The sequence below is a fragment of the Parasedimentitalea maritima genome, assembly GCF_005771405.1.
In the GTDB taxonomy this organism is placed as follows: domain Bacteria; phylum Pseudomonadota; class Alphaproteobacteria; order Rhodobacterales; family Rhodobacteraceae; genus Parasedimentitalea; species Parasedimentitalea maritima.
On record NZ_VAUA01000007.1, the window covers coordinates 1 to 111598 of the forward strand.

Below are 111598 nucleotides of genomic sequence, written 5' to 3' on the forward strand. Positions count from 1 at the left end.
AAACGTCCTCAAGTAGCCCTCCGGGCGGTAGGACAACCAAAACTGTCGCGGGATGGAGCAGCCCGGTAGCTCGTCAGGCTCATAACCTGAAGGTCGTAGGTTCAAATCCTACTCCCGCAACCACTGAAAATTGACTCCCGACACGTGTAACAGCCTCCGGGAGCTTTTCTTTGTCTACTCCAGCGTATGCCCCCAGGATACCAGCCGGATCACCCCGTAGGGTGATGGCGTAGCCGTGTCGTGAGCAGGCGTCTGGACGCAGCTCAATGGCTTCAATCATCCCGGCCAGGGCCTCATGGGCCCGCTGAACGACAGCTGGGTCTCTCAATCTGTCTTCAAGAGAAGAAACCAGACCACGATAAGCGGTTGATAAGTTTGGCATCACAAACTTTGAGGCATCGGTGGCTATGATCTCTTCACGCTCTGCGGCCAAAGCCGCACGTTCATCCTGACGGCTGCCAAGGCGCTCCAGTAGCAATGAGGAATGCCCAACACCATCTTCGATCTGATCGAGGATGCGCGAGATTTTGGTGTCCAGTGCGTTAATCGTCTTCTCCAGAGACTTGAGGTCGCCAGTTTTGGAGGGTTGCTTAGCCGTGACCTCTTTAGTCACCAGTGCAGAAAACGCTTCCATGTGAGAGGGCTTCAGGAGTTCGCGCTTAAGACTGGCTAAAACACGGCCCTCAACGTGGTCTCGGGTGATAGTGGTTGCGTTCTGGCAGGTGCCTTGACGTTTGCGGATTGAGCAGCCGTAGCGATCTTTACCCATGATTGCCATGTTGCCACCACAGCAACCGCATTTGAGCAATCCTGACAAAAGGAACTTCTTGCGATGCGCGCGATTGAGGGCCAGGCCCGTTTCCGGGTCTGTTGCCATCTCACGGGTGATGGATTGAAGGCGTTGCGCGACTTGGTCCCATAGGTCCTGTGGAACAATCCGCATCTTTGGCGCGTCGATCATGATTGGTTTCTCCCCTGCTACAGAGGTGCGCTTGCCTGTTACTGGATCTTTGCGAAACCGCATCTGGCCGTAAATAATCTGACCAATGTAGGCGCGATTGCGAAAATTCCGACGCCCCGCTTGGAATTGCCGCGTACGGTCGAGGATTGCCACGCTTCGCCTCTTGACCCAGGAATTCTATCCGCGTTCAAGCCTGCTGCAATTTTTGCCGGTGCAACACCATTGGCGAACTCAGCAAAAATGCGAATTACAATCTCGGCTCGCTCGGAACAAACGGCCCGGTTGATGCCGTCACCTGAAGCGACATTATAGCCATATGCAACACCGCCAGCCTCACGACCTCGGTGTGTTGCACCGACCTGGCCGCGCCTTGTTATGGCGGCGGTGTCCTTGGAGGATTGCTCAGCGATCATCCCAAGAACGGCTGCGAGTATCGGCGTGATCGCTCCATAGTTCACTGTGAAAAGTGCCTGGCCTCGATAAGCCAGATGATCACCCAGATTGGTCGTGTCAGCGGTTCGGCGGGCTAAACGGTCGATCGCTTCAGCCAGAACAACGTCAAAGGTATGAGACTCTGAATCGCGAAGCATCCGCTGATATCCAGGGCGAGCCGCAGATTGGCCAGAGATCTCTTTGTCAGTATAGATCTCTACCACGGTCCAGCCTTGTGACGATGCATAGGCTTTGCAGATCCGGATCTGATCTTCAATGGAGGTCACATCTTGTAAGATCGAGGAATAGCGGGCGTAGATCGCGACACGTTTGGTCATGCTTAGGCGTCCTTGTTTGAGTTTGGAGCGCAGTTGTCGTTGGCGGCGACCAGCGAAGCAGCGAATGTCTCAGCCAGGAGGCCGACGAAGACATAGGCCTGGCCCCGCAGTGGGGTGACTTGTGCGTTTGGTGATTTGGATTGTGAATTGAGGTCGAAATTGCTCACGGCATTTGTCCTGTCTCTTGGGGAAGAGAATGGTCTCTTCCCCAGTGACTGTTCATCGTGAGCAGGACGTTGTATCGTTCGTGGAAACCGAAAAACGAGTTTGATGAAAAAGTTGCGCTTAGGCGCTAATTATTTTGCAAGCCTTTGCTTTTGTTTAAAACTTAATCATCAGCCAATCAGTCCTTAGCGCCTAATACCGCGATGCCAGCCCACATCTTGTTCGGCTGAGAGGAGATCGCAGACGCGGTGGGAGAGATTATGGGCGTCATTCAGATCTCGTATGATTTGATCGAGCCCTGCCGTATCGTTGTCGCTGAGCTCTATGTGTTCGAGACGTAGCAATAAAGAGGCTGCGGTGTTGCGAAACTGATCGCTCAGCAACCGGCGACGCTCGAGTACTGTTCGGAGTTTAACGAGATCAGCGAAGAGACCGCGATCGTTCTGAATACTGAGGTCTTGCAGCCCTTCCAGTGCACTGCGTGCAGCCCGCAGTCCATTGGCTGTAAGCTCTTCGAGTCTGTCAAAATCGTCGCGCGATTGTTCCGGAAAGAACAGCGCGACACGGTGGTTGTTTTGGGTCGGGACGTTCGTAGGCATTGGAAGCATGATGTGTCTTTATGTGATGCAGTTCGGGACGTTCCGGCCCATCTTTTGAGGGGCCGGAGGTCATCCGAGAAATGTTTAGAGATCAGGCGAGGCGCTTGCTGCGTTTGTATTCGACGGTGAATGTCGGGGGCTTCGCTTTCCTGCGCCCGTAGAGACGGCGGCGCTCTCTGTGATCCGCGGCAATGTCGGCTTCAGCCTGAAGGCGCGCGCACTTGGTTCATGCGCTGGAACTCAGGGCCGCTCAGTGAGCCAAACACAGGCGACTCTGTTGTTCTGTTGCAAACGAAGCCGTTGTGCTTCAGCGACACGCTTATCTTGCGATAGCAGATGAAGCGGGTCGGGTGATGGAGGCCCGCTGCAATCACATGCGCAGGCTTGGTGATGTCAACTCCGTAGCCTCGCGTTGTTTTGTGATCAGCCGATGTGCCAAAGGCCAGAGTGACGAAGGGCAGGGCCCCAATCTGGTGCCTGTCGATGACAAGGCAGGGACGTTTTTTTGGCTCCACGCCTGCTTCGGCATCGTCTTGAAGTGGAAATCGAAACGAAACGATGTCGCCCCAGGTCAGGTGATCTTGCCACTCTGCGGTGTGCTTCGGGTCGGGGAAATAGGTATCGAGCATGACAGCTCCTTTTTGATTACGGTGATGACGCGCAACCGGACTTCCCTCTTCTCATTTGGTTCCGGAGGGTTCGGCCCGTCTTGCGCGTCACAAAACGCGCGCAAGCAGGACCGAACTCTACGGGCACACAGGCTTCGACTGATCTTGGGTGAGTGTTGAGAGGGCATCCCTTTTGGCCCCGCGTGGGACCGCGAGCAGTAGGGGGTTGGGGAAGAGTGCGGAACGACTTCCCCGGGCGCTATGGGGTCTTGGGGCTGTGCAGAACGGCGCCCCAAGTCCGTCGGAAGACGCCAGGCGGTGAAGGGGGGGGCGAACAACCTCTTCTCGGCAGACAGCCTCCGCAGACAGCGCGGGGTTCGGGGCAGCGCCCCGGCGAACGCAGCGCGAACACAGGGGAAGTATGCCCCGGAGTGCGCGCTGCTTAGTGAGTAAGTAAGCAACACCACAACTATGAAATTAGGGTGTGGTGAGGGTGTGGTTCGCGGCAGGTGAATGTCAGTCAACTGTCGAATGCAACAGCTACGGCCTCTGAAACAAGCCAGCAGAAGGGCGGGAGGAGCTCCATTGCAGTAGTTCACCAAACAGCCTGAACTGCTCAAACGCGCAGCTCGCGCAAAACACGCATAAAGTCAGATCCAAGCCCTTCTACGACATTAGTGCTCGGTGAAGCATGACGCGGCATCCAGAGCACTAATAGCGGGAGCGGACCTCCGCTGCACCTCGCACTTAGGTCCGTTCTGCGGGACAAACCGGACCCATGCAGACGCGGCTATTGCTGAAGCAGCATTTCCTCGCATGTAAAGCGGCACGCATTTTGCAGTGCAGCGGATTTCACCAGAGCGGCCATTGAGAGGGTCAAAATCGGGTACTCCCAAACCACCCTTTCGCCGCGCGCGGTTCCAACAATCAGGTTGCGGGGCAAAGCTGCCATCTAACCGATTTGGCTGAACACCCGTCAACCCTAATCCAATTGAAATTTCTTCATTTTATTATACAGCGTGCGAGGAGCCATACCCAGATATTGGGCTGTTGTGCCCTTGCGATAATTGTGTTGTTTTAATGCCGCTGCGATCCACTCTCTCTCGCTGACCGGACCGGTAGGGTCTTCGGATTGGGCTGACTTTTCCTGTTCTGTATCTTGAGTTGAGGGTAGGAAGCTAACGTCCCGTGCGGTAACACGCCCGGAAGAGTTCAGCGTCAAAACCCGCTGGATCACATTCTTTAATTCTCGGACATTTCCTGGCCAATTATGCTCAAGAAGAACCCTGAGCGCGGCGTTGGTAAATTGTACGTCGTCGCGGCGTGTGAGGCTTTGTGCGAAAAAAGCAGCAAGCTCTGCAATGTCATCTCGTCTTTCGCGCAGGGGCGGCACCGCAATTTGAAACGCGTTTATGCGGTGGTATAGATCGCGTCGAAACACATTAGTCTCTACGAGATCATCTATGTCTCGAATGCTGGTGCTGATCAAACGGGCATTCACCGCCCGACCTTCAAGCGCACCGATGCGCTGAACGAAGCCCGTTTCGGCGAACCTTAAGATTAAGCCCTGTAGTTCAGGGTTTAACGCTGAAACCTCTTCAAGGATGATGCTATTACCGTGCGCTGTTTCCAACGCACCGCGTGTCAAAGGGACATCTCGGCGACTAAGACCTGCTACTTGCCCCATCAACTGAACTGACCCGATTTCGTGTGAAAGGCTGGTGCAATCCACAACAACTGGATCGCGCTTTGATGTGTGATGTTGGCTGTGAATATCTGCAGCCAGCAAGCTCTTGCCTGTGCCGGTTTCGCCCGTGATCAGCACTGGCAAGTCGCTTGGCGCTATGTCTTCCACCAGTTTTCGTAATGTTTGCATCGCATGTGAACTGCCGATGAAAGCTGATGGTTGGAAGATGCCGCCTTTGTTCCCACGACCCATTTTTGAAATGACCTTGTACGATCGTGCCACTTCTTCGATTGCCTGCTCCAAAGGCAACCGATCAATCGTTGATCCCGCGATGTAGCCATTTACTCTGCTCAGCCGTGTGACGGTCAGCGCATCTTCGGGTGACGTTATGGGGCCACCTTCGATCAAAGTTTCGACACTGGCAGGGATGCCTTCAAGCACCTGATTGGCCAAATCGGCCGCCGCCTCCAAAGTCAGGCTGGTCGAAACACCGGTGCCGCCACCTGTAAAGCCTACAACAACGCAGATACGTTCGGCACCAGCCTCAACCATCATGCGCGCTTCACGGTTTGTGCAAACATACGCCAAAGTCTTCATGCCGCGCTCAGATGCGGCACGTATCAGTTCACATTCTTTGCCAAACCCAATCCCTTCTGCCTCCATCAATTGGCGCAGTTGTCCTTCCAGCATCGCCGCAGAAGGGAAATTACACACGCCCGCGAAACCAAGGTCATTTGCTTTTTCGACAATTTCTATTGGGTCAATGGCAGGGTCACGCACGTTTAGCCCCGCCAAAACTGGTGAAACACAGCGATGCAGAATTTCCTCTTCTGCTATTTCAAAGACTCATTCATTTGCCGGACGTAGTGGTAGGTATGACGCTAAGGATGAGGCCCCCCGCATCCGAAGTCTGCCCGCATTCAGGACCAGCAAGAAATCCGCCCCTGCGCGATCTACAGCAAGCGCGGTCAGGCCCGATCCAACAGCGGCACCAAAGATGAAAGGATTATTCTGATCAGTCATGGGGTGGCAATGAAGGTCACGGCGCCGTCAGCACCCACATCGGTTGCCTGAACAGCTTCGTTCAACCCGACGTGTTCATAAAGAAGAATATCGACGTCGCCGACTTGATGTCGCAATTTCTCGATCAGGTCGCGCAGCGAGGCAATCAACAAATCTGGGGGCCCACCCGTGGTTTGCGGGATCAGCCCGGGGTGCAACACCAATTGCTGCAATCCCGCGCTCAACGCCGCACGCCCCTGTTCCAAGGAGCGGAAGAAGGCAAGAGATTGAAAGCCATGACGTTGTGCTCCAGCAAGCCAGGCGTATTCAAGCTCTGGTGTTGCAGGCATTGAGGCCATCATCCTCTTTGTATGACCCTGAAATAATATCGCTGAAGGCCAATTGCTTACCCCTACATATCCATGATCAGCAAGGCGGCGGAGGAAGTTGTCAGCAGTTCCAAAGGGGTCACAGGTCAGAACGCCTGCATAGCTGCCCCCCTCAGTCGTACGGGTATCAAAAAGAGCCCTATTGTTGTCCAGTCGTGGCATCACCATAGCCAGATCCGCCTGACGACCATTTAGCCCGTGCAAAGTCGGGCAATAGATATGCGTTGCATGTTCGGAAATTTGATTCGGGGAGCCAGACAGTTCGAAGTGCTTCATTTGCAAAGCATATCAGCAAAAATCGGCAATAGTTGCCGATTTTTTGCTTTTCAAGCGATGCGTGAATTTTAACCTGTTGTTTTTAATGGAAATTTACTTTTCGTTTGATCCACCATTAACCTGTGATGCCGTTACGCATTGCTGAAAATGCTCCAAACACTGGGGAGGTTTCATGACGTTCTTTCTGATCGTCACGCTAAATGGTCTGACACTCGCGGCGCTGTATTTCTTGGCCGCCAGTGGGTTCACTCTGATTTTTGGCCTGATGCGCACCGTAAATATGGCTCATGGGGCCCTGCTTTTGCTGGGTGGGTATGTCGGCTTTGAAGTGGCAAAAGCCACGGGCGTCTGGCCGCTTGGCATTCTTGGTGGTGGATTAGCAGCGGCATTTGCGGGCGCGCTCATTCAGTTTGGAATCCTTGGCAGATTTCAGGGGGATGAATTGCGGCAGACATTGGCATCCATTGCGCTGTCGATCATCATGGCGGACCTGATGCTATGGTATTGGGGTGGTATCACCTATCAGGTGGCTTTGCCTGATGCGCTGACCGGCGGCTTTAAACTGCCGCTGTTGGGAGTTGGATATGCCGCTATCCGCTTGGTTCTCATTGTTTTTGCCGTCGTCATAGGAATTTCGCTGTGGCTTATCATCGCCAAGACTCGACTGGGTGCGATCATTCGCGCTGGTGTTGACGACCGCGAAATGCTGCGCGCGCTTGGTTTTGATGTAGCAAAAATCTTTATCATCGTCTTTGCGCTTGGCGGATTACTTGCTGGAATGGCGGGCGTTGTTGCCGCAAGTGCACTTTCGATTGCGCCGGGGACCGACCTTCAATTCCTTCTCCCTTTCGCTCTGGTCCCACTTTTTGCCAATGATTTTTGGTTGATACAGATTTTCGGACGTGCATTGATTCTTGGTATCATTGCGCTGAGCCTGACGTTTCTTGCCGCATACCTCGGTGTTGTGTCCTTTGCCCAAGCCACAATGGCAGGCGTCGCCGGATACACCGTCGCTTATTTCGGTCCCAACACAGTAGATGTCGGACGAGAATTGCCGTTCTACGTCGTTCTACCGCTTGCTATGATTATGGCCACCCTGTCAGGCGCACTCATCGGGCTGATCGCGAGGCGCAGTCAGGGCATCTATGCCATCATGATCACGCTGGCGGTTGGCGTGGCGTTCTTTTACTTCACGCGTCAAAATTACACCTACTTCAATGGGTGGACTGGTTTTTCAGGGATACGTGCGCCCGAAATTTCAGGTAGGAGCCTGCGTGAACCCTTGCCGTTCTATCTGCTGATTATTTTGGTCGCCGCACTGTGTTTGACGTTCGTAAATGGGTTCATCAAATCACCACTTGGACTGACCATTCAGGCAGTGCGCGACGGGCCCAAACGGGTGTTGGCGATTGGTATCCCAACTACCCCCGTCATCGTTTCAGCTTACGCTTTTGCCGGGTTGATCGCGGGTTCCGGCGGTATTCTGAATGTCTGGTATCAGGAGCGGATTTCATCCTTCTCAGTTGGTCTGGGCCCGATTGTCGACATCCTCGTCATCGCCGTCATCGGCGGTTTAAAGCACCCGATTGGAGCGTTTATCGGTGCGCTTGCTTTCGTTCTGCTCGACACATTTGCTGTCGATTTCATTGACCGTGAGCGGTTCAACACGCTCATCGGTCTCGTACTTCTCGCCATCATCATGGGGGCCCCTGACGGTCTGCACGGACTGGCGAAATCTTGGTTGTCTCGTTTCAAAAATCGACCAATCAAAAACCAGGTGTAAACAGGGAGGGAACTATGTTTACCAATCTAAAGACTATTACGATGACCTCAGTATTGGCGCTTGGTGCATTTGCAGCACCGGCATCAGCAGATGATATCAAAATTGGTGTTATTTCGATCTTGGAAGGGGCATTTGCTGCTCTCGGGCAAGACGGCATTCGCGGGATCGAGCTTGCGGTTGCTGAAGCAGGAGGCGAAGTGGCGGGCAATGACATTGAAGTCATCGTCATGTCCTCTGACGCAAGCCCCGACAGCGCTGTGAACGCTGCGCGTAAATTGATCGAGCAAGATGGCGTTGACATCATCGTTGGTCCATTGTCCGGTTCAGAAGGTCTTGCATTGCGCGACCTTTCCAAATCTTTCCCTGCCATTACGTTCGTCAATGGTTCATCCGCAGCACAAGACACCACATTGCGTGACTCATCTGACAACTTCTTCCGCTTTGGAGGTGATGGTGCTCAGTGGATGGTCGGTGTTGGCAACTATGCCCATGACGATTTGGGATATGAAAAGGTTGCTGTTGTCGCCGAGGATTATTCCTTCCCATACACGCAGGTTCTTGGCTTTATGGGCGAATTCTGCGCAGCGGGTGGCACGGTTCCAGAAAAGTTCTGGACGCCAATTGGTGCGAGCGACTATTCATCAATTGTCTATTCAATTCCAGCGGACGTTGATGCCATCTTTGTTGCTCTTGGCGGTGCGGATGCCGTGAACTTTCTGACGCAATACAATCAGGCAGGTGGCGACAAGCCAATCATTGGTGGCTCAATCACAATTGACCAATCCATTTTGGACAGCGAAGGCCCGTTCAAGCAACAGTTGATTGGCGCGCCCGCAGGTACACCTACGGTCAGTGACTTTGACGGTGCTGAGTGGAAGTCGTTCTCAGCAAGCTACACTGAACAGTTCCCTGATGGCTTTTCTGCGCCATCCATTTTTGCGCACCACTACTACATGGGCGCACACGCGGCCATTCTGGCTTTGGAAGAAGTGAACGGTGATCTATCAGGCGATCAGGCAGCGTTCCGCGCGGCATTGACGGACCTTCAATTCGTCACGCCAACTGGTGGCACCATGCGACTGGACGAAAACCGCAACGGTATCGTTGATAACTTCGTCACCGAAGTGTTCGAGCGTGAAGATGGTACACTTGGCAACCGCGTTGTCAAAGTTGTGCGTGACGTCGATCAGTCTCTTGGTCAGGACCCCGCTGCCTTCTTGGCACAGGGCCCCGTCAGCCGGGACAATCCTTCGTGCCCATAAGCCACGATCATAAAACTGTCAATGCCATGGAAATCCAGGGCATTGGCCGCCGCTTCGGTGGGTTTTGGGCCGTCAAGGATGTATCTTTGACAGTCCGCCCCGGCGAACGCCGCGCGGTTTTGGGGCCAAATGGGGCCGGAAAACCACCCTTTTTAATGTTTTGACGGGCGATTTGGCGGCCTCTGCGGGCTCTATCCGTATGAATGGAGCCGATGTAACCCACACGCCGATGCACAAGAGGATCAAAGGCGGACTGCGCCGCACCTATCAACACGCCCACCTATTTGACGGGCTGACAGTTCGCGAAACGCTGTTTTGGCCGTGAGCGGTGTCGCAGGCGGTTGGCAGCGGTTTTTGCCTCTGAAGCCAAACGGTAGCGCGGTTGCGAAGGCTGAAAACCTTGCCCAAATGTCGGGTCTCAGTTCCGATTTGGATCGCGAAGTGGCCAACCTATCTCATGGTCAGCGACGCCAGCTTGAAATTGGCATGGCGCTTGCCGAAAACCCCAAGATGTTGTTGTTGGATGAACCTGCTGCAGGGTTATCTCCTAGTGAGCGGCCGCGATTGGCAGAGCTTCTGTTATCGCTTCCAAAGGATATCACAATTGTCCTGATCGAACACGATATGGACATCGCACTTCGGACTTCAGACAGCGTATCCGTACTGCACAATGGTCGTCTATTGGCAGAAGGCTCGCCCGAGAACATCATGTCCAACGAAGCCGTGCATAATGTCTATATGGGAGGCGCACATGGGCACTGAACCATTGCTTCGCATCCGTGATTTGCAAGTTCACTACGGCACCAGTCACGTTTTGCATGGCGTAAATCTTGATGTGGACCACACTTCCTTAGGAATGTTGGGCCGCAACGGTATGGGCAAGACTACATTGTGTGCCGCGATCATGGGATTGGTGCCGTCGTTAGGTGGGTCCATCCATTTCGACGGCCATGACATTACCAAGTTAACACCAGAAAAACGTGCGCAATTGGGGATTGGCTATGTCCCACAAGGGCGACGGGTCTTCCGGTCCCTCACAGTTGAAGAACACCTGCGCATGATGCAGCGCAAAGGCAGTGCGTGGACCATCGAACGTGTGTTTGACACCTTTGTGCGCCTCAAAGAACGTCGCCGTAATCTGGGCAATCAATTATCTGGCGGCGAACAGCAAATGCTGGCGATTTCGCGTGCGCTGATGCTTGATCCGAAGTTGCTGGTCTTGGATGAGCCGACCGAAGGTCTGGCCCCCGCCATCGTGTCGGACGTCATTGATCTTGTTGCTCGTCTGTCTTCCGAAAGCATGGGCATCATGCTGGTTGAACAAAACATTCACGCCGCCTTTGCCGCCGCAAAGAACGTCGCAATCATGGTCAATGGTGTCATCGTCGAGAAACTGCCAACCGCCGCGCTTGAAGGCGATATCGAACTTCAGAAACGTCACTTGGGTATTGAGCCGGGCCATATCACAGCAGAGGAAGACCCCGTATGAGCAAAGCATATGTCATTGGAACCTGTGACACCAAAGCGATCGAATTGTGTTTCGTGCGAGATCTTATTCATGCCACCGGTGTTGAGACTGTTCTTGTCAATGTTGGCACCAAAGGCGGCGAAGAGGTGGCAGATGTGCCCGCATCTGAAGTGGAGATGTGCCACCCGGATGGGCCCGCGTCGGTCTTTGTAAATGATCGCGGACAGGCTGTTGTCGAGATTTCCCGCGCGTTGCGGGCCTTTATTCTGGAGCAGGCAGATGTTGGAGGCGTCATTGGTCTTGGCGGGTCTGGCGGATCGGGCATCATTGCCCCGGCGTTGCAGGCATTGCATATTGGTGTGCCCAAAGTGTTGGTCTCGACGCTCGCGTCTGGAGATGTGTCAGCCTATGTGGGGCCGTCGGACGTAAACATGTTCCATCCGGTCACGGATGTATCGGGCCTCAATCGTGTATCACGTAAGGTTCTGGGCAACGCAGCCCATGCCATAGCTGGTATGATGACCTGGCAGCCGCCTGTTGCGATTGACACACGCCCACCCATTGCTCTGTCCATGTTTGGTGTGACCACGCCTTCCGTTCAAGCCATCACCGACACGTTGCAAAAGGACTATGATTGCCTCGTCTTTCACGCCACGGGAAGCGGTGGACGTTCCATGGAACAACTTATCAGTCAGGGCGATATTTCCGGGGTTCTGGACATCACCACAACGGAAATCTGCGATCTACTGGTTGGTGGCGTGTTAAGCGCGGGTGAAGAGCGATTGGACAGCATTGCCCAAACCAGCGTGCCTTATGTCGGCTCCTGTGGCGCTTTGGACATGGTGAATTTCTGGGGCCCAGACTCTGTGCCGGATAGGTTCTCGGACCGGTTGTTTTACTATCACAATGCCCAAGTCACGCTGATGCGCACAACAGAAGCAGAATCCGCACAAATCGGTGAATGGGTTGGACAAAAACTGAACGCGTGCAACGGCCCCGTTCGTTTCTTTATCCCCCTAAAAGGTGTGTCAGCACTGGATGCCGAGGGTGCGCCATTTTGGGATCCGAAAGCTGATGCAGCTTTATTCCAAGCGCTCGAAGACACAGTTCAGCAGACGGAAAACCGCCAGTTGATCAAACTTGATCATCATATTAATGACCCGGAATTTGCGGCCGCAGCAGCGGCTCATTTTCAAGCAATCGCCACAGCTTAAGAGGATATTATGCCACATCTTACCCGAACCGAAATCCTCAAACGACTGCGTGCTAAGATTGCCCGCGGTGAAACGCTGGTTGGCGGCGGGGCCGGGACCGGCCTGTCTGCAAAATGCGAAGAAGCAGGTGGCGTCGATCTGATTGTGATCTACAACTCTGGCCGTTACCGGATGGAGGGCCGTGGATCGTTGGCGGGTTATATGTCATACGGCAACGCAAATGAAATTGTTATGGATATGGCTTCCGAAGTTTTGCCTGTTGTGCAGGACGCGCCAGTCCTTGCTGGTGTGAATGCGACCGATCCGTTTTGCCTGATGGATAAGTTTCTGGACGACCTTAAGACGACTGGTTTTACCGGGGTGCAAAACTTCCCCACAGTCGGCCTTATTGATGGAAAGTTCCGCCGCGAACTGGAAGAAACAGGCATGTCCTATGCGATGGAAGTCAATATGATTGCGCGTGCGCATGCAAAAGATATGCTGACATCGCCGTATGTGTTCAACAAAGACGAGGCCGTTGCCATGGCCAAGGCGGGTGCGGACATTATCGTAGCGCATTTTGGGTTGACCTCGGGTGGAGCAATTGGGGCTACGGACACGTCAGCGATCGACGCATGTGTAGCGCAATTCAACGACTTGGCCAAAGCAGCAAAAGCGGTACGCGATGATCTGATCTTTATTTGCCATGGCGGACCGTTAGCAGAACCTGCGGATGTACAAGCGTTCTTATCTCTTTGTCCTGATTGCCACGGGTTCTACGGAGCGTCTTCAATGGAACGCTTGCCTACGGAACGCGCAATTCGCGAACAAACTGCTGCATTTGGCAATCTGAAACGCGCCATTCACCACGTAAAAGGAGCTGCAGAATGATTAAGGTTTTTTCGTCCACCATCATTGATGTCCCCGTTGATCAAGTTTGGGAACGGGTCAAGGACTTTAATGGCTTGCCCAATTGGCATCCTGCCGCAACCGACAGTCAAATCGAAGACACCCATGCGCCGGGTGCTGTCGGCTGTATCCGCAATTTTGCCCTGACTGATGGGTCTGGCCGTATCCGTGAAACCTTGTTGGCCATCTCTGAAATCGAACGGTCACTGACCTATAACATGCTGCCCGGGGGCCCGCTGCCGTTTGTTGACTATGTCGCTGTTATGCAGTTCGCACCGATTACGGATCGCCACCAAACCTTCGCGACATGGACTGCCGAATTCAACGCAGGCGACGGCCAGACAGATCATTGGCGAAAGTTCGTTGCTGATGATGTGTTCATCGGAGGCTTTAGGGCGCTCGAACAAAGCTTTCAAATGTAAAACGTGAATCCCTAAAGTTTCATTGCTTTCGCAGCACTCGAAAAAGTCTGCGATTTTGAGCTGCTGCATTGGCGACACGTGTCGCAACGCAGCAAAAAACCAGCAGCAATAGCTGCACGTGCATCAGGTCGCTAAGTCTCGCAGTCCGTGAATTCGACCTCTGATCCTTGCTGCACTCTGCACGAATGGCTGGTTTTTCCGCCGCGCGGCAGCACCGAGTTTTACGCTGACGCCGCATTTTCCACGCTGCGAGCGCATGGTGCGGCAATCTGGCTCTTCCATTGTCCACCAAAAGTTGAGGACGGCCTTTCCTCATGATGCTTCAATGGAATTTGCAGTGCGGGTCTCTGCTCTGAAGCTAAGGAACATTCTTGGTTTGAGATAAACCAGTTTTCTCTAATCGAACATGCGAACCCACGTCCCTCCCGAATTCAACGGGAGACGGAAACATGTCGACAGATATAACAAGCAAAAAGTATCCGGTGGTGCTTCGCTTTGAAGGCCTGTGGCGGCATCAGCTGGCCTGTTACGAAATGCACAGAAAACGAACCGGTGGTGACTTGGGTCACGTCGACCAGGGTTGCATCCATCCGTACAAGCGACTGATTGGTGAAGAGGACTGGGCCAGGAAAGCTCAGGCAGAGGTCGCGCAGATGCGGGCCGAGAACTTCGCTGATGAGCTTGACGGTTTGACACGTCGCAAACGGAAATCGGACATCAGAAGACGGATGGTCGAAGGGCTGAAAGAGCCCTGGCGCAACTCTAAACATGGGCCAATGCGTGAGGTCATTTTGACAGCCCACAAGGACTGGTTCGAAGATGACATCGACGGGTTTCTGGGGCTGACATCCCGCGAAGAACAATTTGAAGAGCACGCCGTGTCTTGGCTGAAGGAAACATTCAGTGACGACGTTGTTCATGCTCGAGCAGATCGAGAGGAGACAACCTATCATGTTCACGCGGTGATTTTGCCACGCACTGTCTCCGGTGAGGGATCAGCCACCCGGCGGATGCTTCAGCCATCAAAGCATGAAGTGATCAAGGACTATGAGGTAGCGCAAGACAGTGTTGGAAAGTGGTTTGCTGGACTTGAACTAACCCGGGGTGAAAACCGTGCCGCCAAAATACGGGAGGCACGTTCCAAAGGGGAAACACCACCACCAAAGAAACGCCATAGCCGAACGCAAGAATGGCGGGCGGAGCAAGAATTGAAAATTAAGGCAGACCGAGAGGCGCTCGAGCTGCAGGAACAGAAAGTTGTTTCTCGAGAGGAAGATGCTGATGCGATCCTTGCTGTAGCAGATGGATTGTCCAGTGGATTGATCAAACTTGATGAGGTTGATGGCGCTGTACAGTTCAAGCAAACTGAAGCAGGAAAACACAGCCCAGACTCACCCGGACTTGCTGACAGGATCCGGAAATCGAAAGGCGGTGTTGAACGTGCTCGGCGGGCCTTTGGCAGGGCCTGGCGACGGACGACCGAGCGCGCGGATGCACGAGCCTTAGCCGAGGCAAAAGCCAAGCTCGTCAAAGAGTATGAAGAAATCAGAGCGGCCGATACGGCGATCGTGAATATTACCGATATGTTGCCGTACAGACTTGTCCGCCAGATTGTTAAGGCGCGCAAGTCACTCACCAAAAGCATTCTTGAACTAAAGAGAAGTCGCGGCCTCAGCTCAGGCGATCCGAAGGCAAATCTGAGGAATGAGGACCCCGCAGAAAAATAATCCAAAAAAAATCAATCAAACCGTTTCCGCAAACTACCAAACGATCTGATGTGTTTTCTAGCGAAGGAATAATCCCCGCCAATAGCTGATACTCCAAAGGACTATACTATGCCTAATGCTGTACTAACTGCCACTGACCGCGCGTTTAACCGGTTTAAAGAAGCGGTCGAAAAAGACCAGAAGAAGGTCGTTGTGACCGATCTCGCACGCGAAAAGGCGTTCGGGCAAACCGTCAAGGCTTGGCTGTCGGCGCTTCCCCATGAGGAGTTAGTCCAAGCTTTCGTGCAATTTGAACTGCCTGCTTCTGCAAGCAATGCCAAGAAAATCGCAACCCACCCCATGCGCCCGGCAGCAGTTGATGCGTTGCTCGAACGAGAGCAAGCTGAACATCCGGCGGCGAAACAAAAACAACAGGCTAAAGTCGAAGACGTAGCCAAGAAATGACCTAATCTATCGTAAAACAAAAAAGCCGCGGTGAGGGCCTCCTCTCCGCGGCTTTTTTTGTTTTGAGCTATCGAACGTCGGAGCCAACTAATGGCGAACCTCTACGTGCCTGGGAGAGCAGAACAAGGTAAGAGATCGCGATAAAGGGGACTGTCGAATTGGTGGTTCATTTTGAGATACAGATATCGGGTGAGAATTCTGAGTATAGACGGTAAACAGGTCAACTCACGGTGAAATCATGCTCCCGCAACCAAAAATACAGAACCGCCCGAAGCAACTGCTTCAGAGGCCGTTTTTGTTTGTGTCCGGTGTCCGGTTTTGCACCGTCTTGAAAACTCCGTTCATTGGCTGATCTGAGGATAGTCAGAACCCACTGCTTTGCTGCCTTTGTCGCGCTGATTGGTCTCAACGTAGCTAGAGGCAGCAGCCATCAGCGCGTCTGGTACTTGTAGACCGTTTTCCAAATATTCTGCGCAGCCGCCCAGCAAGCGGATGAAAATTCCGTTCGCTTCCGCTCGAAATTTGGCGGGGTGTTCTGGGCCACATTTCTCAGCCGGAATGATATTGTTAACAGGTACCCAGAAGAGCTCTCGCTCTAGTATAATCGCCCACTTGACCGGCGGTCATCGAAAACCGAATTGGTCGCCCTATCGTGTCGGCTATTGCATGCAAATTTGGTTCATGCCGCCTTTGGTGCGCCTAATCAGACCTCCCCATGTTTGACCGACAAACTGGAAGCTGTCCGGTGGGCTTTGAGATGGTCGCGTCGATTGAAATGGTTTTGTTGTCTGGAGATTAATCGGCAAGCTCCTTCATAACCCGGGCAAATATTCCGATATCGCTCCACCGTTTCCAACGGTTGTAGAGCGTCTTGGATGGTCCGCACTCCTTGGGCACATCACAGCAGCGTAAATCTTTTCAGCTAATGAATACAATTTCCACTTGAGATACGCTGAGTATCAACCCTTGGTATATCTTGGCTCTTTGGAAAGTAGGGCCGAAGCCGCACCATTTGGTCTTCGTTAAGCCAGTAAAGATTGCTCATAGGACCCGCGCAGTTCTGGGGCTTGGATTACGCTGACCTGATGATCTGCCGGACTAGTAGGTCCAGAGCCTAGGCAGAGATGCCGTGAAGTAGCGAGTTTTTTGCGCCTTCGATGTGGTCGAACGTTCGTTTTGCAGCCAGATCAGCATCGCCCTTTTCGCAGGCTTCCATAATACCGAAGTGCTCAATGTTTGCGCGATCCATGCCATTGCTCAGCACCAGTTGCGCACGCAAGTAGCGGTCAACCCGGTCCATGGCATTGTCGACCACTTCCAAATGGTAGGCTAGCCCGCTGACGCCATAGAGAGTTGAATGAAAGTCACGATTCAAATCACCCCAGTGCAATGGTTCGGTGGATTGTGAAAACGCTTCGCAGTATCCGCGGGCTTTCTGAAGCAGTTCACGCGACATTTTGGGAACTGCACGGCGCATGACTTCTGGTTCAATCAGGGCCCTGAAATCGAAAATTCCAGTGGCCTCGTCAGCAGATAACCCAGACACGACTGCGCCTTTGTAGCGTCTGGTTTTGACCAGGCCGTGTTCCTCCAGCCTTGAAAGGGCCTCGCGGACCGGGATCCGGCTGGTGTTGAACAATTTCGCCATTTCGTCCTGGCGCAGTGGTTCACCTACTTCTAACTCACCTTCAATGATGGCCTTGCGCAGGGCATCGTAAATAGTGGTTGCTGCAGAAGTTGATTTGGAAATACCTTCGAATTTCAAGGCCATGCGTAGACTCCCTGATGGAGGTATATCAGTCAGGGCAACGCGAAGGAAGATGTCGGATTTCTCAGCTTGAAAATTGGATCCAAAATACATTACATGGCATTCAACCGTAATCGGGCCCGTAACCGGGTCGCCGCAGTAAGGAACTCATGATGAGCAACACTATTCTTTCCGGCTGCATTCCAGCCCTGATGACACCCTGCACAGCGGATCGTCAGCCCGACTTTGATGCCTTGGTACGCAAAGGGCAGGAGTTGGTGGCAGCAGGTATGTCAGCAGTGGTGTATTGCGGTTCGATGGGCGACTGGCCTTTGCTGACGGATGAGCAGCGGATGGAAGGCGTCGCACGTCTTGTGGCGGCTGGAGTTCCTACAATTGTTGGGACAGGTGCGGTGAACTCGGCGTCGGCAGTCGCCCATGCTGCCCATGCTGCCAAGGTTGGCGCACAGGGCTTGATGGTTATCCCGCGGGTTTTGTCGCGTGGATCATCCAGTGCTGCCCAGCGGGCCCATTTTGCTGGTATTCTTAACGCTGCACCAGACTTGCCTGCGGTGATCTACAACAGTCCTTACTATGGCTTCGCCACTCGGGCTGATTTGTTCTTTGATCTGCGCCAAGATCACGCGAACCTGGTTGGATTTAAAGAATTCGGTGGCTCTGATGATCTGCGGTACGCGGCAGAAAACATTACCTCTCAGGATGATAGCGTTACCCTGATGATTGGTGTCGATACCAATGTGTATCATGGGTTTGTCAACTGCGGCGCGGGCGGTGCCATCACCGGTATCGGCAATGCCCTGCCGCGAGAAGTCCTGCATCTGGTGTCATTGTGCCAGAAGGCGGCTGAAGGTGACGCAATGGCCCGCGTCAAAGCGCGTGAATTGGAAGAAGCGCTTGGAGTTTTGTCCTCGTTTGATGAGGGTGCAGACCTGGTGTTGTACTACAAACATCTGATGGTGCTGAACGGCGACGAGGAATACCGTCTGCATTTCTACGAGTCCGACGCCCTGTCCGACAGCCAGCGTAACTATGCTGAGACACAGTATTCCCTGTTTCGCAGCTGGTATGCCAACTGGAGTGCGCTGCCCGGAAATGCATTCCAGTGCGCGTAATTGATAGCCACACAGGCGGCGAGCCTACTAGACTGATCCTGAGCGGTGGACCGGATCTGGGCGAGGGATCTTTGGCAGATCGAGCCAGGCGATTGCAGGAGGAGCACAAAGATCTGTGTGCTTCGGTGCTGCTGGAGCCTCGGGGGCATGACGCAATGGTAGGGGCGTTACTGGTGCCGCCCACTGATCCTGAATGTGTTGCCGGGGTGATTTACTTCAATCCGGTGGGCAATTTGGGCATGTGTGGTCACGCGACAATTGGGACGGCGGTTTCGCTGGCGCATATTGGGCGAATTCTTCCTGGAACCCATCTTTTTGAAACGCCCGTGGGGCGGGTTGAAGTCGAGCTGCACGATATGCAGCGGGCTTCGGTTGTGAATGTCGAGAGCTATCGTCTGCACAAGAATGTGTCGGTTGAGGTGCCTGAACTTGGCACTGTCACTGGAGATGTAGCTTGGGGCGGAAACTGGTTTTTCCTCACAGCAGATACGCCCGTGGCCTTAAACTTTGAAAATGTTGTTCAGCTCAGCGCAGCAGCGCAACAAGTGCGGGATGCGCTGGCCGCAGCGGGGATTACCGGAACCGATGGTGCCTGGATTGACCACGTGGAATTCACTGGACCAGCACAATCAGCCCGCGCCCATGGTCGTAATTTTGTGCTGTGCCCCGGTGGGGCTTATGATCGCTCACCCTGCGGCACTGGGACATCGGCCAAACTCGCCTGCCTTGCGGCAGATGGTTTGCTAACCCCAGGTCAGGACTGGCGGCAAGAAAGTATTATCGGCAGCACATATCTTGTGAGCTACTGGGCGGGTCCAAATGGCGGGGTGATTCCAACTGTGACCGGCGAGGCCTATGTCACAGCGCAGTCGGACTTGGTGTTTGATCCACAAGATCCCTATGCATTGGGTATTCGTGGCTGACTCTTTGTTGCAAAGCCTCTTAAGTTTGATCCCCATCAAACAGAATACGGGGAATTTGGGTAGTTTGCCCTAAATCGGCAAATGGCATGGGGGTGAGTCCGAGATGAAAATTGCAGTCGTTAGCGCCGAAGGGCGTGGTGAAACTGATCGATTGATATCCGAGGCGGTGGCTGTGTTGCAGGTCGAAAACCTGCGACTGGCGGGGATTTCCAAGGTTCAGCAACCCGATATCCCCGGGCAGCACCATTGCGATATGGTGGTGCAGGTCTTGCCCGATGGTCCTGATATTCGAATTACCCAGTCGCTTGGCAAAGAGGCGCAGGGGTGCCGACTGGATCCCACTGCCCTTACCAGTGCGGTGGCAGAGGTAGAGGCGCGGGCGGATCTGGAAACCGACCTTTTTGTGCTGAACAAGTTTGGACCAGAAGAAGCTGCAGGACGGGGTTTTTGCGCCGCAATCGGAGGCGCGCTGGAGCGCAACGTACCCGTTTTGGTGGGGGTGGGGCGCGCCAGCCGAGATGATTTCGATACCTTTGCGGGGGGACTGGCAGAACTCGTGCCTGCCAATTCTGAGGCCATTCTGAACTGGTGCCGTACGGCTTGTCTCAAGGCATCTTGAGGGGTTTAGGATAACCCACGTTTGACCCGTAGAATTGCACGCAGACCCGGTTTGGCATCTTCAAGCGTGAGTTCGCCGCCATGCAATTCGGCAATTTCATGAGTGATCGAAAGCCCCAACCCGACACCATCGCCAGCGCCATGACCATGACCGCGGACAAAAGGCATCAGCACAGATTCTAGCCTGTCAGCAGCAATGCCAGGACCGTGGTCGCGGACTTCGACCTGCAACAGGTCGGCCTTGGGTGATGCAATCGATACTGTGACTTCGCCACCGTATTTCAATCCGTTGTCGATCAGGTTGGACAGCGCCCGGCGGAGCTTGTCGGGCTGCCCCCGCATCATGCTTTCGCCACTGGCGCGAATGGTGACATGGCCGCTGTGGCCAAAAATCGATGGGACCGAGGGCAGGTCAAGTGCCTCGGGCCAATGAAAACTGACATCGCGACCGGTGTCGCGGTAGTCGTCAACTAGGCTTTCCAACAAGGCTGCCAGTGAAAACCGGTGACTGGTTTCAGCTTGGTGGCGGATGCTGAGCAGATCTAGTGCGCCATCAACGATGCTGGAAATTTCGTCCAGGTCGGCAGTGAACTTGTCGCGTGTAATGTCTTCAGGCAGGAACTCTGTGCGCAAACGTAAACGGGTTACCGGAGTGCGTAGGTCGTGCGAAATCGCCGCCAAGCCCCGCACCCGTTTGTCTTGTTCGATGGCAAACCTTTCTTTCAGGCGAACGATGTGGTCACGCGCCATCTGGGCTTCGGAAGAGGCAAGAGAGGTCAGTGGCTCGCGGTTCTTGGAGGTTAGGGTTTGAAAGGGCGCCGCAAGGTTTAGGGCTAAGGGCAGGATTGCCATGATAACGCCGATAAACGCTGCAATGCCAATCAGGGCCACAGTTGTTTCACCCAAACGGTCCCGCCACAGATCAGGCGCTGTGATGGTCAGAGCTTCGCCATCGCGCAGAAACAGAACCAGAGTGGCCTTGCCGTCCTGTCGTGAGATCCCTTTTGAGAGCTCCCCCAAGCGATCAGAGGCTGATTGCGACACGGCGCCCGCGCGCAGCAGATCGGGCCGTTTGGGGCGCTGGTCGAATACAACCGCTGCCCGGTAGCGGACAGCACCAAGGGTCAGGATCAAAGGTACTGTATGGGCGTCGCTATCGGCTGCAAAACCGGTTGTCTTGCTCCAGAGATACGGTGGGGTGTCTTGCTGCGTGTCGACAAAATGAGCAGCCTGAATAATTTGCTGTAGTTCCCCTCCGGAGGTTTCAGCCGAATGTAACGCGGCGCGGCGCTCAAACAGATTGTACGACGTCCAGGTTGCAACCAGCCCCCCCATCAGAAACGAGGCGATCACCAGTAGTGGGAGCCTCTGCGCCAGAGCCTGTGGAAGCAGTGACAGCGCCCATTGGGCCGGATGCGGCACGTTCATGATTTTCCGTTGATTTCAGCGCAGAACAAATACCCTTTGTTGCGCACGGTGCGGATAAAGTCGGCCGTACTGTCCACTGCCATCAGCTTTTTACGCAAGCGACTGATCAGAATATCGACCCGGCGGTCTTCTGGACCGATTTCAACGCCCAACACGTGTCGGGCGATGTCCTCGCGGGTGACCGGGGCAGGTGCCGCCGAAATCATCGCTGTCATTAGCTGGTACTCAGTTGAACTCAGGGGCACCAACTGGGCATCGGGGCTGTGTAGTTTTTGGCGGTCAAAATCCAGCGCCCAGCCAGAGAAACAAATTTGCCCAGCTGCAGGTGTGGATGCTGCATCCCCCTTGGCGCGGCGCAAAAGAGCGTTCATCCGCGCCAGCAGTTCGCGTGGGTTAAATGGTTTCTCCAGATAGTCATCTGCGCCCAGCTCAATGCCGATAATCCGTTCGGTGTCACCTTTGACGGCGGACAGGATGATCACTGGGAGTTCGGAGCGTTCCCGCAGCCAGCGACAAAAGCTCAACCCGTCGTCGCCCGGCAACATGACGTCGACGATAAAAATATCAAACGTGTCAGGTGGGCGTTTTTGAGCCTTTTCCACAGACCCGGACACAGTACAGTCAAATCCACGTGCGGTCAGATAGGTCGACAGCAGGCTGGAAATCTCGCTGTCGTCCTCAATGATGTGAACATGGCTCAATATCGTGGTCTTTCCCAAAGGAGGTTCTGTGGTCATCATAGGCCAAGACGGCGCGACATTTGTAACGTTTTGTATCACCGAGGGCTGTATTTCCAAGGCTTTGGCAACAAAACGCAACAATTCAACACAAGGGAAATGCTACGGCCCGTTCTACAGTTAGGCAGGGCCAGCCCAACAGGCATGGCACCAATCGTATATCTGGGAGGATATCATGAAGACATTCGCACGGGCGCTTTGTGGCGCCGTTTCAATGATTGCTGTCACTGCAGCAGCGCCTGCTTTGGCTGAACCAAAAGCTGAAGTCTTGCACTACTGGACCTCTGGTGGCGAAGCCAAAGCTGTTCAGGCTCTGCAGGAAGCCTTTGCCGCGCGCGGTGGTGAATGGGTTGATGCCCCTGTGGCTGGTGGCGGCGGTGACGCCCAAGCCGCTGTTCTGCGGGCGCGCGTACTGGCCGGTGATCCACCTGCCGCGGTGCAGATCAAGGGTCCAAACATCCAGGAATGGGCCGAAGCCGGCGCGCTGGGTGATCTGACAGCTGTTGCTACTGCCCAAGACTGGGACAAGGTTCTGCCCGAAGCGATCCAAAACATCGTCAAGTACGAAGGCAAATATGTCGCCGTACCAGTGAACGTTCACCGGGTTGACTGGATTTGGGCCAACCCAGAAGTGCTGGCAAAAGTGGGTGCCGAGGTGCCGACCACTTGGGAAGAGTTCAACGAGACCGCAGACAAATTGCAAGCGGCCGGAATCATTCCATTGGCCCATGGTGGACAGCCTTGGCAGGATGCCACTGTGTTCGAAACTGTTGTGCTCGGCATTGGTGGAACCGACTTCTACCGCAAAGCACTGGTTGAGCTAGACATGGATGCGCTGGGCTCGGACACTATGGTTGCGGTGTTTGACCAGATGCGCAAAATGCGTGGCTATGTTGACCCTGACTTCCCCGGTCGCGACTGGAACCTGGCAACGGCCATGGTTATGCGCGGTGAAGCTGCGATGCAGATCATGGGTGACTGGGCCAAAGGTGAGTTCGCCGCAGCGGGCAAGGTTCCCGGAGTGGACTACGTCTGTGCATCGACACCTTCTGACAACGGTTACCTGTTGAACTCGGATAGCTTTGCCATGTTCAATGTTTCTGGCGATGACAACGTTGAAGGTCAGGCTGTTCTGGCAGAGTTGATCCTGGGCACCGAATTCCAGGAAACATTCAACCTGTTCAAGGGATCAATCCCGGCACGGACCGATGTTCCACGCGCCGAATTCGACGACTGCGCTATCAAGTCGATGGACGATATGGTTGCTGCAGCCGAAGGTGGTACACTGCTGGGGTCGATGGCGCATGAGATTGCCCAAGCCGGTGCGGTTCGTGGTGCGTTCATTGATGTTGCAACAGCACATTTCAACTCGGATATGTCCTCGCAGGATGCGGTAGACCAGCTGGTCAAAGCTATCAAGCTGGCCCAGTAATCTGGCGATATGATCTGATACCTGTGCGGCCTGCATGACCGGGCCGCACATCCACTTTATTCCCCCACATTCAGCCGGAGTTCGATTGTGTTGACCCGTCCGCCTGTCAAATTCATTGACCGCATTGCCCGCGCTTTGCCACAAATTGTGGTTGCCCCCGGCTTTGCCGCGATCCTCTACTTTGTCTACGGCTTCATCATCTGGACCGGCTATATCTCGCTGACCAAATCCAAGATGCTGCCTAACTACACCCTGATAGGTACACGGCCCTATGAACGGCTGTTCCAGATGGACCGCTGGTCTGTAGCGATCGAGAACCTGTTCATCTTTGGCTTTTTGTTTGTTTTTGTTTCGGTCGTCGTTGGTTGCCTGCTGGCCGTGTTGCTGGACCAAAAAATCCGTGCCGAAGGCTTTATCCGCACCATCTACCTGTACCCGATGGCGATCTCGTTCATCATCACAGGTACCGCCTGGAAATGGATCATGAACCCGTCGCTGGGACTGGAAAAGGTGATCCGTGACTGGGGCTGGGAGAGTTTCCGCTTTGGTTGGACCGTCGACAACAATCTGGCCATCTACGCGCTGGTGATGGCAGCAGTCTGGCAAGCCTCGGGATTTGCGATGGCGCTGTTTCTGTCGGCGCTGCGCAGTGTTGATCAGGACATTATCAAAGCTGCCAGTCTGGATGGCGCGTCCCCCTGGCGGATCTATCTGCGCATTATCCTGCCATCGATGCGGCCGGTGTTCATGAGCGCGATGGTGATCCTGTCCCATCTGGCCATCAAGAGCTTTGACCTGGTGGTGGCCCTGACCGGAGGTGGACCGGGCTATGCCTCAACCCTGCCAGCTAATTTTATGTACGAAATGACCTTTCGGCGAAATGAAATTGCCGTTGGTGCGGCCTCGGCCATGGTGATGCTGGCGACAGTTGCCGCGATCATGGTGCCTTATCTGTATTCCGAACTGCGGGGGAAAAAACATGTCTGATGCTGCCCGTTACTCTGCCCCGCGTCCCTGGTCTGCGCTGATTATGCGTTTGCTACTGTGGTTTGTGCTGATTGTCTTTGCGATTTGGTTCCTGTTGCCGGCCTATGTGGTGGTGGGCACATCGCTGAAGGATCTGGATGAGATCCGCGGCGGTTCGCTGCTGGCGCTGCCGCATGAGCTAAACTTCTCAGCCTGGCGTCACGCCTGGTCCGAGGCCTGTATCGGTGTCGAATGCACTGGACTGAAGCCTTACTTCTGGAACTCGGTGTCGATGGCGCTGCCCGGAGTGGTGGTGTCGACGTTGTTGGGCGCGCTGACTGGATACGCGCTAACCAAATGGAAGTTCAAAGGCGCCAATCTGGTATTTGCCTTGATCTTGTTTGGTTGCTTTGTGCCGTTTCAGGTGGTGATCCTGCCGATGGCGCAGACATTGGGCAAACTTGGCATCACCAACACGGTCTACGGGTTGATCCTTGTGCACTCGGTCTATGGTCTGGCTTTCACCACACTGTTTTTCCGCAACTACTATGTCACCATCCCGGATGAACTGGTACGGGCGGCAACTATTGATGGGGCAGGGTTCTTTACAATCTTTCGCCGTATCATCCTGCCGTTGTCACCGCCGATTATCGTGGTGTCAGTGATCTGGCAGTTCACCCAAATCTGGAATGACTTCCTGTTTGGAGCCAGCTTTACCACCGGGGGGGCACAGCCCATCACAGTGGCGATGAACAATCTGGTCAACACCACCACCGGGGTCAAACAATACAACGTCGATATGGCCGCCGCGCTGATCACAGCCGCGCCGACCCTTCTCGTATACATCTTTGCGGGCCGCTATTTTGTGCGCGGGCTGACCGCAGGTTCCGTCAAAGGATGAGGAAATAACAATGGCATCTCTGACAATCAAAAATGCAGTCAAACGCTACGGTCATGTTGAGGTCCTGAAGGGCGTGTCTATCGACCTTCGCGATGGCGAATTCCTGGTGCTGCTTGGCGCATCGGGCTGCGGGAAGTCCACTCTCTTGAACATGATCGCCGGGTTGGAAGACCTGACCGAAGGTGAGATCATGATTGGGGATCGGGTGGTCAATGACGTACATCCCAAAGACCGTGATATCGCCATGGTGTTCCAATCCTACGCGCTATACCCGACGATGACGGTGGGGCAGAATATTGCCTTTGGTCTGGAAATGCGCGGTGTGCCTAAGGCCGAGCGCGCCCTTCGGGTAGAGCAGGTCGCGAAGACTCTGCGCATGGATCATCTGTTAGATCGTAAACCGGCGCAACTGTCTGGCGGGCAGCGCCAGCGGGTGGCGATGGGGCGGGCGCTGGTGCGTGATCCTGAAGTTTTCCTGTTCGATGAACCGCTCTCGAACCTCGATGCCAAGCTACGGTTAGAGATGCGTACCGAGATCAAACGCCTGCATAAGCGGCTGAATGCCACCATGGTCTATGTCACCCATGACCAGATCGAGGCGCTTACACTGGCAGATCGTATCGCCATCCTGAAAGATGGTGAGGTCCAGCAACTGGCCTCTCCGGCTGAAATCTATGAACACCCTGCCAATATGTTTGTTGCCGGTCTTGTTGGGTCTCCACCGATGAATTTTCTCGACATCACTGTCGAGGCAGGAGAGGCGGGTCCGGCGGCATGGGTCACCCTGCGCGCGGACGGTGCTGATAAGCCCGTCTTGCTGGATCTCAGCGCCCATACTGCGCGGTTAGATGGCTATGTCGGGCGAAAGGTTGTGATGGGGCTGCGGCCTGAGATGATCAGTCAGGGAACCACAGATGCCGGTCAGTGCGTACAGTGTGAAATCGACGTCACCGAAGCCACCGGTGCGGATACACTCTGCGTTTTGAACTGGAACAACCAAGAAGTGCTGGCGCGCGGCACTTCGGGCTATACCAAGATCCTTGAGGGCACGATGGATTTCACCATCGAAACCGAACGCGCCTGCTTATTTGATCCCGAATCAGGGCTTCGGCTGGATTGAGACGCATCTGACCAGAGATTGCAAAACGGGACTTGATTGTTACCTAAAACAGGCATTTCAGCAGTGTGCTGGGATGCCTGTTTGTCTGTGAGGCTGATGGAACTGCAGGTAAGTACCAACAGATTCAGTTGGGCTGTGACCCAACAGACAAGAATGCTATCAAGTCGACTATTTGCTGTAGATATATAGAAATGGTGCTGTGATGGAGGATTGAACTCCAGACCTCACCCTTACCAAGGGTGTGCTCTACCACTGAGCTACCACAGCGCACCGTTTTCCAGCATCTTATCAGGCGGCCTGTGGGACTGGAAAACCCCGTATCGTTCGGCAACCTAACCAACCGAACCTGTTTTGCATCAGAAAGAACTCTCTCTGGGCTGCAGCAGCGCCGGTGAGGGGGCTTTTAGGGGCAATCGAAGAACTGTGCAAGGGTAATCTGGACGGTTTTTTCAGACTGAGTTACACAGGGTTTATGGCAGATAAGAAAACACCCAAAAGCGGCAATAATTCCCCTGCACGCGAAGACCGGCTAAAGGCCGCGCTGAAGGCCAATATGGCCCGGCGCAAGGCTCAGGCAAAGGCGCGATCAGGCACAGGTGCCGATAATAAACAGACAGGCAAGTCAGAAGGATAACGGCAGATGGATTCGATACTGGTAAGTGGCGGCGGCGAGCTGAACGGCCAAATTCCGATTGCAGGGGCAAAAAACGCCTGCTTAACGCTGATGCCGGCAACGCTGCTCAGCGAAGAGCCGCTTACGCTGACCAATGCGCCACGGCTTAGCGATATTAAAACCATGACCGAGCTGCTGCAGTCGCTGGGTGCCGAAGTTACCAGCCTTCAGGACGGTCAGGTGCTGGCGATGTCCAGCCACGATATCAACAATCATACTGCGGATTATGACATCGTGCGTAAAATGCGTGCGTCGATTCTGGTGCTGGGGCCGATGCTGGCGCGGGACGGACATGCGGTTGTGTCGTTGCCCGGCGGCTGCGCAATTGGCGCCCGGCCGGTTGATTTGCACCTTAAAGCACTAGAAGCGCTGGGCGCCGAGCTGGAGCTGAAAGACGGCTATGTCCACGCTAAGGCCCCTGGTGGGCTAAAGGGCGGAACCGTTGATTTCCCGCTGGTTTCAGTCGGGGCCACTGAAAACGTACTGATGGCAGCGACCCTGGCCAAGGGCACCACGGTTATCAACAACGCTGCGCGTGAGCCGGAAATTGTGGATCTGGCGGATTGTCTGCGTAAAATGGGGGCCCAGATTGACGGCGACGGTACATCAACCATTACCGTTCAGGGTGTTGACCGGTTGCACGGGGCGACGCACCCTGTTGTTACAGACCGAATTGAGCTGGGCACCTACATGCTGGCGCCAGCTATCTGCGGCGGCGAGGTTGAGCTGCTGGGTGGTCGCCTAAATCTGGTAGGTGCATTCTGCGAAAAGCTGGACGCCGCTGGAATCTCGGTCGAGGAAACTGACAGAGGTCTGAAAGTTGCGCGCCGCAATGGTCGGATTAGCGCCGTAGATGTTGTTACCGAACCCTTCCCCGGTTTCCCAACCGATCTGCAGGCTCAGATGATGGCATTGCTGTGCACCGCTGATGGCACCTCGGTGCTGGAAGAGAAGATTTTTGAAAACCGGTTCATGCATGCTCCTGAGTTGATCCGGATGGGCGCACAGATTGATGTGCATGGTGGGACTGCCACAGTGACCGGCGTAGACCGATTGAAAGGCGCCCCTGTGATGGCAACCGACCTACGGGCTTCGGTGTCTCTCATCCTGGCTGGCTTGGCTGCTGAGGGTGAAACTGTGGTCAGCCGGGTTTATCATCTGGATCGCGGCTATGAGCATGTGGTGGGCAAGCTTTCAGGTGTTGGCGCAAAAATTGAACGGATCAAGGGACAATAATGGCCGACGCAACATTTGAAGAGGGCGGCGAAGCACCGTTGAACCTTGGCGCACTGACAGGTGAGGACCTGCAAGTTATCTCGTCACTGACGCAGGATGCGGTGTTCCCGGTCACCGAAATGCGCTGGGAGGCAAAGCAGTTCCGTTTTGCACTGCTGTTGAACCGGTTCCGTTGGGAAGACAGTGACGCTGCCAAAGCCCGTGGCCGCGCCTATGAACGCGTGCAGTCCTTGCTTGTCATCGACAATGTGTTGTCGGTGGCATCGCAGGGAGTCGATCGTAGCGATCGGGACATCATTCTGTCGCTCTTGGATGTGAGCTTTGAACCCGGCGAAGATGGCACTGGGCATGTATTGCTGACACTGGCGGGTGATGGTGTGCTGCGTTTGTCGGTCGAAGCGCTTGGCGTCACACTACGCGATGTTACCCGCCCGTATCAGGCCCCCTCGGGTAAGGCTCCGGGACATGGGGACTAACCACCCCAATTTGCTTGAGCCTGCCTGCGTGCCCGGCTATTCAGCGCTCAAAGGAGAGCCCGATGCCGCAGTTTCTTGATGCCACCGCGCCTGATTTTGAAACCAAGTTTGCAGCACTGCTGGGGGCTAAGCGAGAAGACAGCCCCGATGTTGATGCGGTTGTCGCGGATATCATCGCTGATGTCCGCCACCGGGGTGATGCCGCAGTGCTTGAGCTGACCTCAAAGTTTGATCGTCTGGATTTGACGGCCAAGGGGATGGCATTCTCGGTCGAGGAAATTGATAGGGCCATTGCTCAGGTGTCCGCGGAGGATCGTGCAGCATTGGAATTGGCTGCTGAGCGTATCCGCGCCTATCATGAGCGACAGATGCCAGCGGACGACAGTTGGACGGACGAGGCCGGTGCGACCCTGGGCTGGCGCTGGTCGCCGGTGTCGGCCGCTGGTCTTTATGTGCCGGGTGGCCTGGCCACCTATCCCTCTTCGGTGTTGATGAACGCCATTCCAGCCAAAGTTGCAGGTGTGCAGCGGTTGGCGATTACGGTTCCAACACCGGATGGGCAGATTAACCCGCTGGTTTTACTGGCGGCCCGGATCGCTGGCGTGGATGAGGTCTACCGTATCGGCGGTGCGCAGGCGATCGCAGCACTGGCGTATGGGACTGAAAGCATCGCTCCTGTGGATAAAATCACAGGCCCCGGCAACGCCTTTGTTGCGGCGGCTAAACGGCGGGTGTTTGGTAAGGTGGGTATCGATATGATCGCCGGTCCTTCCGAAATTCTGGTGATTGCTGACAAAGACAACAACCCGGACTGGATCGCGCTCGACTTGCTGAGTCAGGCTGAACACGACGAAAGCGCCCAGTCGATCCTAATAACAGACAATGCGGAATTTGGTCGTGCAGTGGCTGATGCGGTTGAGAAACGGCTAGAAACGCTGCAACGGCGCGCCATAGCTGGCCCCAGCTGGCGCGATTTTGGTGCAGTGATCACCGTGGCAGATCTGGATCAGGCCGCCGCACTGTCCAACCGCATAGCCCCCGAACATCTGGAACTCTGCGTGGCTGATCCAGAGATGTATAGCCAAAAGACAGTGCATGCCGGTGCTATTTTTCTTGGACAATATACCCCCGAGGCGATTGGCGACTATGTTGGTGGCCCCAATCATGTGCTGCCCACTGCACGCTCGGCGCGGTTTTCGTCCGGGCTATCGGTGATGGATTTCCTCAAGCGCACCACCCTTAGCCAGATGACCCCAGCCGCCTTACGCGCGATTGGGCCTGCAGCTGAGGCTCTGGCGATCAGTGAAAGCCTTGAAGCACATGGATTGTCTGTACGGGCACGGTTGGACGCGCTGAACGATTGAGTGGAAAAGGTGGGGCTCTGCCCCACTTGACCTGCGGTCAATTCACCCCGGGATATTTAGGGCTAGATGAATAAGGGATCCGCTTCCTGGAGTACCCAGGAAGCTTCACCTAGCGCGGTCATCGGCGTCCCCGCCGGAGGCATAAAGGCTTTTTTGCGGTACTTTGCCGGTGATGCTTGCTTGTCATTTGTTTAAACGCCGCGCATTGCCCCCGTTGCCGGCTTGAGATACCTCTGAAGCAACGCATACGTGCAGTGAGACAAAAAAGAATGAGCCGCATTAGTCACATCGAGTTGGACGATCGTAATCTGCCTCCGCCGACGCCTGAGATTGAGCAGGAACGCAGGGTGGCGATTTTTGACCTGATTGAGGAAAACTCCTTCGCATTGCCGTCACGGGATGATCGTGACCTGCCGCCGGGCCCTTACCATCTGGGACTGGCCATTCGTGATAAGCGATTGGTTTTTGATGTTGCAACCGAGAACGGCGGTAAAGCAGCAGAATTTCATCTGTCGTTGTCACCATTTCGACAGGTGGTTAAAGACTACTACCAGATTTGCGAAAGCTATTTCACAGCCGTCAAAACGCTACCGCCTAGCCAAATCGAAACAATCGATATGGCGCGCCGCGGCATTCACAACGAAGGCAGTCGTGTGTTGCAAGAGCGGTTGGCAGGTAAAGCAGAGATTGATACCGACACCGCCCGACGTTTGTTTACGTTGATCTGTGTGCTGCATTTCGGAGGCTGACGGTTGAGCGAGTTGCCACAATCGGTATTGTTTTGTTGTGACCATAACTCGGTGCGCTCGCCCATGGCCGAGGGCATTATGAAAAAATTCTACGGCACCGGTACCTATGTGCAGTCGGCTGGGGTTAAGACCGACATGGAAATTGACGGTTTTTCGATCTCAGTTTGTCAGGAGATCGGCGTTGAATTGTCCCGCCATCGTTCGCGTTCGTTTGACGAGATGGAGCGCTGGGGCGATGATCTCTCATCGTTTGATCTGGTTGTCGCCTTGTCTCCTGCCAGCCAGCGCCGGGCATTGGAGTTGACCAGGTTTTTTCATTTGGATGTTGAGTACTGGCCAATTATGGACCCTACCGGCTTGGGCGAAGGCCGTGAAGCAAAACTGGCTAGCTATCGCCAATCCCGCGATCAGATCATCCAACATCTAACCAAACGCTGGGGCGCGCCAACCCAAAAGCAATAAGCTGCGGGTACTTTGCTACTGATTCGCTGATATCGGGATCATTGAGAGACTTCAGAGTTTAGCCCTAGTTCCTCGCCATATCCGTATAATTGGCGCGATACGGCAGTAAATGCACTCGCATGTTGTTATAGATGGAACAAAATGCAGGCGAAGCTGTCTCTTGGAATGTCGGCATCTTACCTTAGGGGGGGAATTCGATGGTTCCCGTGTAAGCCTCGATGGAGCTGGCGCCACTGCTCTGCGGGCTGCAGCTGTCAGTCAATCGGGCAGAGTTTACCCGCTGCCACATAGCGGCAATAGGCTCTGGAACAGCAGTTCTCGGATTGGTCAAAGTGTGAGATTTAGCGTGAGAACTCGTGGATCCTATTTAAGTTTGTGCGTGTCCTCATGGTTTGCTCTGGTGTATGATGCTGTTATAGAACGACTATTTTATTTTTGGATAAGGGGCTCATGACGTCCCCGACATGAACGGATTGGTGCGATGATTTTGGCTCGGTAACACCAAGTTTGAATGCTATGACGTCGTTTGTTGGTTCGATAGAATGGCTGTATACGTTGGATGTAAGCATCGGTTTGGCTGTCAGCTCTGGCCTCTTAGTCACCGGGTTCATGCGCGCTGGGGTTGGTTGAAAATAAGTAAGCATGCCGGAGTGGGCTATGGTTGCAATCCGCCTTGCAGATGCTACGCATGTGCGCTCAAATGGGCTGGTTCTGAACCGCCGTTAACGGGATGAGCAGGGTGAGCGGGTGAAATCGGTCACATTTAGCCCCCAGCGGCGATTGCGCCCTTGAAAATCAGGGCAAAAGCCCCCATTTAAGCGCACATCCCGCATATCGGCGGGGATAACCAAAATGGAGAGAACATGGCCAAGGAAGATACGCTCGAATTTCCCGGTGTCGTGAAGGAACTCTTGCCCAATGCGACGTTTCGGGTCGAGCTGGAAAACGGCCATGAGATCATCGCACACACGGCAGGCAAGATGCGCAAAAACCGCATCCGCGTTCTGGCTGGCGACAAGGTTCAGGTGGAGATGACTCCTTATGACCTGACCAAGGGACGGATCAACTATCGCTTCAAGTAAGCGCGATCCTGATTGACGATCAAAGCCCGGCTTACCCGCCGGGCTTTTGTCATTCGGCTTTGTATTGCAAGGCCAAGGCCTCTTGTTGAGGCATTCTATCAAAAGAAGATTGCCCGGTTTGAGTGGTGACTTCTGATAAGTGTCTGCTGAGATGTAAGCAGACTCACAAAGACAAAAGGGTCAGTGATGGCATTCATTTTGGGATCAGGCAGTCCGCGGCGGCTGGAACTTTTGGCGCAATTGGGGATCACCCCTGATGATGTGCGACCTCCTGATATCGATGAAACCCCGAAGAAAGCCGAACTGCCACGGGACTACTGCAATCGCATTGCGCACGAAAAGGCGATGGCGGTCCGGGCTGATAGCGATGACCTGATTCTGTGTGCGGATACGACTGTAGCGCTGGGCCGCAGAATTTTGGGCAAGCCTGCTGATGCTGGTGAAGCCGCAGAATTCCTGCTGGCCCTGTCTGGTCGTCGGCACCGGGTGATCACAGCACTATCGCTGCGCCGCGGAGACAAAATCTGGCAAAAGGATGTCGTGTCTCAGGTGCGGATGAAACGGCTGTCTGATCTTGAACTCAATGCGTATCTTGCCAGTAATGACTGGCAGGGCAAGGCGGGTGGCTATGCCATTCAGGGGCCGGCAGGCGCGCTGATCCCCTGGATCAGTGGTTCGTTTACAGGCATCGTCGGCCTGCCATTGGCCGAAACCGCAAACCTGCTGCAAGTCGCGGGATATTCAGTTCATAAGGAGGCCGCCGCATGAAGGGCCGTACTATCATTCTTGACCACGTAAAGGGCCGTGAAGCTGCGGCGCTGATGGTGAATGGCAAGCTGGACGATGTTCTGATCGAAAGCGATTTGCCAACGCCAGGGACCATCTACCGGGCCCGCGCTGACCGTCCGGTCAAAGGGCAGGGAGGGATGTTCCTGAGCACGCCGGATGGCCCAGCATTTTTACGTCAGGTCAAGGGGTTGGCGCCGGGTCAAATGCTGTTGGTCCAGGTCACGGGCTATGCCGAAGATGGCAAGGCGATCCCGGTCACCCAAAAGATCCTGTTCAAAAGCCGATATGCCATTGTCACGCCTGAGGCTCCGGGATTAAACATCTCGCGCTCGATCCGCGACGAGGACGAGCGCAACCGGCTGCTGGAAGTGGCACATGAGACTATGGGTGATAGTGAACATGGGTTGATTCTGCGGTCGGCTTGCGATGGCGCTGATGCAGATGAAATTGCCGACGATATTTCGGCCATGGCTGATATGGCGGCTGCTGTGATGGCGGATCAAGGCACCGAGCCACAGGCGTTGACCGAAGGGGATACGCCGCATCTGCTGGCCTGGCGTGACTGGTCAGAAGCGGCCGAAATTGAACGCGAGCCAGGCGGGTTTGAACACCACGGTGTGCTGGAAGCGCTGGAAGTTGTGCGTGATATTCGCGAGCCGATGTCAGGCGGCGCCTTTTTGTTTGTCGAACCCACCCGGGCATTGGTCGCCGTGGATGTGAACACGGGCGCTGATGTATCACTGGCGGCTGGCGTTAAGGCCAATATGGCCTGTGCTAAGGCCCTGCCGCGCGCGCTGCGGCTGCGTGGGTTGGGCGGTCAGATCGTACTAGACCTGGCTCCCATGCCGAAAAAGGACAGACGTGCCTTTGAAACTGCGCTACGCGCCGCATTTCGTGCTGACACCGAAGAGACATTGTTGGTGGGCTGGACGCCGCTAGGGCACTATGAGCTGCAGCGCAAACGTGGTCGGGCAACATTGACAAATTTGCTGAGCGAGTTGCTGTCATGAGCTGCCCAATTTGCGATAAAGAAACCGTTGCGACCTACCGCCCGTTTTGTAGCAAACGCTGTGCTGATATCGACTTGGGAAAATGGTTGAGCGGTTCATATTCAGTGCCGAGTCAGAACCCAGAAGATCTCGAAAAAGCATTGGAAGAAGCAGACCGAAATACTCAAACCAAACATTAGTAGTTTTCTTGAAAAATGCCTCTGGACACTGTGACCCCGACGTCATAGAAGGCCCACACCCAAGGCGATAAGCCTTCCCGTGCCCGGGTAGCTCAGGGGTAGAGCAGTGGATTGAAAATCCTCGTGTCGGTGGTTCGATTCCGCCCCTGGGCACCACAATATCTTCCAGTTGTGGTCTAATACATCCTGTAATACTTTAGTTTCTATCGACAATCTCGAACGAGATGTCCGAGGTTGTCCAAAGTAATCCTACTGAATTCTCCCTCATTGGGGGTATGGCTTGGGGTGCAGCGGAGAGTGGAAATTAAGGTTGCCCCCAGATGTCAGTTCTGAGGGATGCGAAGATCCGTGCTCTATGGTATGCATTCGATGCGTCGCACCAAGGTTCGCAGATCTACAGGTAGGCTGGCAACTTACGCGCAGTTCAGCTGTTACCTGGCCACATTAAGATGGACAGTACGATCTTCTCGCCCGGGCTCTTGGTTGTCTTTCGCATCGTCCACTCCTCAGTGGTAACGATGAGCCAACAACCCTCTTTTATCAAATTGCGCTATTTGGACCCATTGGCGCTGATGTCAGACATGCTGATCACAGCAAACGTTGGCTTCTTCACTAAGTCGAGTGTACCGGCTCGAAGATCGAATGTCCGGTAGTGTCTAGTATTTGGACTTCCGCTAACGGGTGCGAAAATGTCTGACGACGTACATTATGGTGACGATTGACGGGATGGCGCTCTTGGTGCCGGTCTGTCGAAGCTGTGGTCTTAAATGGATACAGAGCAGTCGGGGTCGCTTGCATTTTTCCAAACAGAAACAGTCACTGGATACAGTTGCGAAAAGCTATCTGGATAGCTTGTACCATTCTTTCACGGTTTCCCATGAAACGCTCTGTGGTGCAGGCGCCGAAGGTGTCGTCATAGAGAAAAGAGGGCTGACCTTGAACCACCGGGATGCGTCCGAGCGGGAACCGAACGCCGAAGCCGCGCGGGCGATCCATGATGCGAATGTTGGCAGTCTCAACTCGCTTTCCAAGGATGCGATGGGCTCCTTGTCCCTGTAAGAAGGAGCCAGCTGGTAGGCACTGATTGATCAGCCAGGTCCGGACGCTCCAATCAGAGTCTATCTTTGGATCTTCAGTAACGAATAAATCAAAAAACGCGCCTTCTGTATCAGTGCAGAGTGCGGTCATCTTGTACAGTTCATCTGCTCGCTTGGACACCGCAATTACACCTTGGCCGAGCAATTCAATTTCCCATTTTCCCCATTCAGTTGGCGCGTAGGCAAGCTTGGTTTGCAGCGCCTCAGCCCCTGATCCGATCCAATACATCTCGTGTGGTTGACTTAGGCCAGCATGCACCAGAACGCGACCATCCACTCCCATCCTTAGTGTGTAATCGAGCAGCTGTGAGACCAGTTCCTGCTCTACTCCCTGTTGGACAAGAATGGGGTGGCTGTCCGATCCTCCATCCGACCGGGCGGCGCTGTAGAATTGGTGAACCCCGATCCGAGAGCCATGATCGACCCGGCGCTCAACACCTCCCATGAAGGCATAAGCACAGGCCGAAGCGCAGATACCCGGAGTGCGACGTGTGAAGTCCCAGGAAGACATGTTTGGCCAATCCGGATGGGGCTCATGGTTGCCAACTTCTGTTGCAAACCCAAGGCGTCGCAGTTCCGCGCCGAGCTGGATGCCCTGCGCCAAGCTGCCACCGGGCGAATTGAAGCGTATCCGCTTGGGAAGCCAGCCAGGCCCCTCTGCAAGGAAGGTTTGGAAATCGGCTGCCGTTTCCTCGTCAATTGGGCCACTGGCCTGAATCCAGTTTGCGTCGTTTGTTTTGTGGTCGGTTCCGCCAAGAATGAAGTCCATCGCCGCAACAGGCGCTGCTGTCAAAAATGAAATGAGTAAGGTGGCAAGCAAAAATCTCACGGTTTGAACTCCACTGCATAGAAGCCAATGGTCTCTGTTTCCTGTGAAACTACGTAGCTGAAAGTTCCAAAATGCAAAATTCGAAGCAGTTGGAGGCAATCCCAACAGTCGGGTGTTGGGTCGCGGTAACCGAGGTGGATGTGAGGTGTTAGAACATTTGCCCTGTCTTCCAGATCGGCATTATAGGCCCATTCGTTCACTCATCTATTGTGCTGACCTCGCCAGATGCCTCTCACTGGACAATGTTACACTCTCTCCAGATATTTGGCTTCGCCGTCGTAGACGTAGCGGGTCATGCAATCGAAGGCTTTGAGTGAGTCCTTAGCGTGAAAAGCCGCCAGTAGCTGCCTTTGCCCGGCAACGATCAGCGCGTGTGATTCAGCGTCACCCATGGTGACCATGCGGACCGCTTGAATTTGGCTCAGGTAGCGGTCAATCATTTGGCGAAGCTGGGTATTTGGCACTGCTGACAGCCATAAATTGCGAAAAACCTCGCAGGCGCGATAGAAATGTCGGATGTCGTCGCTTGCCATGGTATTTTCGGCATTTGCAAAGGCATCTGTCAGCGCATCAAGAATTTCAGGCGTTGCATTCTGAACGGCGAGCCCGGCGGCGCGAGGTTCGAGAAGGCGGCGTAATTCAAACACTTCCAGAACACTCTTTTTGTCCCAGACAGGCAATTTGAATCCGCGTGAGGAGGTGATCAGATACCCTTCGTGCACCAACCGCATCATCGCGTCACGAACGGGCATGCGCGACACCCCAAGACTGGCGGCAATCGTGGTGTCGACCAGACGATCTTCAGGCGCAACTTCGCCGCGCTGAATGCGCGTCAGATAGTCCTGATAAATCCTGTCGCGATGGCTCAGTTTTCGGGCTGGGATCTTTTTGTTTACATCTGTTTGCATGACATAACTGTATACTATTTAAGCTCAAGACGAAAGGGTTAGGGGTAAATTTTCTTGAAATATCAACGCATAATTCGATAATTCAGAAAAGTTCTTGATGAAAATACAAAATGGCGCGTACAAACAGTATACAGTTTGGCGCAAATTCCTTTTAGAAGCGCGTCATTGCTCGAGAGACTGTCAACACTGGGGAGACTTCCAATGAAGTTTACAAGACGCGCGACACTTGCTTTCACATCGATCTCTTTGATGCTGATCGGCACAACATTCGCCACCGCTCAAGAAACATTGAACATCGCGGCCTATCCCGCCAATCCGCCGTGGCAATTCAAAGATGAGGCCGGCGATTTCAAGGGATTTGAAGTTGATGTCGTAACCGAAGTCGCATCGCGACTGGACCGCAATGTCGATATTAAGGGCTACGATTTCCAAGCCTTGTTTGTGGCTGCCGCCTCCGGCCGCGCCGATATGGTGATTTCATCACTGACAATCACCGACGCCCGTTTGGAAACTCAATCCTTTTTGCAGCCCTATGTAGAGGGTGCGATGGCTGTTGGTGTCCGTAGTGGCTCTGCCATTGGAAAACTTGACGATCTGGCTGGCAAAAATGTTGGTTCTATCGCGACCTCGGCGCCCGAGATCTGGCTAAAAGAACGCGAAGCTGAACTTGGTTATGCAAATTACAATAGCTATACCAGCGTTGCCAATATGCTGGCTGATCTGCGCAACGGCCGGGTTGACGCAGTGGTTAACGATGTCGTTGGGTTGCGCTATGCATTTGCTCAGACTGAAGGTCTTGAAGTCGCGCATGAAATCGTTACCGGCGAAAAATTCGCAATCATGATGCCAAAAGACTCGCCGCTGGTAGAGCCTGCAAACGCCATTCTCACAGAGATGAAAAACGACGGCACAATGTCGACGATCTATGAGAAATGGTTTGGGGCCAAACCTGCTGCAAACAGTCTCACGTTGCAGCCGCTTCCCGTACCCACATCGTCAGAATAGGGCCAGGTTCCAAAAATGCACTGCGGGGGCATCTGTTTTCCCGCAGTGTTGGAGCTGAGATTTTGTACTGCCGAGCATTTTTGCTCTTCACTCCCAGGCCTTCGAAGCCCGCCTTTCCCTCACCATGGTGCCATTTCTGCAGCTCGGCTCTTAGTCTGGGCTGCGCTGTGACGAAACCGGCCCTTTGCCACCAGACGGTTGGGCGTAGCGCCAAAAACAAGACGAATATGATGCAGAACGCGCCGATAGATCGCATCGATGCGACAGGCAATACCACGCTGGCAGGATGCTACCATTCTGACAGTTTTTTATCGAAAAGAGACGCCTAACATGGAAATTCTCGACATTTTCTTCAACGTCAGCGTGATGCAACGGGCGTTCCCGATTTTATTGCGAGGGTTGACCAACACAATCGTGCTGGGGCTCACGGCAATATTTTTCGGCGGAATTCTGGGTGTACTTGTCTGCCTCGTGCGTCTTTATGCACCAAAGCCGTTGCGTCTCTTGGCGGTGGCCTACATCGACCTTTTGCGCGCAATTCCAATTCTTGTTGTCTTGATCCTGGTCTATTACGCCCTGCCATTCGCTGGCATAACCCTATCCTCTTTTGTTGCGGCAGCTGTTGCTTTGTCGATGGTTCTGGCGGCCTATTCCGCCGAAGTCGTGCGCGCTGGAATTGAGGCCGTTCCCAAAGGTCAGTTTGAAGCGGCAACCGCCCTTGGCCTTTCCTTTCCGCGCACGATGCAAAAGGTCATATTGCCCCAAGCCCTGCGCATCGTTATTCCCCCGTTGGCCTCCTATTCGGTATCGATTTTTAAAGACACGTCACTGGCTTCGGTCGTCGCGATGAATGATCTGTTGAAACAGGCCACCGACGCGCAGGCTTTGTTCGCAAACCCGACCCCGCTCATTCTAGCTGCCGTTTTTTACATTGTTCTGCTTTGGCCCTTGGTACGCTTTACCAGCCGTCTTGAAGAGCGATTCAAACAAGCCTACGGCCGCTGATCTTCGTCGCATCCCATAGCGCATAACTCAAAAGAGTTGTCCGCAAAGTCACATCAATACAGGAATTCCCATGACTAACGCCCCTAACGCTCCCGACGGATCCGGTTATTTGCTGTACCATTCCATTGGTCAATACCACGGCAAGGCTAAAGATAGTGCGCTGGCGCTGGCTGAATTTGCTGGATTTTGGGGTGCCACCAACGACGAGCATTGGGCGAACGTACTGCCGAAGCGCCAGGAATTCATTGATGGTTGGCGGCATTTGATAAATGCACCAGAAGGCACGCTCACGACCTCAGAGAACGTCACCGCCTCGCTCTATTCATTGATTGGCGCCTTGCCTGAGAAGTACCTTAAAGGGAAGCGGGTATTGGTTGCCGCTGATTGCTTTCCCTCGCTCCACTTCATGTTGTCGGGTATTTCTGAACGCCTTGGCTTTAGCCTCGACACGGTGCCGATGCGCCAAGGTGCGTCTTGGGTGGAAGATGAAGACATGCTCGCAAGCTGGGGCCCGGACGTGGGTCTGGCCTTACTCACTTGGGTCTCTTCGACCTCGTCTCACAAGATTGATTTGGAACCCCTCGTGGCGCACGGCCGCAAGATGGGAAGCCTGATTGGCGTCGATATAACTCAAGCCGCGGGACTGCTGCCTTTCGATGTGATGGCACCTGAGATTGATTTTACTGTTTCGACCAGTTTGAAATGGCTTTGTGGCACGCCGGGTGCGGGTATCTTATATGTTGCCAACGAACTTACCCTAGAATGCGAGCCAGGATTGCGCGGCTGGTTCTCTCAGCCAGATCCATTTTCGTGGGAATTGGATAAGTTTGAATATGCGCCTGATAGTCGTCGGTTTGATCACGGCACACCGGGAATGGTTGCGAACATCGCCTCTCTGCCTGCACTAAAGTGGCACGCAGCGCAAAACCGCGAGGAGCTAGTGGCGCATAATCACAACCTGACCAGTCAAATTATTGACGTGATCGACGACCTGAATTTGAACCTTTGCACTCCTCGTTCAGCCAGCAATCGGGGTGGAAGCATCATGGTAAAACTGCCGCCCGAAATGCCCGCTGCACATGTGTTGAACACCCTGAAGACCAACCATATTTATGCGGATGCGCGCGGCCAAACCCTGCGCCTTTCACCGGGCTTTGTCACAACGTCCGATGGCATCAACGCGTTGCACCAAAGTTTAAAAGCTGTGTGAATACGGCGGCGTTCGATTAGGTCTGGCGTGCTTCGGAAAACTCAGTGATTGGATTAGTAGGATGTACTACTTTTCTACCTAAGCGGAGATACTGTTTTGCTTGCCAGTACTGTGAACTGGCAAGCAAACTTAGACCTGCCTTACCCTCTGCGAATGTTAGCTTTGGCCGTATATTTCCGGATCAAGCGCGACGTAGTAAATGACTTGATCAAACCGCGACTCAGTCTCATCTTGGGTCGCAAGGCGTGCCACTTGCGGAATGTCGGTTATTGAGAATTGAAAATCGAATGAATAAAATCTTCCCGCAGGCCTTTTTTGACAAGGTTCAACGCTTGTGTGCCGCGTACCAGCAGGCGACTCTTACCCTGACCACGCTAACTACTACATTGCTGTGGTGTGTCGCTGCCAGTGTGGCCACAGCAGCCGACGTCCATATTGTAAATTACCGGTTTTCGCAGTCTAAAACAGTGCCGCTGCTGCGTCTGGAAGGGATCATCCTCAGGGGCGATGTGGAAAAGTACAAAACTGCACTGGAGCGTGTGCTTGGATGCTCAGCTGACGAATGCGGTCCAGATGGTACTGGCGTGCGGGCGGTTGTCTCACTTGATAGTCCCGGCGGCAGTTTGCTTGAAGGGATTGCGCTAGCAGAGGCGTTTCGCGAAGATGCAGTAGCGACCGTAATTGAAGCAGACCAATCCTGCCTGTCAGCATGCGCGCTTGCCTTTTTAGGAGGAACCGGAGTTTGGTCGACGGGGGGAATTGGCTACTTTAGAGACCGCACAATTGAACCTGGCGCCAAACTGGGGTTTCACTCTCCATTCTTCCCGAGTTCAAAAGTCAGCCAAATCCTGGAAGAAAAACAGGTGACTAACCTGTTGGACCTGACCCGCATGAGTATATCAAAATTCGCGGGCCATCTAAACCGGTTTGGTATCAACCCGCTCGTTTTTGATGCGATCATTGAAATGGGGCAAGACGAGTATTTCATGATCGATAGAGCAGAGCGGCTTTATTACACAAACACAACCTTGCCCCAGTTTCCGCCCCATCTACTTGGCGTTTCCAGCAATGATGCAATTCGCAACGTCTGCGCCAGACTTATTGCTGAGTTTTACAAAATACCGTTGGAACAGGGACAAAACTACCTTGGCGACGCCCGTATGGAAGACGTGTCTCGGGATCAAGCAGATCGCGTAATAAGCGGGTTTCCAGTTGATGAGTCACCCTACGTTCTGAGTGCATGTGGCGTGCCAAAAGACAATCGTTCAGAAATTGCGTCGACCGTTTTTCTTTATCGATCTGCTTCTGACGCGGCCTATCTTGAGAGTTTTCTGAAATACCAAAATGCGACAGAGCAAGGTTGGTCTTCGGTTTCTCCCGGGAAAAACATTGGTCCGGTTATGAACACACTCAATCATTTCATGATACCGGCAAGCGCAGGCTTGATGGACCTGCCTGCCAGCATTTCTGACTATATTGCTTCTCAGCGCTATGCCTCTGCTTTTGGCCCTATGCCTCAGCGGTCCAGTGGCAATGGCGCAAATCTGTTATTCGACACAATCGATGCCCGAAGCTGGGTCTATGGTGACGTCATAATCACAGAACGCGTTGGTACGGCGCAGCTCTACCACGATCTGAAAGAGGAGGCAGATGGTTCATTTATCGATCTCGCTCTTAGCCGTGATTTTGACAATTCCTTTGTGCGCAGCGGTCACTACGGCATGAATGGAAGCGCCTTTTATTGGGCAGCTTTTGTGCAAGGCAATCAAAGCTATGTGCTGAGAGTTGAATACAACCATCCCGGAAAAGACATTCGCCCCGACGAAAACAAAATCACCAAAGCATTCGCCTGTTCTACAGATTTCAGCGGTGTACGTTTGCCTTGTTTCCACTAAGTGCAGGGATGCCAGAGCAGGTTCAGCCAGTCGCTACAGTGCTGGTTATCTCTCTGCAGTTGGTGGGTCCGCCTCCTCAGCAGTATCCGCGGGCAATGTACCTTCAATGTTGGAAAGCTGATCATACAGAGCCTCACGGAACGATACCTCATTCACTTCAGCCCCTAACAAGTCCTGAGCTAAGCGCGAAATCCCATTGCTTTCTGCAAGATTAAAAGATGAATTTTCGCAGGCCTGTGCGGTTGCCTCAGACAAATAAGAAAGCTCTTGCCCGACGTTGTCATACTGCCGAAGCAAGTCGTAGCGTTGCAGGTCTTCGGCCGCCATTGCGAAGATATAGGCGATGGTCGCACATTCGCCTTCGCGCGTGGATACGGCCTGGTTCACCCGGGAAATCAGGCTCAACTTGTCCAAATAATATGCGGCCATCCCTAATACGCCAATTGCCGAGCTTCACTGATGCTGCTGTTAATATGGGAGTTATCGATGTTAACGTCTTTGTACAGCCCGGCAAATGCGGGCACTCCGCAACTGACGCTGAACGTAAGCGCAGCAAGCTTGAGATAGTGAATAGCTTTCATGTCTCTGCCTTCATCCTGAAATCTTAGCCCCGACATCCTGCCACTGCAGGTTAGTCGTCCAGGCTACCAATCTTTGATCAAGGCTATACGCAAGATTGCGTTTTTTCAAATACCTACGACGGGTCGCTGTTGCAGGGGCTTCCGCCCGAGACCGCAACCGTGACGATCCAGCAGTGGGGGCGATCAGAGCTAAGTTCTGGAAAGTGAACTACTGATGCGCAGCGTCGCGAAGGCCTATTCTCCGCCCTATGCCTCAGCGTTACTAAAGAACAAAGAGTGTTGATTTTTCTTCATGTAAGTCCAGGCAATAAAACGACTTACTTTTTGCCCCTGTGCCATTTCGACGACCTTAAAATCAGCAACCCGGGCCTTTTTTAAAATTCGCTGGAGTGGCTGGAGGTTATCTTTTTTCGACACCAGAGAGGTAAACCACAGGCATTGGTCGGCGAACTCCATACTCTGTTCAATCATGCGGGCGATAAACTTTATCTCACCCCCCGGACACCAAAGTTCGGCGTTTTGACCACCAAAGTTGAGCTTTTTCGACCGCCCTTTGCCAAGGTTCGCCCACTTACGTTGGGTGCCCTTGTTCGCCTGTTCCATGGACGAATGAAAAGGCGGGTTGCACAGGGTTACGTGAAAAGCATCGTTGGCTTTGACCACACCACGAAAAACATTCTCAGGTTCATTTTGTCGCCTAAGGGTGATTTTCAACCCGTTCAATTCACAAATTTGCTTTGCCGATTTGAGCGCACCTACATCGATATCGGAGCCAGTGAAGTGCCAGCCGTATTCGCTCTGGCCCAATAGGGGGTAAACCAGACTCGCACCGGTGCCGATGTCTAACGCTTTGATGTGACGCCCGCGCGGGATTTCTTGATTATTGCTGCCAGCAAGCAAGTCCGCGAGATAGTGGATGTAGTCGATACGGCCAGGAATTGGTGGGCATAAATAACCTGCGGGAATATCCCAAAAATCAATATCGTAATGTGTCTTCAGCAACGCCCGATTGAGCATACGAACAGCCCCCACTTCTTGAAAATCAACCGTCGTCTGACCGCGTGGATTACTGATCGTGAAAGGCTCAAGTTCAGGTGTCTGCGCCACTAAGCGCACAAAGTCGTACCCTTCTGAGTGTTGATTACGGGGATGAAGCTTTGCTTTTGTGGCCATGGGGGACGCCTTCATGAAAGTTGGTGGGCGTCATTCGCCAGACGGTTCGTTGGTTTTAGGCCCTCAGGCACGACTTGAAAACTCATACGACTATCTGCCAGTCACAAACCGTATGTCAAATCGCATGGGCGTCAACATTGGCGATGATGTTGACGAAGGCGACCGCCCAGGTTGCAGCACAGGCGGTGCCCCAAAGTCTGTGTTACTCAGATAGGGCCTTAACCAATGGCTGTGTTTCCTGAGAGACTTGTACCGCAATTTCAGCCATTTTCAGGATCGCGTCACGAGTGCTGGCAACGGCAATAAATCGGGCGTTGTGGCAAAATTTGGCGCCTTTGACACCGCTTACCTCTTCCAGAGCGTCATCTGTTAGTCCGGCCCAGGATGCAGGCAGATCGGCGCGTTGGTCGAAGGTATCATTTGACAGTTTGATGCCGCCAATCGTCCAGTCACCTCCGCGCGGATGAACCACGAACAGGATGTGATCGGCCTCTGCCTGATCAAGCGCAGAACGGTAAGGCATTCCCATGGGCAGTTCGAGAATTGGGGATGTACCGGCTTTGGCGATTGCCTCGGCCACGATGCTCTGCGCTCGGAATTTTGCTGCGAGATTACGGATCTGAGCTTCGACAAAACTCCGTGCAATGGGCAAGGCCGCCCGGAATGCATCGTCGTCAGCCGTTGGCGAGGTGTTGTCAAAGACCGGCTTCAAGCTACCCAAAAGCGCGGGCAATGTCAGGATTGATAGCGGCCCGGCAACTGATGGTTCCATCGCGCCGTTGTCCAGCAGGTCGATGGGTAGCACGAATTTGGTGTCAAACTTGGCGTGGATGGCCTCAACGTCTTCCGCTGGCACCTCCATTGCTGCCAGGTATGCGCGCCCGTGATGCGCCCATATCAGACCAAAAGAGCTGAACGGCTGGCCATCTTCCCGCAGCGGGCCAGGACGTTGGTGGTGGTCGAAGATCTGCATCTCGCTGTCATAAGCCCCGCCAACATCAAAAATGATTTTATGGGTCGCCGGAGTTACGGCTTGTCGATCCCGAGTGCGAAGAAGCTCCGCCTGTGGGAACAGGCGGGTGAGCACGACAGAAGACAACAGCTCATCCGCATGAAAGCCGCCGGAATGGGTGACAAGGTGGGTGATGGTCATGAGGGCGTTCCAAACGGTTGGTCAAATGGTGAAGGCCACCAATTCAGTCGCCCTTAGAGGATTTCAAGGGTCCTTTGTCAAAGCTATGCAGTCGGATCAAGCTCTAATTGGCAGAAAGGATAAGGCTCTGCCCCGTCTAAATGCGCCGTTTTAGAACTGGCTGTTCAACAATTATCCAGAGCCGCCGTTCGGCGTGCCCCTTGCCAAAGAAAAAGAGCAAGGGGCGGATTAGTAGGTCAGAGCAAATGTTCAACAAGCTGCGCTGGAAGTGACAGGGTGGGAAAGTGCCCGGCTGACAAGGTGTGGATCTGCTCTACCTTCCAATTTTCCAGCATTTCCTGTTGCAGTTTCGGGGACACCATTCTGTCCAAGGATGTACGAATGTACACCTTGGGAACGCGTCCAAAAATCTCGTCGCTGACTGCAATTTTGGCCATGAAGGGTTCGGTCGCCTGGGGTAAATCCTGAACCATGTTAAGGGCGATTTGGATGTCCTGATCCGACACATCATGAAATGCTTTGTCCCGCCAGGTGGCTGCTGACGCGGTGGCGTAGCTTTGGTCTTCGGAGAAGGAGAGTTCAGGTAGAAATTCTCCATCCGGATCGCGCTGCATGGCCTCGATAATACTGTCGCCATTCTTCAACAGGAACGCAGCTACGTAATACAGCTTTTCGATTTTCTCGGGCAGGTGTTCAGCCACCTGCGAGATGATTGCGCCGGCCAAACTGTGACCGATCAATTTGACCTTTCCTTCCACTTGGTTGATGGCATCAACCACGGTCTGCACATAGTTCTGCATCGTGACTTGTGACAGATCCTGCTCATTTTCCGGGCTGCCGGGCAGAGCAACGGCGGTTACCTCGTGGCCAGCGCTTTCCAGCATTGGCCGTGTTTCGTTCCAGCTCCATGCGCCTTCCCAAGCGCCGTGTACCAAGATGTAATGTGTCATGTTCAATTCTCCAAAAGGGGAAGGGGCCCAGCCTCTTGGGTCAGAGGCTGGGGGGACAGGGGCAGACGCTTAGTTGATCGCGTTTTTGGATGGGATGAGGCGGAACGAGATCACCTTGGCAGAAACCTCGCCTGATGCGTTTCGGATCTTGGTCCCAGAGACGCTCTCCGGCAGCGCGAAACTCTGCCCGGCCACAATGCGCCGTGTCTCTACACCTGGGGTTTCGATGACAACGACACCTTCAGCGACAATGCCGACTGTTGCGACATCAGTCTCAACAACAATGGCATCCGCTGCCGGAATGTTGTCTTCGTGGATGTCGACCTGATTGATGTCGGTATCGCTCAGATCAAAGGTTGGCAGGGTGCGGCGGTCGATGGCTTCTGTTGGTGTCTGTTCAAAGACGATGAACGGCTCACCTTCTTGTTCCAGATTGAAGTCAATAAAGATGGCTTCTTCGGTTGCTGATGCGTTGTCAAAGCGCAGGATGCGCGGGCCGACTGGTTCAAAGAAGGCATCGCCTTCGTTCAAAACCCGCGGCTTTTCACCTTCTATCTGATAGATGATTGAACCCTTGGCGACATAGCCAACCGCAGGTGCGCTGTGTGTATGAACTGGGGCCACCTGACCTGGAACGAAGTGGAAATCACCCGCTTCAACCTGAACAACGCGACGTGTTTCAAAGTTGGCAGTCAATAGCTTGACCGAGCTGCGTTGTGTTTCGGCTGACGGTGCCGTGGCCAGCCCCCCCGCAGTGGCCAGAGCAGCAATGGCAGTGAAGGTGCGTGTTTTGGAGGAAAAGATGTTCATTTGGATAGTCCTTTCAGATCGATTGGGAGAATTCCCGATGCACATGTTTCTTGGATCAGAGAGATTATAACTCTGGGTGGGGTCGTCTGGCGGTGATGGTTTTCCTGAGAACGCCCGGCTTGGTGGCCTCTCTGGTTCTGCGTGTAAATTAGCTTGCATTTTGCAAGGTGTAACCCTTCTAGCTTTACGTATTGCATTTTGCAAGGTATTTTTTTAGAAAGCTCATATGACGAAAAAAACAAAAATCAGACAGACAGGCTGCCCCGTTGCTTTTGGTCTGGATATCTTTGGTGATCGGTGGACGCTGTTGGTCATTCGCGAAATCATGCTGCGCGGTAAGCGGACCTACAGCGAGTTCATGGAGATGGAAGAAGAGATCGCCACCAATATCCTTATCGACCGGCTAAAAGCTCTGGAAGCAGAAGGTCTGGTGGATAAGACACGCGATCCTGAAAACCGTCGGAGCTTTCTTTATGCGCTGACTAAGAAGGGCAGGGATCTTGCACCGATACTGTTGGAGATCATTATCTGGAGCGGCGCACACGACGCGCGTTCATTTGCTTTGACAGACGTTCTTGAGAAGATCAAAGCGGACCGCGACGGGTTTGAACATGAACTGAGATCTGAGCGTGAGAACCTAGGTGACCGGTGTGAATAACCGGATCGTCGGCAACGGGATTGGCGGTGTTCAGGCTGACGCGCGCTGGGCGTAGATGTTGGAATGCATCCTGTTCAATGGTAGCGGATTTCAACTGTTTCCCCTCGGCTTTTCCGTGAATGTCCCTTTTTTCTTGCGCGGCATGCGGGCGACGCGGGCATAGTAGGGCCAGCTATTTTCAAATGAGCCCGTCATCGAAGTCACCGCTAGCCGATTTTTCTTCAATGCGTTGAGTAACGACACTTGAACTGTGAACCATGGTCTAAGGGTTTGACATCAATGTGCTATTTTTCTCATCTCGAAACGGATACGGCGTGTGAGCAATGTGCTTTACGGTGATTTAATGAAAATGCAGCGCATGTAGATTGGGTTTCACGTACTGCGCAATTAAAAATTTCACCTCGGGTTAATCTGCATATACTTTGCTCTGCCCCTTCAAGCAGTGAATGAGGGGTGGAGCAGTGCAGGACTATTTGGCAGAGCCCAAAACAAGCGATGTTCGTAAGGCCTTTATGTGTGCTGTCTTCGCGGCGTTGTTAACAGCCGTTGGATACTTCACCATTGCCTGGGCAGACGACAAAGCGATCAATGAACGCGAGCGCCTTCAGCTCATCAAAATGACAAACAGTTTTGTCACGATCTACTCCCAAAACAGGAAGGCAGGATCCACAGTTCCGGCCACTTTTCGGCGGCTGGGAATAGAGCATTTTAGCAACTCGGGCCTAAGTGGAGATGATCAGGAAAATACGTCCGTGACGGTGCCTGGCCGCCCAGGGTTAGAGTTGGGGCTTACAGCACAAACTCTTCACCAAGAAGACATGATAGAACACTTTGTGAATAACCCATCAGCCCCGCCGATTCATGAACACAAATTTGAAGGAGGCCGTCTCATTGGACGTACGGTCGTTCCTTCGGTTGCCAACACCGCTAGCTGCGTAAGTTGTCACAACAACTTGTTAGAGGAAGAGGTTTACCAACTTGGCGATGTCATGGGCGCCTATATCGTTGAACGAGACCTAACTTCGAACCTGATCGCCGATATCAAATATTCCGGAATGTGGTTTGTTTCTTCTCTACTGATCCTCTGGCTTCTCGGATCGCGGGAGCGGAACCACAACATCAACGCCTTGCGTCTGGAATCTCGGGTGCATATCGAGAAAATGAAGAACGAAGCTGAAGCAAAGGAAAAGTTTCTTTTGTCTCACGACTCCCTTACAGGGCTGCCCAACCGTAAACTCTTCAACGATTATCTGAGCGACGCATTGGAGCGGGATCAGAATGAAAACCTGAACGCAGCTTTGATTGATCTGGATGAGTTTAAGAGCGTCAATGACACGATGGGTCATGCCGCTGGTGATGCTCTTTTGGTTGAGGTCGCTGCGCGTTTGAATGAATGTCTTCGCGATGTGAACGGTATCGTGGCGCGACTGGGCGGGGATGAGTTTGCGATCGTCTGGGACGCCGAATGCCGTTTAGGTGAACCGGATGCCTTGGCACAAAGAATTTTGAACGCAATGGCCAAGCCAATGGAGTTCGAAAAATGGCAAGTAGCACCAAAGTGTTCCATCGGAATTGCGACTTGGGCGAACATACATTCGAATACACAGGCAGATTTTTTGAAATCTGCGGATGCCGCACTTTATGTTGCAAAAGGTCGTGGAAAGAACACCTACCAACTGTTTGACCGGGCCATAGATGCCTCCATCATTCGTCAAAACAAAATCGCAGCGCGCTTACCTCTTTCAATTCACGAAGGCGAACTTCGCATCGTGATGCAGCCAAAGGTGCTGCTGCACGACGGGAGCTTCAAGGGGTTTGAAACCCTGTCACGATGGCGCTTGAACGGCGAAGATATCTCGCCTGAAGAATTTGTTGCCGTTGCTGAAAATACCGGCTCTATCCGCGAACTCGACCTGCGGGTTATGCATGAGGCCGCTTCCTTTTCGACCAAGCTGGAGCAGGAGACAGGTGTCGCTGTTCCAGTCGCTGTAAACCTTTCTGCCAACACCTTTCGGAGTGGCTCCCTGCTTGAGGATATCCAGGATGTGTTGTGGGAAACAGGCTTACGGCCGGACCGCTTGACTATTGAAGTGACCGAAACGGCAGCAATTGAAAATTGGAAGCTGGTGCAAGACGTTCTGAATAGATTGCGTGAAATTGGTGTCCGGGCGGCATTGGATGACTTTGGCACGGGCTATTCATCGTTAGCCTATTTGCTGCGAATGAAATTTGATGAGATCAAAATTGACCGGGAGTTCGTCCGCGATATCAAACCAGATAACGACAATCACAAGCTTCTACAGCACATCGCAGAAATGGCTGAGAGCCTGGGCGTGGAACTGGTAATTGAAGGGATAGAAACCGAACAGCAGGTCGAGCTGATCCGGGGGAGTGCGCACCGTATTGGGCAAGGGTACTATTTCTCCAGACCTTTGGAACTTGATGATGCGAGGGACTATCTGTCCAACACAATTTCAGATCGGCCTAGTGACATCAGCTCATCCGCGTAAAACGCTCCTAACTGTGGCTTTGGATGCGATCACACTGAATGTGGGCTAGGTTTGTAAATGTGCTGTTGGCGCAAGTAGCAGCGAATACCCACTCTACCGCCTTCAACAGCCGGGGGAGCGTTCATGGCCCATAAAAGTTGTCGCTGTTAAGGCCTGTCTCGTTAGGCTAACAGGGGGCTAGCAATGGGCCAATCCTGCGCCCGTGACTTAGAAAGCCTACACATCTCATGTCTGATCCGTGCCTGAAGCTGGTATTAGTGACACCTGAAATTCCGTATAATACCGGCGCTATAGGGCGGACCTGCGTGGCGCTAAATCTGGAGCTGATCCTGATCAAACCCTATGGGTTTTCGCTTGATGAAAAAGCCGTCCGGCGCGCAGGAACTGATTACTGGAAGCATGTTAACTTATGCGAATTTGACAGCTGGGAAGCCTTTCTGGCTGATCGAAACCCGCCTCGTGAAAACCTCTATTTCTTTGAAGAGCACGGCGCACAGACGGTTTATGACCCGGACTACCAAGAGGATGCCTATTTGGTGTTCGGGTGTGAATCCAAAGGTCTGCCAAAAGAGATCCTGGATGGCATGGAAGATCGCATTATCAATTTGCCGATGCTGAGTCCGCTTGTCCGGTCACTGAACTTGGCAAACGTAGCCACAGCGGTTGTGTATCAAGCTATGCGGACGAAACTGGGCGGTTGAATGCAGCCACTGCTGCGGCTGTCCGCAAAAACAGTACTGCCCACAATGCGCTGAACAACTGAAGTCAGCGCATTTTCTTAATCTTCAGTTTGTCTTGCTTTGCTCGATCCTTCGTCGATTCTTCAGAGCGCGAAAGAGCTTTGGCAACGGCTTTTAGGCTCATCCCCTTATTCACCAGAAGATGCAGTTTTTGAATTTCTTCTTGTGTCCAAGCCTGGCGGTGGCGTTCGTAACGTTCGGCCATTGGTCTCATCTACCTTATCATGATGATGGAACCATCATAGAGCATGGCCTTGTTGAGGGCACCAGAACAAAGGTTCTTGCAAGCAAACGGAAGTCGGCAAACTGTCTAGCTACTAAATAGGGCGTTCATTCAAACTATTTCTAAGCCGCAGGTGTGTTCGAAATAATGCCTGAGGCTCTTACTACTCGGAAAACTGGCAAATCAAGGCGTCCCACAGGCTATCAAGCGCGGGAAAGGAAACATTCTTTCGGCGGGCCGCACAGATGTTCCAGTTAAGCTCTTGTTTGGTTGGGATTTCCTTCAACAGGCCAAGCGTGGCATGTTGTTCAACAGCATCGCGCATCCCGCCGAAGATCAGATCTCTCCTACAGGCCAGATCAGCCAGAAGCCCGTAGTCATCACATTCGACCTTCGGTATTTTCTCTACTGCGCCCCAAGCCTTTTGATCGCCTCCAAGGACAGCAGCGATGGCTGCTTGCCAGTGTTTATGAAATTTGGGGGCAATCAGGTCTGCGCTGAAAATATCTGCCAGCAGAACGGGTGCATCCTTATGGATGGGATGTTGGGGACGGGCCCAAAACGACACCGGCTTTTTCTCAATGACCTGAATATCCAAATCACTGAGGTCAGGCGTATGGGTCAGATCGCAAATTGCCACATCGAGTATCCCGCGCCGCAAACTCTCTAGTGGTTCCTTGGTGGCACTAACCGTGATCCGAATGCGCAGCTCCGGCATTTCCTGTAAAAGCTGTTCTATCAGAGGGTTAATTAGAGTGCGCGTCGTCAAAGGACCGCAGCCAATGTTCAGTGTGGGTGTACCTGTTGCCCTGAGCTGCTCAACACCCTGTTCAAAAATGCTACTGGCATCGTCCAAATTATCAAGCAGGCTTAAAAACTGCTGTCCCGCCGCTGTCAGTTGCGCACCATTCCGGCGGCGCTCGAACAAGAGATTCCCTGCATATTCTTCAGCTTGAGTGATGTGACGCGAAAAACTGGCGGGCGACGTCCCAACGGCCTGGGCCGCCTCTCGGAAACTTTCGTAACGGGCGAGTGCCTTCACAGCGGTAATGATTTTCCCATCAATCACAAAGGGTCTCCATCCGTTTCATTTTTTGAAACGTAGCTACCAAGTCGTGAGTTTGTTGTCATTCTTTATCGTATGGGTTGAGCAGGCATGCATAATTGCTGGCGACGTAAACACTGCGCAGTCCGCAAAAACTTTTCCAATCAAATAGGAATTTCCCAATGTTTCAGAGACGATTACTTTATTCCACTTTAAGCGCATTGACGCTTTCATGCGTTGGGTCTGGGGGCCATGCCGACACGACGCGACCTAACATCCTTATGATCATTGCCGATGATATGGGGTTCTCTGATGTCGGTGCTTTTGGCAGCGAAGTCGAAACACCTGCCATCGACCAGCTTGCAGCTGACGGCATGCTATTCACCAATTTTCATGTTGGCGCGTCCTGCTCGCCAACACGTACAATGCTGATTAGCGGCGTTGACAATCACCTTGCCGGTCTTGGGAATATGGCGGAAATTCAAGCCGACAACCAGTTTGGTAAGCCAGGTTATGAGGGCCATCTGAACGACACGGTTGTTACGATGCCGCGCCTGCTGCAGGACGCTGGGTACCACACCTACATGACAGGCAAATGGCACCTGGGCAGCAAGCCGGGGTCAATCCCACATGATCGCGGATTTGAGAAGTCATTCATTCTGGCTGAAAGCGGCGCTGACAATTGGGTCGAGCAACCCTATGCGCCATTCTATGAACGCGTGCACTATTTTGAGGACGGAGAACTCGCAAGCCTCCCCAAAGAGGACTACTTCTCATCGAATTTCTATACTGATCGAATGATCGAATACATCGACAGCAACCTTGATGACGGCAAACCTTTCCTCGCTTGGGTCGGGTATCAGGCCATGCACTATCCACATCAGGCCCCAAAAGAATTCATCGACAAATATGACGGCGTTTATGATCAGGGGTTCGAAGTACTGCGGGCCTCTCGTCTTGCCCGTCAAAAGGAACTGGGATTGGTTTCGCCTGACATTGAGCTCGATCTTGAGATGCTTAAAACCTCTTATGAGCCATGGCAGATGCCGGATTGGGAGGCCCTGACAGACGAGGAACAAGCCTTCCGCGCACGGCAGATGCAAACCTATGCGGGCATGCTCGATAATATGGATGTCAATATTTCTAAGCTGCTCGCCCATCTCGAAGACCGCGGTATTGCCGATAACACGATCGTTGTCTTTCTGTCTGACAACGGCCCAGATCCCAACCAGCTGCCGCTGTCAGATGCTTACCGTGAGTGGTATCAAGCCAATTACGACAAGGTCTACATGGAGGACTTTGATGGCGACTATTCAAGCATGGGCCAAAAAGGTGTCTACGCGGACTATGGTCCGGGTTGGGCCGCAGCATCGGCCGTTCCGGGCAGCTACTTCAAGACATTCTCGACCGAGGGTGGGTTGCGTGTGCCTTTGATCGTGCGTTTCCCCGGCGTTGTTGAGCCGGGCAGCCGGATCAACAGCTTTTCCTATGTACGAGATATCATGCCAACTCTGCTCGAACTTGCCGGGGTCGATATGCCGGGGCCTGTTTACGATGGCCGTGACATCAATGTGCCCGACGGGATCAGCATGCTGCCCGTCTTGAAAAGTGAAACTGACACTGTTCGCGGTGACGATAACCCAGTTGGATATGAACTTGCTGGGTCAAGCGCAGTGTTTCAGGGGCGTTACAAGTTGATGCAGAACCTTGAGCCAAAGGGCACTGGTGACTGGGAACTCTATGACATTGAGACAGATCCGTCCGAGCTTACCAATATCGCGGATCAAATGCCGGACCTCGTAGAGGAGCTTATAGCCTTTTATGCCTCCTATTCCGAACGGGTGAACCTTGTGCCTGTTCCAGAAGGGTACAACCCGCTTGAACAGACCGTGATTAACGCCAAACGCGGTAGCACACATTGATATCTTAAGGACTGGCACCATCCCATGCTGGGGTGGTGCACATGGCGTTTGGGCTAACCATCTAGTGTCAAATGAATGACATCAGACCACCCGCCGTCATTCATGGTCACTGGGCAAGTTGAACCGATCGGTGCCACTGATAATATTCAAATAGGAAGCTCAAGTGTTGCTTTCTCGGTTGAGATGACAATCGACGTTCGGAACTTTCGGACATTTTTGTCAGCAAAGAAGAAGCGGTGCGTGAATGCCTCGTAGTCCGCAATATCCTTGGCGACAACAACCATCATGAAATCCGCATCTCCCGCAATGCAATAGAAGTTCGTGACGTACCGGTCATGCCGGGCCTTCCGCTTAAACGCATCAATCTGGCCCAGGCGATCGCGTTCCAGCTCTACCGCCACAACGGCTGTTATTCCAAACCCAAGCTTTTGTTGATCCAGGACCGCAATCTCTTTCTGGATCACCCCTGAATCACGCAGTGCTTTTAAGCGTCTTTGAACGGAAGCTGTCGAGGCTCCAATATGTTCAGCCAGATCCTGAATGGTCGTTTTGGAGTTCCGTTGCAGAACGGCGAGCAGTTTGTGGTCGTTGGAGTCCATGATGTATTTCCCTCAGCTACTCGATGATTGCGATGTGATGCGGTCAAGATATGGCGATATCAATAGTATAGTTGATCAAGCATTCCTAATACCTTGTCCTCTATGAAACATGGTATTATCGCAATTCTTCCACTCGCCGCTGGTGCAGCCGTTTACGGCTTTGCATTCGGCCTATTGGCTGCTCAGGTCGGCTTTCCTTGGTGGGGCGTTGCTCTTATGAGCAGTTTTGTTCACGCGGGGTCGTCCCAGATAGTTGCAGTTGAACAATTTGCCGGCAGCTCTGCGGTGATCGGTGCCGCCTTGGCCGGAGCCGCATTGAACCTCCGCTATATCGGTATCGTTGCCTCCCTTTCTGATGTGTTGAGCGGCCTGTCTCTGCGGGCAAAGCTTACCGTTATCCATATCACTGGCGATGAAAACTGGGCCCTGACCATGTCAGAGAGAGCAAAGAACCCAGAAGTTGGAGCCGCGTTTCTGATTGGTTCCGGGTTGGTCATGATTTCTGTCTGGACAGCTTCAACGACTTTTGGAGCCGTGGTGGGGGCGGCGCTTCCAAACCTTGAGCAATTTGGTCTTGGGTTTGCATTCAACGCAGCCTTCATTGCCATGGCAAGAGGGCTCTGGCGCGGACCTTCGAATTCAGGTCCCTGGCTTGTCAGCTTTGTCGTCACGGTCGTAATTGTTCTGCTGGGGATACCAAAAGCCTACGCAATTGTTGCGGGATCGGTCTGTGGCCTCGCAGCATCTTACTTTATGAAAACCCAAAGAAAGCTACCCGCATGACCTTCCCATTCTGGATGCTGATCGCTGTTCTTGCTGTTGCTGCCTTTTCAATCCGGGTGCTTGGTCTCCTTGCAGGTGAAAGCATCAAGTCATCTCGCCATTCCTGGATGCTCGACGATTTGCCGGGACTTATTGTCGTATCTTTGGTGGCATCTTCACTTGCTGGCCAGCCTATCGGAACTTGGCTGGCCGCCGGTGTTGCGTTCTTTGTCGCCTATCTGACCAACCATGTTATCTGGACCATGTGTGCTGGCGTCGCTGCATATGCGGGGCTGGTCTGGTTTGGATTCTAAGCTTCCCAAATTTAGATATTTCGGAATGCTCGCAGTGCGTGACTTGACGTTCTTCTGAATTGCCACTTGCACGATTGCGAGCCTCGCGCCCTGTTCGACACCCATCAAGAGAGAAGAATTACAAGGAAAATCAAACTGTTGGTTCTATTTTCGGGTCGCCTAATTTGCTTCAACGGGTTCAGAAATGGCGTAGTTAGAATTTTGTTGCAAAATTGGATTGTCTCATAATACGGTAAAGAGGTCCAATTTTTGAGAAGACAATGCAAGAGCGGCCTATACATCTTTTGGAAGCAATAGCTGGCGCGCCGTCGCCAAAAGGTATTGCTGCGCTGTTGGATGCAACCCGGATGCCCAAAGCGACGATTTATCAAAACGTCGCCGCCTTTCTGGCGCACTACCGCGGTGGGCGCTTTGAACTGATCCATGTCGCCCCCCCAAGCGACCCCAAGGTTTCCAATAGCTATCCGGGCCTCGGCAGCGATCCAGCATTGTTCCGTCATAGAAGCTGAAACAACAAACGCCAGCGCGATGACAACGGCCCAGGAGGAACCGTTGCAGACGCACTAAAAACAAAAAAATTTCCAGGGAGGAAAATATGAAGAGAAGACAATTTGGAGCGCTCGCCACCGCCGCGCTTGTTATGGGTGGACCACTGCGTGCACTGGCGGATGAAACCTGCCAATCCCCCTATATGCCTAAGATTACTGGCCATGAAGAGTACGTTTATATCTGGACGCTGGGCGTCGAAGGTATGGGCGACGGTCAGGATAAGATGGTCACGGTTGACCTGCGTCCGGGATCCGAAACCCGCGGTCAGGTGATCAACAGCCTTTCGATTGGCGGCCGCAACGAGGCGCACCACGCTGGGTTCTCCGCCGACCGACGGTATCTTTGGGCTGGCGGACTCGATACCAACCGCATCTTCATTTTTGACGTGCATTCCGATCCTGCAAACCCAGTTCTGCACAAGACAATTGATACTTTTGTCAAAGATGCCGATGGCCCGGTTGGCCCACATACGTTCTTTGCCTTGCCGGGGCGGATGATGATTACGGCTCTGTCTAATGACGATGACCACGGTGGTCGCACGGCGTTGGTCGAATATACAGACGAGGGCGACTTCGTTGAGACCCACTGGATGCCGACAGCTGAAGATATGCGCGGCGCCGAGGCCGTGGACGGCGCGGTTGCGGATGGCTTTGGCTATGATGTGCGGGCGCTGATCCGCAAGAATGTCATGCTGACATCGTCCTTTACCGGGTGGTCGAACTACATGATGGACTTTGGCCAGATGCTGGGTGACAGCGAAGCCATGAAGCGGTTTGGCAGCACCATTGTTCAGTGGGACCTGCACACGCGCCAGCCTAAGAAGGTGTTCAACGTACCCGGTGCACCATTGGAAATCCGTTTCCCATGGGGCCCCAATGCCAACTACGCGTTCTCGACCACGGCGCTGACCTCACAATTGTGGCTGATCCACGAAGACGACACAGGCGAATGGCAGGCCAAGGCTGTTGCCGACATTGGTGATCCTACCAAGATCCCTCTGCCGGTTGATATTTCGCTGGCTGCGGATGATCAGACATTGTGGATCAACACCTTCCTTGATGGCATGACCCGCCTGTTTGACGTGTCCGACCCGCACCACCCAAAGCAGATCTATGAAAAGAAAATCGCCAGCCAAGTGAACATGGTGTCGCAAAGCTGGGATGGCAATCGGATCTACTTCACCAGCTCACTGCTGGCCAACTGGGACAAAAAGGGCGCCGACGATCAGCAGTATCTCAAGGCCTTTACCTGGAACGGGTCCGAACTGGTGCCAGATTTTGAGCTCGATTTCTATGAGTTGCAGTTGGGCCGTGCACATTTGATGCGGTTTGGCAGTTCAGAGCTTTACAGCGCTTAAAAGCAGAGTGTTGGGCAGGCCCAGAGCCTGCCCAATGTGCGATCGCCAACCGGACAGGAAAGCAATATGAAACAACGCATTGTCACGACTTTGGGTGCCATTCTGCTGGCCTCCGGTGGTTTTTCCGGGCAGAATTCAACCCCAACCACGCCGGATGGCTCCATTGCCGCCTTGTTCCCGATGGGGGAAGAGTTTGAGTTCACGCCTCCCATCCCGGGCAGCTACAGGCTCTCAAACATTAAACCAGCTCCAGATGGCGCTGTACTGACACCGACGGGGACCAAACGAGACTTGTCGGATTTGCTGGACGGCAAAGTGTCATTGGTCAGCTTTGTCTACTTGATGTGTGGCGATGTGAATGGCTGCCCCTTGGCGGTTTCCACCCTGTTTGACATCTATGACAGCAGTCAATCGGCCCCGGATCTCGCTGACAACGTGCAGCTCGTCACCATCAGTTTTGATCCCGATCGCGACACGGTTGAGGCCATCGACTCCTTCGCCTATCCGATCACCAATGATGCAACGGCGGATAAGAAAATTGGTTGGCACATCCTGACAACCGAAGATCAGGCGGCACTGAAACCAATTCTGGACGGCTTTGGGCAAGTGGTTGATCGCTCAGACGATCCGGACAAACTGAACCATCTGTTACGTATGTTTCTGGTCGACCGGGACGGCAAAATTCGCAACATCTATGGGCTGGGTCTGATTGATCCGCGTCTGATGATGACCGATGTGGAAACCTTATTGATCGAAGACGGAACTTTGTAATTGATGTCCGTGTTTTCCAGACTGAAAACCCCAACACTGGCCCTGATCATGGTCACCGTGTGGTCGCCCGGCCTTCTCGCAGAACAAAGTGATCCCTCGGTTTGTCCAACATCGGATGGCAGCTGGTCCGAACGCGCATTGGAACGAAGCCTTTCTACACAGTTGGGCCTGCCAACGGTTCCTCACCCGGTGGACAACCCGCCAACTGCTGAAAAAATTACCTTGGGGCGAAAGCTGTTCTTTGACCGGCGTATGTCGATAAATGGCACCATGTCCTGTGCGATGTGCCACGTCCCCGAGCAGGGGTTTGCCAATTGGGAGTTGCAGACCTCGGTTGGGGTAGAAGGGCGCAGCGTCAAACGCAACGCTCCAACGATCATCAACACTGGCTTTCTGGATGTGCTGTTTCATGACGGGCGCGACATGTCGTTGGAAACGCAGTTCATCATGCCGCTGATTTCACGCAATGAAATGGCCAATCCCTCGGTTGGGCGGGTGGTGGCATATCTTCAGGAGCAACCCGAATACCAACCGCTGTTCGACGCCGCCTTTGGGGCACCGCCGTCCCTTGATCGCATGGGTAAAGCATTGGGGGCGTATCAACGCACGCTCACGACCGGCGGTTCGGCTTTTGACCACTGGTATTATGGCGGGGACAAAACCGCGTTGAGCGACAGCCAGACACGCGGTTTTGAACTGTTTCAAGGCAAGGCTGACTGCGCCTCGTGTCACGTTATTAACGATCAATCAGCCCTGTTTACTGATCAAGAGTTTCACAACACTGGGTATGGGTGGCAGCGCGAACAGATCCGTCAAAACCCATCACCAACAACCCGCGTTCAGGTTGCCCCCAATGTCTTCCATGAAATAGATCTCGCCGTTGTTGCTTCGGTCAGCGCCCCGCCTCAGGCCGATCTGGGCCGGTATGAGGTCACCGAAGACCCAGATGATCGTTGGATGTTCCGCACACCACCGTTACGCAATGTGGCGATGACGCCGCCCTATATGCATGATGGGGCCTTGCCCGATCTGCGTTCCGTTATTGAGTTCTATAATCAGGGCGGTCCGGACCACGTCTTCAAAGACCTGCGCATTCGACCTCTGGATCTCAACAGTCAGGAAATGGACGATCTGGAGGCCTTCATGCAGGCTTTGACATCTCCCGGGCTTGATTGCCTCGCTGCCGAGGCGCGTATCAACGCGCCTGATAATTTCTAGCATTGTAAAAAGCCCGACAAGATGAGAGTAGTCCCGAAATTCGAGATGCAGTCTCGTTTAATGATAATATCTCAATATTGAGATCAGACTAAGACCGAAGGGAATTCAGATGCGTACCAGAGCGGCCGTTGCGATTGAGGCAGGTAAACCACTCGAAATCATGGAGGTGAACCTCGAAGGCCCAAAGGCTGGCGAAGTTCTGGTAGAAATCAAGGCCACCGGGCTTTGCCATACCGACGCGTTTACCCTGTCTGGTGCTGACCCCGAAGGGATGTTTCCAGCCATCTTGGGTCATGAAGGCGCCGGTGTGGTGCTAGAGGTCGGTGCAGGCGTCACCAGCTTGAAACCGGGCGATCATGTGATCCCGCTCTATACTCCTGAATGCCGGACCTGCGATTACTGCCTGAACCCAAAAACCAACCTGTGCCAGTCGATCCGCGAGACCCAGGGCGCAGGTGTGATGCCTGATGGGACCAGCCGGTTCTCCATGCTCGATGGCACACCAATCCTGCACTACATGGGCTGTTCAACCTTTGCCAACCACACTGTTCTGCCGGAAATTGCATTGGCAAAGGTTCGCAAAGACGCCCCATTCGACAAGATTTGCTATATCGGTTGTGGTGTGACCACTGGTATTGGCGCGGTGATCAACACCGCCAAAGTCGAGATCGGCAGCAAGGCGATTGTCTTTGGTCTGGGTGGCATTGGTCTGAACGTCCTGCAGGGATTGCGGATGGCAGGCGCGGATCAGATCATTGGCGTAGATCTGAACGACAGTAAGGTCGAAATGGCCAAACGTTTTGGCATGACCGACTTTGTGAACCCCGCCAACGTGACAGGCGATCTGGTCGCGCATCTGGTGGAACTCACCGGTGGCGGTGCGGATTATACCTTTGATGCAACTGGAAATGTTGGTGTCATGCGCACTGCGCTGGAGGCCTCACACAAGGGGTGGGGAGAGTCGATCATCATCGGAGTCGCCCCTGCAGGCGCCGAAATATCCACGCGTCCGTTCCAATTGGTCACAGGGCGCAGCTGGCGTGGTACAGCCTTCGGCGGCGCACGCGGACGTACCGATGTTCCCAAAATTGTTGATTGGTACATGGACGGAAAAATCGAGATTGACCCGATGATTACCCATGTCCTGTCGCTCGACGACATCAACAAGGGCTTCGACCTCATGCATGCCGGAGAAAGCATTCGGGCCGTTGTAGAATTCTAACTGCCCACTAGCCGCAAAGATAAAGATACCAGCCGCCAACCATCGCGCGACATTTAGGGAGTAAAACATGGCCGTAGTGCATCAAATTCTGATTGTCGGCGGCGGTGCGGCCGGTATTGCAACAGCGAGCAGTCTGTTGAAGCGAAACAGCGCGCTGGACATTGCAATCATCGAACCATCTGACACGCATTACTATCAGCCCGGCTGGACAATGGTTGGCGGCGGGGTTTTCAAGAAAGGTGAAACTGCGCGGCCCATGACTGCGGTTTGGCCGAAGGCGGTCAAACGTATCAAAGCAGCGGTTGCAAGCTTTGCCCCTGACAGAGATCAGGTGATCCTGGCTGACGGGTCACCTGTTGGCTACAAAATCCTGATCGTCGCGCCCGGTTTGAAACTGGACTGGGATGCAGTTGAAGGCCTGACAGATGTGCTGGGTCGCAACGGTGTCACCTCGAACTACCGCTATGATCTTGCTCCATATACTTGGGAATTGGTTCAGGATATGCGTGGCAAGAAAGTCATTTTCACCCAGCCGGGAATGCCGATCAAATGTGCAGGCGCCCCGCAAAAAGCGATGTATCTGTCCTGTGACCACTGGATGCAGTCCGGGCAGTTGAAGGACATGGAGGTTTCGTTCTGCAACGCTGGTCCGGTTCTGTTTGGCTGCGCCCCCTATGTGCCTCCTCTGATGGAATACATCGGTAAATACGGGATCAATCTGGACTTCGGTCACAACCTGATCAAGATCGATGGGGATGCAAAAAAGGCCTGGTTCAAAGTCACTAAGGAAGGGGCAGAACCTGAAATTGTCGAACGTGAGTTTGATATGATCCACGTATGCCCGCCCCAATCTCCGCCAGATTTTATCAAGGAAAGCCCGCTCGCCGGGGCAGGTGGCTGGGTTGATGTTGATCAGGAAACACTACGCCACAGCCGGTTCGACAATATCTTCAGTTTGGGGGATGTGACCTCAACGCCAAATGCCAAAACCGTCGCGGCGGCCCGCAAACAGGCCCCAATTGTCGCCAAGAATGTGATTGCGTCGCTGAACGGACAAGACCCTAAACCACTGTATGATGGCTACGGTTCCTGTCCGCTCACGGTGGAAAAGGGAAAGATCATTCTGGCTGAATTTGGCTATGGTGGAAAAGTCATGCCAACCTTCCCTTGGGATTCAACCAAACCTCGCCGCGCAGCATGGTTCTTGAAAAAGTCAGTGTTGCCGACAGTTTACTGGAAGCTCATGCTCAAAGGCAGGGAGTGGCTGGCGCAATAACTGCCCTATGTAGCGCTGATAAAAAGTGCGACCCCTGCACCCTAACTTGGTGCAAAAGGGCACTTCCCTTCCAGCAGGTCTTTTTGGCCAAGGATCTCTTTTACTATGTAATCCGTAAAATGGCGGACACGGGCTGTATGGCGCAGGTCTTCGTGGGTCAGGACCCAGACATCGCGACTGGGATTGACCGTGGCATGTGGCACCCGGCGTAGGGTCGGTTCCGTATCCGCCATAAAGCAAGGCAGCATGGCCAGCCCCATGCCCGCCTTGACAGCGGCCAATTGGGTCAGCGGATGGCAGATGCTGTTGCGTGCCAATACATCAGGGTACTGACTGTCGCGAATCCACTGCGGATCGGGCACCGGGTCGTACCAGCCGATCCATGTCAGGGCTTCGCGGTCTTCCAGATTACCTGTCCGCTCCAGATAGTCTAACGAGGCATAGGTCGAGGTCGCGTAGCGAACCACACGCCGCCCCACCAGATTGTCAGGAGGGTCGTTGGAGATCCGAATGGCAACATCTGCCTCACGTTTGCTGAGATTGGCCATCGAATGTGTGATGTCAAAGGCCAGCTCGATATCGGGATAGTCGCGCTGAAAGGCGACAAACATTGGCATCAGCAGCTTATCTGCCAGTGAATTGTGCAGCGTAACCTTCAGAACGCCATCCAGCTGGGTATCCCGGCCAATAACCTGTCGCCCGATGGAATTGACCTCGGACTCGATCTTGGCCGCGGACTGGCTCATGTCTTCGCCTGCCTGGGTCATGAAATACCCCGATGGCAGACGCTCAAACAGGCGTGTCCCAAGTTTCTTCTCAAAGGCATCGATGCGGCGTGACACGGTTGAATGGTTCACACCCAACACAGCCGCCGCCCCCCTGATGGAGCCCTTACGAGACACAGCAAGAAAATAGCGAAGATCATCCCAATCATTCATTGGTGCAAAATAGCACCGGAGATTTGCAAAACTCAACAGTTATATCGCGAAATTGCACCCATAGATAGCAGTCCACAACTTCACAAGCCGATGGACCTAGCAGATCGGCGGCAACAGGAATGGCCGATCCGGATAACAACGCATGCAGACCCATCGGAATTTTCAGCACATGGAATCCAACACCCAGCTTGGCAAGGTCGTTGTGACTTGCTGATCCCCCAACCAAATTTCCAAAGATTGGAGAACCCAATGTTCAAGAAGAACTCGCACAAGAAACCCGCAGGCCTAAGTCGTCGATCATTGATGAAATCTGCAGCAGCCTTGCCAACACTGGCGGTCGCAGGTGCCGCCGGAACCGCTGCCTTGGCTGAAGAAACCACACCTTATGGCTTAGCAATTTCGTCCGAATTTCCCTTTACCAAAAAGTCCGTCACCGTCGATGGTTCAGAGATGGCCTATGTCGACGAAGGCGAAGGTCTGCCGGTGTTGTTTTTGCACGGCAATCCAACATCCTCCTATCTGTGGCGGAATGTTATTCCCTATGTCACCGAAGGATACCGCGCAATTGCTCCGGATCTGATTGGCATGGGCGACAGTGCCAAGCCCGACATCGGCTACACCTTTGATGAGCATGCGAAGTATCTTGATGGGTTCATTAAGGCGCTGGATCTGAAGGATATCATTTTGGTGATCCACGATTGGGGATCTGCCCTGGGGATGCGCTATGCGCGGCTTAACTCCGACAATGTCACCGCAATGGCCTTTATGGAGGCAATTGTTCCACCCGGATTGCCGGCTCCCAGCTACGAGGCAATGGGGCCGCTTGCGGGTGAGCTGTTCAAAACCCTGCGCACGCCGGGTGTGGGCGAGGAAATGGTGCTGAAAGGCAATTTCTTTGTCGAGAAGGTCCTGGCGGAAATGGGCGTTGTTCGTGGCCTCAGCGAGGCAGAGATGGAGGTCTATCGCGCCCCATATGCAACTGAGCAAAGTCGCCTGCCAACATTGCAGTGGCCGCGTGAAATTCCAATTGCTGGCAAGCCCGAGGCCGCAACAGATGCGGTGACCCAAAACGGCGCTTGGTTGATGTCGAGCGAGATCCCGAAACTGCTGTTCTACGCCGAGCCGGGCGCGCTGATGCCGCAGCCGGTGGTCGACTATCTGACAGCCCACCTGACGAACCTCGAAACCCGGTTTGTCGGCCCCGGCACCCATTTTCTGCAGGAAGATCACCCGCATTTGATCGGCCGTGGGTTGGCGGATTGGCTGCGACGTATTTGATCTAAGCCAGACGCCGTCACAATTCTGGTATCCCGGTTGGCTAGATCTAGGCCAGCCGGGAGGCCCAATTTATAGCCGAAGGAACAGTTTTTGTGCAGACACAAGATGTTTTAAAACACCCAATGGACGCCGCCACACCGGGATCAGAAATTGCGGCAATGTACCTGGCCGTTCGTGCGCGTTCTCTGGCCCTTGTCGAAGGTTTAACCCCCGAAGATATGGGCCTGCAATCGATGGAAGACGCCAGCCCTGCAAAATGGCATCTGGCCCATACCAGTTGGTTTTTTGAACAGTTCATTTTGAAAGAACATCTCACGGATTATGCAAGTCCAGATGATCGCTTCGCCTTTCTGTTCAATTCCTATTACGTGCAAATGGGGCCGCGCCACACCCGATCAAACCGGGGGCTCATTTCGCGCCCGGATGTTGACGCGGTGCTGGCTTACCGCTCGCATGTGGATGCGGCGATGTTGAAACTGTTGGCCGAGGGCGGATCTGAGGCGCAGGTCGTTCAGGAACTGGCCACCTTGGGCTGCCATCATGAAATGCAACATCAGGAACTGCTGGTGACTGACCTGCTCCATGCCTTGTCTTACAATCCCTTACTGCCTGCCTACCGTGAACCAAGCCCTAGAAATGTGACCGAGGCTGCGCCGCTGGGTTGGATCGACCACGGCGGCGGGCTGGTCGAAATTGGTCATGATGGTGATGGCTTTGCCTATGACTGCGAAGGCCCCCGGCATAAAACCTATCTGCGGCCGTTCCGGCTGGCTTCCCGTCTGGTAACCAACGGCGATTGGATCCACTTTATGGAGGCAGGCGGTTACGAGACAGCTGAACACTGGCTGTCGGACGGCTGGGCCCGGCGCGAGCGGGAAGGCTGGGATGCGCCCCTGTATTGGTGGCAACAGGATGGCCAATGGTGGAGCTATACCCTGCGTGGTCCACGGCCGGTTGACCTGAACGCCCCTGTTGTCCACGTCAGCTATTACGAGGCAGAGGCCTTTGCCCGCTGGTCTGGCAAACGCCTGCCAACTGAGGCTGAGTGGGAAGTGGTCGCCCGCGACTATCCGATCAAAGGCAACTTCCTGAACTCAGGAAACTATCACCCAACCACGCCGCAAAACCCCAATGATACGCAGCTCTGGGGTGATGTCTGGGAATGGACCCAAAGTCCGTTCACCCCCTATCCGGGGTTCCGCGCGCCCAAAGGTGCAGTGGGCGAATACAACGGCAAATTCATGTGCAACCAATTTGTCCTGCGCGGCGGTTCCTGTGCGACGCCAATTGACCAGATGCGCCCGACCTATCGCACCTTCTTTTATCCGCACCAGCGCTGGCAAATGCTTGGCCTTCGGCTTGCAGATGACGTTTGAGACAAAGGACCTCCCATGACCATTTTCCCTGTTCCAGCCTCCTTTCTGACCGAAGCGAACTCTGCCTTTGCACAGTCCATCCTGCAGGGGCTGCACGCGCCGCAAAAAACTATCGAGAGCAAGTGGCTCTATGATGCGTGCGGATCGCAACTGTTTGATACCATTACTGAACTTCATGAGTATTATCCAACCAGAACCGAACTGAGCATCCTGCGTCGCCATGCGCCGGAATTGGCGGGATTTGTCACGGATAACACTGCGCTGGTCGAACTGGGCAGCGGCTCCAGCACCAAAACACGGGCGCTATTGAATGCGCTTCCCGGGCTGCGTAGCTATGTGCCAATCGATATCTCCGAGGTGCATCTTATCGCGGCGGCAGAGCATGTGGCTGATGAATACAGCACCTTGGATGTGATCCCGGTTGTTGGCGATTTCACAACCGATGTTCCCCTGCCTGCAGGTCTGGACGGCACCTCTAAGATCTTGTTCTTCCCCGGATCAACGATTGGGAACTTTGAAATCGAGGACGCAAGTGCGCTGTTGGGGCGCATGGGTGACATCCCCGGGGTGGTGGCTTTTGTGATTGGCGTCGATCTGGTCAAAGACACGGACACTCTGATCCGAGCCTATGATGACGCAAGCGGTGTGACGGCGGCGTTCAACATGAACCTTCTGACCCGGATCAATCGTGAACTTGGCGCTGACTTTGATCTGGCAGGGTTCAAGCACGAGGCGCGGTGGAACACGGACAAAAGCCGGATCGAAATGCATCTTGTGAGTTTGCGGGCGCAAAGTGTCGAAATTCTGGGTGAGACAGTTGAGTTTGAAAAAGGAGAGAGCATTCACACCGAAAACTCACATAAATACTCTCCGGGACAATTGGCAGAGCTCGCGGGGCAACAGGGCTGGCAAGCTGATCAGATCTGGTCAGATACTGCCGGGTTATTTGGGGTGGTGGTGCTGACACCCAAATAAGTTCCCTTGGAATTGGCCATGTCTCATTTCCGGGCTACCAAAGCCGGAGTGTTCAATACTGGGATGAACTGCGCAACTACGTATTCTTGGGTCTGTGGGGCACGAGTGTTACGGCTGGCGTCAGCTTACGCGCCCGTTAAGAGCGTCCCGCCAAGTTGACAGGGTGACGGCAAGGCCTGACTTCCTTGCCGTTTTGAGGTTCGCCTTTGCATCCCCATGAAACGGAATGTCCTGCAATTCAGGGCACCCCCACTGGACTAATGCATCGACCAACCGCTGACGGTAGCGTGCCCGAGGTGCCATCTGTGTGGTCAAATGAATCAATGTGCGGTCGTTGAATGGATTGAGGAAAAAGGCGTTGGTAGGCCAGTAAAACGCATTGCTTCCAGCCGAAGGTAAAAATATCTCCACATGGGCCAGATCATACAGACGGGCATGGGTCGACGCTGGCAGCCCTGACATCCATTTCTCATACCGCGCCAGCAACCGGTTATAGCGATCTTCACCGATTTTAGGGAGCAATTCGCCAACCCGACAGTTCATTAACCTGTGCAAGCCGATTTCGGCTGTTGGTGTCTGTTTCCACCCGGTAGCAGGCCATTTGTTTGCCCGCGTCAGTTCGATTACATTCCCCCGAAGCACAATGTCGCAGTCCGGCGTCAGTGCCACCGCACGAACGGTGTCGTCTGAAATTCCATCCTGCTCGAATCCGGTTCTAAGCCGGATCTGATCGCGCAGATCGCGGGTTTCGACTTCGGTCATGTCTTGATGGAAATGGGCCGCTTCGTTTGAAACAACCTGATAAGGCAGGTTCATTTCGCGGGCGATCATAGTGCCGATTTCACAGTCCAGTTCAGTGGCCCAGTTTATACGATGTGCATAATAGGATTTGATTTTTCGGAGATGGGGCCGTGCCGCTGACAGCAAAAGACGTGAATCCAAACCGCCAGTAATCGGCAGTGCACAGGAAAACCTGTTGGTCAGGGCCTCAATGTTCAGGCTCAGCTTTTCATAAATCCGGCGGAAGGCAATATGTCGACTGCCCTCGAACTCCTCAAAGTTCAGGTCTGCAGTTGGCCAATGGCGGGTCAACTCAAATGTGGACAGATCGAGATAATGATTGCCCATAACGCGGGTGACGCGTTGGTCACAGGTTTCGCCAAGCATGTACAGATCGCGGCCAAACTCAAACACAGTTGGATCGATGTCCTGATTGGGCAGTAGTTCGTCATTGATGACAAGTGGAACCGATGACCCGGTACAGCGGGTTTCGGGATTGAAGACCGCAGTCATGCCTGCCACCGGATCAAAATAGAGCCGCTGCGCCGTTCCGGTTGCAAGAAGCACAACAAACCGCCCGGCCAGACCGGAGATGAAAACCTCAAGGTCTGGGAGCGACAGGCTCTCCTCAAACCTGAAACTGTCCTCCAGAATGCTGCCATGGGCCGTAATTGCAACGCCAAGCACCAGACCAATCACTGTGCCATCTTTGGATAGCAACTCTGTGCGCAGCAGGCTTGGGCAATGCTGTAGCGCCCAGTTTTCAACCTGAGAACTGCTCCACCCTTGTGGGCTGGCAGCCCCGGCAGGCAGAATTCTGAACTGGGATCTGAAAACCTCGGAGAAAGACCACCCACGCGCCGCGCAAATGGTTTCGGCGTAGGACACTCCGAACACAGGCCCAGTTGGGGGATGCATGTCTGTTGATTTTTCTTGCTTCAAGGCTGCCAGCTGCTGTTTGCAATCTACTTATAACTGCACGATTGGCCAGCCGGGCCGGGCCTGTCAACCCGCCTCGCTTGCCGTGCGGATTTACAGGCCCGTGACAGGCATCAAGGTTTAACTTGATCAGGATGCGCCGCGCTAAAGGCCGGGTGCTCTGCGCAGGCGGCCTCAACCTGTAAAATGCGGGGGAGATCAGAAATTTCCACATCCCAACGACGCGCATTGTAAATCTGTGGGATCAGGCAGATATCAGCTAATCCTGGGGTGTTGCTGGTGCAAAATGGAACCTGCTGGTAGGCGCCAAGCAGCTCTTCGAAGGCTTGCAATCCAGGGCGGATAAACCGGCGCATCCAATCTTCACGGGCGCTATCCGGGGTGGCGGAAATTTTGGCAGCGTAGCCCACAACTTGAAGGTTGCACACTGGGTGGATGTCGACAGCAATGGAATGAGCCAGCGCCTGTTCTTGCACGCGGGCGGCAGGCTCCTGTGGCAACAGCCCCAAATTGCGTGTCTGATCCAGATATTCAAGAATGGCCAGCGATTGGGTCATCTGCAATCCATCGATCTGCAGGACCGGCACCAGACCCTGCGGATTGCGGGCCAGATGGGCGGGGGACTTCTGCTCTCCGGTGACCAAATCAACCGAAACCGCGCGATATGGGATCGCTGCAAGGTTCAGTGCAATGCGCAGCCGGTAGCTGGCCGAAGATCGCCAATAGTCAAACAGAACAGTTTCGCTCATCTCAATTCAATTCCTTTGGTTTGGCCAGCCGGGGGGCCGGTTGGTCAGTGTTGTTGGGGTAGGGTGCGTGCTTGCACGCACCGCTGTCCAGCTTAAACGTCGCTGAGTTCCTTGGAGTGCATCCACTCCGCGTGTTTTGGGGCCTTTTTGGTCTTTGACCACTCTTCCAGCATATCCCATTTGACGGCATCCAGCTTGGCCAGCATCGCCTCTTCCTTTGGATCCGGGCAAGCCAGTTCAACCCGGTGGCCATTGGGATCAAAGAAATAAATCGAGTGGAAGATCGAGTGATCGGTGACACCCAGAACTTCAACGCCATTGGCTTCCAGATGATCGCGGAATTCGATCAGCGTGTCGCGGTCTTTCACCTTGAAGGCGATGTGCTGCACCCAGATCGGCGTGTTGCGGTCGCGGTCCATTTCCGGCTTTGTTGGCAGCTCAAAAAACGCCAATACGTTGCCATTGCCCGCATCCATAAAGACATGCATGTAGGGATCCGGCTCATGCGTCGATGGAACATGGTCCTCAGCAATCGCCAGAACAAAGTCCATCTTCAGCATTGTGTTGTACCACTCCACGGTCTGCTTGGCGTCCTTGCAGCGATAAGCAACGTGGTGGATCTGTTCGATTTTCATACGGTTAAACCTCCGGTTTCAGCGCGGCTGCAGCCAGCGCCTGTGTCAGGATCGCGCGGTTTCCTATTTGGTTGGCCAGCACCAGGATCAGCCGCGCGTTCAACGCGTCGCTGTCTTCCTTGCTGAGACCTTCGTGGACGGCCAGCAATTCCGCATAGAAATCGTCGGCCCCATCGATGTTCGGGGTCAGGGTCAATTGGTCAGACATGAAATTACTCCTGGCCTGTGGCGCGGCGGATGGCAGCGCGGAACTGGTTTTCATCAAAATTGGGACGACGGGCAGCGACGTGCTGGTCCGGGCGGATCAGATAGACACCGCTGGGTGCATCACCCAGGTAGCGCTCTTTCAACGCCAGTGTTTTGTCGTCGGTGACCGATAGGGCGAGTCTCTCAACCGTGATGCCGCTTTCCTCAAGTACATCGGGGGCGTCTGCATCAATGGTCAATAGAGTGAATTTGTCGGCCAGTTTAGGCAGCAAGAACCCATCACCCAGTGGGGCATCGGGACAGGCTGAACCGGGACGGCTGCGGGCCGGGCCATTCAGTGCATCGGCTGAGTTCAGAGGCGAGCCATCATAGGTGCAGGGCACCGACAAACGCCCTGAGTTCACCAGTGGACGGGCAAACTCATAATGTTCGGACAAGTCCAGCACCGCATCTCTCAAAGTGCGCGATATTTCGGACTTTGGCGTGATGAAATCGGTGGACCGGCTTGAGTTCAGGATGTTTTCATCCGCGCCATGGATGCGCTCCACGTCATAGCTGTCCAGCAGACTTTCCGGGGCCTTGCCCTCCATCACCAGCTTCAGTTTCCAGCACAGGTTGTCAGTGTCCTGCAGGCCCGAATTGGCCCCACGGGCCCCAAACGGTGACACCTGATGTGCGGCATCACCAGCAAACAACACCCGACCATGACGGAACTGCTCCATCCGGCGGCACTGGAAGGTATAGATCGACACCCACTCCAGTTCGAACTCAACATCATCGCCCAGCATCGCCTTCAGACGTGGGATAACATTTTCAGGACGCTTCTCGCGTTCCTTGTCGATGTCCCAGCCCAGCTGCAGGTCAATACGCCAAACGCCGTCTGGCTGTTTGTGCAGCAGGGCGGACTGGCCTTTGTTGAACGGTGGATCGAACCAGAACCAACGTTCGGTTGGGAAATCGGCTTCCATGATGACATCGGCAATCAGGAAGTTGTCCTCGAACACCCGACCGACAAAATCCTTGCCCAGCATCGACCGCATCGGCGATCCGGCGCCATCACAGGCAATGATCCAGTCCGCTTCCAGATTGTAGGACCCTTCAGGGGTATCCACCTCGATGGTGACATGATCAGGGTGAGTGCCCACAGCCGAAACCTTGTTGCGACCACGGATCTCAATCGGAGCACCCTGGGCTTGCAGTTCAAAGACCCGGTTCACCATGTACTCTTCGAAATAGTACTGTTGAAGATTGATAAAGGCAGGGCGCTTGTGGCCGTCCTCGGGCAGCAGGTCAAAGTTATAGACCTCGCGGTCGTCAAAGAACACCTTGCCGACGTTCCACTGCACGCCCTTGTCGACCATGGGCTGGCCACATCCCAACCGGTCCAATATTTCCAGCGGACGCTTGGCAAAGCAGATGGCGCGTGAGCCAAAGCTGACTTTGTCATTGTCATCCAGCACCACAACCTCGATGCCCTGTTGGGCCAGGTCAATGGCGGCCCCCAACCCGATCGGGCCTGCGCCCACAACAATTACTTTGTGGCGCACAGGGGTTGATGCATCCTGATCCGCATGGCGTTCATACGGGTACATGGGAACTTCAAAGATCTTATTCATCTGGTGTCCTCCCAGGTTGGGTGTGCCTTAGGCACAGTTCGATTGGTCCCCGGCGACAGGCCGCCGGGACTATTGGTTTTATCGTCTCATTGTTCAGGTCACTGCGACACGATCTGGATCAAGTGCAAGACCTCGACCGGTCACACCTCTAACTAGAGACTTTTTCAAAAATGAGAGGGCGGTCTGGATCGAATACCAAACGCGGTCCGCCGAACAGGCTTTGGGTGACGGCAGGTGCGGAAAAATCCGATATTCTATGGCCTTCTAAGAACTGTTCAAAACTGGCATCTCCTTCAACCAAAGTGAAATCCTCCAAGAACACTCGAGGATCCTTCGGTTTGGTAGAACGCTCCCAATTCCCAGAGATTTGGTTTGTTCTCCCATCCCCTTTATGGGTAGCCGTATATTGATAGCTTCCATCGTCCACCAAGATCAATTCTTGGCGAAACTTGGCACTCTCATATTCGTAGGTCCCGGTCCAAGTTGTCGGTGAGGCGACAAGGAATAGAAACCTGCCAATGGTCACAAGTACAATGGCCAAAATGGCAAGTTTCCATCCCCACATCATCCCTGCAAGGCGGCCCACATGTCCAGATCTCGCTGGGCGGTCCAGATGCGTGGATTGTCGATGCCACGGGCCTCGTCAAAGGCGCGGGCGACGTTGAAGGGCAGGCAATGCTCGTAGATCGCGTAATCTTTGAATTTCGGATCACACTCGGCCCGCACGGCGTCCCAGGCTTCTTTCAGGGTGCCGTTGCGGGCCGCAACTTTGGCCGCCGGGCGATAGGTGCTCTCGACAAAATCACGGGTGCTTTCAATCGCGCGCTCTACGGCTTCTTTGCCGATCAATGCGCCACCGCGACCGGGGGCAATTGCATCCACGTCAAAGGCTGCAATGTTGTCCAGTGTGCTGCCCCAGTCGCTGAAGTGACCATCACCACAATAACAGGCCGAGTGATCTTCGACGATGTCACCGGTGAACATGACGTTCTGGTCTGGGACGTGAATGACGATATCACCCGCGGTGTGGGCCCGGCCCAAATGCATCAGATCAACGCGGCGGTTGCCCAGATAGACAGTCATATCTTCGCTGAACGTGGTGGTCGGGTAGGTCAGGCCTGGAATGCTCTCGTGACCCTCAAACAGACGTGGGAAGCGTTGGAACTCGCTGTCCCAGTCCTCTTGGCCGCGTTCAACAACCATCGAGCGGGCGGTATCACCCATGATGATCTGCTCTGCACCAAAGGCCGAGGCACCCAGAACACGCACCGCGTGATAGTGGGTTAGCACAACATGGCTGATCGGCTTGTCGGTGACCGAGCGTACACATTCGATCACTTTGTTGGCCAGACGTGGTGTCGCCTGTGCTTCAACGATCATGACACTATCGTCGCCGATAATCACGCCCGAGTTGGGGTCGCCTTCGGCGGTAAAGGCATAGAGCCCTTCGCCGATTTCGTCGAAGGTGATTTTCTTTTCGGTCATGTCCCCTTGGGACGCAAATGCCTTGGCCATAGTCTTAATCCTCTTGCAGGAATTCGAGACGGTTTCCAAACGGGTCTGTTGTAAAAAACCGTTTGCGTCCCTCAATTGCAGTGTCCCAGACCATGTCATGGCCTGCTGTTTCAAACCGCGCTGCCAGCGCGGTAATATCGGTGGCGCGAAAGCCCGGATGGGCTTTCAGCGCGGGTGAAAATGGGTCTTCCACTCCCAGATGTAATTCACTGCCCGTCAGGGCAAACCAAAGCCCACCGCGTGCTTGCAACGCTGCGGGTTTGGCTATCTCGCGCAGGCCGATCAGATCTCCCCAAAAGGCGCGGCACTGGGCCTCGCCCGCCTTGGGGATTGCAATTTGAATATGGTCCAGCGCGAGGGTCATGGGTCAGCCCCAGGTCTTGGCGGGTAGAATTTTACCGGTGCAGTCGCCAAAGCCTATGGTGAAGCCATCACCACGGGCATTGCCGCGCAGGGTCAGGGTATCGCCGTCTTCGATGAACCCACGGGTCTCGCCGGTGTCCAGTGTGAAAGGTTCACGTCCGGCCCAGCTCAGCTCCATCAGAGAGCCGAATTCAGATCGCTCTGCGCCGGAAATGGTACCGGAGCCCAACAGGTCACCCGGGCTCATCTCGCAGCCACCGCTGGCGTGGTGACACAGTTGTTCCGCAGCTGAATAATACATCCGGTTATAGTTGGTCTTCGCAATCGAGCTGGCTTTCTCTGCGCCTTCAGGCTGCATCAGAACTTCCAGCTCGATGTCATACAGCCCGTCTTTGCTGCCGTTCAGATAGGGCAGCAGCTCTTTTTCGCGTGGCGGTGTGGGCGCGCGGAAGCTTTCCAGTGCAGCAGCAGTGACAATCCACGGAGAGATCGAGGTGCCAAAGGCTTTGCCTTGGAATGGGCCAAGCGGCTGGTATTCCCAGCCCTGAATGTCGCGGGCTGACCAGTCGTTCAGCAGTACGTAGCCAAAGATCATCGCGTCGGCTTCGTCCACGGTGATTGGCTGACCCAGCTCGCTGCCGGTGCCAACGATGGCGCCCATTTCCAGTTCGATATCCAGCCGCTTGCTGGGGCCAAAGCTGGGCATATCGGCGTCCGGTGCTTTGGTCTGGCCATTGGGGCGGTGGATCTCAGTCCCCGACACCACAACGGATGATGCGCGACCGTTATAGCCGATCGGGATGTGCAGCCAGTTGGCAGGTAGATCAGGGGAGCCGCGCAGGATTGCACCCATGTTTTTGGCATGCTGCATACCGGCATAGAAATCGGTGTATTCGCTGACCCCAAACGGCATGTGCAAGTCGGCATCCGCCGCAGCCACCAGCAAAGGCTCGACCTTTGCCTGCTCTGCGGATCCTTGCGCCAGCAGCGCTGTCAGGCGGTCGCGCAGGGCGGCCCAGACGGCAGGGCCCTGATCCATCACTTCGTTCCAGAACGGCACGTCGAACAGCGGGTAATCCGCCAGTGCGATCAGGCCGGTGCTTTCGGCAGCTTCCATGTCGAGGATCATGTCGCCAATCGCGACGCCACAACGCGGGTCGCCATCAGCGGTGGAAAAGACGCCATAAGGCAGGTTGTTCAACGGGAAGGGGTGGTCGGCAGAGTTTGCCGAAGTGACCCAGCTTTTTTTCAAAGACATGCGCGGTTCCTTTTTCGGGTGGTGCGTGCAAGCACACACCCTACGTAGACTGTGAGTGTAGGGTGCGTGTTTACACGCACCTCTGGTTCTATTTCTTGCCGGGGGTGCCGTCGAACTTCTTTTCGATGTCCGACCAGCAGTCGATGTAATCATCCTGCAACGGCGCGTCCTTGGCTGCAAACGCTGTTAGATGCTGCGGGAAGCGGGTTTCGAACATGAAGGACATAGTGTTGTCCAGCTTCTCAGGCCTAAGGTTGGAGTTCGAGGCACCTTCAAAGGCGTTCTTGTCCGGCCCGTGCGGGATCATCATGTTGTGCAGGCTCATGCCGCCGGGGATGAAGCCTTTGGGCTTGGCGTCATACTGGCCATAGATGTTGCCCATCAGCTCGGACATGATGTTCTTGTGGTACCATGGCGGACGGAATGTATTTTCAGCCACCATCCAGCGTTCGCGGAACAGCACAAAATCGATGTTGGCGGTGCCGGGCTGGCCCGATGGCGCGGTCAACACTGTAAAGATCGACGGATCTGGGTGATCGAACAGGATCGCCCCAACCGGGCAATAGGTGCGCAGGTCGTATTTCACCGGCGCATAGTTGCCGTGCCAGGCCACCACATCCAGCGGCGACTGGCCGATCTTGGTTTCATGGAACTGACCGCACCACTTGATGGTGACGGTGGATTCGACTTCGCGGTCTTCAAACGCCGCAACGGGCGCTTTGAAGTCGCGCGGGTTGGCCATGCAGTTGGCGCCAATGGGGCCACGGCCGGGCAGCTCAAACTTCTGACCGTAGTTTTCACAGACAAACCCTCGGGCAGGGCCTTCCAACACTTCGACCCGGTACAAAAGCCCGCGCGGAATGATGGCGATCTCCTGCGGTTCAACGTCGATAATGCCCAATTCGGTACTGAATCGCAGGCGACCTTCTTGCGGCACCACCAGCATTTCGCTGTCGGCTGAAAAGAAGTAGCTGTCGACCATGCTCTCGGTGACCAGATAGATATGTGTCGCCATGCCGACCTGTGTGTTCACATCACCGGCGGTGGTCATGGTATGCATGCCGGTCAGCCAGGTCAGGCCCGTGTCGCTGTGCGGCAGTGGATCCCAGCGGTACTGACCCAAGGAAACCACATCCGGGTCCACATTGGGGGCAGATTTCCACTGGGGCAGATCAATTTTCTCATAGCGATGGCTGTGCTTCACGCTTGGGCGGATGCGGTAACACCAGGTGCGCTCGTTCTGATGGCTGGGCGCCGTGAAGGCAGTGCCTGACAGCTGCTCACCGTACAACCCGTATTCACACTTCTGTGGGGAGTTCATACCCTGGGGCAAGGCACCTGGCAAAGCCTCGGTTTCATAATCATTGCCAAACCCAGGCATATAGCCCGCATTTGGCCCATCCAGCGAGGGAGCCTGGATCATCTCATGGGGATCAACAGGTTGGGTCATCGCGTGTTCCTCCTAATAATTGTTGTCTCGATAATAGTTGATTTTGTAACTAACAAGAGATAGGACACAAAGATGAGTGAAAAAGATGATTTTGTCCTGCAGGACTTCCTGCCCTTCCTTTTGAACCGTGCAGCAGAGGAAAGTTCGCTTGAGTTTCAGACCCAGTACAAGAACCGATATGGAATGCTGCGCACCGAATGGCGGGTTTTGTTCCACCTTGGAATCTATGGCAGCTTGACCGCGAAAGAGATCAGCGAACGCGCAAAAATCCATAAGACAAAAATCAGTCGAGCGGTTGCAAAACTGGCGGAGCGCCGGTTTATCACGCGTGATCGCGACGAAAATGACCGGCGTGCTGAACATCTCAGCCTGACATCTGCTGGTGAAACCGCCTATCGTGACCTGCGTTCTGTGGCTAAAACCTATGACGCAAAACTAGCCTCACGTATCAGTAAGGAAGAGGCCGTAGTGTTGCGACAGCTGCTCCGAAAATTGTCCGGTATCGGGGAGTAGTAATTGCGTGTAGGCATGCCCACATCGGGGCAAACCGAATTGAGGCCTGAATGACTGAGATTGATAAGATTGCGACCCCCCTGATCGCCTGGATAACCGAGCAGGGGCTCATGGGCATCAGTCGCGAGGGAATTCTAAAGGGATACTGCGAGCGTTTGGTTCAAGCGGGTGTCCCTTTGCTGCGGTTCCATCTGGCGCAGCGCGCCTATCACCCAAAATTTGGAGGCATCGGCTTTAGCTGGACGAGTGCCGAAGGTCTGAGCCATCAGCACTTTCAACGTCAAGAAGCCCCAATCGCAGCTTGGCTGAGAAGTCCGTTCTACCGGATGCTACAGCTGGACAACGAAGAGTTCCGATCGTCGTTCGAAGCTGAAGACATGGCTGACTTCCCTTTGCTTGGTGAGCTGCACGCGACCGGTGCGACGGATTATTTTGCAACTCGGCAGTTGTTTGGCGAGCCGGATGACGAACCCATGAATCCTGATCAACCCTCAGAGGGTATGATGGTGTCCTGGACATCGGACCAGCACGGGGGATTCTCGGAAGAGAATCTGGCCCTGTTCCGAAGGCTGTTGCCGCATCTGGGGTTGGCTTTGAAATCTTCGTCACACCGGCAGATGGCCAGCGATCTGCTACAGGTCTATCTGGGGCGGGATGCCGGGCGGCGGGTGTTGTCCGGCGAGATCCAGCGTGGATCTTCGCAACAGATCGACGCGGTGATCTGCTACTTTGACCTCAAAGGCTTCACCCGTTTGGCCGAGCAGCTGTCCGGCCCGGAACTGATCGACATGCTGAACGACTATTTTGCCTTGGCGGTTGCGACCATCCAGTGTCATGGGGGCAATATCCTCAAATTCATGGGGGATGGTATCCTCACCATGTTTAATCTTGGCAGTATCGAGGAAGACGCAACTGCGGCCCTGAATGCGGCCAGCGAATTGCGCGTGAAAATTGCCGAACGCAATATCGAGCGTGCAGACCAGGGGCTGCCCGTGGCAGAGTTCACTCTGGCGCTACACGCCGGTGAAATTCTTTACGGTAACATCGGCGCTGAAAACCGGCTGGATTTCACAGTGATCGGCCCGGCAGTAAACTTGACCTCCCGGATTTCCGGTCTGCACCGCGAGGTTGGGCAAAGCATCATTGTGTCCGAAGTGGTGCAACGTGCCGCCCAGCCGTCGCCACATGATATGGTGTCACTGGGGCGCTACATGCTGCGTGGGGTGGCTGAACCCATCGAGCTTTATACGATCTATGGGTGCGCGACATAAGGCGCACCCAAATACCTGCTTGGGTTTAGATTTCGACCTCGACGCCGGGCAGGTTGACCGCTTTCATCATGTCGCGCAGCTCTTGACGGGCCGCGATGTTTGAAATGTTCAACTGCTTCACGCCAATATCCTTGAGGTCCAGCAGCGTCAGCCCGCGAGGGAACAGCTCGCGGAAAATCACCCGCTCGGAAAACCCTGGGGCCACGCGGAAGCCGATGCGTTTGGACAGCATCTGCAGCGCACGTTCCATCTTTTCCTTGTTGACCATGCGTTGGGTGCCAACGCGGTTGCGGATCACCACCCAGTCAATCGGTTTTAGTCCGGCCTGTGCCCGCAACTGACGGGCATTCCACACCATTTCCGAATAGACCGATGGGCCAAGGATTTTCTCGCCCTTCTGGTCGATATGGGCCAGCAGATCAAAATCAACAAAGCTGTCGTTCAATGGTGTGACCAATGTGTCCGCCAGCGAATGTGCAACCTGGCTCAACCGTGTGTGTGATCCCGGACAGTCGATTAGAATATAATCGTTATCTGGCTCTAGCGCGGCCACAGCAGCTGACAGGCGGTGGTCATAGATGTTTTCACCGGGTTGCAGGCTTTCAGGATCAATTTCGGGCAGATCATGGCAACCAACGGTTGGCAGTTCCAGCCCCGACTTTTTCATGAACTCCAGGCGGTTTTCCAAATAGCGCCCCATGGAGCGCTGACGCAGATCCAGATCCAGAGCCGCCACTTTGTGGCCAAGCCGGGCCAGCGCGGTTGCCAGATGCATCGAGACGGTGGATTTGCCTGCGCCGCCCTTTTCGTTTCCGACAACAATGATATGCGCCATTTATAGTCCCTTCTTGGCTGCGCCACTCGGCGCGCGTGTTGGCGCGACTATAGTTATGCTGGGAATCGATGAAAAGACGTCAAATCCCCTTATTAGGGCCGAATTTGTGTCGGATTGGCGAAAATGACCGCCCAACAAAAAACGCCGCTCCAAAGGAAGCGGCGTTTCGATGTCTTACAAAAGGCGGGGTGCTTAGAAGCCCAGGCCTTCGTATTTTTTCTTGAACTTGGAAACACGGCCACCGGCGTCCATCAGACGGGTGTTGCCACCAGTCCAGGCAGGGTGAACCGAAGGGTCGATGTCCAGCGCCATTTGGTCGCCTTCTTTGCCCCAGGTCGAGCGCATTTCCAGGATGGTGCCATCGGTCATTTTGACGTTGATGGTGTGGTACTCGGGATGGATGTCTTTTTTCATGATACCACTCCTTACGCTTTTTTGGCTTTGTAGGTCGTATCTTCAGCGATACGGGCCGATTTACCGCGACGGGTACGCAGGTAGTACAGCTTGGCGCGACGAACGCGGCCACGGCGTACAACTGTGATTGCGTCGATGTTGGTCGAGTGCAAAGGGAATACGCGCTCAACGCCTTCACCGAAGGAAATCTTACGAACGGTGAACGAACCGGCGATGCCGTGGCCGTTGTTCCGAGCGATACAGACACCTTCATAGTTCTGAACACGGGTGCGCGACCCTTCGGTCACTTTAAAGCCAACACGGATGGTGTCACCGGCTTTGAAATCGGGAATGTCATGTCCCAGGGCGGCAATTTGTTCCGCCTCCAGCTCTGCGATCAGGTTCATCGCAAACTCCTATTTTTAGATCGTGGGTGTCCCACGAAGATTTATGCAGTCCGAGAGCTCTTGGTCTTCACCGGGTCCGCAACTTGCGCCCGCCAGAGTTCGATCTGTCCATTCCTGTATCTTGGTTCGCGACCCGCTGCTGTGACCGAAGAAGATCGGGCAGTATATGGGCTTCCAAAACCAAACGGCCCGGAGCCACCAAAGTGATTCCAGACAGCGCCTTTTAGGCCTGCAAGGGCGCTGAGGCAAGGGTCATTCGTCAGCTTCGCCAAATCCTGCAATTACGGCATCTGCTTCGATCTCGATTAGCCACTCGGGGTTCACAAAGCGGTCTACCGCCATGATTGTGTCCACAGGACGTACATCGGCAAAATACTCTTTGCGCACATCAATGGCGGCTTTCCAGTCGTCGATATTGGTTAAAATAATACGGGTGCGCACCACATCGTGCGGGCCAGACCCTGCCTGTTCCAGAGCAGTCTTAATGACCTCCAGACATTGCCGTGTTTGCGCCGCGACATCCCCGACGCCAACCGTTTTTCCATCAGCACCAACAGGCGCGGTGCCGCCAACTGTGATAAAGGGCCCAACCCGTATTGCGCGGCTAAAGCCGACGATTTTTTCCATTGGATTGCCATTGGAGATCAATTCACGATCATACGTCATTCGCTGCCCTCGCTTCTGTAAAACCTTGCAAATTGAGCAAATGGCGTGAAACCTGTTTAGTCAATGCTGCACCCAAGCGATCAGAGATAGAAAAGTGAGAACTGGATGACCGAAACAGACAAGATTTTTGCAACGCTTGATGAATACGCCGATGCCTATTGCGCCAAAGATTTGGATCGCCTGATGGCAATTTTTGTCGAGGGTGAAGGGATCTCGTTGATTGGCACCGGTGCGGATGAGCTGTGTTCAGGACGGCAGCAAGTGGCAAGTGTGTTCGAACGCAACTTTCGGGATGCCACCGCCAAGAAATTTGCATGGCAATGGAAGGACATCGCTGTTCATGGCACCGCCGCAACCGTTGCGGTGACTTTGGTTATCCATCTGGAGCTTGATGGTGAGAACCTAACGGTTCCGATCCGGTGGACCGTGTCTCTGGTCAAGGTTGGCGAAAACTGGAAATGGGTCCACCGCCATGCCTCAGCTGCGGCGGGGTCTCAGGATGAAGGCAGCGCTTATCCAACTGGTGAAAACTAAGGGGCCATATTGGCGACTGTAGAAATGAAGCGGGCCATCGTCGTTACCAGCTTGCCGGCCAGTGGGAAAACAACGGTTGCGCGGCACTTGGCTGCGCAACTGGGGTATCCGTTGCTGGACAAGGATGACTTTCTTGAGGTGCTGTATGAAAAACAGCTCCCTGAGACATGGCGCGCGCGCAGGGCGCTCAGCAAAATCAGCGATGTGCAATTTCAGGAGCGCGCATCGCTTTTGGACCGGGTTGTTTTGGTGTCACACTGGCGACCAACCTGTGGTCCGCAAGATACCGGCACCCCGACGCAGTGGCTGCGAGATCATTTTCCCAGCCTAATCGAAGTGCACTGCAAATGTTCACCAGAAACGGCGACCACTCGTTTTCTGAGCCCCACCAGGCACCCCGGACATCGCGATCAGGACAGGAAGCCGGAAGATCTAGCCGCGAGTCTGGTTCAGCTTAGCAACGGCTACCCTCTGGATATTGGTCCTTTGCTGACAATCGACACAGAGACCAAATTCGATCTTTCCGATCTTGCCGACAGGGTCGCGGTCGAATTGGGGCGCAGTGGGGTTTGAAGTCCCGTGCCTTTATTTCTTGGCCTGTTTTTCGCGAGCTTGATAGGCCTCCCACAAATCTGGGCGACGTTCCTGCGTGATCTCTTCTGCCAGTTGATGCCGCCACTTGGCGACATTGCCGTGATGGCCGGACATCAAAACATCCGGGATCTTGCGGCCTTTCCACTCGGCGGGGCGGGTGTATTGCGGATGCTCCAGCAGGCCCGAGGCAAAGCTCTCCTCTTCAGTTGAGGCCTGATTGCCCAAAACGCCGGGGATCAACCGGACGGTGGCGTCGATCAAGGCCTGCGCGGCCAGCTCTCCGCCGGTCATCACAAAATCACCGAGCGAGACTTCCTGAATGTTGTAATGCTCCAGCACCCGTTCATCGACACCTTCAAAGCGACCACAGAGCAGGGTGACACCATCAACGCGGGCCAGGTTCTGCATCATCGCCTGATCCATCGGTTTGCCGCGCGGTGTGAGATAGATCAGTGGGTGATTGCCCTGCACGCCGTCCATGGCGTGTTCGATGGCATTGCCCAACACGTCAGGGCGCAACACCATACCAGCGCCACCCCCGGCCGGGGTGTCATCGACATTGCGGTGCTTGGTCAGCCCAAACTGGCGCAGATCCACGGTTTCCAACTGCCACAGCCCTTCTTGCAGCGCCTTGCCGGTCAGGCTTTCGCCCAGTACGCCGGGAAAGGCGGTGGGGAACAGTGTCAGGATCTTGGCTTTCCACACCCCAACCAGATCCGGCGTCGGCGTCATCAGCTCTCGCGGTTTCAGCGATGGGCGGATGGCCTTGCGACCGTGGGATTTTGATGGGGTGTCGCTCATCAGTTTGCTGCCGGTTTTTGAAGGGCTGGACTGTGGGAACAGTCACAACCGTGTTGGGGTTCAGGTGATCCAGAGGATTCCAAGTGGCCTGCGGCATAGCCTGAATTGATCATTCATGCCAGCCTGCAATCAGCGACTGCTTTTGTTGGTGGCGTACTTTGTACGGCAAGGGCGAACGGTTTATTTCAAGCAATTTTTGCTGAAGTGCCTTTGGCAACCGCGTGTTGATGGCGGGCACCGGGGTTAATTTATGACGCAGGGATTGCGGTACTCCCAATAGGTCCAGGATGGGGCCCAGTGGGCCATTTTCACCTTGTTGGGACGCTTCCAGCGAAGCGCTGGTAACCGAATGTGGGGCCACCACGTCCCGCACTTTGTCCAAAATGGGCGCAAAATCAGCAGATGTCTGGTGGTTTTTCACGTAGTCTCCTTCGTCCGCCGTCAGGTCCGAGGCGCGCAGGTGTTGGGCATAGCAGCTGCGCAACCAAGCGTCCTTTGATCGAGTAGAAAAATAGAAGGACATGTCGATATCTGTGCGAACCAGCGTTGCGGTCTGCCTAATCGTACCCATCAGGTCTGGCACCGCGTCGTAGGTTTTCAAACCAAGTCGACCGGGCATATGACCGCCAAGGTCTTCGGATGCCAGCAGCACGGGCCGGGGGTCGTCAGGATTGAGGGAAGAGATCAGCTCGGCGCATTCATACTGCAACAGACCTTGGTCCAGTGTATCGCGGCTGATTGACCAGGCACGGGCAGCTTTACACAGGGCGGTCATATCCTGCTTCATCAGGACCCGGACAAAAGAGTCCAGCAAGGCTTTGTTTTGTGAAAGCGCGCGTTGGACTGAACTGGTTCCGGTTTTGTGAAACCCCGCATAGAGGATCAGTCGCATGTACTGACATCCTGTGGTGCGGGAACCACGTTAGAACAACCCGTCAGGCGGATCCGCGATGATGCGTCCCTGTTCCAGATCTACCGTTGGCACCGCAGCCTGTGTAAAGGGCAACAGGACAGTATCCTTCAACCCAGGCCCGTGAATTTCAAGTAGGTCGCCGGCGCCATGATTTTCCACCGATTTTACCTGCCCCAGCCGAGTGCCGCCGGTGTCGAAGACCTCCAGGCCGGTCAGGTCAGTATAGTAATATTCGTCATCGGGCAGGTGGGGCAGGGCGTCGCGCGGTGCAAACAGCCGCAACCCCTTGATGGCATCGGCCTGCTCTTTGGTGTCGATGCCGCCCAGAATGGCAACAAACCCGTTGTTGGTGACACGAGTCAGCGAGACAGAGAAGCTCTGGCTGCCGTCTTCCGACTTAAGCGGAGAATAGCTCTCGATGTCTTCGGGCACAGCACAAAAGCTTTTCAGGCGAACCTCGCCGCGCACCCCAAATGAGCCGGCCACAGCGCCAATACAGATCAGGTCAGTCATTGTCTTCTCCTGTGCAGAGTCCTGCCAATACACTGCCGCCTGCAATTTGGCAGCGTTCTGAATGTTTGACGCGGTCAAACCCGATCCCGGCAGCAAATGCAAAGGCTAACATCATTAGGGTTCGAAAGGGGCGAAACAGCAGGCTCATCGATGTTCAATCTTTAGATTGTCTTGACGGGCTTCCCAGCCCTTTTGCTCCAACTCCGGGGTCTCGGAAATTTCCTCTGGGTGGCCCAGACAGAAATAGCCGATGAGTTGCCAGTCATCAGGTACATTCAGGTCACGGTTCAGCTGTTCGGGATCCAGGATCGATACCCAGCCCAGCCCCAGGCCTTCGGCGCGTAGGGATAGCCAGAACAGGGTGATGGCGGTGACGACAGAATAGCGGCGCATTTCCGGCATGGTGCCTGCGCCTAAACCGCGACCTTTGGTGGTCGAGTCGTCGCAGTAGATCGCCAGTTGGACGGGGGCGTCCTGCATGCCGGTTAGTTTCAGCTGCGAATAGATTTTGGCGTTTTCGCCTGAGTAACCTGCCAAGGCGTCGGCATTGGCGGCCTCAAAATTCTTCAAGGCGGCGGCGCGGACCGTCTCGCTGTTGATGCGCAAGATGCGCCAGGGTTCGCTGAGCCCTACAGATGGGGCCAGGCGGATGGCGTCGAGACAGCGCGTGAGCACTGTCTCGTCCACCGGTGTGCTGCGGAACCGGCGCACATCGCGCCGGAGCCGCATCAGCAGATCAAGCTGGCTGCGGAAATCTTCGGAAAACTCAGATCCCCGCAATGCCATGTTCTTATTCCGCGTCGGCTGCTTCAGCAGACTTGGCAGCTTTTTCTTCAGCGCGCTCAACGGCTTTCTTGCCAGGAGTACCCTTTTTAGGGTTGTTGCGCTCGGCCTTATCGCGAACGCCAGCTGCTTCCAGCATACGTGCGATACGGTCAGTTGGCTGTGCGCCTTTGGAGATCCAGTACTGAACGCGCTCGATGTCCATTTTTACACGCTCTTCGCTGTCTTTCGGCAGCAGCGGGTTGTATGTGCCCAGCTTTTCGATGAAGCGACCGTCGCGTGGCATACGGCTGTCAGCCGCAACGATGCGATAGAAAGGACGCTTTTTGGAACCGCCACGGGCGAGACGAATTTTCATAGCCATGAGAGTATCTCCTTTAAAGGCTTTTGTCGGTGGTATTTCCACCGGCATTCTTGGTTGTCGTGGTGCGGTGCGTGCAAGCACACACCCTACGTTGGTTATTCCTGGTGCTTCTTGTGGTGATGGATCACCTCGGTGATGATGAAGTTTAGGAAATTCTTAGCGAATTCGGGGTCGAGATCGGCGCGGTTGGCCAGATCTTCAAGACGGGCAATCTGCGTCGCCTCGCGGGACGGGTCTGAGGGCGGCAGGTCATGTTCTGCTTTCAGCTTGCCCACTGCCTGAGTGTGCTTGAACCGCTCGCCCAGAGTGTAGACGAGGATCGCATCCAGACGGTCGATGCTTTCGCGGTGACCTTTCAGGATCTCCGCAGCGCGTGTCACGTTGTCAGTCAAGGGCCCATCCTTTTGGCTTGAACAGCGGGTCGGCGTAGTGGCTGATTTCCATCTCGATGCCATGTGCGATTTGGCTGTCCTTCAGCACGTCAGCTGAAGGGTGGCGGTAGACCGCGTCGTTGCCGTCAATGGTATTGGCGTCTTTGTCCTTGGTCGCACCCAGACGTTCCGCCAGGCGAATCGAGTCCAGGTTTTTGGGGTCGATATAGCTAACCGCGCCATCCCAGCCTTGTTGGGAATAAAAGTAGTTGCGCGCGGCATGAGTTGCCTCAAGCGCATAACCCCGGCCAGCGGCATCGGGCCAGATGATCCAGGCGATTTCACGCTCCGGCCAACCGGCAGGCATCCAGCCGCCAGCCATGCCGTAGGTCTCATCCGTGACCTTATCATGGATCATCCACATGCCAAATCCGTGGATCTGCCAGTGGCCAATTTCCGCAGCGTAGAGCATCCAGGCTTCATAGGTGTTCAGCGGACCACCCATAAAGCGGGCGCGATAGGAGCTGAACGTAGCCTTGAAATCCGGGTAGTCCTCGGCCTCGGGGCCGCGCAGGATCAACCGGTTGGTTTCTATGGTGGGGATGTTCTGAGTTGGCATTACACTGTCCCCGCTTGGGTCAGGGAGCTTGGGTGACGCCAGACCTGTGTTGGATAGCCAATCACAACGATATCTTTTTCGAACACCGCGCCCATGCGGCCGGCCAGCTTCATCGACTGTGTGTTCTCGGGGTCGATCAGGCTGACGGGGGCATCAATGCCAAAGTTATGTGCGGCGTAGTCACGGGCTGCAGTTGCTGCCTCGAAGGCAAAGCCTTTACCTTCGAAACCTTCGAACAGGGTATAGGCCAGTTCGGGTTCGGGCCACTCGATATGGTGCAGGATGCCTGCCCAGCCCGCAATCTTGCTGGTTGCCTTTTCTTCGATATGCCAGAGGCCATAGCCGCGCATGGCCCAGTGGCCCATACCGCGCAGCAGGGCGCGCCAACAATCGCCGCGCTCCATCTTGCCGCCGACATAGCTGTTTCGATCCCCGGCAAAGAACTCAACCATCGCGTCCAGATCTTCCATGCGATGGCCGCGCAGGATCAGACGTTCAGTTTCCACAACAGGGATGTTCAGCGTCACAGAGGTCATGCGTAGGCCTCCATTCCACCATCGGTCAGGTCATCAGACGACGGATGACGCCAGATTTCCAGTGTGCCATGACGCTCGTGTTCGAACATGCCCTCGAATGTCGCGCCCATGCGTTTGGCGACAGCACGGGAGCCATCGTTGGCCGGTGCAACAAGGCTGATGGTGGTGGTCCAACCCAGAGTGCCATAGGCATATTCGCGCGCGGCCAAGGCAGCCTCGGTTGCGTAGCCTTTGCCCTCAAATCCGTTCATCAGGTCCCAGCCCAATTCGGGCTCGGGCCAACCATTGGGATTCCACAACCCGATGATGCCCGCCAATTTTCTGGTTGCCGTTTCTTCAACAGCCCAACGGCCATAACCACGCAGGGGCCAGTGGCCCAGCTCGGTTGCCAGCATGCGCCAGCTTTGCTCTTCGGTTGCCGGACCACCCACAAACTTCGCCCGATCAGACGCATAAAAGGCGGCGAAGTCCGGGAAATCACCGGCTTCGGGCGCGCGCAGCGTCAGACGTGGGGTTGATATTGTGGGGATTTGCATCAGGCCAGATCCTCGAGCGTGGCAACAGGTGCTGCATCCAGTACCGGACGGGTGAAGCTGCGATCGTAGCGGCGAATACAGCCGGTGCGCTGGGCAAAGGCAAACGCCTTTTGGCAGTCGGCATCATCCATCGAAGCTATGCGATAGGCCTCGTAGGCTGTCAGAGACGGGAACGAGAACTTGGCATAGGCGATATCGTTGGCGCCCTCATGGGGTAGCCAATACCCGTGATGAGTGCCGCCGAAACGATTGACCAGCCCAATCCATACCCGGCCGTACGCTTCAAAAGCGTCGACCTGATTGGGGTCAATTTCGTATGTCAGCGTACAGGTGATCATTTCTTTTTACCAAACCCGCTTAGACCCGGAGGCAGCCCCATGCCGCCACCCAGACCGGGCAGTTTGCCACCCATCTGTTTGGCAGCAGCCTCCAGTGCGGCCTGATCCATGCCGCCCATGTCGCCAGCGCCGGGCATGCCGCCGCCTTTGCCCATCATACCCTTCATGGCTTGTTTGAGCATGCCGCCTTTGCCCATCTTGCCCATCTTCTTCATCATGTCGCCCATCTGGCGGTGCATTTTCAGAAGCTTGTTCAGGTCGGACACTTCCATGCCAGCACCGCGCGCAATCCGCTTTTTGCGGTTGGCTTGCAGCAGCTTGGGGTTGGCGCGTTCTTTCTTGGTCATCGACTGGATCAGCGCGATCTGGCGTTTCAGCACTTTGTCGTCAAACCCGGACTCTTCGACCTGCTTGGCCATTTTGCCCATGCCGGGCATCATCGACATCATGCCTTCCATGCCGCCCATTTGCTGCATTTGTTCCAGCTGAGTGCGCAGGTCGTTCATGTTGAACTGACCCTTCATCATGCGCTTCATCATCTTTTCGGCCTGTTCGGCCTCGATGGTTTCCTGGGCCTTTTCAACCAGCGCGACGATGTCACCCATGCCAAGGATACGGCCGGCGATACGGTCAGGCTCAAACGTTTCGAGCGCGTCCATCTTTTCGCCCATACCGACAAAGCGGATAGGTTTGCCGGTGACGGCGCGCATCGACAGGGCCGCACCGCCGCGTCCGTCGCCGTCCATCCGGGTCAGCACAACGCCCGACACACCGATTTTGTCGTCGAATTCCTGTGCAACCTCGACCGCGACCTGACCAGTCAGGCCATCGACCACCAGCAGAGTCTCGCGAGGCTCGACCACATTGCGGACGTCCTCGACCTCTTGCATCAGCAGTTCGTCGATGTGCAGACGACCCGCGGTATCCAGCATATAGACGTCATAGCCCCCCAAAGAGGCCTGTTGCTTGGCGCGCTTGGCGATGTCGACGGGTTTTTGTCCGGCTACAATCGGTAGCGTGTCAACACCCAGCTGTTTGCCCAGAACCGCCAGCTGTTCCATAGCCGCCGGGCGATAGACATCAAGCGAGGCCATCAGTACCCGTTTGCCGTCCCGTTCCTTCAGGCGCTTGGCCAGCTTACCGGTGGTGGTGGTCTTACCCGACCCCTGCAAACCAACCATCAGGATGGGGGCAGGTGGGTTGTCGATCTTCAGCTGGCCGGGATCGCCGTCGCCTTGCAGGGTGGAGATCAGCGCATCGTGCACGATCTTGACGACCTGTTGGCCGGGGGTCACCGATTTGGTGACGGCCTGTCCGGTGGCTTCACTCTGTACCTTCTTGATGAACTCACGCGCAACGGGCAGCGAGACATCGGCCTCTAGCAGGGCAACACGGACTTCGCGCAGGGCGGTTTTGACGTCTTCTTCGTTCAGAGCGCCCTGTTTGGTGAGCCGGTCAAAGACACCGGATAGGCGTTCGGATAGATTTTCAAACATGCCTCTTGGGCTCCTTTGCCGGTTTCAGTCGTGGCGCCCCTATAGATAGGGAGCAAATGATCCATACACAATTGCCCCCACGGGCGTAACACGCTGGTGGGGGGCGATCCCTGGTACAAGCAGGGACCGGAAGATTAGAGTTCTTCCGGATGTTGGGAGTTGCGTTACGCCTGATCGGTTCTAGAGTCAAGCGGTGCGGCCTTGAGCCACTTGTTTACGGCGTTGACCAGCCGGGCGGGGCCACGGGTGTTGGTGTAGCTGATGACCATAGGGTGAAGGGTGCCGCCGATGTCTAAAGATGGGCGATACATTATACTATTGTTGCCGTTGTTCATCGAGGATGTCGTGGTTTCCAGAACCGCTTTGTCCAACTGTGACAGGGGGTGGGTTTCTTCACTATAGGCATAAAGTGACTGCTTGCGGATGGTGATGAGATTGCTGGCGCAGTCAAAGATCACCTGCACCCGACGCACAAAGGCGACAAAACAGACCGTCCCGATGCCGCCCCCAAACAATCCAAAAGGAATGCCAAACAGAGGTTCCTCAGTTGCAACCAGCAGTCCGGCGCCGACAAAGGCCAGAATGAACAGGATCAAGGCAATGCCAATCAGCCAGGGCTTGTTGGCGATGATCAGTTGTTGAGGTGTGTTGCGGATGATTTTCATGGGTGGGGGTACCATAGCTGCAACTGGGGGGATCAGAAAAGAACTGTTATCAACAAAGTCGAAACACTACCTAATTCAAATGCCAGCGGATCTACTCCTGCCTTTTTCGATGAAGAAAATCCATCCGAGATATAACGCCGATGTTCTTATCGTTTTTGAGTATTTTGGAAATTTCATCGATATGAAGCCGCAAGACCTCGTCATTTCGGAAAGCGATTATGCCATCAGCGGCGCGCTTGCGCACAATGCTTGCCCTATCTTGCGCTCCAAGACGTAGGCAGAGTGGAACATCGACATCAATCTTTAAGTCACGATCGAAGAATGTAGGTTCCTTTCGATATCCCCCCATCGAGCGATCAATCCAAACCGTTTTGCATTTCCATGTCGGCCAACGCACTTTGCGCGTGAGCAGCGCATCCAGTGCTATGGCTCGAATATGCGGTAAGGCGGCTTTGCGCGCTACGTGTTCAAGATGCTGATCGATCCAAGGGTTTCGGAAGATTTCTCGAAAGAGTTGCCCAAGACGGGGTTGTGACGTCTCGATGATATCTCGAAGTAACAGCTCTGCCACGTCCTGCCTCATAAGGGTTGCATCAACAAATGCAGGTCCCTCATTGGACCAGCGCCCCCAATTCGGAACGTGAGGTAGCATTGCCTTCAACGCGGGATAAATCACAGTTGCAGGAGTTGTTGGTAGGCACTTTCGTGCAGCGTGCTTTGCTGCATCGCGAACAATGGGAGACCAATCGTTCATCCGCCAAAAAAGCGAATACACATTTGCTGGCGCAACCAGCGGACCTTCTAGGTGTTTCAAGGCGGCTTCACGAACGCGGCCGTCCCCATGAAACATGAAAATAAGCGGCAGGCCAGTCAATTGCTGAGCAGCTGCTATTTCGGCATTTAGAAGGTGTTTAACTTTTTTATTTGACGACCAGCGATGGTAAAGCGAAAATTCCGCGCGAATACGATACTCCAATTTTGTGAAGTGTTCTGGTCTCGTTTCTGACTGGAGAATTCGGGTTCCAAGGTCGCGGTATCTCTCAACCTTCGGGTCAAGTTTTTCGCTTGAAGTGTCTGTTCCTTTTTTGAAAATGTTCCAAATCACTGAATTTGACCTCTGTACATAATACACGGCTGTGCCGCTGGCGCCTGTCTTTTACGGGCCATCTTCTTGCCAGTTTAATGGTGAACAACCCTAAGGGGAATGCATTTAGTTGCTGACGCACCGAGAATTCAGTTTGCCCTACACTGCTGTCATTTTTGCAGCGAAGTAGTGGGTTGAATTGAGCCGTGCTCGACTAGAGCTTCGCTCTGCGCGGAACAAGGCCGTAGGCCGCCGCGCGATCGCCAGCCCGTACCGGCGGGCTGGCGATTTGGTGGGCTTGCCGCGTCAGACCAATCTCGTACGGATGTTGCAGGCATAAAGTGGCCTTCAAGCGTGTTGGATCGCCACCCCACGGGCAGGCGGTCGCTCGGCTTGGTGATGAGGATCAGTTACTGGGATGCGTTGCGGACGGCTTTTACAATGTGTGGTTCGGATAGCCGTTTTCGTTGTGAGGTGCCGGACAGATGCCGCGATCAATCATTAGTAGCTTTGAGCCCATTGCAACGGAACTTGCGTCTGATAGAAATGTGCAATGATGAAGCTTGATTGGCAGACCGTCGGAGATATTCACAAGAACACGAAGTCCCTTGAGCTTTGGGATGGAGACCAGCAACATATCGCAGATGTTACGCGGTATGACGACACGAACCACCTGAAGATAAACACTTACGGCAATGAACTCGATGTCGCCGCACTTGAGAAAGTGATAGCATTGGCTCTAACCCATCTGGGCGACTTTGAAGATGGTACGCCGCTATCAGAAGCTAGAATGACTCAAGAGGTCTTGCCCTGAGTGACGACAGTTTTGTCCGCACAGCTGGTAAATTTGAAAAATCCGCAGGCTGAAAGTCGCACCTAAATTCCAAAGTGTTGTCCGTGTTGGCGAACCTCTTAACCCCAGTAGAAAAATGGCAGGTAACCTCAAGAGGCACTCAAAGCCCGCACTGGGTGCAAAATCCTATGGGGGGTGCCTTGGTAAGTTGCGCCAGAGTCATTCGCATGTTGAGAACAGCCTGCAAAGTGGGAATGAAAGACAGCTCCGGTATCGCGACACCGCTTGTTTTAGCGGAGATAAATCCCTGTTTGGCCATCTTCATTCCGATCTTTACGTCCTCCAGAGCCGGAAGACCAAGTGGAGGTGGGGGCGGAGGTGCCAGTGTCACACTCAGATTGGTTGAGGCCATCATGCGCATCATCGCTGCTGATTTCTGGCGGGCTTCGGGGCTGCCCATCTGAAGGTTTTCCGAGATGTTTTCGACCATCGACATGGTCATTGAGGCCTTGATCATGAGTTGGATTGGCAGGGATGGCATCATCACCACGGGCAACAGCGGTTTTAGCATCGACGACAGCTTTTGCGCCGCCTCGGCTCCGGGAGCGATGTCCAACTCTTCGGTAATCTCTGCCAGTGGCGGCAGGCTGGCCAGGAATTGCAGTTTTGGCAAAAGGCCCAATGGCAGGGTCGGAGACCAGCTCGGCCGGGGGGCGCTACCGATTTTTTCTGTTACGCTCTCTGCGAAATCGACTTCAAACGGATCCAGACCAGCGGCTTTGAGTTCCGCAACAACAGATGCCATCGCAGAAAACTTTACCATTACACTGGTGTTGACGCTGGCCATCGCCTTGAGAGAAGCGGCTTGTGGTGCGATGCTTTTGGCCATAGCGTCGAGTTCCGCCTGCAGTTTGATGGGGTCAAACAGAGCCATTTTGTTTGGCAGTAGCTTAAGGACGGCTGCAATTTTGACCAAAGGTCCCAGGCCAAAGCCGACCTCTGGCATCGTGAACTTGCTCAGCGGAAGCGCCGAAGCCGCCATGTCCGCAAACGGATCAATCGCGGCGGTTGCACTTGCGGCTGCTTGCAGGTTGACCATTGCGGCGGGCATCATGGGCGGCACGACCAGGCTCGCACACATTTTCGCCATTGCTGCGGCCTTGGCTGATGACTCGGGCGGGATCGCGCAAAAACAAGCGGTCATAACACCCCGTCAAATTTCAAGCCGTTCACCATGTCGTTCTCCTCGTTGATGACAAACGGCGTTTAGTGAATAGCGCCTTTTCACTGGTTCGATCCCCCTCGGAAATCTAACCAGGCTAATTCAAGGTAAAAATGGTTTGCCCATGCTAGGTGCAAATTGCCCTTTTGCACAAGGTCTGCGCCGACAATAACACAACATTTCAAGGTGACGGTTCAACTGGGTTTTTGTCGACTGGAGGTATAGCCCGTTGATACAGATGCCATGTGGTGTGGCCAATGATCGGCAGGGTGAAGATCAGGCCTAGAAAAGCCGGAACCAGTGACAACAGCATGGTGACCGAGATGATCGCCGCCCAGGAGAGCATGACCGTCGGGTTTTTCGTGACAACGCGAATGGACGTGAGCATTGCAGAAACGAAATTGGTTTCCCGGTCGAGCAGCATAGGCATAGCGATGACGGTTACCGAGAACAGCGCAGCCGACAGAATTGCACCTGTGCAGGTTCCAACTGCTAGGAAGGTCCAGCCCTGCGGGGTGAAGAATACTGAGGTCAAAAACCCGTCAAAATCCGCGAAGGATGCATTTTTGAGGATGATCGCCAGCAATAGCCGGATCTGGTAAATCCACACCCAGAATATGAACAGCGTGACAAAGGCCATCCATCCCATTTCGCGTTTGCGTTGATTGGCCATGACGCCAAGGATGTCTGACCACCCGAAGCTCTCTCCCTTTTGCAACCGGCGGGACATTTCATAAAGTCCAGCGGCGGCGAAAGGTGCGACCAGTGGGAAACCGATGATGGCGGGAATGATCATCCAGATCTTGCCGAGCCAGACCAGACACCAAACAAACAGGATGCCAAAAACAGCATAGAACAGACCAAAAAAGCCGCTCATGACAGGGCGCGCCAGAAAGTCCGAAAACCCGGCTTTAAGCGAGGCAGTGATATCGCTCGCAGTCATCTTGTTGACCTTGGGAATGAACGACGGTCGCGGCGCCAGCTTGTCCGGTGGTGTGGATTCTGAGGTCTTGGATGTCATGACACATTCCTCCAGAAGAGGGGTGCTGTGCTGGTCCTTTTGCGAACAAGCCCAACGATAGAATGGCATCCCTCGTTTGCATATAACTTTGCCTCAGTTGGGGTATGCGAGCAAGAGCGGAGCAACGAAGCTGGCCGTTGTCGGAGCAATTGCAGCGTGCAGCCGGAAGCGATTTTGGAACTGTTGTGCGGGCCATGCAAAGATGTCTAACCACCGCCAAGGTCAATAACGCCTTTATGTAATCCGGGAATTCTTTGCCTTTTCCCTCTGTTGATGACCTTGCCCGCCAAATAAAACGCAAAAAGACCTGCCACCAGTTATGGTGGCAGGTCATCAATTTTCGGGACTAGCTCGCTTTGGTGATCGCCAATTGGCGAGAAGTCTTAAGAATTTGAAAAGTAGCTATGCTCAATTTGGCGTACAGGTTTCTGACACCTATCGGTCGAGCTACTCTGCTGTTGTCAGGCAATTACACTCCTTTTACGTCAACTTTGAAATTGGTATAAAATTCAACCTCAATGGTTTCGGAGTAGACAATTCTTGGTGCCATTCCATTGGCCTGAATTGCTTGTGACGCGTCTATGCCCCAGTAATGGCTGCCGCCCACGCGAGGGTTGAAATTGCACGCAATAGCACCTTCAACCGTGGCCTCGATATCTAGATCGACAAGCATTTTCATTCGATGCGCGTAAACTGTTCCTACGGCTTTTTGCCCCGGTTCCAGTTTGAAATCCTGTCCTGCGGATATGCTGGCTCTAACTTCTTTTTGTTCAGCGAACCCCTCACCAACAGTTGAACTGATATTAAAGGACGTTGTGCCTTCCCCACCTGTGCCAAGAACGCTAATCCCGTACTTGATTTCTTGCCCTATCCCAATGGTTACAGACCTGTTTGTCGTCTTTGTGACGCGCTCAACAAAAGTCGCATCGACCGCAATATGACTGTTTGAAACAGATCCTTTCACATCGAAACCAAATTCGGCATGCCCAACGGCCAACACCTCCGGTTCTGCGAACCGTACATTGTGCTTCATTGCTCTCAAGCGAACATTAACTGGTTTCCACTTGTACTTTCCATAGAGGGTCGTTTCATTACTGCTCAAATATGCATCGTTTGGATAACAATCACTGTCGCTGTCAGAAGCGCCATTTCTGTTTTTGAGATGCGAGAGAGCGTAACTCTTGACTACATCTTTAATGCGGTTATCCAGATGAAACGCGGGTTTGTCAGCGTCCCTAATTGGGTAAACTTCGTCGCCATTGATATTCACTTCAGCTGAGCCTTCGATGTCAGCGGCAACGATACTTATTTTAATAGTCATGTATTAATCCCTGTTTTTATTGATGAACTAGTCAACTAAGGGGTATTTGGAAGTAAATTTCTACCCATTTATTTTGGTTTCCTAGTTGGATTTTTTCATATTCAGGGCGGATAATCGGGGAACTATGAGCGTTGTGAAGAATGTGTACACCTGATGGTATGGGCACATCTGTCGTAGTGCGTTGATATGCACCTTTAGTTGATGTTGACCCCAACAAGGTTTTCAACTTTGTGCCGCATTTCGCTGATAACCTTAAAGTAGTGGAATGATGTTTTCTCGGTTGTGGTGTATCTGAAGCTTTGGGATCGCTTGATTTGCCGATCTGCATGGCGTCCAATGGAGCTTGGGCAAGGATTGGATCCGCAATCGAGAAGAAACAGCTCGCGCTGTTTTTCCAAGACCGCATTTTCAGTTCGTGCGACATTCGGCCCTTGACCCCAGCCGCCCCTTGGCAAACACTCGGAACCATACCGCCATGGCCCGACTCCCGAACCGGGGGGTCACCAAGCGACCAGACGGGGCGAGGCAGAGCTCATATTCAGACAGTCAACGCGGCTGAGACATCCGCGCTTCCCTTTCGTGCAGCCATTTGGACGCCGAGGAGGAAATTGAGTATGAGGGTATTTACGATTTTGGGGCCGTCGCAGTCGGGAAAGTCGACACTTGCGGCAGCTTCGGCCGCGCTGGAGGGCACGGCTGGCAAGCGTCAGGACGTGGCGCAGGTGGCGGCGTTGCAGCCGTTCCAATTTATGAAAGAAGACTGGGCTGCGATTGATGTTGCCGGTGGCCCGGAAAACCTGTCACAGGCGGGGCCTGCCCTGGCGGCCAGCGATGCGGCGGTGCTGGTGGTCCCGGCGGATGCCGAGGCGGCGGTGCTCAGCGCACCGTATATCCGGTTGATCGAAGAGGCGGGCATCCCCGCCTTTCTTTTTATCAATCGCATGGATGTGGCGCCACACCGGGTGGCGCGGATTGTCGAATCCCTGCAGACCTATTGCCGTCATAATCTGGTGCTGCGACAGGTGCCAATGCGCGAGCATGGTGAGGTCGTCGGCGCAGTTGATTTGATCTCGGAACGGGCCTGGAAATACAACGAAGGCAGGCCCTCGGCACTGATCAAACTGCCCCGCGACATGATCAGCCGCGAACAAGAAGCCCGTGGCGAGATGCTGGAGACACTGGCTGATTTTGATGATCACCTGATGGAAGAACTGATCGAAGATCATAAGATCCTGACGGATGAAGTTTATGATGTTGCCACCAAGGTGCTGCAGCACAATGACTTATTGCCGGTGCTGCTGGGCGCGGCCAGTCATTGCAACGGTGTCATGCGGTTGATGAAATCACTGCGGCACGAGGCCCCGGATGTGGGCGCAACACTGAAACGTCTGTCCGGCAAATCAAAACTGGGAGGCGAGGTGGTTGGCATTGGTTGTCTGGCGGATCTGGTTAAACATCTGGGCAAGACAATTACAGTGCGGGCGATGGATGGCGCGATGGGCAGCGACGTGCCTGTGGCCGGTGCAACGTTGGGATCGTTAACCGGGCTGGCCAAAGGGTCAAACGGTGGCGGGCTGGCCTCTGGTGATCTGGGGCAGGCGGTGAAGTCTGACCATCTGAACATGGGCTACGCCTATATGCGCGATGGCAGCGCTGCGCTGCCGGGTTGGGCGCAACCGCATCCTTCAACCTTTCGCCGGGTGGTGACGCCGGTGCGGGATCGCGATGATGCGAGACTGTCTGTGGCCCTGGAACGGCTGGGTGAAATTGATCCGGCATTGGTGGTTGAGCAACATCCGCAGACTGGTCATGCGGTGCTGAATGCGCAGGGTCCACTGCATATGCGACGGCTGCTTGGGATGCTGAAAAAGGGATTTGGTATCGAGGTTGAAGAGGCCGTGGTGCCACCCGCCCTGCGTGAAACCATTACCCGCGCCGTTGAAATCCAGCATCGTCATCGCAAGCAATCTGGTGGGGCCGGGCAATTTGCGGATATCAAGATTGAAATACGCCCGGAACCGCGCGGCAGTGGCTTTCACTTTGAGGAACATATCAAAGGCGGTGCTGTGCCCAAGAACTACATCCCATCGGTTGAGGCGGGCGCCCGCGAGGCATTGGCAGAGGGGCTGAATGGGCACCCGGTTGATGATCTTTGTGTGATCCTGAAAGACGGCAAACACCATTCGGTGGACAGTTCGGACTTTGCCTTTCGCATGGCTGGGAAAAACGCGGTGCGTGAAGCGTTGAAAGAAGCGGGCGCGGTACTGTTGCAACCCATCATGCGGGTGCATATCCATGTGCCTTCGGTGTTTACTGGCGGCTTGGTGCCGGTGGTCAGCGGTATGAAGGGGCAGATCCTGGGGTTTGAAAACAACCCGGATGCGGCTGGCTGGGATGTGTTTGAAACCCTGCTGCCGATGGCGGTTCAGGATGAGCTGTGCAGTTCATTGGCCAGTGTCACCCGCGGCACGGGTTGGTTCAGTACCGATTTTGACCACTACCAAGAGGCCAAGCGTGCGGACTTTGCCGAGGCATAAGGCGGCCAAGCTATCCAAAACTATTGGTGCCCGGCTGTAATTGGTCGGGCACTTGGCTTTTCTACCTCTTGCATTCCACCAAGGTTCCGCGTGATCTGCACTGACTGTAGTTTTTCGACGGACTGACCTGATATGGACGACACACCTCAAGATTTGGATAGCATGCCAGTTTCCTCAGACGCCCTGCTGGCGCAGTTGAATGAATGGGGGCTGGGATACGTCCTGCATGAACACCCTCCGCTACATTCCGTGGGCGAAGCCAAAGAAGTTGAGGCGGCGATGGTGGTGCCGGGTGAGAACGCGTTGCGGGTGAAAAACCTGTACCTACGGGATCGCAAAAAGCGCAATTATCTGGTGACGCTGGAGCAGGACCGCAAGATCGACCTAAAGGAACTGGGTGCAGAACTGGGGGTTGGGAAACTGTCGTTTGGATCACCCGAGCGGCTGATGCAGCATCTGGGTCTGTTTCCCGGTGCAGTGACGCCGCTGTCGATGATCACCGGGGTGCAGAACGAGGTACAGTTCTATATGGACGCTGCCGCGCAACAGGCTGATGTGATTTACATGCACCCGCTGGTGAACACTCGGACGGTTGGGATGAAGCGGGCGGATTTTCTGGCGTTCTTTGAGCACATTGGCTGTGCGGTCAGCTGGGTCTAAGCCAGCCTTTTGGCCCGACAGGGTGTTTGCCTTGTTGGGTTATCTGCTGTTTTGTGGTTTGGTCTTGTGTCTACCCAATTTGGTCACATGGGGCGACGTCGCCAAAAAGCGGATGTGGTCGGGGAATTTTTACCGTAAAGGCGCCGTTTTGGTTGTTTGCCGTTCACTAAAGGTCGTAGGTTTTCATTAGTGTTGGGGAAAGAAAAGATGAAGTCCCTTTTTTATTCTGTATTTGTTGCGCTAGTTACCTTTGCATTCATTTTAAGGGCGCTGCACGTAGCGCTAAATGCCGACAATAGCGTTTCAGAAAGGCTTGGGGGAGTAACTTTTCTACTGATTGTGGTTCCACTTTTTTTGTATCCATTGGTTCACTTCTTGAAAAATATAATTAGAGGACGCGGCAACGATGAGTGATTTGCCCTTCAATATCCCCTGAGCGCAATCGGCTCAAAGTATCGGAGAGATGCTGCCGGAAAGTCGCCTAAACGCGCTGGATGAGGACTAGTCATGTGGCGGCAAAAATGAGTCTTTCAATTGTCCCTATTGGGTGAGTGGCAATTGGCGTGACTTGGGCAACTCGGTTAAGGCTAAAATTTTCCCACCGGGGGGGGTATGTCGGGCAGCGCCTGACCTTGTATCTAGCTTTCCAGGGTTTTCAGTTGAGTTGGCAGATATTTCTGTCCAGCAGGATTGACCAACCAAGCGGCGGCTCGGTTGGTTGCTGACTGTTTGTGATACTGTCTTGCCGTAAATCGTAGCAGCAAAGTTAAGAATGGCGACGTCGCCACAGCGGAAGCGGGCGGGAGATCAGTCCCACAGGCTAAACGTTGTCTCTGCGTGCCCCTAGATTATCGGGACCCTGTTCCAAATGCCGGAGTGTCAGGCCCGGCAGTAATCGCGATTGGGCGATACTATGGCAGGCATAGGACAATTCGGGGTAAAGTGAGCGCGCGCTGGCTATGCAACAGGTCTGGTTCAGGTTGCTTTTTCGTCACTCAACGCCAGGTCCAATGCAGCAGCGACATGGGCAGCGGATGGATTGACGAATAGAAAGCCTTCGGCCCGGAAGCTGACGTCATCAATGTGATCAGGAAAGGCGAGTGGCAGTTCGGTGCAGGCCAGCAGGATGGCAGTGTCGGGGGTGGCGTGGCGTTTGCAGAAGGCTAGTAACCGGTCGCGTGCTTTGTCAGAGCCACCTGAATAGAAGTCTTCGTCGATCATCGCCTGCATTTCGGCGATTTCAGTGTCTGTCAGCCTGTCGTTGCTGGCGATGCCGTGGGAGGCCAGTGACTCGGCATAATTGGTGGCCTGCATAGTGACAGTTGTGCCGAGGACCAAGGCGCTGGTCGCCCCAGTGGCGGCGGTGGCTTTGGCGGCCTCGTCGAGGATGCTGATAATTGGGATGTTTACGCCGCGGCGGATCGCATGCAGGCGGGTGTGTGGCGTATTGCTGGCCATCAGTGCAAAATCACAACCTGCGTTTTCCAGCGTTAACATTGCCGCGCGGAATACGGCGTCGAACGCAGCCCAGCTGGCCTCGTCCCCCGGTGTGCCGCGCAGGCTGCGGGTGTGGGCCTGAGTGACGGATTCGATTGTGATTGGGGGAACGGGTAAGGGGGATGTGGCGCCCTGGGCTTCGAAAAAGGTGCCGGACCCTTTGGCGATTGCGCGGTAGTAATCCACGGTTGAGGCCCAGCCAACGCCGCCAAGAATGCCAATCTTCTTCATCAAAATACCCGCCTGTTACTGCAATTGTTGGCAGCGTGGCCGATGGTGGGGTTGCGTGCAAGAGTAGCTTGCCGCCGACCATTGTCAGGTCGACGGCAGATGTTGGTTTAGGCGGCCAGTGCATCGATTGCGGTGTTGGCCCGCGCCATAGCGGCGTCTGCATCGGCCATCAGCGCATCGGCGGGGACAAACTGAACGTCGGTGATGCCGACAAAGCCCATGACGTGGCGCAGGTATCCGCTGAAAAAGTCGATGTCCGAGCCAAACTGAGTTCCGCCGGAAGCCACCGCGATGATGGCGCGTTTGCCTTCGAGCAATCCTTTGGGGCCGGTTTCAGAGTATGAAAAGGTTAGGCCCACACGGGCAATCAGGTCGATCCAGGCCTTAAGGCTGGCGGGGACTGCGAAATTGTAGACCGGAGTGCCGATTACAATGGTGTCCGCCGCCTTTAGCTCTTCGACCAGTTGGTCAGAGAGGGCCAGCAAATCACGCTGCACGGCATCGCGGTCATCGGCAGGTGTGAAGTTGGCGTTGATCCAGTTTTCGGTCAGCTGGGGCAGCGGAGAGGCGAGATCACGGCGGATCACCTCATCGGCACCTAGACGCTCGACGATTTGTGCGCTTAAGCTACGCGAGGTGGAACCTTGATAGCGGGCAGAGGAATCGATGTGCAATACGGTCTGTGTCATGTCGGCTGTCCTGTGTTTGTTTGCTGACAACAGAAATGGGTCATTGCAATTTTGAACGCAACGCCTGACAACTCACATTAGATGTGCGAATATGCGCAGAGAAAGCGCGATTGAGGAGCAGCAAAATGGACAATTGGGACGAAGTTCGGACCGCCTATCAAGTGGCGCGGATGGGCACAGTCAGCGGTGCGGCTGAGGTGCTGGGCGTGCACCACGCCACCGTGATCCGTCATATTGATGCCATTGAAGCCAGATTGGGCGTGAAACTGTTCCAACGCCATGCCCGGGGGTACACCGCGACCGAATCCGGAGCGGACCTGTTGCGGGTGGCGCAGGCGACGGATGATCAGTTCAATCAGCTGGTTGGGCGGCTCAAGGGGCAGGGCGATGATGTTTCAGGAGAGCTGGTGGTGACCTCACTGGCGTCTTTTGCCCATGTCCTGGTGCCGGTGCTTAAGAAGTTTCAGGATATGCACCCGGGTCTGATCATTCGCTATTTAACCGGGGACCGTCTGTTTCGTCTGGAATATGGTGAGGCGCATGTGGCGATCAGGGCGGGATCCGCACCGGATCAGCCTGACAATGTTGTGCAGCCCTTTGTGCCCCAACAGGTCGGTCTTTACGCGACAAAGGCCTATGTCGAACAGTACGGAACGCTGAAAGGGTTGGAGGACTTCGGCAATCACAAGTTCATCGGAACTGATGACGAAACGCCCCGGGCGCCGTTTTCCCGCTGGCTAAAAGAGCATGCACCCAACGAGGCGATCGCGTTTCGGTGTACCAATACCGTAACCATGCAAGAAGCAGTCCTGGCGGGAGTTGGAATTGGCTTTATGTCCGTCTGGGAGGCTGCGCGCCATCCAGAAATCGTACAGATGATGGATCACTTGTCCGAATGGGAAGGGCGATTGTGGTTGGTCACCCATGTTGACTTGCACCGCACGACCAAAGTGCAGAGCTTTCTGACGTTTTTGAAAGATAACGCCAAGGATTGGTGTAAATGAGCAATGCAATGCGCGGCCATTTGGCGATGCTGATGTTTTCAGCACTGGTGGCCGGGTCCTTTTCTCTGGGCTCAATGATCGCCAATGACATTGCCCCAGCGGCACTAAATGCCGCGCGTTTTATCGTTGCGGCGATGGTGATCGGCGCGGTGGCTATGGCGACGCATGGGTTGCGGGTCGAGCAATTCCGTGCGCCCTGGCGGTTTGTCCTGCTGGGCGGGATGTTTGCGATCTATTTTGTGCTGATGTTCTACGGATTAAAAACAGCGGCGCCGGTCAGTGCTGCGGCTGTATTTACCCTGACCCCGGTGATCAGTGCGATTGCTGGATGGTTTCTGCTACGTCAGATAACCACGCCTCGTATGGCGCTGGCCCTGGCAATTGGTGGCGCAGGGGCCCTGTGGGTGATCTTTCGGGCGGATTGGGCGACCTTCCGCGCCTTTCAGATTGGCCAGGGGGAGATGATCTATTTTTGGGGCTGCGTGGCGCATGCCGTTTATACCCCATTGGTGCGCAAGTTTAATCGCGGCGAACCTGCTGTGGTTTTCACTTTTGGTATGCTGGTGGCGGGCTCAGCAATCTTGTTGGTGTTTGGTTGGAGCGACATCCGGGCCACCAATTGGCTGCAGTTGCCGACGATGGTCTGGATCGGGCTTGGCTATCTGGCGATCTGCGCCAGTTCTGCCACGTTTGTCCTGCTTCAGTTTGCAGCGCTAAACCTGCCTTCGGCCAAGGTGATGGCCTATACCTACCTGACACCGAGCTGGGTGATTGTCTGGGAGCTTGCCTTGGGTCGCTCTGCGCCAACGGGTCTGATCCTGGTGGGGATCTTGATGACGGTGATTGCACTGCTGATGTTGTTAAAAGACGAGTCTAAGCCAAAGCCCGCAATGGCCTGAGGTTACTTGTCGGGGTTGTCAGGTAGCTCAGCCGCCAGGAACCGCTCAAACGCCTCTAGGTGAACCGGTTCGAACTGGCCAAACCCTTGCATCCAGATGCTGGCCCCACGCATGGCGTCTGGTTGCAATTTGCACCATTTCACCCGGCCGCGTTTTTCCTGCGCGATCAGCCCGGCACGGGTGAGGATCATCAGGTGTTTGGAAATGGCCGCCAGAGAAATTGAAAACGGCTCGGCCACATCCGTGACGGCCATGTCGTCTTCTAGCAACATAGTCAGAATCGCCCTGCGGGTGGGGTCGGCCAAGGCAGCAAAGACAGTATCTAACGGATCACTCATATCGTCCTACCTAAACCGCAACTTCTGGATCGACAATCCCGACAACCTGCGGTCATAAGTCGGGACACATCAAAGGACGCGCGCAATGGCACTCAAATACTGGGCAGTGATTTTTGTTCTTGGCATTGGCTGGGGCATGTCGTTCATGTTCAACGCCATCCTTCTGCGTGAGTTGGGGCCACTATCGGTGGCGATGGGTCGGGTTGGTTTGGGCGCGCTGGGCTGCTGGATCTATGTGCTGGCGACACGCAAACCGATAAAGATAACCCTGCGCCGCGCAGTGGCGTTGCTGGGATTTGGTGTGTTGAGCTATGCCGCACCCTTTGCCTTCTACGCGCTGGGCCAGCAGCATATCGCCAGCGGCGTGGCCGGCATTATCAACGCCATCACCCCTGCCTTTGCCGTTATCGTCTCGCATTTCTGGCCGGGGGGGGAACGCGCCACCGTGCTCAAGTCATTCGGCGTTCTTTGTGGCATTGGCGGCATTGTGGTTCTGTCGCTTCCCGTGCTGCAATCGGGCCAGAGCTCGGCGCTCTGGGCGGTTCTGCTGACTCTCTGTGCCCCTCTCTGCTACTCGTTTTCGGTCAATCTGGCGCGGGCCTTTCGCGATATGGAGGCGGTTGTGCTGGTTGCGTTGGCCCTGACAGGTGCGACGATTGCGATTGTCCCGCTGGCACTGTGGAGCGAAGGGGTGCCAGTGATCACGCGGATGGAAACCTGGGCTGCTTTGGCAGTGATTGGGTTCATTCTGACCTCGGCGGCTTTCATTGTGTTCTACTGGGTGCTTCCCAAAGTAGGACCGACCAATATCACCATGGTCACATTTATTGCTCCGATTTCTGCGCTGATCCTTGGGTCCTGGATTTTGGGTGAAACTCTGCTGCCCGCGCACCTGATTGGCATGGGGGCGATCCTATTGGGCCTGCTGCTGATCGATGGGCGCATTGTGCGCGCAATGCGACCGAGATCGGCCAAAACGCAAGATCAACCCATTGGTTGAATATAGGTTTCGAAGACCAGGACTGGATTCAAACCCGGTCCTGGTCTTTGTACCGTGTTACATTTTTGGAAAAATATATCAATAAAACAATAGCTTGGAGGAATCTAAGCGCCAACAATTGAAGAATTGACTCTGCGCCCCCATGCCCTTAGCACCACAGACATATTTCGCGTGAGGATGGCGCCGTGACAGATGACGACCAAAAGCAGCGTATGGCGCAGCTGGAGGACAAGCTGGCAGCGGCACGTAAGGCCCAAGAGCCCAAGCCGCGCGCGGATGAACACTACTCGATGGCCAATATGGCCTGGCGGATGGTGATTGAATTGGTAGCCGGTCTTGGGATCGGTTTTGGCATCGGATATGGGCTGGATAGTCTGTTCGGGACACTCCCGATCTTCATGGTGCTGTTTATAATGCTGGGTCTTGCGGCCGGGGTGAAGACAATGCTTCGCAGCGCGCAAGAGATCCAGGAAAAGGCAATGGCCGACGAGGCCGAAAAAAATGCGAAAGACCGGGGTGCGCCCCCGGCGACAGGAGAAGCGGACTGATGGGTAAGATTTTCTTTTACGTGGCCTTGGCTTTGGCCGTTGTTTCCGGCCTGATTTTCGCGCCTGAGCACGCTGGCCTGCAAATTCACCCGATGGAGCAGTTCGTTGTTCAGCCGCTGTTCGGCCACGGTGAGATTTCCTGGTACACCCCAACAAACGCCACCCTGTGGTTGTTGCTGGCTGTAGCCGCTGTCTTCGCGCTGATGGTGATGGGTTCGTCGCGTCGCGCAATCGTTCCTTCGCGCGGCCAATCGATTGCTGAACTGGCTTACGGCTTTGTCTATAAAATGGTTGAAGACGTTGCTGGTAAAGATGCCATCAAATTCTTCCCATATATCATGACCCTGTTCATGTTCATCGTTATGTCCAACGCGCTGGGTCTACTGCCGCAGAGCTTTGCAACCACGTCGCACATCGCTGTCACCGCTGTTCTGGCGATGCTGGTGTTCCTGACCGTAACCATCGTTGGCTTTGTCAAAAACGGCGCAGGCTTCCTGGGTCTGTTCTGGGTATCCAGCGCCCCACTGGCCCTGCGTCCGATCCTCGCTATCATCGAGCTGATCTCGTACTTTGTGCGCCCCGTGAGCCACTCCATTCGTTTGGGCGGCAACATCATGGCGGGCCACGCGGTTCTGAAAGTGTTCGCAGGCTTTGCTGGCGCACTGGGTCTGTTTAGCTTCCTGCCGATCTTTGCGATCACCGCAGTTTACGCCCTGGAGGTCCTGGTGGCCTTTATCCAGGCCTATGTCTTCACCATCCTGACTTGTGTGTACCTGAAGGATGCATTGCACCCGAGCCACTAAGGCAGGATCTGAAAGTTTACCGGTTGGGTCGTCAGACCCATCCAATCCTAATCAAAACATTCCATCGTAAGGAGAAATACACATGGAAGGTAATATCGCAGAAATGGGTCAGTTCATCGGCGCAGGCCTGGCAGCAATCGGTTCCGGCGCAGCCGCTATCGGTGTTGGCCACGTAGCTGGTAACTTCCTGGCAGGCGCACTGCGCAACCCGTCAGCTGCTGCTGGCCAAACTGCTACTCTGTTCATCGGCATCGCCTTTGCAGAAGCTCTGGGCATCTTCTCGTTCCTGGTCGCTCTGCTGCTGATGTTCGCTGTCTAAGACTCTTCGGAACCTAAATCCTTACGGTCGGGCAGTGTGATCATCATACTGCCCGATGTAACGGCAAGTTCCTTTGGAGGACGACATGGCATCAACTACGCAAGAGGCTAGTCACGGTGCAGCCGAGGCCGCCCACGGTGGCGGATCTTCGATGCCGCAACTGGACTTCGCTACTTTCGGGAACCAGATTTTCTGGCTCGCGGTCGCGCTCGTCGTGATCTATCTTATCCTGTCGCGCGTTGCGCTGCCCCGTATTGCGGCAGTTCTGGCGGAGCGTCAGGGGACTATCACCAATGACATCGCAGCGGCTGAGGATCTCAAAGCCAAAGCGGTTGAGGCTGAAAACATCTATAACAAGGCGCTGGCGGATGCTCGTGCCGAAGCTCAGCGTATCGCTGCTGAAACCCGTGCCGAAATTCAGGCCGGTCTGGACGAAGCGATTGCCCAAGCTGACGTAGACATTGCTGCCAAGGCAGCTGAGTCTGAGAAAGCCATTGCTGAGATCAAAGCAGGCGCGCTGGACAGCATCACCGCTGTTGCCAACGACACTGCTGCCGAAGTTGTAGCTGCTCTGGGCGGCAAAGCTGACGCCAAGGCAATTGCTGCGGCTGTTTCTGACCGGATGAAAGGATAAGACGATGCGTACTATTATTGCTCTTGCCCTGACATTTGGCGCTGCAAACCCTGCGCTGGCTGCATCGGGTCCGTTCTTTTCGATGGCCAACACCAACTTTGTTGTGTGGCTGGCATTCCTGCTGTTCGTAGGCATCCTGCTGCTGGTCAAAGTGCCAAGCATGCTGGGTGGTCAGTTGGACAACCGGGCCAAAGGCATTCAGTCGGAACTGGACGAAGCCCGTGCCCTGCGTGAAGAGGCCCAGACCGTTCTGGCGTCTTATGAGCGTAAGCACAAAGAGGTTCAAGAACAGGCCGACCGCATCGTTGCGGCCGCCCGTGACGACGCCTCTGCTGCTGCGGATCAGGCCAAGGCCGATCTGGAAACCTCGATTGCGCGCCGTCTGGCCGCTGCCGAAGACCAGATTACCTCGGCCAAAGATGCTGCGGTCAAGGACGTTCGCGATCAGGCAATCACCATTGCCATTGCGGCTGCGGATCAGGTCATCGCCAAGCAGATGACTGCAACCGAAGCCAACAAGCTGATCGACGCAGCTATCACAGACGTGGACGCCAAGCTGCACTAAGCTGCGTTCCAATCTGTTGAGATTAAAGAGACCCGGGCCTTGGCCTGGGTCTTTTGCTTTTGGGGTGGTGCGTGCGAACACACACCCTACTCTGGCCTGGATGTTTGGTTTGGTATTTCTGAGGACAGGTAGAGATGAGAATTTTTAGGATTGATTATGGCTGAAGGTGATATTTGGGTTTCGAATGTTTTGAATAATTCGAGCCTTGTGATTGGTACAAATATTGACCGTGAGGAGCCTGCCTGGAAGACCATCGCTCAAGGCAAGAAGCCAGCAGATGAAGAGCTCCCGATCCGGATCTATGCGATGTACAAGGATCAGGCTTTTACCAAAAAATTCCCCGAACTGTTTGAAGGTGGTGGTGGGACCAAAATCTCACCTCAGCTGGAAGGAATTTTCCGGAAATTCGATCTGGGCGCTTCGTGGATATGTCCGGCACAGCTGTTTCTCTATGATAGAGCAACACCGGTTGACCACCAATTTTCGATTTATGGTGGCCGGGAAAAGCTGCAATTTCTTATCCCGGAAGAAAGTGAAGGGCTTAGAGGATATCCCGTAACCCGGCAGCAACCTAATCCACCGCCACCTGACGTCTGGGAAATGCCCTGGGAACTGAAAGATAATGATATAGCCATTGCACCGCGGGACTTGGGTGGTTTGGATATCTGGTATGATCCTAAACTACATGGCGCGATGTTCTTTAGCGACTCGTTGAAGCAGGCATTGTGTGACGGCGGCTACGCCCGGCTGTTCAAGTTCTACAAGTGCAAGGTTATCGCAGTTCACTGAGCTTGGCCCAACCAACGGTCACTGCTTCTCCGCTTCATGCCGCAACCGAAGACCAAATCACATCGGCTCAGGCTTATAGCGGTCAAAGACGTGGACGCCGAGTTGCACTAAGCTGTGCGTTTACCTGCCCGGACCATTAGGCTTGGGTCTTTTGCTTTAGGGTGGTGCGTGAGAGCATCCCCCCTACAGTGGTCTTATGGTTTGGTTGGTTAATTAAAGGGTAGCTTTTATGAGCAACATTGCAGAAACCAAGTCAGACATGATTTCTAACATGACCCCAGAACTGCAACCTGGGGGCTTCGTGTTTGCGACTTTCCCAGATGGAAAGGAACCGGGCAATCTGATCCAGCAGGCGATCTCTGTCTTCAGAGAGAAGGAAGGGGTATCTCTGATCCTTCCCGTTGATGTGGCTATAGGTGTCGACATCAGTATCGAAGATGACATGCGCTGTATCACCCTGAACGTCTATTCGTCATTGCAGGGCGTTGGTTTGACGGCGGCTGTGTCCACTGCGCTAGGGAAGGTCGGTATCCCCTGCAATATGGTGGCGGCCTATCACCATGATCATGTCTTTGTGCCCGCTGAGATGAGCGAGCAGGCAATGAAGGTGCTCGTTAGTCTGCAGAACGAGGAGCAGCGGTAGAGGGCTTTATGTCCTCTGAAATCTGGGTGCGGGTCTTCCGTGCGGCGTGGGAAGACGGGTGAAGGTAATAGGTGTGCCCGACCTCATCAAAGACTGTGAACTGATCTGGGATGGTTGTTAACCACTGCGAAGATGGCCTTCCCTGGTCTTGGCTACCAAAAAACACATGGTTCGGTGTCGCAATCGCGACTTCGTCTCGGAGGCGGGTCGAGGATACGCAGAACAGGGCGTTGATAGAGCATCCTGCTGCGGCAGCGCGCCAGAGGGCTGTGCCACCGGCGCTGTAGCCCAAACCGACATCGTCACCACTCAAGGTCTGCTTCAGAGAACTTACAACGTCGTCCATGCCACCGTGACGAAATAGATGCTGGTGTAAAGTTTCTCCCGTCAGTTCTGTCCGAGCACACAGGTCATTCAACGCCAACCTGATTACGCGGGGGGAGCCCGCTATGCCAGTGGAAAAGCATTGCTCCTGAGAAGGTTTGTTGTGAATATCTGTGATGACATAGAGTTTCATGCGCCGATAGTATTGTGCGGCAATGCAATCTGCAATCCTGCCTCGGTTTACCTCTTCTCGGCCTCATGTTGAAGCCGTTGTCGCGCTACTGCGGCATTGGCTTCGGACTTTTGATGGTCCGCCAATGCCTGCTTTACATAATCCAGGTGCGTTTCAACCGCGGCACGTGCAGCGGCGGGATCGCGGGCTTGTAGAGCGGTGTTGATATCGCGGTGTTGTCCCAGCAGGGCGTCATAGGTGATGTGCTGGCTGAACATGATGCGGCGGTTGTAAAACACACCTTGGTGCAGCAGGTCGAACATCGACCGCATCATATGCAGCATGATCACGTTGTGGCTGGCATCCATGATGGCCGAATGAAACTGTGCATCCAGACTTGCCGCCTCGTCTGAAAGGGATGGATCACCCGCCGCCACCATCTTGTCGAATATGGTCTGAATAAACGCCAGATCCGCATCAGAGCCAAAGCGCGCGGCCCGTTCAGCCGCCAGGCCTTCCATATCGCGACGAAAGGACAGGTAGTCGAACACCGCCTCGTTATGGGTGGCAAACAGCTCAATCAGCGCTGGGGAGAAGGCCGAGCCAAGGACGTCGGCAACAAAGATGCCGGACCCGGCCTTGGCGGCGAGCAGCCCTTTGTACTGAAGATCCGCAATGGCGTCGCGAAGGGAGGGACGGGAGACACCCAGGCGTTCGGCCAATTCGCGTTCCGAGGGCAGTCGTTCACCCGGTGTCAGGATGCCGCGCAGGATCAGCTTTTCAATCTGACGCACAACGGATGCAGAGAGCTTTTCGGGTTGGACTTTTTGGAACGGCATTTTGACTCTCGGGTAGATTGGTTAGATCATTTGACCACGCCCGGTGAGATGCCGCAAGTGGCGGGAAAATTCGTTTTGATCACGATCATTGAAACATTAGGTCAGCATTGTTGACTCTATTTGCAAGATCCTTAGCTTCAACTCAAATCTTGCCCATAGGAGCCAGCATGACCTTGTCTCAGATCTTTGCCAGCCGCGCGTCGCGCATGCAGGCGTCGGAAATTCGTGAGTTGTTGAAACTGCTGGACCAGCCCGGGCTTATTTCCTTTGCCGGAGGTATTCCTGATCCGGCGCTTTTTCCTGCTTCAGAGTTCGCAATCGCCTTTGCCAATGGGCTTGGTCCTGACACCCAAGCGCAGGCGCTGCAGTACTCGGTCAGCGAAGGATATATGCCGCTGCGGCAGTGGATTGTGGGCGAAATGGCGAAAATTGGAGTACCCTGTACAGCGGACAACATCCTCATCACCTCTGGTTCGCAACAAGCGCTAGACTATCTGGGTAAAGTGTTTCTTTCCCCTGGTGACACCGCACTGGTAGGGTGGCCAACTTACCTTGGGGCGCTGGCGGCGTTCAATGCCTATGAGCCGCGATATGATCAGCTGACCGCGAATGGGAATCGAAAAGCCGAGAGCTATGCCGAGGAAGCAGAAAATGCGGGTGGTCAGGTGAAGTTTGCCTACCTGTCGGCCGATTTCGCCAACCCAACAGGTGAGACATTGGATCAGCGTGGACGAGAATCGCTGCTGGATCTGACTGAAAGTCTGGGCTGTGCTTTGATTGAGGATGCTGCCTACCAATCGCTGCGCTATGACGGCGAGCAGGTGCCGCCGTTGTTGTCGCTTGAGATTGCCCGCAAAGGCGACATTGAAACGTGCCGGACGATTTACTGCGGGACGTTCTCTAAAACCTTGTCACCGGGATTGCGTGTTGGTTGGGTTGTGGCGGCAAAGCCGGTGATTTCTAAACTGGTGTTGTTGAAGCAGGCTGCGGATCTACACTCACCGACGCTGAACCAGATGGCGATGCATGAGGTGGCCGAGGAGATCTTTGACGGTCACGTTGAAACGCTTCGTGATGCCTATCGACAGCGAAGGGATGCCATGTTGGCGGCGCTTGATCAGTATATGCCAGCAAATGTCAGCTGGAGACGTCCCGAAGGTGGCATGTTTATTTGGGTGACGCTGCCAACTGAAATGGATGGGGCAGAGCTGCTGGCGCAGTCTCTGGAAAGTATTGGGGTTGCCTTTGTTCCGGGGCGGGCGTTTTTTGCCGATGGATCGGGCGGTAATACGATCCGGCTTAGTTTTTCTTGTTCTGACGAGAGCGAAATCAGAACAGGGATTGAGAAGCTGGGCGGTTTGTTGCGCGAGATGTGAGACCTGTTGCGCAGCAAGGTTTTATTAACCGCGTTGCGCAACCCTTAGGCGAAGGGAGGGGCGATCATGCGTGCAACTGCAATAATGGCGATTTTGTTGCTGCAGGCGTGCTCGACGGAAACCCGGCACTTTCGCGGCGTGGAACCGGTTCAAACGCATGTCGACGGAAGTGTGTTTGATGTGCGGGTCAGGGGAAACCTGGCGGAGGCGATCCGTACAAACCCGCAGTATGCTCCGCGACTGGGGCCTTTGCGGGCACGAGCCGGGTTTGCAATGGCGCAGGTTAGTGGATGTGTGGTTACCGGTGTGTTGGGCGACCAGGTCGTGCTGACCGGAGTGCTGGATTGTGAGGTCCGAGCCAAGGCGCCAGTTTCCAAAAGTTATGCATGTGTAGAGGTGTCCGAATGGGTGCGGGCGCAAACTGTGATTGCATATCCAAGATATGACTGCCCAAAAACCACGACTTTGCAGTGATATCCGCAACATACGGCGAAGAAGCCTGGACGCATTGGCCGATTTTGGGCTGCGGAGTTGACTTGGTCGTCCGGAACCGCTCAGGTTTGGTTCTAACTGAATCGAACAGGGGCAAAT

119 protein-coding genes, 3 tRNA genes and 3 pseudogenes are annotated in these 111598 nt (G+C 54.4%); 67 read left to right on the forward strand and 58 right to left on the reverse strand.

Annotated features, from left to right (window positions below; translation table 11 throughout):
• Positions 1-46: 46 nt before the first annotated feature.
• Positions 47-123: transfer RNA gene (locus tag FEE96_RS13880), tRNA-Met, on the forward strand.
• Here the strand turns inward: FEE96_RS13880 and FEE96_RS24120 are convergent.
• The 8 genes and pseudogenes from FEE96_RS24120 to FEE96_RS13915 all read right to left on the reverse strand — a co-directional run bounded on the left by FEE96_RS24120 (position 80) and on the right by FEE96_RS13915 (position 6457).
• Positions 80-1024 carry a recombinase zinc ribbon domain-containing protein gene (locus tag FEE96_RS24120; RefSeq protein ID WP_138164021.1) on the reverse strand — a complete coding sequence of 315 codons (945 nt, stop codon included), beginning with the start codon at positions 1022-1024 and terminating at the stop codon, positions 80-82. The genes FEE96_RS13880 and FEE96_RS24120 overlap by 44 nt on opposite strands.
• Positions 1000-1731 (reverse strand): recombinase family protein, encoded by a 732-nt coding sequence (locus FEE96_RS13890; protein WP_138163729.1) that lies wholly within the window; start codon positions 1729-1731, stop codon positions 1000-1002. The genes FEE96_RS24120 and FEE96_RS13890 overlap by 25 nt, the downstream gene beginning before the upstream one ends.
• A 2-nt stretch (positions 1732-1733) precedes the next feature.
• On the reverse strand, positions 1734-1898 hold the full coding sequence (locus FEE96_RS23510; RefSeq protein WP_171021710.1) for a hypothetical protein: 165 nt from the start codon (positions 1896-1898) through the stop codon (positions 1734-1736).
• 183 nt (positions 1899-2081) lie between these two features.
• The gene (locus FEE96_RS13895; protein ID WP_138163730.1) at positions 2082-2495 is read right to left on the reverse strand and encodes a hypothetical protein; all 414 of its coding nucleotides are present in this window, start codon (positions 2493-2495) and stop codon (positions 2082-2084) included.
• 200 nt (positions 2496-2695) lie between these two features.
• Positions 2696-3124 (reverse strand): hypothetical protein, encoded by a 429-nt coding sequence (locus tag FEE96_RS13900; protein WP_138163731.1) that lies wholly within the window; start codon positions 3122-3124, stop codon positions 2696-2698.
• A 961-nt stretch (positions 3125-4085) separates the two neighbouring features.
• A complete protein-coding gene (locus FEE96_RS23815) occupies positions 4086-5042 on the reverse strand; it encodes a sigma-54-dependent transcriptional regulator (protein ID WP_281278368.1) in 957 nt (318 codons plus the stop codon).
• 21 nt (positions 5043-5063) lie between these two features.
• Positions 5064-5813 (reverse strand): annotated as a pseudogene (locus FEE96_RS23820) (phosphoenolpyruvate hydrolase family protein); the annotation flags it as partial.
• Entirely contained in the window at positions 5810-6457 is a 648-nt protein-coding gene (locus FEE96_RS13915; RefSeq protein ID WP_138163734.1) for a phosphoenolpyruvate hydrolase family protein, read from the reverse strand. The gene FEE96_RS13915 and the pseudogene FEE96_RS23820, both read right to left, overlap by 4 nt.
• A gap of 172 nt (positions 6458-6629) precedes the next feature.
• On the opposite strand from FEE96_RS13915, the gene FEE96_RS23825 reads away from it, so the two are divergent.
• The 10 genes and pseudogenes from FEE96_RS23825 to FEE96_RS13960 all read left to right on the forward strand — a co-directional run bounded on the left by FEE96_RS23825 (position 6630) and on the right by FEE96_RS13960 (position 15665).
• Positions 6630-8240 (forward strand): ABC transporter permease, encoded by a 1611-nt coding sequence (locus FEE96_RS23825; RefSeq protein ID WP_138163735.1) that lies wholly within the window; start codon positions 6630-6632, stop codon positions 8238-8240.
• Between the two features lie 14 nt (positions 8241-8254).
• A complete protein-coding gene (locus FEE96_RS13925) occupies positions 8255-9502 on the forward strand; it encodes an ABC transporter substrate-binding protein (protein WP_171021712.1) in 1248 nt (415 codons plus the stop codon).
• Between the two features lie 83 nt (positions 9503-9585).
• A pseudogene (locus tag FEE96_RS24055) lies at positions 9586-9827 on the forward strand (ATP-binding cassette domain-containing protein); the annotation flags it as partial.
• Between the two features lie 29 nt (positions 9828-9856).
• Positions 9857-10264, forward strand: a complete 408-nt coding sequence (locus FEE96_RS13930; protein WP_281278366.1) for an ATP-binding cassette domain-containing protein — start codon at positions 9857-9859, stop codon at positions 10262-10264.
• Positions 10254-10991 carry an ABC transporter ATP-binding protein gene (locus tag FEE96_RS13935; RefSeq protein ID WP_138163736.1) on the forward strand — a complete coding sequence of 246 codons (738 nt, stop codon included), beginning with the start codon at positions 10254-10256 and terminating at the stop codon, positions 10989-10991. The genes FEE96_RS13930 and FEE96_RS13935 overlap by 11 nt, the downstream gene beginning before the upstream one ends.
• Positions 10988-12184 (forward strand): Tm-1-like ATP-binding domain-containing protein, encoded by a 1197-nt coding sequence (locus FEE96_RS13940; RefSeq protein ID WP_138163737.1) that lies wholly within the window; start codon positions 10988-10990, stop codon positions 12182-12184. The genes FEE96_RS13935 and FEE96_RS13940 overlap by 4 nt, the downstream gene beginning before the upstream one ends.
• Before the next feature lie 9 nt (positions 12185-12193).
• On the forward strand, positions 12194-13054 hold the full coding sequence (locus tag FEE96_RS13945; protein WP_138163738.1) for a phosphoenolpyruvate hydrolase family protein: 861 nt from the start codon (positions 12194-12196) through the stop codon (positions 13052-13054).
• The gene (locus FEE96_RS13950; protein WP_138163739.1) at positions 13051-13494 is read left to right on the forward strand and encodes an SRPBCC family protein; all 444 of its coding nucleotides are present in this window, start codon (positions 13051-13053) and stop codon (positions 13492-13494) included. The genes FEE96_RS13945 and FEE96_RS13950 overlap by 4 nt, the downstream gene beginning before the upstream one ends.
• Positions 13495-13943: 449 nt before the next feature.
• The gene (locus tag FEE96_RS13955; RefSeq protein WP_138163740.1) at positions 13944-15221 is read left to right on the forward strand and encodes a plasmid recombination protein; all 1278 of its coding nucleotides are present in this window, start codon (positions 13944-13946) and stop codon (positions 15219-15221) included.
• Positions 15222-15329: 108 nt separating this feature from the next.
• Positions 15330-15665 carry a hypothetical protein gene (locus FEE96_RS13960; RefSeq protein WP_138163741.1) on the forward strand — a complete coding sequence of 112 codons (336 nt, stop codon included), beginning with the start codon at positions 15330-15332 and terminating at the stop codon, positions 15663-15665.
• Between the two features lie 573 nt (positions 15666-16238).
• Here the strand turns inward: FEE96_RS13960 and FEE96_RS23830 are convergent.
• Positions 16239-16710: pseudogene (locus FEE96_RS23830) on the reverse strand (IS5 family transposase); the annotation flags it as partial.
• Between the two features lie 69 nt (positions 16711-16779).
• Positions 16780-17436, reverse strand: a complete 657-nt coding sequence (locus FEE96_RS13970; RefSeq protein WP_138163743.1) for a GntR family transcriptional regulator — start codon at positions 17434-17436, stop codon at positions 16780-16782.
• Positions 17437-17585: 149 nt separating this feature from the next.
• On the opposite strand from FEE96_RS13970, the gene FEE96_RS13975 reads away from it, so the two are divergent.
• From FEE96_RS13975 to FEE96_RS13985, 3 genes are all read left to right on the forward strand, one after another.
• The gene (locus tag FEE96_RS13975) at positions 17586-18545 is read left to right on the forward strand and encodes a dihydrodipicolinate synthase family protein (protein WP_138163744.1); all 960 of its coding nucleotides are present in this window, start codon (positions 17586-17588) and stop codon (positions 18543-18545) included.
• Positions 18536-19468 (forward strand): 4-hydroxyproline epimerase, encoded by a 933-nt coding sequence (locus tag FEE96_RS13980; protein ID WP_138163745.1) that lies wholly within the window; start codon positions 18536-18538, stop codon positions 19466-19468. Before FEE96_RS13975 ends, FEE96_RS13980 begins: the two co-directional genes overlap by 10 nt.
• A gap of 103 nt (positions 19469-19571) precedes the next feature.
• Positions 19572-20087 carry a DUF2478 domain-containing protein gene (locus tag FEE96_RS13985; protein ID WP_138163746.1) on the forward strand — a complete coding sequence of 172 codons (516 nt, stop codon included), beginning with the start codon at positions 19572-19574 and terminating at the stop codon, positions 20085-20087.
• Positions 20088-20092: 5 nt separating this feature from the next.
• On the opposite strand, the gene FEE96_RS13990 is transcribed toward FEE96_RS13985, so the two are convergent.
• Both FEE96_RS13990 and FEE96_RS13995 read right to left on the reverse strand, forming a co-directional pair.
• Positions 20093-21514, reverse strand: coding sequence for a sensor histidine kinase (locus FEE96_RS13990; protein ID WP_138163747.1), 1422 nt, complete (start codon positions 21512-21514; stop codon positions 20093-20095).
• Positions 21511-22215, reverse strand: coding sequence for a response regulator transcription factor (locus FEE96_RS13995; protein ID WP_212744773.1), 705 nt, complete (start codon positions 22213-22215; stop codon positions 21511-21513). The genes FEE96_RS13990 and FEE96_RS13995 overlap by 4 nt, the downstream gene beginning before the upstream one ends.
• 211 nt (positions 22216-22426) lie before the next feature.
• Here FEE96_RS13995 and FEE96_RS14000 point away from each other — a divergent pair, with 211 nt between their 5' ends.
• The 4 genes from FEE96_RS14000 to FEE96_RS14015 all read left to right on the forward strand — a co-directional run bounded on the left by FEE96_RS14000 (position 22427) and on the right by FEE96_RS14015 (position 26670).
• Entirely contained in the window at positions 22427-23683 is a 1257-nt protein-coding gene (locus FEE96_RS14000; protein WP_138163749.1) for an ABC transporter substrate-binding protein, read from the forward strand.
• Positions 23684-23773: 90 nt separating this feature from the next.
• Positions 23774-24670 (forward strand): carbohydrate ABC transporter permease, encoded by an 897-nt coding sequence (locus tag FEE96_RS14005; RefSeq protein ID WP_246079458.1) that lies wholly within the window; start codon positions 23774-23776, stop codon positions 24668-24670.
• Entirely contained in the window at positions 24663-25550 is an 888-nt protein-coding gene (locus FEE96_RS14010) for a carbohydrate ABC transporter permease (protein ID WP_138163750.1), read from the forward strand. Before FEE96_RS14005 ends, FEE96_RS14010 begins: the two co-directional genes overlap by 8 nt.
• Before the next feature lie 10 nt (positions 25551-25560).
• On the forward strand, positions 25561-26670 hold the full coding sequence (locus FEE96_RS14015; protein WP_138163751.1) for an ABC transporter ATP-binding protein: 1110 nt from the start codon (positions 25561-25563) through the stop codon (positions 26668-26670).
• A 192-nt stretch (positions 26671-26862) separates the two neighbouring features.
• Here FEE96_RS14015 and FEE96_RS14020 read toward each other — a convergent pair.
• Positions 26863-26937 (reverse strand) — tRNA-Thr (locus tag FEE96_RS14020).
• Positions 26938-27061: 124 nt separating this feature from the next.
• On the opposite strand from FEE96_RS14020, the gene FEE96_RS23520 reads away from it, so the two are divergent.
• The 11 genes from FEE96_RS23520 (at position 27062) to FEE96_RS14070 (ending at position 34846) form a co-directional block, all read left to right on the forward strand.
• Complete coding sequence (locus FEE96_RS23520) at positions 27062-27304, forward strand: hypothetical protein (RefSeq protein WP_158981779.1); 243 nt, start codon at positions 27062-27064, stop codon at positions 27302-27304.
• A 6-nt stretch (positions 27305-27310) separates the two neighbouring features.
• Positions 27311-28579: a UDP-N-acetylglucosamine 1-carboxyvinyltransferase gene (murA, locus tag FEE96_RS14025; RefSeq protein WP_138163752.1), complete on the forward strand. Its 1269-nt coding sequence runs from the start codon at positions 27311-27313 to the stop codon at positions 28577-28579.
• Positions 28579-29055, forward strand: coding sequence for a DUF2948 family protein (locus tag FEE96_RS14030; protein ID WP_138163753.1), 477 nt, complete (start codon positions 28579-28581; stop codon positions 29053-29055). The genes murA and FEE96_RS14030 overlap by 1 nt, the downstream gene beginning before the upstream one ends.
• A gap of 62 nt (positions 29056-29117) precedes the next feature.
• Positions 29118-30419: a histidinol dehydrogenase gene (hisD, locus tag FEE96_RS14035; protein WP_138163754.1), complete on the forward strand. Its 1302-nt coding sequence runs from the start codon at positions 29118-29120 to the stop codon at positions 30417-30419.
• Positions 30420-30688: 269 nt separating this feature from the next.
• Positions 30689-31168 (forward strand): UPF0262 family protein, encoded by a 480-nt coding sequence (locus FEE96_RS14040; protein WP_138163755.1) that lies wholly within the window; start codon positions 30689-30691, stop codon positions 31166-31168.
• A 3-nt stretch (positions 31169-31171) separates the two neighbouring features.
• On the forward strand, positions 31172-31630 hold the full coding sequence (locus FEE96_RS14045) for an arsenate-mycothiol transferase ArsC (RefSeq protein WP_138163756.1): 459 nt from the start codon (positions 31172-31174) through the stop codon (positions 31628-31630).
• Positions 31631-32493: 863 nt separating this feature from the next.
• On the forward strand, positions 32494-32712 hold the full coding sequence (gene infA, locus FEE96_RS14050; protein ID WP_005978431.1) for a translation initiation factor IF-1: 219 nt from the start codon (positions 32494-32496) through the stop codon (positions 32710-32712).
• 186 nt (positions 32713-32898) lie between these two features.
• Complete coding sequence (locus tag FEE96_RS14055; protein ID WP_138163757.1) at positions 32899-33480, forward strand: Maf family protein; 582 nt, start codon at positions 32899-32901, stop codon at positions 33478-33480.
• A complete protein-coding gene (locus tag FEE96_RS14060) occupies positions 33477-34511 on the forward strand; it encodes a ribonuclease E/G (RefSeq protein WP_138163758.1) in 1035 nt (344 codons plus the stop codon). The genes FEE96_RS14055 and FEE96_RS14060 overlap by 4 nt, the downstream gene beginning before the upstream one ends.
• Positions 34508-34690, forward strand: coding sequence for a DNA gyrase inhibitor YacG (locus FEE96_RS14065; protein ID WP_138163759.1), 183 nt, complete (start codon positions 34508-34510; stop codon positions 34688-34690). The genes FEE96_RS14060 and FEE96_RS14065 overlap by 4 nt, the downstream gene beginning before the upstream one ends.
• Before the next feature lie 81 nt (positions 34691-34771).
• Positions 34772-34846 (forward strand) — tRNA-Phe (locus tag FEE96_RS14070).
• 660 nt (positions 34847-35506) lie between these two features.
• On the opposite strand, the gene FEE96_RS14075 is transcribed toward FEE96_RS14070, so the two are convergent.
• Together FEE96_RS14075 and FEE96_RS14080 are read right to left on the reverse strand one after the other, a co-directional pair.
• The gene (locus tag FEE96_RS14075; protein WP_138163760.1) at positions 35507-36616 is read right to left on the reverse strand and encodes a COG3904 family protein; all 1110 of its coding nucleotides are present in this window, start codon (positions 36614-36616) and stop codon (positions 35507-35509) included.
• 245 nt (positions 36617-36861) lie between these two features.
• On the reverse strand, positions 36862-37524 hold the full coding sequence (locus FEE96_RS14080) for a GntR family transcriptional regulator (protein WP_138163761.1): 663 nt from the start codon (positions 37522-37524) through the stop codon (positions 36862-36864).
• Between the two features lie 201 nt (positions 37525-37725).
• Between FEE96_RS14080 and FEE96_RS14085 the strand changes: the two genes are divergently transcribed.
• From FEE96_RS14085 to FEE96_RS14100, 4 genes are all read left to right on the forward strand, one after another.
• Entirely contained in the window at positions 37726-38529 is an 804-nt protein-coding gene (locus FEE96_RS14085) for a substrate-binding periplasmic protein (protein ID WP_138163762.1), read from the forward strand.
• 330 nt (positions 38530-38859) lie between these two features.
• On the forward strand, positions 38860-39534 hold the full coding sequence (locus FEE96_RS14090; RefSeq protein WP_138163763.1) for an amino acid ABC transporter permease: 675 nt from the start codon (positions 38860-38862) through the stop codon (positions 39532-39534).
• Positions 39535-39604: 70 nt separating this feature from the next.
• Positions 39605-40744 carry an aminotransferase class V-fold PLP-dependent enzyme gene (locus FEE96_RS14095; protein ID WP_138163764.1) on the forward strand — a complete coding sequence of 380 codons (1140 nt, stop codon included), beginning with the start codon at positions 39605-39607 and terminating at the stop codon, positions 40742-40744.
• Positions 40745-41031: 287 nt separating this feature from the next.
• Positions 41032-42639, forward strand: coding sequence for a COG3904 family protein (locus FEE96_RS14100; RefSeq protein ID WP_138163765.1), 1608 nt, complete (start codon positions 41032-41034; stop codon positions 42637-42639).
• 45 nt (positions 42640-42684) lie between these two features.
• Here the strand turns inward: FEE96_RS14100 and FEE96_RS14105 are convergent, their stop codons facing one another.
• The 5 genes from FEE96_RS14105 to FEE96_RS14125 form a co-directional block, all read right to left on the reverse strand.
• Positions 42685-43068 carry a hypothetical protein gene (locus tag FEE96_RS14105; protein ID WP_138163766.1) on the reverse strand — a complete coding sequence of 128 codons (384 nt, stop codon included), beginning with the start codon at positions 43066-43068 and terminating at the stop codon, positions 42685-42687.
• Between the two features lie 398 nt (positions 43069-43466).
• Positions 43467-44393 (reverse strand): 23S rRNA (adenine(1618)-N(6))-methyltransferase RlmF, encoded by a 927-nt coding sequence (gene rlmF, locus FEE96_RS14110; protein WP_138163767.1) that lies wholly within the window; start codon positions 44391-44393, stop codon positions 43467-43469.
• A gap of 202 nt (positions 44394-44595) precedes the next feature.
• The gene (locus tag FEE96_RS14115; RefSeq protein WP_138163768.1) at positions 44596-45546 is read right to left on the reverse strand and encodes an MYG1 family protein; all 951 of its coding nucleotides are present in this window, start codon (positions 45544-45546) and stop codon (positions 44596-44598) included.
• 236 nt (positions 45547-45782) lie between these two features.
• Positions 45783-46496, reverse strand: coding sequence for an alpha/beta fold hydrolase (locus FEE96_RS14120; RefSeq protein WP_138163769.1), 714 nt, complete (start codon positions 46494-46496; stop codon positions 45783-45785).
• Between the two features lie 69 nt (positions 46497-46565).
• The gene (locus FEE96_RS14125; protein ID WP_171021715.1) at positions 46566-47306 is read right to left on the reverse strand and encodes a cupin domain-containing protein; all 741 of its coding nucleotides are present in this window, start codon (positions 47304-47306) and stop codon (positions 46566-46568) included.
• Between the two features lie 226 nt (positions 47307-47532).
• Between FEE96_RS14125 and FEE96_RS14130 the strand changes: the two genes are divergently transcribed.
• From FEE96_RS14130 to FEE96_RS14140, 3 genes are all read left to right on the forward strand, one after another.
• A complete protein-coding gene (locus FEE96_RS14130; protein WP_138163771.1) occupies positions 47533-47964 on the forward strand; it encodes a winged helix-turn-helix transcriptional regulator in 432 nt (143 codons plus the stop codon).
• A gap of 461 nt (positions 47965-48425) precedes the next feature.
• The gene (locus tag FEE96_RS14135) at positions 48426-50474 is read left to right on the forward strand and encodes an EAL domain-containing protein (RefSeq protein WP_212744774.1); all 2049 of its coding nucleotides are present in this window, start codon (positions 48426-48428) and stop codon (positions 50472-50474) included.
• A 227-nt stretch (positions 50475-50701) separates the two neighbouring features.
• Positions 50702-51175: a tRNA (cytidine(34)-2'-O)-methyltransferase gene (locus FEE96_RS14140; RefSeq protein ID WP_138163773.1), complete on the forward strand. Its 474-nt coding sequence runs from the start codon at positions 50702-50704 to the stop codon at positions 51173-51175.
• A 64-nt stretch (positions 51176-51239) separates the two neighbouring features.
• Here FEE96_RS14140 and FEE96_RS14145 read toward each other — a convergent pair whose 3' ends face one another.
• Both FEE96_RS14145 and FEE96_RS14150 read right to left on the reverse strand, forming a co-directional pair.
• A complete protein-coding gene (locus tag FEE96_RS14145) occupies positions 51240-51419 on the reverse strand; it encodes an elongation factor P maturation arginine rhamnosyltransferase EarP (RefSeq protein WP_138163774.1) in 180 nt (59 codons plus the stop codon).
• 181 nt (positions 51420-51600) lie between these two features.
• Complete coding sequence (locus FEE96_RS14150; protein WP_138163775.1) at positions 51601-52506, reverse strand: LysR family transcriptional regulator; 906 nt, start codon at positions 52504-52506, stop codon at positions 51601-51603.
• A gap of 158 nt (positions 52507-52664) precedes the next feature.
• On the opposite strand from FEE96_RS14150, the gene FEE96_RS14155 reads away from it, so the two are divergent.
• Positions 52665-54404: an arylsulfatase gene (locus FEE96_RS14155; RefSeq protein WP_138163776.1), complete on the forward strand. Its 1740-nt coding sequence runs from the start codon at positions 52665-52667 to the stop codon at positions 54402-54404.
• A 146-nt stretch (positions 54405-54550) separates the two neighbouring features.
• Here the strand turns inward: FEE96_RS14155 and FEE96_RS14160 are convergent, their stop codons facing one another.
• Positions 54551-55003, reverse strand: coding sequence for an Lrp/AsnC family transcriptional regulator (locus tag FEE96_RS14160; protein WP_138163777.1), 453 nt, complete (start codon positions 55001-55003; stop codon positions 54551-54553).
• A 102-nt stretch (positions 55004-55105) separates the two neighbouring features.
• Between FEE96_RS14160 and FEE96_RS14165 the strand changes: the two genes are divergently transcribed.
• From FEE96_RS14165 to FEE96_RS14200, 8 genes are all read left to right on the forward strand, one after another.
• On the forward strand, positions 55106-55786 hold the full coding sequence (locus FEE96_RS14165) for an AzlC family ABC transporter permease (RefSeq protein ID WP_138163778.1): 681 nt from the start codon (positions 55106-55108) through the stop codon (positions 55784-55786).
• On the forward strand, positions 55783-56079 hold the full coding sequence (locus tag FEE96_RS14170) for an AzlD domain-containing protein (RefSeq protein ID WP_138163779.1): 297 nt from the start codon (positions 55783-55785) through the stop codon (positions 56077-56079). Before FEE96_RS14165 ends, FEE96_RS14170 begins: the two co-directional genes overlap by 4 nt.
• Positions 56080-56339: 260 nt before the next feature.
• Entirely contained in the window at positions 56340-56588 is a 249-nt protein-coding gene (locus FEE96_RS14175; RefSeq protein WP_138163780.1) for a hypothetical protein, read from the forward strand.
• An 86-nt stretch (positions 56589-56674) separates the two neighbouring features.
• Positions 56675-57985: a methanethiol oxidase gene (gene mtoX / locus FEE96_RS14180; protein ID WP_138163781.1), complete on the forward strand. Its 1311-nt coding sequence runs from the start codon at positions 56675-56677 to the stop codon at positions 57983-57985.
• Between the two features lie 66 nt (positions 57986-58051).
• Complete coding sequence (locus tag FEE96_RS14185) at positions 58052-58756, forward strand: SCO family protein (RefSeq protein ID WP_138163782.1); 705 nt, start codon at positions 58052-58054, stop codon at positions 58754-58756.
• Positions 58757-58759: 3 nt separating this feature from the next.
• On the forward strand, positions 58760-59974 hold the full coding sequence (locus FEE96_RS14190; RefSeq protein WP_138163783.1) for a cytochrome-c peroxidase: 1215 nt from the start codon (positions 58760-58762) through the stop codon (positions 59972-59974).
• A 109-nt stretch (positions 59975-60083) separates the two neighbouring features.
• Positions 60084-61196, forward strand: a complete 1113-nt coding sequence (locus FEE96_RS14195) for an S-(hydroxymethyl)glutathione dehydrogenase/class III alcohol dehydrogenase (protein WP_138163784.1) — start codon at positions 60084-60086, stop codon at positions 61194-61196.
• A 67-nt stretch (positions 61197-61263) separates the two neighbouring features.
• Positions 61264-62472 (forward strand): NAD(P)/FAD-dependent oxidoreductase, encoded by a 1209-nt coding sequence (locus tag FEE96_RS14200; RefSeq protein ID WP_138163785.1) that lies wholly within the window; start codon positions 61264-61266, stop codon positions 62470-62472.
• Between the two features lie 41 nt (positions 62473-62513).
• Here the strand turns inward: FEE96_RS14200 and FEE96_RS14205 are convergent, their stop codons facing one another.
• Entirely contained in the window at positions 62514-63410 is an 897-nt protein-coding gene (locus FEE96_RS14205) for a LysR family transcriptional regulator (RefSeq protein WP_138163786.1), read from the reverse strand.
• Between the two features lie 249 nt (positions 63411-63659).
• Between FEE96_RS14205 and FEE96_RS14210 the strand changes: the two genes are divergently transcribed.
• The 3 genes from FEE96_RS14210 to egtD all read left to right on the forward strand — a co-directional run bounded on the left by FEE96_RS14210 (position 63660) and on the right by egtD (position 67039).
• Positions 63660-64688, forward strand: coding sequence for a haloalkane dehalogenase (locus FEE96_RS14210; protein ID WP_246079459.1), 1029 nt, complete (start codon positions 63660-63662; stop codon positions 64686-64688).
• Between the two features lie 92 nt (positions 64689-64780).
• On the forward strand, positions 64781-66064 hold the full coding sequence (gene egtB / locus FEE96_RS14215; RefSeq protein ID WP_246079460.1) for an ergothioneine biosynthesis protein EgtB: 1284 nt from the start codon (positions 64781-64783) through the stop codon (positions 66062-66064).
• Between the two features lie 15 nt (positions 66065-66079).
• The gene (gene egtD / locus FEE96_RS14220; protein ID WP_138163787.1) at positions 66080-67039 is read left to right on the forward strand and encodes an L-histidine N(alpha)-methyltransferase; all 960 of its coding nucleotides are present in this window, start codon (positions 66080-66082) and stop codon (positions 67037-67039) included.
• Positions 67040-67159: 120 nt separating this feature from the next.
• On the opposite strand, the gene FEE96_RS14225 is transcribed toward egtD, so the two are convergent.
• The 10 genes from FEE96_RS14225 to hmgA form a co-directional block, all read right to left on the reverse strand.
• Positions 67160-68737, reverse strand: a complete 1578-nt coding sequence (locus tag FEE96_RS14225; protein ID WP_138163788.1) for a hypothetical protein — start codon at positions 68735-68737, stop codon at positions 67160-67162.
• Positions 68738-68871: 134 nt separating this feature from the next.
• Positions 68872-69507 (reverse strand): maleylacetoacetate isomerase, encoded by a 636-nt coding sequence (maiA, locus tag FEE96_RS14230; RefSeq protein WP_138163789.1) that lies wholly within the window; start codon positions 69505-69507, stop codon positions 68872-68874.
• Positions 69508-69599: 92 nt separating this feature from the next.
• Complete coding sequence (locus FEE96_RS14235; protein ID WP_138163790.1) at positions 69600-70142, reverse strand: VOC family protein; 543 nt, start codon at positions 70140-70142, stop codon at positions 69600-69602.
• Between the two features lie 4 nt (positions 70143-70146).
• Positions 70147-70350, reverse strand: a complete 204-nt coding sequence (locus FEE96_RS14240; RefSeq protein WP_138163791.1) for a DUF2783 domain-containing protein — start codon at positions 70348-70350, stop codon at positions 70147-70149.
• Positions 70351-70354: 4 nt separating this feature from the next.
• A complete protein-coding gene (locus FEE96_RS14245; protein ID WP_138163792.1) occupies positions 70355-71965 on the reverse strand; it encodes an FAD-dependent oxidoreductase in 1611 nt (536 codons plus the stop codon).
• 148 nt (positions 71966-72113) lie between these two features.
• Complete coding sequence (locus FEE96_RS14250; RefSeq protein WP_138163793.1) at positions 72114-72551, reverse strand: hypothetical protein; 438 nt, start codon at positions 72549-72551, stop codon at positions 72114-72116.
• Entirely contained in the window at positions 72530-73480 is a 951-nt protein-coding gene (locus FEE96_RS14255) for an MBL fold metallo-hydrolase (RefSeq protein ID WP_138163794.1), read from the reverse strand. Before FEE96_RS14255 ends, FEE96_RS14250 begins: the two co-directional genes overlap by 22 nt.
• A gap of 4 nt (positions 73481-73484) precedes the next feature.
• Positions 73485-73844, reverse strand: coding sequence for a VOC family protein (locus FEE96_RS14260; protein WP_138163795.1), 360 nt, complete (start codon positions 73842-73844; stop codon positions 73485-73487).
• A gap of 3 nt (positions 73845-73847) precedes the next feature.
• A complete protein-coding gene (gene fahA / locus FEE96_RS14265) occupies positions 73848-75101 on the reverse strand; it encodes a fumarylacetoacetase (RefSeq protein ID WP_138163796.1) in 1254 nt (417 codons plus the stop codon).
• An 88-nt stretch (positions 75102-75189) separates the two neighbouring features.
• The gene (hmgA, locus tag FEE96_RS14270) at positions 75190-76551 is read right to left on the reverse strand and encodes a homogentisate 1,2-dioxygenase (RefSeq protein WP_138163797.1); all 1362 of its coding nucleotides are present in this window, start codon (positions 76549-76551) and stop codon (positions 75190-75192) included.
• A 72-nt stretch (positions 76552-76623) separates the two neighbouring features.
• On the opposite strand from hmgA, the gene FEE96_RS14275 reads away from it, so the two are divergent.
• The gene (locus FEE96_RS14275) at positions 76624-77064 is read left to right on the forward strand and encodes a MarR family winged helix-turn-helix transcriptional regulator (protein ID WP_138163798.1); all 441 of its coding nucleotides are present in this window, start codon (positions 76624-76626) and stop codon (positions 77062-77064) included.
• 50 nt (positions 77065-77114) lie between these two features.
• Positions 77115-78335 carry an adenylate/guanylate cyclase domain-containing protein gene (locus FEE96_RS14280; RefSeq protein ID WP_138163799.1) on the forward strand — a complete coding sequence of 407 codons (1221 nt, stop codon included), beginning with the start codon at positions 77115-77117 and terminating at the stop codon, positions 78333-78335.
• A gap of 25 nt (positions 78336-78360) precedes the next feature.
• Here FEE96_RS14280 and FEE96_RS14285 read toward each other — a convergent pair whose 3' ends face one another.
• The 4 genes from FEE96_RS14285 to FEE96_RS14300 all read right to left on the reverse strand — a co-directional run bounded on the left by FEE96_RS14285 (position 78361) and on the right by FEE96_RS14300 (position 80636).
• Entirely contained in the window at positions 78361-79170 is an 810-nt protein-coding gene (locus FEE96_RS14285; protein ID WP_138163800.1) for a division plane positioning ATPase MipZ, read from the reverse strand.
• A gap of 192 nt (positions 79171-79362) precedes the next feature.
• The gene (gene rpmE, locus FEE96_RS14290) at positions 79363-79584 is read right to left on the reverse strand and encodes a 50S ribosomal protein L31 (protein WP_138163801.1); all 222 of its coding nucleotides are present in this window, start codon (positions 79582-79584) and stop codon (positions 79363-79365) included.
• 11 nt (positions 79585-79595) lie between these two features.
• On the reverse strand, positions 79596-79970 hold the full coding sequence (gene rplS / locus FEE96_RS14295) for a 50S ribosomal protein L19 (RefSeq protein WP_138163802.1): 375 nt from the start codon (positions 79968-79970) through the stop codon (positions 79596-79598).
• A gap of 252 nt (positions 79971-80222) precedes the next feature.
• Positions 80223-80636: a RidA family protein gene (locus FEE96_RS14300; RefSeq protein ID WP_138163803.1), complete on the reverse strand. Its 414-nt coding sequence runs from the start codon at positions 80634-80636 to the stop codon at positions 80223-80225.
• 105 nt (positions 80637-80741) lie between these two features.
• Between FEE96_RS14300 and FEE96_RS14305 the strand changes: the two genes are divergently transcribed.
• Positions 80742-81170, forward strand: coding sequence for a nuclear transport factor 2 family protein (locus FEE96_RS14305; protein WP_138163804.1), 429 nt, complete (start codon positions 80742-80744; stop codon positions 81168-81170).
• 9 nt (positions 81171-81179) lie between these two features.
• A complete protein-coding gene (locus FEE96_RS14310) occupies positions 81180-81743 on the forward strand; it encodes a P-loop nucleotide/nucleoside kinase family protein (RefSeq protein WP_138163805.1) in 564 nt (187 codons plus the stop codon).
• A gap of 12 nt (positions 81744-81755) precedes the next feature.
• Here FEE96_RS14310 and trmD read toward each other — a convergent pair whose 3' ends face one another.
• The 13 genes from trmD to FEE96_RS14375 all read right to left on the reverse strand — a co-directional run bounded on the left by trmD (position 81756) and on the right by FEE96_RS14375 (position 90804).
• Positions 81756-82565, reverse strand: a complete 810-nt coding sequence (gene trmD / locus FEE96_RS14315; protein WP_138163806.1) for a tRNA (guanosine(37)-N1)-methyltransferase TrmD — start codon at positions 82563-82565, stop codon at positions 81756-81758.
• 109 nt (positions 82566-82674) lie between these two features.
• Positions 82675-83457, reverse strand: coding sequence for a hypothetical protein (locus tag FEE96_RS14320; RefSeq protein WP_138163807.1), 783 nt, complete (start codon positions 83455-83457; stop codon positions 82675-82677).
• A 30-nt stretch (positions 83458-83487) separates the two neighbouring features.
• On the reverse strand, positions 83488-83991 hold the full coding sequence (rimM, locus tag FEE96_RS14325; protein ID WP_138163808.1) for a ribosome maturation factor RimM: 504 nt from the start codon (positions 83989-83991) through the stop codon (positions 83488-83490).
• Positions 83992-84135: 144 nt separating this feature from the next.
• The gene (gene bluB / locus FEE96_RS14330) at positions 84136-84777 is read right to left on the reverse strand and encodes a 5,6-dimethylbenzimidazole synthase (protein WP_138163809.1); all 642 of its coding nucleotides are present in this window, start codon (positions 84775-84777) and stop codon (positions 84136-84138) included.
• 4 nt (positions 84778-84781) lie between these two features.
• Positions 84782-85138 carry a 30S ribosomal protein S16 gene (gene rpsP / locus FEE96_RS14335; protein ID WP_138163810.1) on the reverse strand — a complete coding sequence of 119 codons (357 nt, stop codon included), beginning with the start codon at positions 85136-85138 and terminating at the stop codon, positions 84782-84784.
• A gap of 95 nt (positions 85139-85233) precedes the next feature.
• Positions 85234-85530, reverse strand: coding sequence for a chorismate mutase (locus FEE96_RS14340; RefSeq protein ID WP_138163811.1), 297 nt, complete (start codon positions 85528-85530; stop codon positions 85234-85236).
• Positions 85523-86128, reverse strand: coding sequence for a GNAT family N-acetyltransferase (locus tag FEE96_RS14345; protein ID WP_138163812.1), 606 nt, complete (start codon positions 86126-86128; stop codon positions 85523-85525). The genes FEE96_RS14340 and FEE96_RS14345 overlap by 8 nt, the downstream gene beginning before the upstream one ends.
• Complete coding sequence (locus FEE96_RS14350; protein ID WP_138163813.1) at positions 86128-86664, reverse strand: GNAT family N-acetyltransferase; 537 nt, start codon at positions 86662-86664, stop codon at positions 86128-86130. The genes FEE96_RS14345 and FEE96_RS14350 overlap by 1 nt, the downstream gene beginning before the upstream one ends.
• Positions 86661-87200: a GNAT family N-acetyltransferase gene (locus tag FEE96_RS14355; RefSeq protein ID WP_171021716.1), complete on the reverse strand. Its 540-nt coding sequence runs from the start codon at positions 87198-87200 to the stop codon at positions 86661-86663. Before FEE96_RS14355 ends, FEE96_RS14350 begins: the two co-directional genes overlap by 4 nt.
• Positions 87200-87538 (reverse strand): NIPSNAP family protein, encoded by a 339-nt coding sequence (locus FEE96_RS14360; RefSeq protein WP_138163815.1) that lies wholly within the window; start codon positions 87536-87538, stop codon positions 87200-87202. Before FEE96_RS14360 ends, FEE96_RS14355 begins: the two co-directional genes overlap by 1 nt.
• Positions 87535-89034, reverse strand: coding sequence for a signal recognition particle protein (gene ffh, locus FEE96_RS14365; protein ID WP_138163816.1), 1500 nt, complete (start codon positions 89032-89034; stop codon positions 87535-87537). Before ffh ends, FEE96_RS14360 begins: the two co-directional genes overlap by 4 nt.
• 164 nt (positions 89035-89198) lie before the next feature.
• Complete coding sequence (locus FEE96_RS14370; RefSeq protein WP_138163817.1) at positions 89199-89699, reverse strand: hypothetical protein; 501 nt, start codon at positions 89697-89699, stop codon at positions 89199-89201.
• A 91-nt stretch (positions 89700-89790) separates the two neighbouring features.
• Positions 89791-90804: a hypothetical protein gene (locus FEE96_RS14375; protein ID WP_138163818.1), complete on the reverse strand. Its 1014-nt coding sequence runs from the start codon at positions 90802-90804 to the stop codon at positions 89791-89793.
• Between the two features lie 532 nt (positions 90805-91336).
• Between FEE96_RS14375 and FEE96_RS14380 the strand changes: the two genes are divergently transcribed.
• On the forward strand, positions 91337-91597 hold the full coding sequence (locus FEE96_RS14380) for a hypothetical protein (protein WP_138163819.1): 261 nt from the start codon (positions 91337-91339) through the stop codon (positions 91595-91597).
• 139 nt (positions 91598-91736) lie between these two features.
• Here the strand turns inward: FEE96_RS14380 and FEE96_RS14385 are convergent, their stop codons facing one another.
• From FEE96_RS14385 to FEE96_RS14395, 3 genes are all read right to left on the reverse strand, one after another.
• Positions 91737-92726, reverse strand: a complete 990-nt coding sequence (locus tag FEE96_RS14385; RefSeq protein WP_138163820.1) for a hypothetical protein — start codon at positions 92724-92726, stop codon at positions 91737-91739.
• 253 nt (positions 92727-92979) lie between these two features.
• On the reverse strand, positions 92980-93819 hold the full coding sequence (locus FEE96_RS14390) for a DUF2189 domain-containing protein (RefSeq protein WP_138163821.1): 840 nt from the start codon (positions 93817-93819) through the stop codon (positions 92980-92982).
• Between the two features lie 469 nt (positions 93820-94288).
• Positions 94289-95140 carry a hypothetical protein gene (locus FEE96_RS14395; protein ID WP_138163822.1) on the reverse strand — a complete coding sequence of 284 codons (852 nt, stop codon included), beginning with the start codon at positions 95138-95140 and terminating at the stop codon, positions 94289-94291.
• A 614-nt stretch (positions 95141-95754) separates the two neighbouring features.
• Here FEE96_RS14395 and FEE96_RS14400 point away from each other — a divergent pair.
• A complete protein-coding gene (locus tag FEE96_RS14400) occupies positions 95755-97677 on the forward strand; it encodes an elongation factor G (RefSeq protein ID WP_138163823.1) in 1923 nt (640 codons plus the stop codon).
• 132 nt (positions 97678-97809) lie between these two features.
• The gene (locus FEE96_RS14405) at positions 97810-98337 is read left to right on the forward strand and encodes a prolyl-tRNA synthetase associated domain-containing protein (RefSeq protein ID WP_138163824.1); all 528 of its coding nucleotides are present in this window, start codon (positions 97810-97812) and stop codon (positions 98335-98337) included.
• Between the two features lie 975 nt (positions 98338-99312).
• Here the strand turns inward: FEE96_RS14405 and FEE96_RS14410 are convergent.
• Together FEE96_RS14410 and FEE96_RS14415 are read right to left on the reverse strand one after the other, a co-directional pair.
• The gene (locus tag FEE96_RS14410; RefSeq protein ID WP_138163825.1) at positions 99313-100065 is read right to left on the reverse strand and encodes an aspartate/glutamate racemase family protein; all 753 of its coding nucleotides are present in this window, start codon (positions 100063-100065) and stop codon (positions 99313-99315) included.
• Positions 100066-100172: 107 nt separating this feature from the next.
• On the reverse strand, positions 100173-100754 hold the full coding sequence (locus FEE96_RS14415) for an FMN-dependent NADH-azoreductase (RefSeq protein WP_138163826.1): 582 nt from the start codon (positions 100752-100754) through the stop codon (positions 100173-100175).
• 125 nt (positions 100755-100879) lie between these two features.
• Between FEE96_RS14415 and FEE96_RS14420 the strand changes: the two genes are divergently transcribed.
• Both FEE96_RS14420 and FEE96_RS14425 read left to right on the forward strand, forming a co-directional pair.
• On the forward strand, positions 100880-101758 hold the full coding sequence (locus tag FEE96_RS14420; protein ID WP_138163827.1) for a LysR family transcriptional regulator: 879 nt from the start codon (positions 100880-100882) through the stop codon (positions 101756-101758).
• The gene (locus FEE96_RS14425) at positions 101755-102657 is read left to right on the forward strand and encodes a DMT family transporter (protein WP_138163828.1); all 903 of its coding nucleotides are present in this window, start codon (positions 101755-101757) and stop codon (positions 102655-102657) included. The genes FEE96_RS14420 and FEE96_RS14425 overlap by 4 nt, the downstream gene beginning before the upstream one ends.
• A gap of 2 nt (positions 102658-102659) precedes the next feature.
• Here FEE96_RS14425 and FEE96_RS14430 read toward each other — a convergent pair whose 3' ends face one another.
• Positions 102660-102995 (reverse strand): ArsR/SmtB family transcription factor, encoded by a 336-nt coding sequence (locus tag FEE96_RS14430; protein ID WP_138163829.1) that lies wholly within the window; start codon positions 102993-102995, stop codon positions 102660-102662.
• A gap of 85 nt (positions 102996-103080) precedes the next feature.
• On the opposite strand from FEE96_RS14430, the gene FEE96_RS14435 reads away from it, so the two are divergent.
• From FEE96_RS14435 to FEE96_RS14470, 8 genes are all read left to right on the forward strand, one after another.
• The gene (locus tag FEE96_RS14435) at positions 103081-103995 is read left to right on the forward strand and encodes a DMT family transporter (protein WP_138163830.1); all 915 of its coding nucleotides are present in this window, start codon (positions 103081-103083) and stop codon (positions 103993-103995) included.
• 185 nt (positions 103996-104180) lie between these two features.
• Positions 104181-104543 (forward strand): AtpZ/AtpI family protein, encoded by a 363-nt coding sequence (locus tag FEE96_RS14440; protein WP_138163831.1) that lies wholly within the window; start codon positions 104181-104183, stop codon positions 104541-104543.
• Entirely contained in the window at positions 104543-105346 is an 804-nt protein-coding gene (locus FEE96_RS14445; protein ID WP_138163832.1) for a F0F1 ATP synthase subunit A, read from the forward strand. The genes FEE96_RS14440 and FEE96_RS14445 overlap by 1 nt, the downstream gene beginning before the upstream one ends.
• 82 nt (positions 105347-105428) lie before the next feature.
• Positions 105429-105665, forward strand: coding sequence for a F0F1 ATP synthase subunit C (locus tag FEE96_RS14450; RefSeq protein WP_138163833.1), 237 nt, complete (start codon positions 105429-105431; stop codon positions 105663-105665).
• An 85-nt stretch (positions 105666-105750) separates the two neighbouring features.
• Positions 105751-106299: a F0F1 ATP synthase subunit B' gene (locus FEE96_RS14455; RefSeq protein WP_138163834.1), complete on the forward strand. Its 549-nt coding sequence runs from the start codon at positions 105751-105753 to the stop codon at positions 106297-106299.
• 4 nt (positions 106300-106303) lie between these two features.
• Entirely contained in the window at positions 106304-106864 is a 561-nt protein-coding gene (locus tag FEE96_RS14460; RefSeq protein ID WP_138163835.1) for a F0F1 ATP synthase subunit B, read from the forward strand.
• Between the two features lie 156 nt (positions 106865-107020).
• Positions 107021-107653, forward strand: a complete 633-nt coding sequence (locus tag FEE96_RS14465) for a hypothetical protein (protein WP_138163836.1) — start codon at positions 107021-107023, stop codon at positions 107651-107653.
• Positions 107654-107882: 229 nt separating this feature from the next.
• Positions 107883-108296, forward strand: a complete 414-nt coding sequence (locus FEE96_RS14470; RefSeq protein ID WP_138163837.1) for an ACT domain-containing protein — start codon at positions 107883-107885, stop codon at positions 108294-108296.
• 564 nt (positions 108297-108860) lie between these two features.
• On the opposite strand, the gene FEE96_RS14480 is transcribed toward FEE96_RS14470, so the two are convergent.
• Entirely contained in the window at positions 108861-109631 is a 771-nt protein-coding gene (locus FEE96_RS14480) for a FadR/GntR family transcriptional regulator (RefSeq protein ID WP_138163839.1), read from the reverse strand.
• A gap of 167 nt (positions 109632-109798) precedes the next feature.
• On the opposite strand from FEE96_RS14480, the gene FEE96_RS14485 reads away from it, so the two are divergent.
• Together FEE96_RS14485 and FEE96_RS14490 are read left to right on the forward strand one after the other, a co-directional pair.
• Entirely contained in the window at positions 109799-111007 is a 1209-nt protein-coding gene (locus FEE96_RS14485; RefSeq protein ID WP_138163840.1) for an aminotransferase-like domain-containing protein, read from the forward strand.
• Between the two features lie 66 nt (positions 111008-111073).
• Positions 111074-111481 carry a hypothetical protein gene (locus tag FEE96_RS14490; RefSeq protein WP_246079462.1) on the forward strand — a complete coding sequence of 136 codons (408 nt, stop codon included), beginning with the start codon at positions 111074-111076 and terminating at the stop codon, positions 111479-111481.
• The last annotated feature ends 117 nt before the right edge of the window (positions 111482-111598 follow it).

Excerpts from the sequence above, each read along its gene's own strand:
- FEE96_RS24120 (WP_138164021.1), bottom strand. The coding sequence starts at position 1,024 with ATGCGGTTTCGCAAAGATCCAGTAACAGGCAAGCGCACCTCTGTAGCA.
- FEE96_RS13890 (WP_138163729.1), bottom strand. The coding sequence starts at position 1,731 with ATGACCAAACGTGTCGCGATCTACGCCCGCTATTCCTCGATCTTACAA.
- FEE96_RS13895 (WP_138163730.1), bottom strand. The coding sequence starts at position 2,495 with ATGCCTACGAACGTCCCGACCCAAAACAACCACCGTGTCGCGCTGTTC.
- FEE96_RS13900 (WP_138163731.1), bottom strand. The coding sequence starts at position 3,124 with ATGCTCGATACCTATTTCCCCGACCCGAAGCACACCGCAGAGTGGCAA.
- FEE96_RS23815 (WP_281278368.1), bottom strand. The coding sequence starts at position 5,042 with ATGGGTCGTGGGAACAAAGGCGGCATCTTCCAACCATCAGCTTTCATC.
- FEE96_RS13915 (WP_138163734.1), bottom strand. The coding sequence starts at position 6,457 with ATGAAGCACTTCGAACTGTCTGGCTCCCCGAATCAAATTTCCGAACAT.
- FEE96_RS23825 (WP_138163735.1), top strand. The coding sequence starts at position 6,630 with ATGACGTTCTTTCTGATCGTCACGCTAAATGGTCTGACACTCGCGGCG.
- FEE96_RS13925 (WP_171021712.1), top strand. The coding sequence starts at position 8,255 with ATGTTTACCAATCTAAAGACTATTACGATGACCTCAGTATTGGCGCTT.
- FEE96_RS13935 (WP_138163736.1), top strand. The coding sequence starts at position 10,254 with ATGGGCACTGAACCATTGCTTCGCATCCGTGATTTGCAAGTTCACTAC.
- FEE96_RS13940 (WP_138163737.1), top strand. The coding sequence starts at position 10,988 with ATGAGCAAAGCATATGTCATTGGAACCTGTGACACCAAAGCGATCGAA.
- FEE96_RS13945 (WP_138163738.1), top strand. The coding sequence starts at position 12,194 with ATGCCACATCTTACCCGAACCGAAATCCTCAAACGACTGCGTGCTAAG.
- FEE96_RS13950 (WP_138163739.1), top strand. The coding sequence starts at position 13,051 with ATGATTAAGGTTTTTTCGTCCACCATCATTGATGTCCCCGTTGATCAA.
- FEE96_RS13955 (WP_138163740.1), top strand. The coding sequence starts at position 13,944 with ATGTCGACAGATATAACAAGCAAAAAGTATCCGGTGGTGCTTCGCTTT.
- FEE96_RS13960 (WP_138163741.1), top strand. The coding sequence starts at position 15,330 with ATGCCTAATGCTGTACTAACTGCCACTGACCGCGCGTTTAACCGGTTT.
- FEE96_RS13970 (WP_138163743.1), bottom strand. The coding sequence starts at position 17,436 with ATGGCCTTGAAATTCGAAGGTATTTCCAAATCAACTTCTGCAGCAACC.
- FEE96_RS13975 (WP_138163744.1), top strand. The coding sequence starts at position 17,586 with ATGAGCAACACTATTCTTTCCGGCTGCATTCCAGCCCTGATGACACCC.
- FEE96_RS13985 (WP_138163746.1), top strand. The coding sequence starts at position 19,572 with ATGAAAATTGCAGTCGTTAGCGCCGAAGGGCGTGGTGAAACTGATCGA.
- FEE96_RS13990 (WP_138163747.1), bottom strand. The coding sequence starts at position 21,514 with ATGAACGTGCCGCATCCGGCCCAATGGGCGCTGTCACTGCTTCCACAG.
- FEE96_RS14000 (WP_138163749.1), top strand. The coding sequence starts at position 22,427 with ATGAAGACATTCGCACGGGCGCTTTGTGGCGCCGTTTCAATGATTGCT.
- FEE96_RS14010 (WP_138163750.1), top strand. The coding sequence starts at position 24,663 with ATGTCTGATGCTGCCCGTTACTCTGCCCCGCGTCCCTGGTCTGCGCTG.
- FEE96_RS14015 (WP_138163751.1), top strand. The coding sequence starts at position 25,561 with ATGGCATCTCTGACAATCAAAAATGCAGTCAAACGCTACGGTCATGTT.
- murA (WP_138163752.1), top strand. The coding sequence starts at position 27,311 with ATGGATTCGATACTGGTAAGTGGCGGCGGCGAGCTGAACGGCCAAATT.
- FEE96_RS14030 (WP_138163753.1), top strand. The coding sequence starts at position 28,579 with ATGGCCGACGCAACATTTGAAGAGGGCGGCGAAGCACCGTTGAACCTT.
- hisD (WP_138163754.1), top strand. The coding sequence starts at position 29,118 with ATGCCGCAGTTTCTTGATGCCACCGCGCCTGATTTTGAAACCAAGTTT.
- FEE96_RS14040 (WP_138163755.1), top strand. The coding sequence starts at position 30,689 with ATGAGCCGCATTAGTCACATCGAGTTGGACGATCGTAATCTGCCTCCG.
- infA (WP_005978431.1), top strand. The coding sequence starts at position 32,494 with ATGGCCAAGGAAGATACGCTCGAATTTCCCGGTGTCGTGAAGGAACTC.
- FEE96_RS14055 (WP_138163757.1), top strand. The coding sequence starts at position 32,899 with ATGGCATTCATTTTGGGATCAGGCAGTCCGCGGCGGCTGGAACTTTTG.
- FEE96_RS14060 (WP_138163758.1), top strand. The coding sequence starts at position 33,477 with ATGAAGGGCCGTACTATCATTCTTGACCACGTAAAGGGCCGTGAAGCT.
- FEE96_RS14065 (WP_138163759.1), top strand. The coding sequence starts at position 34,508 with ATGAGCTGCCCAATTTGCGATAAAGAAACCGTTGCGACCTACCGCCCG.
- FEE96_RS14080 (WP_138163761.1), bottom strand. The coding sequence starts at position 37,524 with ATGCAAACAGATGTAAACAAAAAGATCCCAGCCCGAAAACTGAGCCAT.
- FEE96_RS14085 (WP_138163762.1), top strand. The coding sequence starts at position 37,726 with ATGAAGTTTACAAGACGCGCGACACTTGCTTTCACATCGATCTCTTTG.
- FEE96_RS14090 (WP_138163763.1), top strand. The coding sequence starts at position 38,860 with ATGGAAATTCTCGACATTTTCTTCAACGTCAGCGTGATGCAACGGGCG.
- FEE96_RS14095 (WP_138163764.1), top strand. The coding sequence starts at position 39,605 with ATGACTAACGCCCCTAACGCTCCCGACGGATCCGGTTATTTGCTGTAC.
- FEE96_RS14100 (WP_138163765.1), top strand. The coding sequence starts at position 41,032 with ATGAATAAAATCTTCCCGCAGGCCTTTTTTGACAAGGTTCAACGCTTG.
- FEE96_RS14105 (WP_138163766.1), bottom strand. The coding sequence starts at position 43,068 with ATGGCCGCATATTATTTGGACAAGTTGAGCCTGATTTCCCGGGTGAAC.
- rlmF (WP_138163767.1), bottom strand. The coding sequence starts at position 44,393 with ATGGCCACAAAAGCAAAGCTTCATCCCCGTAATCAACACTCAGAAGGG.
- FEE96_RS14115 (WP_138163768.1), bottom strand. The coding sequence starts at position 45,546 with ATGACCATCACCCACCTTGTCACCCATTCCGGCGGCTTTCATGCGGAT.
- FEE96_RS14120 (WP_138163769.1), bottom strand. The coding sequence starts at position 46,496 with ATGACACATTACATCTTGGTACACGGCGCTTGGGAAGGCGCATGGAGC.
- FEE96_RS14125 (WP_171021715.1), bottom strand. The coding sequence starts at position 47,306 with ATGAACATCTTTTCCTCCAAAACACGCACCTTCACTGCCATTGCTGCT.
- FEE96_RS14130 (WP_138163771.1), top strand. The coding sequence starts at position 47,533 with ATGACGAAAAAAACAAAAATCAGACAGACAGGCTGCCCCGTTGCTTTT.
- FEE96_RS14140 (WP_138163773.1), top strand. The coding sequence starts at position 50,702 with ATGTCTGATCCGTGCCTGAAGCTGGTATTAGTGACACCTGAAATTCCG.
- FEE96_RS14145 (WP_138163774.1), bottom strand. The coding sequence starts at position 51,419 with ATGGCCGAACGTTACGAACGCCACCGCCAGGCTTGGACACAAGAAGAA.
- FEE96_RS14155 (WP_138163776.1), top strand. The coding sequence starts at position 52,665 with ATGTTTCAGAGACGATTACTTTATTCCACTTTAAGCGCATTGACGCTT.
- FEE96_RS14160 (WP_138163777.1), bottom strand. The coding sequence starts at position 55,003 with ATGGACTCCAACGACCACAAACTGCTCGCCGTTCTGCAACGGAACTCC.
- FEE96_RS14165 (WP_138163778.1), top strand. The coding sequence starts at position 55,106 with ATGAAACATGGTATTATCGCAATTCTTCCACTCGCCGCTGGTGCAGCC.
- FEE96_RS14170 (WP_138163779.1), top strand. The coding sequence starts at position 55,783 with ATGACCTTCCCATTCTGGATGCTGATCGCTGTTCTTGCTGTTGCTGCC.
- FEE96_RS14175 (WP_138163780.1), top strand. The coding sequence starts at position 56,340 with ATGCAAGAGCGGCCTATACATCTTTTGGAAGCAATAGCTGGCGCGCCG.
- mtoX (WP_138163781.1), top strand. The coding sequence starts at position 56,675 with ATGAAGAGAAGACAATTTGGAGCGCTCGCCACCGCCGCGCTTGTTATG.
- FEE96_RS14185 (WP_138163782.1), top strand. The coding sequence starts at position 58,052 with ATGAAACAACGCATTGTCACGACTTTGGGTGCCATTCTGCTGGCCTCC.
- FEE96_RS14190 (WP_138163783.1), top strand. The coding sequence starts at position 58,760 with ATGTCCGTGTTTTCCAGACTGAAAACCCCAACACTGGCCCTGATCATG.
- FEE96_RS14195 (WP_138163784.1), top strand. The coding sequence starts at position 60,084 with ATGCGTACCAGAGCGGCCGTTGCGATTGAGGCAGGTAAACCACTCGAA.
- FEE96_RS14200 (WP_138163785.1), top strand. The coding sequence starts at position 61,264 with ATGGCCGTAGTGCATCAAATTCTGATTGTCGGCGGCGGTGCGGCCGGT.
- FEE96_RS14205 (WP_138163786.1), bottom strand. The coding sequence starts at position 63,410 with ATGAATGATTGGGATGATCTTCGCTATTTTCTTGCTGTGTCTCGTAAG.
- FEE96_RS14210 (WP_246079459.1), top strand. The coding sequence starts at position 63,660 with ATGTTCAAGAAGAACTCGCACAAGAAACCCGCAGGCCTAAGTCGTCGA.
- egtD (WP_138163787.1), top strand. The coding sequence starts at position 66,080 with ATGACCATTTTCCCTGTTCCAGCCTCCTTTCTGACCGAAGCGAACTCT.
- FEE96_RS14225 (WP_138163788.1), bottom strand. The coding sequence starts at position 68,737 with ATGCATCCCCCAACTGGGCCTGTGTTCGGAGTGTCCTACGCCGAAACC.
- maiA (WP_138163789.1), bottom strand. The coding sequence starts at position 69,507 with ATGAGCGAAACTGTTCTGTTTGACTATTGGCGATCTTCGGCCAGCTAC.
- FEE96_RS14235 (WP_138163790.1), bottom strand. The coding sequence starts at position 70,142 with ATGAAAATCGAACAGATCCACCACGTTGCTTATCGCTGCAAGGACGCC.
- FEE96_RS14240 (WP_138163791.1), bottom strand. The coding sequence starts at position 70,350 with ATGTCTGACCAATTGACCCTGACCCCGAACATCGATGGGGCCGACGAT.
- FEE96_RS14245 (WP_138163792.1), bottom strand. The coding sequence starts at position 71,965 with ATGAATAAGATCTTTGAAGTTCCCATGTACCCGTATGAACGCCATGCG.
- FEE96_RS14255 (WP_138163794.1), bottom strand. The coding sequence starts at position 73,480 with ATGGCCAAGGCATTTGCGTCCCAAGGGGACATGACCGAAAAGAAAATC.
- FEE96_RS14260 (WP_138163795.1), bottom strand. The coding sequence starts at position 73,844 with ATGACCCTCGCGCTGGACCATATTCAAATTGCAATCCCCAAGGCGGGC.
- fahA (WP_138163796.1), bottom strand. The coding sequence starts at position 75,101 with ATGTCTTTGAAAAAAAGCTGGGTCACTTCGGCAAACTCTGCCGACCAC.
- hmgA (WP_138163797.1), bottom strand. The coding sequence starts at position 76,551 with ATGACCCAACCTGTTGATCCCCATGAGATGATCCAGGCTCCCTCGCTG.
- FEE96_RS14275 (WP_138163798.1), top strand. The coding sequence starts at position 76,624 with ATGAGTGAAAAAGATGATTTTGTCCTGCAGGACTTCCTGCCCTTCCTT.
- FEE96_RS14280 (WP_138163799.1), top strand. The coding sequence starts at position 77,115 with ATGACTGAGATTGATAAGATTGCGACCCCCCTGATCGCCTGGATAACC.
- FEE96_RS14285 (WP_138163800.1), bottom strand. The coding sequence starts at position 79,170 with ATGGCGCATATCATTGTTGTCGGAAACGAAAAGGGCGGCGCAGGCAAA.
- rpmE (WP_138163801.1), bottom strand. The coding sequence starts at position 79,584 with ATGAAAAAAGACATCCATCCCGAGTACCACACCATCAACGTCAAAATG.
- rplS (WP_138163802.1), bottom strand. The coding sequence starts at position 79,970 with ATGAACCTGATCGCAGAGCTGGAGGCGGAACAAATTGCCGCCCTGGGA.
- FEE96_RS14300 (WP_138163803.1), bottom strand. The coding sequence starts at position 80,636 with ATGACGTATGATCGTGAATTGATCTCCAATGGCAATCCAATGGAAAAA.
- FEE96_RS14305 (WP_138163804.1), top strand. The coding sequence starts at position 80,742 with ATGACCGAAACAGACAAGATTTTTGCAACGCTTGATGAATACGCCGAT.
- trmD (WP_138163806.1), bottom strand. The coding sequence starts at position 82,565 with ATGAGCGACACCCCATCAAAATCCCACGGTCGCAAGGCCATCCGCCCA.
- FEE96_RS14320 (WP_138163807.1), bottom strand. The coding sequence starts at position 83,457 with ATGCGACTGATCCTCTATGCGGGGTTTCACAAAACCGGAACCAGTTCA.
- rimM (WP_138163808.1), bottom strand. The coding sequence starts at position 83,991 with ATGACTGACCTGATCTGTATTGGCGCTGTGGCCGGCTCATTTGGGGTG.
- bluB (WP_138163809.1), bottom strand. The coding sequence starts at position 84,777 with ATGGCATTGCGGGGATCTGAGTTTTCCGAAGATTTCCGCAGCCAGCTT.
- rpsP (WP_138163810.1), bottom strand. The coding sequence starts at position 85,138 with ATGGCTATGAAAATTCGTCTCGCCCGTGGCGGTTCCAAAAAGCGTCCT.
- FEE96_RS14345 (WP_138163812.1), bottom strand. The coding sequence starts at position 86,128 with ATGCCAACTCAGAACATCCCCACCATAGAAACCAACCGGTTGATCCTG.
- FEE96_RS14350 (WP_138163813.1), bottom strand. The coding sequence starts at position 86,664 with ATGACCTCTGTGACGCTGAACATCCCTGTTGTGGAAACTGAACGTCTG.
- FEE96_RS14355 (WP_171021716.1), bottom strand. The coding sequence starts at position 87,200 with ATGCAAATCCCCACAATATCAACCCCACGTCTGACGCTGCGCGCGCCC.
- FEE96_RS14360 (WP_138163815.1), bottom strand. The coding sequence starts at position 87,538 with ATGATCACCTGTACGCTGACATACGAAATTGACCCCAATCAGGTCGAC.
- ffh (WP_138163816.1), bottom strand. The coding sequence starts at position 89,034 with ATGTTTGAAAATCTATCCGAACGCCTATCCGGTGTCTTTGACCGGCTC.
- FEE96_RS14370 (WP_138163817.1), bottom strand. The coding sequence starts at position 89,699 with ATGAAAATCATCCGCAACACACCTCAACAACTGATCATCGCCAACAAG.
- FEE96_RS14380 (WP_138163819.1), top strand. The coding sequence starts at position 91,337 with ATGATGAAGCTTGATTGGCAGACCGTCGGAGATATTCACAAGAACACG.
- FEE96_RS14385 (WP_138163820.1), bottom strand. The coding sequence starts at position 92,726 with ATGGCGAAAATGTGTGCGAGCCTGGTCGTGCCGCCCATGATGCCCGCC.
- FEE96_RS14390 (WP_138163821.1), bottom strand. The coding sequence starts at position 93,819 with ATGACATCCAAGACCTCAGAATCCACACCACCGGACAAGCTGGCGCCG.
- FEE96_RS14395 (WP_138163822.1), bottom strand. The coding sequence starts at position 95,140 with ATGACTATTAAAATAAGTATCGTTGCCGCTGACATCGAAGGCTCAGCT.
- FEE96_RS14400 (WP_138163823.1), top strand. The coding sequence starts at position 95,755 with ATGAGGGTATTTACGATTTTGGGGCCGTCGCAGTCGGGAAAGTCGACA.
- FEE96_RS14405 (WP_138163824.1), top strand. The coding sequence starts at position 97,810 with ATGGACGACACACCTCAAGATTTGGATAGCATGCCAGTTTCCTCAGAC.
- FEE96_RS14410 (WP_138163825.1), bottom strand. The coding sequence starts at position 100,065 with ATGAAGAAGATTGGCATTCTTGGCGGCGTTGGCTGGGCCTCAACCGTG.
- FEE96_RS14415 (WP_138163826.1), bottom strand. The coding sequence starts at position 100,754 with ATGACACAGACCGTATTGCACATCGATTCCTCTGCCCGCTATCAAGGT.
- FEE96_RS14420 (WP_138163827.1), top strand. The coding sequence starts at position 100,880 with ATGGACAATTGGGACGAAGTTCGGACCGCCTATCAAGTGGCGCGGATG.
- FEE96_RS14425 (WP_138163828.1), top strand. The coding sequence starts at position 101,755 with ATGAGCAATGCAATGCGCGGCCATTTGGCGATGCTGATGTTTTCAGCA.
- FEE96_RS14430 (WP_138163829.1), bottom strand. The coding sequence starts at position 102,995 with ATGAGTGATCCGTTAGATACTGTCTTTGCTGCCTTGGCCGACCCCACC.
- FEE96_RS14435 (WP_138163830.1), top strand. The coding sequence starts at position 103,081 with ATGGCACTCAAATACTGGGCAGTGATTTTTGTTCTTGGCATTGGCTGG.
- FEE96_RS14445 (WP_138163832.1), top strand. The coding sequence starts at position 104,543 with ATGGGTAAGATTTTCTTTTACGTGGCCTTGGCTTTGGCCGTTGTTTCC.
- FEE96_RS14450 (WP_138163833.1), top strand. The coding sequence starts at position 105,429 with ATGGAAGGTAATATCGCAGAAATGGGTCAGTTCATCGGCGCAGGCCTG.
- FEE96_RS14455 (WP_138163834.1), top strand. The coding sequence starts at position 105,751 with ATGGCATCAACTACGCAAGAGGCTAGTCACGGTGCAGCCGAGGCCGCC.
- FEE96_RS14460 (WP_138163835.1), top strand. The coding sequence starts at position 106,304 with ATGCGTACTATTATTGCTCTTGCCCTGACATTTGGCGCTGCAAACCCT.
- FEE96_RS14465 (WP_138163836.1), top strand. The coding sequence starts at position 107,021 with ATGGCTGAAGGTGATATTTGGGTTTCGAATGTTTTGAATAATTCGAGC.
- FEE96_RS14470 (WP_138163837.1), top strand. The coding sequence starts at position 107,883 with ATGAGCAACATTGCAGAAACCAAGTCAGACATGATTTCTAACATGACC.
- FEE96_RS14480 (WP_138163839.1), bottom strand. The coding sequence starts at position 109,631 with ATGCCGTTCCAAAAAGTCCAACCCGAAAAGCTCTCTGCATCCGTTGTG.
- FEE96_RS14485 (WP_138163840.1), top strand. The coding sequence starts at position 109,799 with ATGACCTTGTCTCAGATCTTTGCCAGCCGCGCGTCGCGCATGCAGGCG.
- FEE96_RS14490 (WP_246079462.1), top strand. The coding sequence starts at position 111,074 with ATGCGTGCAACTGCAATAATGGCGATTTTGTTGCTGCAGGCGTGCTCG.